This is a genomic window from Pseudomyxococcus flavus, from assembly GCF_050038885.1.
Classification (GTDB): Bacteria; Myxococcota; Myxococcia; order Myxococcales; family Myxococcaceae; genus Myxococcus; species Myxococcus flavus.
On record NZ_CP143624.1, the window covers coordinates 8,959,890 to 9,075,232 of the forward strand.

Genomic DNA, 115,343 nt, shown 5'->3' on the forward strand with positions numbered 1-115,343 from the left:
GCCATCGTCAATGACGCCCGCGGAATGCACGACGCCCCGGATGGGCGGCACCCGGCCAGCGAGCTCCGACAGGACGCGCTCCAGGTCCGACGCCACCGCCACGTCGCACTGCACCACCTGGAGTGTCACCCCTCGCTGCTCCAGCGCTTCGAGGCGGGGACGTACCTCCGCCGACGGCGCCCGCCGCCCCATCAACACGAGGTGCCGAGCCCCTCGCTCCACCAGGCGCTCCGCGACGATGAGCCCCAGGCCCCCGAGCCCGCCCGTCACCAGGTAGCTCGCGTCCGGCCGCAGCGAGGCTTCAGCTCCACGGAGCCGGCGACTGCGCACCAGCCGGGGCACCCGGCGGACGTTGCCACGCAGCGCGACCTCGTCCTCCGCGCTCCCTGCCAGCAGCTCGGCCAGGAGCTGGTCGGCGTCGTTCCCGGTCGCGCCCGCCTCCAGGTCCACGCGCCGGCAGTGGAGGTCTGGATGCTCGCGGGTGATGGACTTGCCAAGGCCCCACAGGATGGAGCCCTCCAGGCGGGTGATGCGCTCCTTCTCCGACGTCGCCTGCGCCCCTCGCGTCACCAGCCAGAGCGAGGTGTCCGCGCCCTTGGCCTCGACCAGTGCCTGGGCGAGCGCGAGCACGCGAGTGCCCTGCCCCAGCGCCTGCGCGGGCACGTCTTCCCCCGCGCCATCGAGGCTCCACAGGTCGACCACGTGCAACGGCCCCTGCTCCGTCCCTGGACGCAAACGGGCCAGCAGCGCCTGGGCCTGCTCGCGACCCGTGACGGCCTCCGCGTCGCTCGCGCGCACCGTCAGCACGTGCCATCCACGTCCCTGGAGGCGCTCGGCGAGACGCGCGCCCACGCCCGCCTCATCCGCCAGGACCAGGCACTGCCCTGGAACCCCGGTGGCCGCCGCAGCCGGGGCCAGCGGCCGGTTCTGCCACTCGAGCTCATAGAGCCAGCTCTGGAAGCGCTTGCTCCTCGCGCCCAGCAGGCTCTCGCGGGTGATGCGCCGGAGCGACAGCCGCTCCACCGTCGCCACACGTTCGCCGTCCGCCGTCATGAGCTGGATGTCACACGTGAAGCCGGGCCCCTTCGCGTCATCGCTCCGCGCCAGCGTCGCGTGGGCCCACACCTCGCGCAGCCCGGTCCGCTGGACCTGGACCTTGCCGACACCCACGGGCAGGTAGGCGGCGTCACCCTCTTCATCGAGCACGGCCCCGACCATCTGGAAGCAGGCATCCAGGAGCGCGGGCTGCAAGCGGTACCGCGCCGCCTCCTCGGCCGCATTGCCGGACAGGGCCAGCCGGCCCAGCACCTCCTGCTCACCGCGCCAGAGCTGCTGGATGGCGCGGAAGCTGGGCCCGTACGCGAGGCCGGCCTGTCCCAGCTTCGCGTAGTAGCCGTCCACGGAGACCTCGCGTGCCAGCACCTTGCGCAGGCGCTCGACGTCGATGCGCGTCCCCTCCGTGGCCGCCGCGCTGGAGACCTTCCCGTGCGCGTGGAGAACCCAGGCGGGCTCGCCTTCGCCGGTGCGCTCGTCCTGGCTGTGGATTTCGAAGCGCCCGCCGCGCTCGCCTTCGGGCGAATACAGCAGGTTCAACCGGCGCGTCCCCTCCTCCGGGAGGAAGAGGGCCTGCGAGAAGGTGAGCTCGTCCACCGTCCCACCGGTGTCCGCGAAGAGCGCGGCGCCCGCGGCGAGCCCCATCTCCACGTAGGCCGCGCCCGGCATGAGCACCTGTCCGTAGACGCCGTGGTCCCGGAGGAAGGCCGGCTTCTCCGCGCCCACGAAGGACTCGAACTGCCGCGTCTGCGAAGGCGAGACATGCAGGTGCCCGAGGAGCGGATGCGCGGGCGCCGCGTCCGCCTGGGCTTGCGCGGAGACTCCCGGGACGTCCCACGAGGCCCCGGAGAGCTCCATCCAGTGGCTGCGACGCTGGAAGGGATAGAGCGGCAGCGCGACCTTGTGGCGTTCACGTCCCTGGTCCAAACCCCGCCATGCCACCGGCACTCCCGCGACGAACAGGGCGGCGAGCCCCTCCAGCAGTTGCTGCCAATCCGAACGCTCCGGCCGCAGGCTGCCTGCCCAGAGGACGTCCTCCTTCGTGATGCAGGACTGCCCCATGGTCACCAGCGTCGGCTTCGGGCCGACCTCCAGGAAGGCCTTCACGCCCGCCTGCTCCAGTGTCTGCATCCCGCGGGCGAACATCACCGGCTCACGGAGGTGCTGCACCCAGTACCGGGGCGTCAGGAGCTCCGGCCCCGCCTCGCGGCCGCTCAGGTTCGAGATGAGCGGGATGGACGGCGCCTGGAAGCGCACCTTCTCCACGGCCTGGGCGAACGCGTCGAGGATGGGGTCCATCAGCGCGGAGTGGAATGCGTGGGAGACGCGCAGCATCGTCGCGCGCTTCCCCTTCCGGGTCAGCTCTCCGGCGCAGTCGCTCACCGCGGCCTCGCGCCCCGAAATCACGACGTTGCGCGGGCCATTGAGGGCCGCGATGGAGACCTGCCCGTCATACCTGCCGAGCAGCGCCTCCACTTCCGCCGCGTCCGCCGACACGGCGGCCATGGCTCCGCCCGCGGGCAGCGACTGCATCAGCCGTGCGCGCGTGGCGATGAGCGCCAGCCCCTCCTCGAGGGTGAATACCCCCGCCACACACGCGGCCACGAACTCGCCGACCGAGTGGCCCATCACGAAGTCTGGCCGCACGCCCCACTGCATCCACACCTGCGCCAGCGCGTATTCGAGCGCGAACAGCGCGGGCTGGGTGAATCCCGTCTCGTCCAGCCGCGAGCGCGCGTGCGCGTCCCGCTCCGCCGGGTAGAGCAGCTCGATGAGCGACTGCCCCATCAACGGGCGCAGCACCTCGTCACACCGCAGGAGCGCTTGCCGGAACACCGGCTCCGTCCGGAAGAGCTCCTCTCCCATCCCCAGCCACTGCGAGCCCTGTCCGGTGAACAGGAAGGCGACCCGAGGCTCGCCCTCGGCCTTGCCACGCAGCACCGCCGAAGGGTTCTGACCGGCCGCGAAGGCCGCGAGCTGCTCCCGCATCGCGTCGTGCGAGCTCCCGAGCACCGCGAGCCGGTGCTTGAAGGCTTCACGCCCGGTGTTCGCGGTGAAGCAGATGTCCGCCAGCGGCTGCCCCGTGAGCTCGGGCTGTCCGAGCGCCTGCGCGTATCGCTGGGCCAGCTCGCCGAGGGCCTGCGGCGTGCGGGCCGACAGCGTCAGGACGTGGTGCGGCCGGGGCGAGTCCTCCGGCGCCCGCGGCGGCGCGGGCGGCGCCTCTTCGATGAGCACGTGCGCATTCACGCCGCTGAGCCCGAAGCCGCTGATGCCGGCCACGCGGGGCTTGTCGCCCCCGGGCCACGGCATCACCTGCGTGGGCACGGCGAGGTTGAGCTGATCCCAGTCCACCGCGGGATTGGGCTTGCGGAAGTGGAGGTGCGGCGGGATTTCGCCCTGCCGCATGGACAGCACGACCTTGATCATCCCCGCTGCGCCCGCGGCGGACTCCAGATGGCCCAGGTTCGTCTTCGCGGAGCCGACCAGCAGCGGCGCGTCTGGGCTCCGGCCATGGCGGAGCACGGCGTCGAGCGCGCGCAGCTCGATGGGGTCGCCCAGCGGCGTCCCCGTCCCGTGGGCCTCGATGTAGCTCACGTCCGCCGGCGCCACGCCCGCGGCCTCCAGCGCCTTGCGCAGCAGCTTCTCCTGGGCGGGGCCGTTGGGGACCGTCAGCCCGCCGCTGAGCCCGTCATGGTTCACCGCCGAGCCTCGGATGACGGCGAGGATGCGGTCCTTGTCCCGCTGCGCATCCGACAGGCGCTTGAGCACCAGGACGCCGCAGCCCTCGCCGCGGCCGTAGCCGTTGGCGGAGGCATCGAAGGTCTTCGACCGTCCATCCGGGGCCAGGGCCCGCATCTTCGACAGGACGATGTTGCTGTCCGGCCGGATGATGACGTTCACCCCGCCCGCGAGCGCCAGCGAGCACTCCCCCTGGCGCAGCGCCTGGCACGCCAGGTGGGCGGAGACGAGCGCCGAGGAGCACGCCGTCGCGACCACCATCGAGGGGCCCTGGAGCCCCAGCACGTAGGAGACGCGCCCCGCCGAGAAGCTGAGCTCGTTCCCCGTCCCCATGTACGGCAGGTCCCGCGTCTGCACGGCATTGAAGGGGACGCGGCCGTAGTCACTGCTCAGGAAGCCCACGTACACGCCGGTGTCGCTACCCACGAGCGAGCCGGGCGCGATGCCAGCGTCCTCCAGCGCCTCCCAGGACACCTCGAGCATCAAGCGCTGCTGCGGGTCGACGTAGTTCGCCTCGCGCGGTGACAGGCCGAAGAACTCGCTGTCGAAGCCGGTGATGGGCTGCGAGAGGAAGCCTCCCTCGCGCACGCTCATCTTCCAGCCCGCGTCCGGGTCCTCGGAGTAATACGCCTCCGCGTCCCAGCGGTCCGCAGGGACCGGGCCCACGGCGTCGACGCCCGCGCGCAGCAGCTCCCAGTACAGCCGAGGGTCGTTCGCCCCACCGGGGAACCGGCAACCCATGCCGATGATGGCGATGGGCTCCGAGCGCGCGCGCTCGAGTCCGTCAACGCGCGCCCGGAGGGTCTTGATGGCCAGCGCCGCCCGCTGCAGCGGCGTCATCGACTCCATCGAGAGAGCATTCATGGACTCATCCGACACGACCCACCCCTTTCACTGCCTAGCTGATGGAAATCTTCTCCAGCGGTTCCGCCGCGGGAGTGACGATCACGCCCGCCCCGCCCACGCTGGTGCCCGAGCTCACGGGGCACCCGGGCGCGCTGCTGCTCGCCGTGGGGCCACCACTCGCGGCGGGAGGCGCGCGGCGGTCACTCGGCCTGGCGCACACGCCGGGAATCGTGGCGCCCGTGGCGCTCTTCGGCCGCTTCGACAGGAACAGGTCGCTCGCCTTCTGGAAGACCTCGCCCAGGGACATGACCGGCTTGGGCGGGTGGCTGGCCGCCGACGGGGCCGCAGCGGGAGGCGCCGGAGGCTGCTTCGCCCGGTCCTCGATGGCCGAGTCGATGTGCTCCAGCTCCTGGATCTGCGCCTCGACCAGATGGGCGACGCCCTTCAGCGCCTCCTGCTTCGCGCGGAAGAGCTGCTGCACGAAGCCCCGGCCTCCGGGAATCACCGCGTTGGTGAGCTCCGCGAACCGGGCCGCGTACACCGGTGAACTGCCAAACGCACCCTTGGGATAACGGCCATCTTGCGTGGACATCAGACACCCCTTTCCTTCTGGAAACTGACGATGAGCCGGTCGCCCTCCATGTGGGCGCCCGACGTCGGGAGCAGCGCGACCATCCGGGGCAGCACGACGTTGCGCCGGGCCCCCCCCACCTGGATGACGAACTCCTCGCCGCGGCGGGAGAGCTCGATGTCGCTCTTCGCCACGAAGGGAAGCCGCACCTCCAGGAGGTACACATCCACTGCGTCCTTGCGGAGGCCGAGCATCGGCTGCGGCTCGCCGAGCTTCACCGGGTCTTCGCCCTGGTAGAGCTGCTCCGCGAAGGCCTCGAGCGGCTTCTCTCCCACCACCTCCCCGTCCTGGTGTGGAACCTTCAGCACCAGCACGTCGGTGAAGGCGGCCTTCAACTTCTCGACGTGGGCCTGCTGCGCCTGCGCGGGCCCCAGCCGGTTGATGACGACGCAGTCCACCGCCAGCCCGTGGAGGTTGAAGTGCATATAGGCCCGCTGCGACTCCTGGACGGAGGCCGTGTCCGCGGAGGTCACCAGCCGCACGGTCGTCACCTCGGGGTTGTGCAGCAGCTCGTCCACGGCCTTCAGCCGGTCGCGAACCTCCAGGCTGGCCTCCGCGCCCTGGAGGCTCGCCGCCATCAGCCGTGCCCTGCGGCCTGGTTGCGCGGGCGCCTGCTGCTTGCGCGCGTACCAGCTCATCGCGGACACGGTGTTCAGGAACTGCAGCGCCTCGGAGGTCGAAGGGCAGTCCACGACGATGAGGTCATGACGCTGCTCCCGGACGTATTCGCCCAGGCGGAGGAGCGTGACGACGTGGGCCGCCTCGGCCGTCACCGCCACCTCCTCCGCGCTCACGCGCTCCAGTCCGCCGGCCACGAGCGCCGCGAGGCCGCCCTGGCCGCTGTTCCAGCCCCGCCGGAGCTCCTCCGCGACATCCACCTCGTGGAGGGAGAGGTGGTCGTTGATGCCCACGGGAACACCCCGAGGCCCCGAGAAGAGTGGCACCTCGACACCGAAGGCGGCGCTCAGGCCGCGGGACACGCCGAACGAGAGCACCATCGTCCGGACGCCCCGGCGAGAGGCGGCCAGCGCCGTCGCCGCCGCCACGCTGCTCTTCCCGGCGCCACCGCTTCCGGAGACAAGAATGATTCGGGCCATCTCAAGCCACCTCTCGCGTCCGCACTAGGAAGCCTTGGCCGGCGGCGCCTCGTCGGACGCCGGCTTCTGCAGCCAGCCCGACTTGCCGAGCCACGTCTCCGCCCGGTTGAGCTGCGCCAGGGTAGACTGGGTGCTCACCAGGCTCTGGACGGTGGACTCCACCTGCTGGGTGTTGGCCGCGGAGAGCGAGTCGTCCACCACCGGGTTCAACCGGAAGTACTTCTTCCGGAGAATCATCCGGCACTGGTAGTCCGCCGCGTCCGAGCCCGCCTCCAGCATCATCTTCACGAGGACCATGGGGTCGTGGAAGTCCAGCAGCCACTTGGAGAAGCCCCAGTTGGCGGTGCCATTGCAGAAGTGCGGGGTGAGATACGAGGACGTACAGCCGTTGCCCACCGACAGCATCAGGATGTTGGTCAGGTCGGGCGGCTCCGTCTCCAGCGTCTCCACCTTCTCCTCGCGGCTCTTGCGGGTGATGTTGTTGATGATCTGCGCCAGGCCCACCAGCGACGGGTTGTTGGCGAAGATGCCGCCGTCGACGTAGCCGCTCCCCTGCTCCCGCATCCCCTGGTAGATGGGATAGGACAGCGGGGGCGAGCCGCTGCGCATCAGCACGTCCACCACCAGCTCGTCATTGTCCGGGTCGTTGGCCGAGCCGGTGTTGTGAAACACCTTGGCCTTCCAGGTCCGCAGCGCCTTGCGCTGTCCATCCAACTGGAACGACGGCAGCGCGACCTTCCGCTTCAGGTCACCGAGCCGCAGCGTGGCGCCGAAGTAGCTGCAGAAGAAGTCTCGCATGTAGCTCGAGTCGAGCAGCGAGCTGTTTCCCGTGAGCGCCAGCGCGGTGCGGCCCAGCGACACGGCCTTGCGGTTCATCGCGACGACCTCACCCCAGAAGTCGAGAATCTTGGGGAAGGCCGCATCGGGGTGCTCGTGGCTGGCGAGGAACGCGGCGTTGAAGGCCCCCGCGGACGTGCCCACGAAGAGCTCGACGTCATCCAGCAAAGGCTGGCGATCGCCCCTCGCGTCCATCGTCGCGCGGAGCGACTTCAGCATGCCCGCGGTGACATATCCCTCACCGCCAGAAATAGACGTTCCATCCATCGACAGGACTCGGTGCGGCATTACATGACCTCCATGGAAGACTGCGCGGTCAGACGTCGGACTGGCGTTTCCGCCCGAGACATCTCTGTGTTTGGCGGGAAAGTCAGAACTCCATCCAGACATCTCTGCATTTCTTTTGCAAGCACGACGACATTACGCTCATCCATGATGAGTGTCATGTGATTACCGGGGACGGGAATCACTTCCGTGCCCGCAAGCGCGAAGCGGCGCACGCTGTCGACAAGCGGATCTCCTCCCACGGTGACCGGACCCGTCCTGAAAAGTGTGGCAGTGCCTCCGTATGAAGTGAACGTATAGAGTTGTTCGGCGCGGCGCGTGGCCAGGAAATTCCTGACCGTGAGGGTCGTGTCTCGCAAGAAACGCCGGAGGTATGTGAGCTGCCCTTCTGAGTCACGGCGGAGCAGGTCTCCCAATGCGTCGGGCAGACTGATACCCATCCATTCCCCTATCAACCTCGCGCTCGCGTAATCACGCGGCATCTGGGCTTCGCCCAGTACCTTGAGCAACTGTGAGCCCGCGGGAATCTCCACGGCGGTCCCATCATGCGCGGCGAGCCGATCCAACGCCGCGCCGTCAATCAATCCCAGCAGCGCGACCTGCTCACCCAGCGCCTCGAGCTGCCGGGCCATCTCGCAGACGACGAGCCCGCCGTAGGACCAGCCCGCGATGCGATAGGGCCCCCTGGGCTGGACCTGCCGCATGGCCTCCACGTACAGCGCGGCGGTCTCCTCGATGGTGGCCGGTGGCTGCTGGTCGTCCATCACCCCGGGCATCTGGAAGCCGAAGACGGGCTGCTCCGGCGACAGGTGGCGGGCCAGGGCGACGTAGACGGCCGGGCTGCCCGCGGAGGGCGGCGCGAGGAACACGGGCGGGTGGCTGCCCAGGGGCTTCAAGGCGACGACGCAGGAAGGCAGCTGACGCACCAGGGCGGTGACCTTGCCGGAGTGCTCGTCAATCCAGCGGGCCAGGGCCTCGACGGTGGGATGCTCGAAGACCTCGTTGAGCGGCACCTCCAGACCCAGCTTCGTGGAGATGCGCGCGATGAGCGTGACGGCCAGGAGCGAATGGCCGCCCAGCTCGAAGAAGCTGTCGGTGGGGCCCACGGCGCTCAGCCCGAGCAGCTCGGCGAAGAGGCCCTGGAGGTGGCGCTCCGTCTCGGTCAGCTCCCCCGTGCGACCCCGCACGTCCGCCGCTCCGGCCTCGGGCGTCGCGGTCGGCAGCGCCTTGCGGTCAATCTTCCCGCTGGGCGTCAGCGGGAGCTCCGCGAGGACGGTGATGACCTCCGGCACCATGTACTCGGGCAGCACCTCGCGCAGGGACTTCCGCAGCGCCGCGCGCAGGTCCGTCCCGTCCGGGCGCTCCAGCGTCTGGGGCTGTACGTAGGCCACCAGGCGGGGCACGCCGTCCGCGGGCCGCTGCAACAGCACGGCGGCCTGGACGACGTCGGGGTGGCGCCCGAGGGCGGCCTCGACTTCTCCCACCTCCACGCGGTGGCCGCGAATCTTCAGCTGGTCGTCCTGGCGTCCCAGGTATTCGATACGGCCATCGTGCAGGAAGCGGGCGTGGTCCCCGGTGCGGTAGAGCCGCGAGCCGCCCTCGCCTTCCCTCGCGAAGGGATTGGGGATGAAGCGGTCGGCCGTGAGGTCCGGACGCCGGAGGTAGCCCCGCGCGAGCCCGGTGCCGCCGATGAAGAGCTCGCCGGGCACACCGATGGGCACTGGCTGGAGGAGCCGGTCGAGGATGTACAGCCTCATGTCCGTGATGGGCCGGCCGATGGGGACCCGCTCCGGAAGCGGCGCGCCGTCCGGGAGCAGCTCCTCGAAGCAGCAGGCCACCGCGGCCTCGGTGGGGCCGTACTCGTTGATGATTCGGGTGGGGATGCCCTGCTCCCGCCACGGGGCCAGGTCCACGCCGTGCAGCCCCTCGCCGCCCAGCACCACCGCGTGCGCGCGCCCCAGCACCTGCCGCGTCCGGCCCAGGCCGTTGAAGGCCCGCAGGTGCGAGGGCGTCATCTTGATGAAGCTGAAGCCCTGCTCCGGGTAGTCCCCGGACGTCAGCACGTCGATTTCGCGGCCCCGCGGGATGAGGAACAGGGCGCGGCCCGCCAGCAAGGGGGCGAGGAGGCTCGTCAACGTGCCGTCGAAGCTGACGGAGCCAATCACCGGGCTCCCGCTTCCTTCGTGGAGCCGGTACGCCCGGACACACCACCGCAGGTAGTTGACGATGCTGCGGTGGGTGATTTCCGTGCCCTTGGGCCGGCCCGTCGAACCGGACGTGTAGAGGATGTAGGCGAGCTGCTCGGGCAGCACCTCGCGGCGGAGGCGCACGCCCGTGGCGTCCGGAACGTCCCGGTAGCCCTCGTCCACGTTCACCGTCACGAAGCCGCCCATGCCCCAGAGGCGCTCGGAGCGCTGGGAGGTGGAAATCACCACGCGAGGCCGTGCATCCGCGACGATGTGACGGAGCCGGTCGGTGGGCTCGTCGGCGTCGAGCGCGAGGAAGGCGCCACCGGCCTTGAGCACCGCGAGCAGGCTCACGATGAGCTCGGGGGAGCGCTCCAGGTAGACGCCCACCACCACCTCCGGTCCCACGTCCAGGTCCTGGAGGTGGGCCGCCAGCCGGTCGCTGAGCTGGTCCAGCTCGCCATAGGTGAGCTCCCAGTCGTCCACGACGAGCGCGACCGCGTCGGGCGTGCGCGTGGCCTGGGCCTCGATGAGCGTGTGGAGGCACGCGTCGCCCGCCGCGTCCTTCCCGGTGTCGTTCCACGCGCGCAGCACGCGCTCGCGGTCCTCGGCCGGAAGGATGGGCAGCGTGCCCACGGGCCGCTGCGGCTCGCTCACCAGCCCCTCGAGCAGGACCTGGAAGCAGTCGACGAAGTGCTGGACGGTGTGCTGCTCGAAGAGGTCTCGGTTGAAGACCATCCGCGCCGACAGCCGGTCGCCGTGGTCGTCCACGAACAGGCTGAGGTCGAAGCGCGAGGTGGTCGTCTCGAACTCGAGCGGCCGCATGCGGACGCCTGTCGCGTCCTGCAGCTCGCTGGAGGCACGGACCCACGCGAACACGACCTGGAACAGCGGGTTGTGGCCCAGGCTCCGGGCGGGGCGCAGCTCCTCGACGAGCAGGTCGAAGGGCAGGTCCTGGTGGGCGAAGGCCTCGAGCACCGTCTCCCGCACGCGCTCCACCACGGTGGCGAAGCCAGGGCTGCCGCCCAGGTTCGCCCGCATCACCAGGTTGTCGACGAAGAAGCCCACCAGCGGCTCCAGCTCCGTGCGACTCCGGTTGATGGAGTTGGCGCCCAGCACCAGGTCATCCCGTCCGGTGAGTCGGTGCAGCAGCACGAAGAAGGCGCTCAGCATCCCCACGAAGGGCGTAGTCCTCGCCGCGTGGCTCAGCGCCTTCAGGGCCGAGGTGACGCTCGCGCCCACGTCGAAGCGGACCTCACCGCCCCGGTTCGTCTGGACCTTGGGGCGGCCATGTTCCGTGGGAAGCTCCAGCAGCGGCGGGGCCCCCTCCAGCTTCTTTCGCCAGTAGTCCACCAGCTTCTGGCGGACCTCGCCCTGAAGGTGGTCGCGCTGCCAGATGGCGAAGTCGGCGTACTGGAGCGTCAGCGGCGGCAGCGGTGAGGGCTGGCCGCTGGCGAAGGCGCCATACAGCGTCACGATCTCCCGGACGAGGACGGCCTGCGCCCATACGTCCGCCGCGATGTGGTGGAGACAGAGCTGGACGAACTGGCCCTGCGGCGCCCGCTCAATCACCAGGACGCGGACCACCGGCCCGGTGGAGAGGTCGAAGGGGCGCTCCCCCTCACGGTGGAGGAACGCCTCCACGCCCGCGGGCTCCAAGGCGAGCACCGCGCGCTCCTCGAGCACCTGGAAGTCGAAGCGAGGCTCCGGATCGACGATCTGGACCGGCATGCCCTCATGCTCGGCGTAGCGCGTGCGGAGGATTTCGTGGCGGCGCACGATCTCCGTGAAGCAGCGCTGGAGGATGGAGGCGTCGAGCCGCCCCTCGACTTGCAGCGCCAGCACCAGGTTGTAGGCGGTGCTGCCAGGCTCGAGGCGGTCCAGGAACCACAGCCGCGTCTGGCCATACGACAGCGGCGCGGGCCCCGTGCGCGGGACGTGGACGATGGGAGCCTCCCCCCGGCCCTCGTCATGGTCGCGCAGCAGCTTCAGCAGCGCTTGCTTGTGCTCCGCCAGCGCGTGCCGGAGCTCCGGGTCCGCGGCCCCCTTGGGCCCCCGGAGCCTCAGCGCCTCGCCTTCCACGCGCACTTCCAGGCCCCGACGATTCAGCTCGGAGACCAGCTCCCCCAGGTTCATACCGTCAGCTCCTCGATTTCGGCTTCGGCCGCGGCCGTGGCGGCGGGCGCGCGTGCGAGCAACTCCTTCAGCTCGAGCTGGGTGTGGAGCGCCTCCACGAGCCCGTCGAGCGTGGTGCCGTCGACGAAACGCGCCATGAGCAGGTCCACGCCCAGCTCGCGGCCAATGCGGTTCTTCAGCTCCACCGCGCGCAGGGAGTCGAGCCCCATCTCGTTCAGGGAGACCTTCTTCTGGAGGACCTCGTGGTCCGGAGAGAACCCCAGCAGGGGCCCCAGCCGGCTCTGCACGTACCGCGTCAGCAGCGCCCGCCGCCGCTCGCTGTCCGCGCGCTTGAGCTCCTCCAGCAGCTCGTGCATCCGGGAAGCGCCCTCGGCGCGGGCCTGCTCACGCAGCATGAGCTCGGAGAACAATGGGCCGTGGCCGGGCGACGGGCCCGACTCCAGCGACGCGGCGCTGAGGGGCACCACGCCGACCTGCACGGCGCCCTGCTCCAGGAGCTGCTCGAAGACCTGGAGCGCCAGCTCCGGGGCGAGGCTGGCGCCCCCCTCGGCGCTCTTCGCGGCCATGCCCCCGCCTGCCCAGCGTCCCCAGTTGATGCTGAGCGCGGGAAGCCCCTGCTGGCTCCGGTGGTGCGCCAGCGCGTCGAGGACACTGTTGGCGGCCACATAGTTGGCCTGTCCCGCGACGCCCACCAGCGACGCCGCGGACGAGTACATCACGAAGAGGTCCAGCGACAGGCCCGCCGTGGCGCGGTGCAGGTTCAACGCCCCTTGCACCTTGGGCGCGAACACGCGGGCGAAGCGCTCGCGGTCCTGATGCAGGATGACGCCGTCCTCCAGCACGCCCGCCGTGTGGATGACGCCCCGCAGGAGCATGCCCCGCTCCGCCACGCCGTCCACGAGGCGCTGGACGTCGTCCTGCCGGGAGACGTCCGCCTGCATCACGGTGACGTCCACACCGCGCGAGGTCAGCGCCGTGAGCCGGGCGCTCGCCGCCTCGCCGGGGGCGCTGCGGCCCACCAGGAGCAGGTGGCGGGCGCCTGCCCCCACCAGCCACTCCGCGGTCGCGAGCCCCAGCGCGCCCAGGCCGCCCGTGACGAGATAGACACCGTCCGGCTGGATGCGCACCGGGGCCGCGCGCGCTGGCGCCTTGCCCGGCCGCACGAGGCGCGCGCCGAGCAGTCGGCCGTCGCGCACGGCCATCACGTTCTCCGCGGGCGGCTCGGCCATGAGGTGGAACAGCCTCGCCAGCGCATCGGTCCCAGGCTCCAGGTCGACCAGGCGGCATCGCAGCTCCGCGTGCTCGATGGCCGCCGCACGCCCCAGGCCCCACAGCGACGCCTGCGCGAAGCCGTCCACCGTGTCCGTCGGTGTGGCGGAGACGGCGCCCTCCGTCACCATCCACAGGGAGGGACGCTGCGCCCAGGTCGCGCGCGCCATCGCCTTGATGAGGTGAAGCGCGGCCACCGTGTTCCACGTCAACGCGCCGGACCGAGACTCGGGGGAGCGGTCCCCCACGCCCCACAGATAGGCGACCGTCGTGAGGGGCGCCCCACCCGATACGACGTCCTGGAGCAGTCGCTCGAAGCCCGCCGGGTCCTCGGGGTCGAGGCGGTAGTGGCCCGCGTCGACCCGCTCGTAGGCGGGACCGGGCGTGGCCACCACGCAGTCCCATGCGCGCTCCTGCGCCAGGGCCCTCACCTCTTCCGCGGAACGGCTGGCGTCCACCAGCAGCAGACAGGCGCCGGGACGCGCCGCGACGCGGTCACTCGCCGCGGGCGCGGGCTGCTCTCGCCACGCCAGCTCGAAGAGGAGCTCCTGCATGGCGCCCGAGAAGGACGCCTTGAACGCGCGACGGTCGAGCTGCTTGAGCAGCAGTCCCTCGACCTCCGCGACCACCGCTCCGTCTTCGTCCAGGATGCGCAGGTCGGTGCTCACCAGCCCATCGGAGACCGCGGCGCCCGCGCCGCCGCGCGCCTGGACCCAGACGCGGCTTCCGGGGCGCTTGAACCAGCGCAGCCGCTCGATGGCCACCGGGATGCGTCCCTGCCCGCTCCCCGCGTGCTGCGCCGTGCCGCTCGTGAAGGCGGCAGCGGCGGTCTGGAAGCATGCATCGAGGAGCAGCGGGTGGAGCCAGTAGTCGCCCAGGCCGATGACGAGCGCATCCGGCAGCCGCACGTGCGCGAGGCAGCCGCCCTCGCCGAACCTCAGCGCGTCGATGCCGCGGAACGATGGGCCGTACTCGAGCCCGCCCTGGCCCATCATCTCGTAGAGGGCGCTCGCGGAGCCCTCGCGCGGGAAGGCCGCGAGCAGCGCTCCGTCCACGTCGACGGGCTCCGGGCGCGTGCGGCCCTCGGCGATGCGGCCCTGGGCCAGCCGGAACCAGCTCCGGTCCGCGCCCGGCCCCTGGCCGTGAATCTCGAAGCGTGAGCCGCCTTCGTCCGGCGTCAGCACCGTCTGGACGTCGTGCGCCTGTCCCTCGTTGAGCACCAGCGCGCGCTCCAGCTCGATGGCCGTGAGCTCCAACGGCCGCTCCCCTTCGGCCACCTGATACGCCGCCCCAATGGCCATCTCGACGTAGCAGGCGGCGGGAAGCACCGGATTGCCCAGGACGCGGTGCTCTTCGATGAAGGCAGGCTCCCGGATGCTCAGCCGCGTCGAGAACCGGGCCTCCTGCGTCCCAGGGAGCGACAGCCGCGTGCCAGGCAGCAGCGCCCCGCCCCCCTGGGCCTCGTGCTCTGTCGACGCATAGGCGCGCTTCTCCACGTGGCGCCGCTCCATCCAATACCGCTCCCGGATGAAGGGGTGCGTCGGCAGGCAGCGCGGGCGTCGCTCGTAGGGCGCATCGAACGCGGCCCAGTCGACCTCGAAGCCCCGCATGTACAGCTCCGCCAGGGTGGCGGCGAGCTGCGCCGTCTCGCCCGTCGAGGGGCGCAGGCTCGGCAACCAGCACAGCTCATCGGCCTCCTGGAAGTTCCGACGGCCGATGCCGGCCAGGATGGGCGCGGGGCCCACTTCCAGGTACGTCCGGTGTCCCTCGGCGCGGAGCGTCTCCAGGCCCTTCGCGAAGGCGACGGGCTCACGCAGCTGCTGGCACCAGTACTCCGCCCGGGTGATGTCGCCGTCGACGCGCCGGCCATGCAGCGTGGAGACGAACGGGAGGCGCGGCGCCGAGAGCGAAAGGCCTCGGAAGGCCTCCGCGAACGGCTTCAGCACCGGCTCCATCATGCTGGAGTGGAAGGCATACGGCACCCGCAGGCGCTTCATCTGGACGCCTTCGGCCGCCAGTGCCTCCGCCACCGCCGTGATGGCATCCGGGGGGCCTGAAACGACCAGGTCCTCTGGGCCGTTGAGCGCGGCCAGGCCGACGGAGCCAGCGTGCGGCGCGATGGCCCGCTCCACGACATCGAGCCGGGCGAAGACTGACAGCATCGCGCCCGCATCCACGTGCGAGTGGATGAGCCGGGCGCGCGTCACCACCAGCCGCAGGGCCTCTTCGATGCTGTAGACGCCCGCGACCGCGGCGGCGGCGTACTCGCCCAGGCTGTGTCCGATGACCGCCCCCGGCGTGACGCCCCAGGCGGCCCACAGCTCCGCGAGCGCGTACTCCAGCGCCACCAGCGCGGGCTGCGCGTGCCGCGTGTCCTCCAGGAGCGTGGCGGAGGCCTCGCCGAAGAGCAGGTCCTCCAACCGGCAATCGAGCAGCCCTTCCAGGGCCTTGGAGCAGCGCTCCACCGCGGCGCGAAACGCCGGCTGCGTCTCATGGAGCTCCCGGCCCACGCCCGGGCGGAGCGCGCCCTGCCCCGTGAAGAGGAAGACGGGCCTGGGAGGCTCCGTCCCACGGAGCGGCTCCCGCGCCGGGCGCTGCTTCTCCTCGCGCAGGCGCGCCAGGTTCGCGCGCAGCTCGGCGGCGGTGGCGCCCGATACGGCGGCGCGGTGCTCGAACTGGGTGCGGCCCGTGTTCGCCGTGTAGCACCAGTCCCCCAGCGCCGCGTCATCCTCGGGCAGCGCGCGCTCCTGGGCCTCCATCAGGGCCTCCAGCGCGGGCTCGCTCTTGGCCGACAGCGTCAGCACGTGCACCGGGCGCTCCTTCTCCACCTGGGGCCGCGCCAGCACGGGGGCTTCCTCCACCACCATGTGGACGTTGGTGCCGCTGAAGCCAAAGCTGCTGATCCCCGCGATGCGCCGCTTGTCCCCCCGGCGCCAGGGCCGCGTGGTGGTGGGCACCGTGACGGGCAGCTCCTCCCAGCGGATGTTGGGATTGGGCCGCTCGAAGTTCAGGTGGGCGGGAATGGCCTCGTTCTGCAGCGACAGCAGCACCTTGATGAGCCCCGCGATGCCCGCGGCGGCTTCCAGGTGTCCGATGTTCGTCTTCACCGAGCCCACGTACAGCGGCTCGCTGCGCGAGCCCTTGCGCCCGAAGACGGAGCGCAGCGCCTCCATCTCGATGGGGTCGCCCAGCAGGGTCCCCGTGCCGTGGGCCTCGATGTAGCCCACCTGCTCCGGCTCCACCCCGCAGCTCTCCAGCGCCGCCCGGATGACGCGCTCCTGCGAGCGCCCGTTGGGCACCATCAGCCCGCTGCTCCGGCCGTCGTGGGTGACCGCCGAGCCCCGGATGACGCCGATGATGGCATCGCCGCTGGCCAGTGCGTCCGACAGGCGCTTGAGCACGACCACGGCGCAGCCCTCACCGCGGCCGAACCCATCCGCGGAGGCGTCGAACGTCTTGCAGCGTCCATCCGCCGCGAGCATGCGGTTCTGGCACTCGACCACCACCGTGACGGGCGAGAGGTTCAGGTTCGCCCCGGCCGCGAGCGCGATGTCGCTCTCGTCGTTGCGCAGGCTCTGACACGCGAGATGGATGGCGACGGCCGAGGACGAGCAGGCCGTGTCCACGGAGACGGCGGGCCCCTGGAGGCCCAGCGTGTGCGAGATGCGGCCTGCCGCCACGGAGGGATAGTTGAGAGAGGCGGCGTGCGTCTCCATCTCCCCGCTGAGGCCGAGCAGGTTGTAGTCGTTGTGCATCAACCCCAGGAAGAGGCCGGTGCGGCTCCCGACGAGGCTGCCGGGAGGAATGCCCGCGCGCTCCAGGGCGCGCCAGCACTCCTCGAGCAGCAGCCGCTGCTGCGGGTCCATGCCCTTGGCATCACGCGGCGGGATGCCGAAGAAGCCGGGGTCGAACAGGTCCACGTCGTCGATGAACGCGCCCCGGCGCGTGTACATCTTCCCCGGAGCTCCGGGCGTGGGGTCGTAGTATTCGTTGATGTCCCAGCGCGAGGCGGGGACTTCGCGCATCGCGTCTCGCCCCGACGCCAGCAGCTCCCAGAAGGTCTCCGGCAGCTCACCGCCACCCGGGAACCGGCAGGAAATTCCGACGACCGCGATGGGCTCCGCCGCCAGCAACTCCTTCTTCGAACGCAACTGGCTCGCGAGGTACGCGAGCTTGACGAGAGGCAACTCCGAGATTCGTGTGGATAGTTTCGCCATCAGGGTCTCATCTGGTGAGCGCGCTCTCCAGCTCCTGGTCGATGAGGGATGCCAGCTCCTGCTCCGACAGCCCTTGGATCTCCGCGGTGAGCGCGCCCTGCGCCTCCCGCGATGCTTCCTGTTTCGTCGGGACCTCGGTCCCCACGCCCAACTCCTCGGCGAGGTGCGCGACGAGCCCGTTCACCGTGGGAAAGTCGAAGATGAGCGTCGAGCGCAGGCTCCGCCCGAGGCTGCTGGCGAGCCGGTTCCGGATTTCGATGGCCAGCAGCGAGTCGACGCCCAGCTCGAACAGGCGCTCGTTGCCCGCGAGCTTCTCCGTCTCCGGCAAGCCCAGCGTCGCGCGGACCTGCGCCATCACGTGATTCCGCAAGAGCTCCAGGCGCCGGTTCAGCGGCGCCGCATCCAGCTGCGCGCGGAAGGCCGGAGCCTGAGTCCGCGGCGGGGCGCCACCGACGAAGCCCTGGACGAGGGCCTGGCGCGCGAGCCCCGGGAGCTGCTCCGCGAGGCGGCTCCAGTCCACGGGGAAGATGCCGAGTTGGACATGGGGGCTGCCCAGCAGTCGGTCGAGCACGTTCAGCCCCTGCTCCACCGGAATGGCGGCGAAGCCCTGCGCCCCGGGACGAACCGCCGCGCCGCGCTCCAGCCGCGCGGCCATGCCCGTCTCCGCCCAGGAGCCCCAGTTGATGGTCAGCGCCGGCTTCCCCTCCGCGTGTCGCAGGTGGGCCAGCGCATCGAGGAACGCGTTCGCGGCGACGTAGTTCGCCTGCCCCGGCGAGCCGATGAGCGAGGCGGCCGAGGAGAAGCAGACGAAGAAGTCCAGCGCCATGCCCGCGGTGAGCACGTGCAGGTTCCACGCGCCCTGAAGCTTCGGCGCCAGCACCTCCTGGAACTGCTCGGGCGTCTGGTTCGCGAGCGTCGCGTCCCGCAGCACGCCTGCGGAATGGAAGATGCCGCGCACGGGCGGCGCGGACCGCAGGCGTTCGAAGAGCGCCGCCATGGCCTCGTGCGACGTCACATCCACCTGCGCGACCTGGACATCGACACCGCGGGCCACCAACGCGTCGAGCTGCGCGCGTGACTCGTCCGACGGCGCGCTCCGTCCCAGCAGGACGAGGTGCCGGGCCCCCTTGTCCGCCAGCCAGAGGGCCACCCGCAGGCCAAGTCCTCCCAGTCCACCGGCGACGAGGTAGGTGGCGTCTTCGACAATCGCCGGCTTCTTCGCCGGGGACGTCCGGAGCCGGGCCCGCTCCAACCGTGCGGTGAACAGGCCACCCTCCCGGATGGCCAAGCCGGACTCGGCGTCCGGCAGCGACAACGCGCGCATGAACGCGCCCAAATCCTCGGCCCGAGGCTCCGCCGGCAGGTCGATGCGCAGAGACCGCAGCTCCGGCAGTTCCGTCGCTACCGCCTGCCCGAAGCCCCACAGCGGCGCCTGGTCCACCTGGGCCCCCTGCGCGTCCATGGGAAGGCACTGGGTTCCCCGCGTCACCAGAACCAAACGCGGCGGCGTCCCCGTGCCCCGCGCCAACGCCTGCGTCAGGTGCAGCGCGCCGAGGACTCCGGAGGCCTGGGCCGCCTCCAGCCGTGCCAGCGCGCCAGCGCTCTCGGGCGCCTCATCGAGCCCCCAGAGGTACAGGAGTCCCGAAGGAGGCTCACGCTCCCAGGACTGGACCAGACGCTGGAAGTGTTCCGCCGACGCGGGATGGATGCGGTACCCATCGGGGCCGCTGCTGAACGCTTCGCCCTTGCGGACCACGGTGCAGCGCTCGCCACGCCGGGAGAGCACCTGCACGAGCTCCGCGCCCAAGCCGTCCTCGTTGGAGAAGACGACCCAGTGGCGCCCCCCGGTGCGCCCTTCCTCCGACGCGGCACACGGCGACCAGGCGACGCGGTACAGCCAGTCCTGGAAGTCTCCCTCCAGGCCACGCAGCAGCACGCTCCGCTCGGCCTTGCGCACCGAGAAGCCCGACAGGACAGCCACCACGCTCCCGTCCTCGGCGCACAGGGTGAGGTCCGACGCGGGGAAGCCCGCCTGTCCGTCTCGAGGCGGCTGCGTCGCATGCGTCCACACGCGTTCGGGCAGCGCGCGGTACAGGTCGAGCCGCTGCATCGCCACCGGCAGGTGCAGCGCGTCCTCCTCGGTGAGCTGGGTCACCGCCGCGGCCGTGCGCAGGCAGCCATCGAACAGCGCGGGATGCACGCGGTACTGCCCGCTCCGGTCCTCCACCTCGCTGAAGGACAAGGCGGCCCGCGTCCCCCGATGGAGCGACGTCAGCACGCGCAGTGACGGTCCATAGTCGAGCCCGTGCTGCGTGAAGACGGCGGAGAGGTCCTCGAGGGACACCGGTGTCGCGCAATCCTGGCGCCAGGCCTCGCGGTCCACCGACGGCGCGGGCTCACGCAGCGCGGAAGCCCGGCACGTCACGTGGGTAACCCAGGACGTGCGTGCGGCGCCTCCGTCCTCCAGGCGCTCCTCGCCGCGGCTCATCACCGTGCACGCAAGGCCGTCCTCACCCTGGCGCTCCACCAGCGTCTGGACGACGCGCGACTGCTGCTCGGCGAGCACCAGGGGCTGGAGCAGGGAGAGGTCCTCCAGCCGCAGGGACGTCGTGCCCAGCACCTGGGCCGCGGCCGACGCGACCATCTCCACGTAGGCGGCGGCGGGGACCACCGCCTTGCCGTACACGCGGTGGTCCGCCACGAAGGGAACCGCCGTCGCCGTCAGCTCGCAGCTGAAGACCGTCGTCCCCTCCTTCAGGGCCGGGGACTCCAGACGCGTGCCCAGCAAGGGATGCACCGACGCACGCCGTGCCTGCCGCGTCCAGGGCGCGGGGACGTCCAGCCAGTACCGCTGGCGCTCGAAGGGATAGGTCGGCAGGGCCGTTCGCGCCCGGCCATAGCCGGCGTCGAAGGCCCCCCAGTCCACGGTGCCCCCGCGGACATGGAGCTCGGCCAGTGCCCGGAGCACGCCGGCCCAGGCCGGGCGCCGCGGATGCAACGTCTCCAGCCACAGGGCGTCCTCGCCGACCGCGACCTCCCGCGCGAAGCCCGACAGGGAAGGCTTGGGCCCCAGCTCCAGGAAGACGCGGACGCCACGCTGGAGCAGCGCCTGCACGCCCTCCGCGAAGCGCACGGGCTGGAGGACATGCTGGGACCAGTAGCCGGCGTGGGTGATTGCGTCGCCCACCTCGCGGCCATCGAGGTTCGAGATGAGCGGAACCTTGGGCTTCTGGAGCGAGACGCGCGCCACGGCCCGCTCGAACTCCGCCGCCATGGGCTGCATCAACGGCGAGTGGAAGGCATGCGACACGTTCAGGCGCCGGCTCTCGATGCCCTCGGCCCCAAGCGCCTGGGCGATGGCATCGATGGACCTCGCGTCCCCGGAGATGACGGTGTTCCGCGGCCCATTGATGGCCGCGACACTCACGCGGGGGTGCGCCGCGATGAACGGCGCCACACGGGCGTGCTCAGCGAACACCGCCAGCATCGCGCCGCGTTCGGGCAGGGCCTGCATCAGGCGCGCACGCTCGGCCACCAGCGGGAGCCCCGCTTCAGGTGACAGGACGCCCGCGTACATGGCCGCCGCGTACTCGCCCACGCTGTGTCCCAGGACCGCGGCGGCGCGAACGCCCCAGGCATGCAGCAGGTTGGCCAGGGCCAGCTCCAGCGCCACCAGCGCGGGCTGCGTGTACCGCGTCTCGTTCAAGACACCCGTCGTGTCCTCGAAGAGCACCTCCGTCAGGGGCCGCTCCAGGTGCGGCTTCAGGATGGCCTCGAAGCGCAGCAGCTCACGTCGGAAGGCGGGCTGGGTGTCGAACAGCTCCCGGCCCATGCCCACGTACTGGGAGCCCTGGCCCGTGAAGAGGAAGGCGACCCGCGGCGCCTCGTCCGCTCGCCGCCCTTCCACCCAGGCTCCCGGCGTCGCAGGACCGCCCTGGCTGAAGGCGCGCAAGGACTCCGCCAGGGCTCCGGACGTCGGGGCCACGAAGGCCGCGCGTTCCTCCATCGGGGCGCGGCCGGTATTCACCGTGTGGCAGACGTCCGCGAGCGAACCCGAGCGTCCATCCGACAGCGTATCCGCCAAGGCTCCCGCCAACCGCCGCAGGCTCCCCGCTGAGCGGGCCGAGAGCGCCAGGACGTGCAGCGGGCGCTCCACCTCGCGGGCTGGCGGCGGACGGGGTGGCGTGGACTCGAGGATGACGTGCGCGTTGGTGCCGGAGAACCCGAACGAGCTCACGGCCGCGAAGCGCGGAGCATCCGCCTTCCACGGGCGACGCGCCGTGGGCACTTCGATGGACAGCTGCTTCCAGTCCACGTGCGGCGTGGGCGTGCGGAGGTGGAGATGGGGAGGCACCTCCTCGTTCGCCAGGCAGAGGGCCGACTTGATCAACCCCGCGATGCCCGAGGCCCCCTCGAGGTGGCCCATGTTCGTCTTCACGGAGCCGGCCATCAGCGGCTGCTGGCGTCCCGTCCTGGCGCAGTAGACGGCGGCGAGCGCCTCCAGCTCGATGGGGTCGCCCAGTGACGTCCCCGTCCCATGCGCCTCGACGTAGCCCACCTTCGCCGGCTCCACCCTGGCGTCGCTCAGGGCATCCCGGATGACGCGCTCCTGGGCGAGCCCGTTCGGCACGGTGAGGCCGCTGGTCCGGCCATCCTGATTCACCGCCGAGCCGCGAATCACCGCGACAATCGGGTCCCCGTCCGCGAGCGCGTCGGACAGGCGCCGCAGGAACACGAGGCCACAGCCCTCCCCTCGCCCGATGCCGTTGGCCGAGGCGTCGAACGTCTTGCAGCGCCCGTCCGGCGACAGCATGTGCGTGCGCGACTCGATCAACGTCGCCACCGGCGACAGGACGAGGTTCACGCCGCCGGCCAGCGCGAAGTCGCTCTCGCGCTGACGCAAGCTGCGGATGGCGAGGTGGACCGCCACGAGCGACGACGAGCAGGCGGTGTCGACGGTCAGGCTGGGGCCCTGGAGGCCGAAGGTGTACGACAGGCGCCCCGCGGCGACGCTCGCGCCGTTCCCCGCTCCGGTGTGCGCGTCGATGAGCTCCGGCGACTGGGTGGCAATCTGGGTGTAGTCCTGCCCCATCAGGCCGACGAACACGCCGGTCCGCGTGCCGTTCAGGCTCGCCGGGTTGCGGCCGGAGCGCTCCACCGCCTCCCAGGCCACCTCCAGCAACAGGCGGTGCTGCGGGTCCATCCGCGCCGCCTCGCGCGGAGAGATGCCGAAGAACCGGGGCTCGAACTGGTCAATCTCCCGCAGGAAGCTCCCGTGACGCGTGTAGATGCCTCCCGGGTGGTCCGGGTCGGGGTGGAAGAAGCTGTCCGCGTTCCACCGGTCCGGAGGAACCTCCGTCACGGTGTCCGTGCCTTCCACGAGCAGGCGCCAGTAACCCGAGGGGTCGGTGACACCGCCGGGCAAGCGGCAGCCCACGCCGACGATGGCGATGGCGCCGTGCCGCTCCTGCTCCTGGGCCTCGAGCTTCGACTGCGCCTCCTGCAACTTCAGGAGCGCGCGCTTCATCAGGTCGCCGTAGCCCGTATCGCTTCCGTGCGCTGACATCGATCCGTCCTAGTTCATCTTCGACAGCTGCTCGGAGAGCAGGTGCGCGAGGTTCGCTTCCGCCAGGCCTTCGAGGGCGTTCTCCGCCGCGCCGTGCTCCGCCGGTGCGGCGCGTTCCTCCTCCACGAAGTCCAAGGGGATGAACGCCTCCATGAGCTGCGTCGCGAGCTTCTCGGCGGTCGGGTAGTTGAAGACGAGCGTCGCGGGCAGAGACACCCCCAGGCCGCTCTGGAGCCGGTTCTTGAGCTGGAGCGCCGCCAGCGAGTCGATGCCCAGCTCGTGGAATCCCCGCGTCGGGTCAATCGACGCGCTGGTCCCCGCTCCGCGCATCCACGCCACCTGGTCTCGCACGTAGTCCATCACCAGCTGCCTGCGGCGGGAGACGGGTGCCGACGTGAGCGTCTCCAGGAACGCCGCGCGCTTCGCCGGCTGCGCGCCTCCCGCCGTGGTCCGCAGCTCCGCGTCGTAGGGCGTGGACCGGCCGCTTCCAAACACCGCCCAGTCGATGGCGGCCACGCCCACCTGCGCGAGGCGCGACGAAAGCAGCAGCTCCAGCGCTCTCAACCCCTGTTCCTTCGGGATGACGCCGAAGCCCGGTGTGCGAGCCTGCTCGCTGACCGTCACCTCGGCTCCCGCGTCACCCGCCCAGATGCCCCAGTTGATGCTCAGTCCCGGAAGTCCCAACGCACGGCGGTGGTGCGCCAGCGCATCCTCGAACGCATTGGCCGCACAGTGGTTGGACTGCCCCGCCGAGCCCACCAGCGAGGCCACCGACGAGAACAGCACGAAGTGGTCCAGCGGCAGGCCCGCCGTCAGACGGTGCAGGTTCCACGCCCCCCGCATCTTGGGACGCAGCACTGTCTCGAACCGCTCCCAGCGCTGCTGTCGCAGCACGCCGTCATCGAGCACGCCGGCCGAATGGAACACGCCCCCCAGCGGCGCCATCTCCCGCGCCACCTCCTCGAGGAGCGCCGAGAGCGCCGCCGCGTCCGCGATGTCGACCTGCCGGTATTCGACCCGGACCTCCTGCTCGCGCAGGCGCTCCAGGCGCTCGGCGGCTTGCGCCCCCACGGGCCCCCTGCCCGTCAGCACCAGGTTCCGCGCGCCCCGGCTCGCCAGCAGCTCCGCGGTGAGCAAGCCCAGGCGTCCGAGCCCGCCCGCCACCAGGTAGCTGCGGTCCGCACGCAAGGGCGCGCCCCGCTCCGCCGGCGCAGCCACGAGGCTCCGAGACTCAACGCGCCGGAGCCTCGCGACGTACCGGCCGTCGCGGTAGGCCACCTGGTTCTCCGTCACCGCCGAGCGGAGACGCAGCTCTTGCGCCAGCAGCTCCGCCTGCGCCTGCGGCGCACCTTGCGGATCCAGGTCGACACACCGGCAGTCCAGCTCGGACGCTTCGATGGCCAGGGGCCGCGCCATGCCCCACAGCAGCGACTGGGCAAGCCCCGGCAGCGGCGCTTCTGGCTTCACGGGCTGCGCGCCACGAGACACCAGCCACACCGCGCCGGAGTACCCCCGGCCCAACAGGAACTGGAGGAGCCCCAAGGCACCGCCGGCGCCCACCCGCGCGAACCGGCCCAGCCCATCCGCATCCAAGGTCTCCACCTCCGGGCCTTCCGCCCCCCACAGCAGGACGACATCCGACAGGTCCCCCGGAAGCGGCAGCGTGGCCAGGGCCTCGGCGAGCGCTTCGGGCGACTCGGGCACCTCGAAGGTGCGCGCGCCCACCTGGCGCAGCGTGGTTCCGCGGAAGGCGACGAGGCACGTCCTCCCGTCGCGGGCCAGGGCCTGTGCGAGCCCGTCACCGACTCCTGCACGGTCCGCCAGAATCAGACACGCACCGCTCGAAGCGCCCCGCCCTTCCAGGGCCTGCGCCTCCCACTGCCGCGCGTAGAGCCACTCATCCAGTGACGTCGACACCGCCGCACGCAGGGCCTCGCGGCTCGTCCGCTGAAGCTCCAGTCCAACCACTCGCGCGCGTGGAGTCCCGTCTCCGCCGAAGATGCTGACATCGGCGCGAAGCCGCTTCCGGGCCGCGTCGAGCGGCCGCACCACGGCGTGACTCCACACGCCGTCATCGATGCCTCCCAACAGGGCGAGCCGGTCGATGTGCACGGGCACGTAGAGCTCGGAGCCATCCGTGTCCGGATAGGCACCGCCCACCACCTGGAGGCAGGCGTCCAGCAGCGCGGGGTGCGCGAAATACGCGCCGGTGCCGCTGAGCCCGGCGGGCTTCTCGATGCGCGCCAGCACCTGCTCGCCGTCCTGGCGAAGTTCGGTGATGCCCTGGAAGTCCGGACCGAAGTCGACGCCCGCGCTCCGAGCGCGCTGGTAGTAGTCCTCGACCGGGGGCGAAGCCCGCAGTGTCTTCAGCACACCGTCCAGGTCCTGCTCCACCGAGGGACGCGCCTCTTCCTTCACCATGGAGAGCGAGGCGGTGGCATGCAGCTCCCACGGCGTGTCCGCGCCCTCGCCCGCGCGGCTGAAGATGCGCAGCGCGGCCTGGCCCTCTCCCTCGCGTCGCAGGGCGCACTGCACCTTCCGCTCGGCGTCCTTCGGGAAGGTCATCGCGTTGAGGATGGCCAGCTCCTTCAGCTCCAGGCCACGGGTGCCCAGCAGCCGGGTGCCCGCGGCCAGCGCCATCTCCACGTACGCAGTCGCGGGCAGCGTGGGTGTCCCGAAGACGCGGTGCTGCCCCAGGAAGCCCAGCGAGGAAGGCCCGAGCGTGGCCTCGAACAACAGCTCCCCTGCCTCGAGGACCGCCAGTGGCACCCGCGACCCGATGAGCGGGTGCTCCGACGGCGTCGTGCTCCGGCCGCTGGGGCGCTGAAGCCCCGCGCCCTCCTCCCAGTAGCGCTGGCGCTGGAAGGCATAGGTGGGGAGCTGCACCTTCCGCCTCGGATAGCCCGCGTCGACCGCGGCCCAGTCCACCGGCGCGCCGCGCACGTACAGCGCGGACAAGCTCTCCAGCATCTGCCGCCAGCCGCCATCATCCGCTCGCAGGCTCGGCAGCCACGTGCCCATGCCCTCGGGCACGGAGCGCGCCGCCATGCCGAGCAGGGTCGCCTTCGGTCCCACCTCGACGAAGGCGCGCATCCCCTCGCGATAGAGCGTCTCCACGCCCCTGGCGAACTGCACCGGCTGCCGGAGCTGGCTGCACCAGTAGTCGGGCGAGCAGAGCTCCTCCGAGATGAGCGCCCCCGTCATGCCGGAGACCATCGGAATCGACGGCGGCGCGTAGCGCAGCGTCGACGCGACGGCGTGGAACTCCGGGAGGATGGCCTCCATCATCACGGAGTGCGCGGCGCGCGGGATGTTCAGGCGCTTGACCTTGTAGCCGCGTCCTTCCAGCGCGCGGCCCATCTCTTCAATCTCCGCGGGGATGCCGGAGATGACGACGTTGTCCGGCCCGTTGACCGCCGCGATGGAGCTGGCCCAGCCGCCCTGCGCCAGGAACTCGCGCAGCTCCGGCTCCGAGGCGGAGACGGCGATGTTGCTGCCCTCGGGGAGCTGCTGAATCAGCCGGCCCCGGTGCACCGCCAGCTTGAGGCCGTCCTCCACGCTGAAGACGCCCGCGATGCAGGCCGCGGCCAGCTCGCCCGTGCTGTGCCCCAGCAGCATGTCGGGCTGGATGCCCCAGGACATCCAGAGCTCGGCCAACGCGTACTCCAGCACGAAGACCACGGGCTGGGCGTAGTCGAGCTGGTCGATGGGCGACGGCTGCCCCGGCTCCGCGTAGAGGACGGACACCAGGGAGCGGTCCCAGTACTGGCGCAGGAGCTGGTCGAACTGGTCGATGCGCCGCCGGAAGCCGGGATGCGTCTGGTAGAGCTCGCGAGCCGCCCCGACGTACTGAGAGCCCTGGCCGGAGAACAGGAAGGCGACCTTCATCGCCTGCGTCGCATCGACCGTGCCGTGCACGAGGCCCGGGTGCTCCTCCTGGCGCTCCACCGCGCCCAGGACCTCCGCCACCTGCGAGGCCTCCGCGCCCACCACCGCGATCCGGTGGTCGAACGCCACACGGCCGGTGTTCGCGGAGAAGCACACGTCCGCGAGCGAAGCCCCGGGCGCCTCGAGCACCTCGCGATACCGGCCCGCGAGTGTGCGCAGTGCCTCCGGATTGCGCGCCGACAAGGTGAGCGCATGCTTGGAGCGGTCCGGCAGTCCCGTGCTCGCTTCCACCGTCACCTGCCGGGGCGCCTCCTCCAGCACCATGTGCGCATTCGTGCCGCCGATGCCGAAGGAGCTGAGCCCCGCGCGCAGGACGCCGTGAGACGCGGTCCAGGGCCGGGCCTTGTCGACCACGTAGAACGGCGTCCGGTGGAGCTCCAGCCGCGGGTTCGGCGTCTCGTAGTGGAGCGTGGGCGGCAGCGTGCGGTGCTGGAGGGCCAGCACGACCTTGATGAGGCCGGCGACGCCCGCCGCGCTGTCGAGGTGACCGATGTTGCCCTTCACCGAGCCGATACCGCACGACTGGGCCTGGACCTGCCCGCCGAAGGCCTCGGTGAGCGCCGCCACTTCGATGGGGTCGCCAATGGCCGTGCCCGTGCCATGGGCCTCGACGTAGGAGATGGTCCGGGGGTCCACCTTCGCGTGCTGGTGCGCGCGCCGGACGACGTCCGTCTGGCCGTCCACGCCCGGCGCCATGAAGCCGACCTTGCGGTGTCCGTCATTGTTGATGGCGGAGCCCTTGATGACCGCGAGCACCCGGTCTCCATCCGCGAGCGCCCGGCTCAGGCGCTTGAGGACCACGATGCCCGCGCCGCTCCCCGGGATGGTCCCGTTGGCCTTGGCGTCGAAGGGACGGCAGTGCCCGTCGCGCGAGAAGACGCTGCCCTCCTCGTAGAGGTAGCCCACCCGGTGGGGCACCTTGATGGCGATGCCTCCCGCGAGCGCCAGGTCGCAGCTTCCATCCAGCAGGGCCGAGCACGCCGCGGACACCGCGACCAGCGACGTCGAACACGCCGTCTGCAGGTTGACGCTGGGTCCGCGCAGGTCGAGCTTGTAGGACACCTGCGTGGCCAGGAAGTCCTTGTCCTGGGCCATCAGGTCCTGGAAGAAGCCAATGGGCCGCGTCAGGTCCGGGTACGGATAGCGGTAGTGGCTGACGCTCTTCCCGGCGTACACGCCGACGAGGCCACTCTTCCCAGACGGAGGATAGCCCGCGTCCTCCAGCGCCTCCCAGGCACACTCCAGGAACACGCGCTGCTGCGGATCCAACGCGCGGGCCTCCCGAGGCGTGAGGGAGAAGAACTCCGCGTCGAACTCATCGAAGCCCTCCATCACCGCCGACGAACGGACATAGGCCGGGTCCCGGAACGCCTCCGGGCTCACCCCCGCGGCCAGCAGCTCGTCGTCGGTGAAGGTGCCCACCGACTCGACGCCCTGCATCAGGTTCCGCCAGAACTGCTCGGGCGTCACGGCGCCCGGAAAGCGGCAGCTCATCCCGATGATGGCGATGTCCTGCTCCTGGGAGTCCTGCGCCCGCGGCGACTCCTTCGGCGGCGCGAGCGCCTCCTCCGCCTTCGCCTCCCCTCCCGCCGCCGCGAGCCGCGCGGCGAGCACCTTCACGGTTGGCTTGCCGAAGAGGTCGGTGACGGGAATCGAAATCCCCAGCTTCTCCTTGAGCTGGAGGCTCAGCTTGATGAGGTGCACCGAGTTGGCGCCGAGCTCGAAGAAGTTCCGGTCCGGGTGGACGTCGGGAACGCCGAGCACCTCGGCCACCGTCTTCGCGATGGTCTGCTGGAGGGCCTGGGCCTCACGACCGCTCGGGGCCGGAGCCGCCGGCTTGCGCTCCTCGCTCCGAGCGGGCTGGGCCACCTGGTCCGGATGCGGCAGGGCCCGGCGATCCACCTTGGCGTTGCGGGTCAGCGGGAGCGCGTCCAGCACGACGTAGGTCGCCGGCACGAGGTGCTCGGGCAGCTTGCGCGCCAGGAACTCGCGGACGTGCCGGGTCTCAATTCCCCGCTTCAGGTCCGAGGGCACGACATAGGCGACGAGCCGCTTCTCATGGTGCTCACCCACGGCGCCCACCACCGCCGCGCTGATGCTCGGCTCCTGGAGCAGCGCGGCCTCGATTTCGCCCGGCTCGATGCGCTGTCCCCGGATGGAGAGCTGGAAGTCCACCCGGCCGAGGAACTCGATGGTGCCGTCGGGCAGGTAACGCCCGAGGTCACCGGTGCGGTAGAGGCGCTCGCCCGTGCGAGGGTGCACGGTGAACTTCTTCGAGCCCGCGCCCGCGCCGATGTAGCCCAGAGCCACGCCCACGCCCGCGCAGCACAGCTCGCCGGGCACCCAGACGGGACGCTCGTCCAGGTGCTCGTCCATCACGTAGTACTTCGTGTTCGAGATGGGCTTGCCGTACGGGATGCTGCGGCGGCGCTCGTCCGCCTCGACGACCGGATGAGAGATGTTCCAGAGCGAGGTCTCGGTGGGACCGCCGACGCTCATCAGCTTCACGCCGCCGAACTTCGCCCGCAGTCGCGCGGGCATGGTGACGGGGAGCCAGTCTCCGCCGAGCATCACCAGCCGCAGCGGGCACGAGAGCCGGGCGTTGCTGCCTTCGAGGTACGTCAGCAGCATCTCCATCATCGCCGGCACGGTGCTCCAGATGCTGACGCCGTGGCGGGCCATCAGCTCGGCCCAGTGCGAAGGGTCGCGGCGCGAGGAGGCGTCCGGCATCACGATGGCGGCGCCCGCGCCGAGCGTCCCGAAGATGTCGTAGACGGAGAAGTCGTGGTGGAGCGCGCTGAGCGCGATGACCCGGTCGTCCGGCCCGACGCCGAAGGTCCGGTTCGTCCACTCCACGCCGTTGAGCATCCCCGCGTGGGACAGCATGGCCCCGTTGGGCTGCCCGGTGGAGCCAGAGGTGTAGAGGATGTGCGCCAGGTCCTCGGGGCGCTGGATGGGCGCAAGCGGTGCGTCGCTGTACTCACCGAAGGCGTCCGGCGTGACGACCAGCACCTGGACGCCTTCCGGCCAAACCTCATCCGCGAACTTCGGCTGCGTCACCGCCAGCTCGGCGCCGCCGTTCTTCATCATGAAGGCACGGCGCTCGTGCGGCAGCCCGGCATCGATGGGCAGGTAGGCCGCGCCCGAGCTGAGGACGCCCAGCGCCGCCACGACCTGCTCCCACCCCTTCTCCATCACCACCGCGACGATGCGGTTGGGCGCCGCGCCGCGCTCCCGCAGCGCGCGTCCCAGGCGACTGGAGCGCCGTGACAGCTCGCCATAGCTCAGGGAGACGCTCGACGACGCCAGCGCCAGCGCCTCCGGGCGCGCGGCGGCGTTCCGGTAGAAGCCCGTGTGGAGCAGCTCACCGCTCAGGGGGCGGGCCGTCGCGTTGACCCGGTCCAGCAGCTCGATTTGCCGGGCGGGCCGCGTGTCCAGGCCGGGCGCGTCCCACGCCGTGTCGTCCTCCGCCAGGCGCCGCAGCAGCGCGCAGAAGCTGGAGAACATGTCGGCAATCATACCGGGCGGGAAGAGCTCCTCCGCCACGTCCCAGTTCAGGAAGACGCCGCCCCGCTGGTAGACAATCTGCAGGTCGATCCACACCTGCGGCGTCTGCGTCAGCGCCTCGATGAGCTCACCGAACTCCTCCGCCAGGAAGTCCACCCAGTGCGAGTCCCGGCTCTTGGAGTGAGACGCGAAGCTCGTCATCACCACGGGCATGATGGCGCCGGCAATCCGGCCCTGGGCCCGGAACAGCTCGCGCAGCAGCTCCACGCCGCTGACGTCGCGGTGCTCCAGCGCGAGGAAGAGCTGGTCCCGGATGGCCAGCGCCCGCTCGGTGAAGCTGCGCTCCGGCCGGTGGTCCACTTCAATCAGCGTGAAGCTGGCGAAGGTCCCGACAATCTCGTTGACCTGCGGGTGCAGCGGCAGCCGGTTGAAGTGCGGCACGTTGAGCGTGAAGCGCGGGCTGCGGCTCCAGCGCGCCATGACTTCCGCATAGGCGGCCAGCAGGAGCTCCGGCTCCGTCAGCTTCCGCGCGCGCGCCCGCTGCTTGAGGGGCTGCCAGATGTCGGGGCCCAGGCGCTCGAAGACGCGGCCAAAGCGAGGGCGCCGGAGCGAGGCCGGGTCCCGCTCCAGCGGGAGGTCCGGCGCGGGCGGGAGGTTCGGCAGGCGGGAGCGCCAGTACTCCAGCGAGCGCGCATAGCGCGCCCCCCGGGCGTGCTGCACCGCCAGCGCGTAGTCCCGGAAGGAAAGGTCCAGCCGTGGCAGCGTGGGGGCCGCGCCCAGGTGTTTGTAGAAGTGGACGAGCTCCCGGTAGAGGATCTGGAAGCTGTAGCCATCGATGAAGGTGCCATCGATGCTCATGAAGAGCCGGGAGCGGCCACCATCGAGCTGGCACACGCGCAGCTCGAACAGCGGCCACTGGTCCAGCGCCAGCACCTGCTGGGACAGCCGCTCGCGGATGGCCTGGAAGCGGGCCTCCGTCTCCTCCGGACCGCGCCCACGCAGGTCCTCCACCGGCACGGTGTAGCGCGGGACGGTGGGCAGGATGCGCTGCTGGAAGCCAGGGAGCGCCACCACGCGGAGCATCTCGTGGCGAGCGACGAGCAGGTTCCAGGCCTCCTCGAACCGGGCCAGGTCGAGCGCGTGGCAGTCAATCTCGTTGTACGCGTGCATCGCCGCGTTCATCTCGAGCTCGGCCTGCCGGCCCACGCTGTAGGCCTGCTGGATCTCCGTCATCGGGAACGGCTCGTGCCGCTCCTCGGGACGCGGCGTGATTTGAGGCAGCGTCTCCGCCTGCGGCGTCCCCTGCTCGGCGAGGAGCGTCAGCAGCGCGGCCTTGTTCGCCACGAGCTGGTCGCGCAGCGCCCCCGGAATCTCACCGGTGGGTGACTCGACGGCCAGCCGGTCGCCGTCCACGGACAGCTTGATGCCGTGCCCGGCCAGGGCCTGGAGAAGCTCACTCAAATTCATAGCAGGACCCGCTTCGCTTCACCGCGCTCCGAAGGCGCGGCGCTGAGCACACTGGCGACCGCGAGCTTCTCCAGAAGCTCAGCCGTCACCCGCTCGATGGAACCTTCATCGACGAAACTCTTGAGGGGCATGCTCACGTCGAGCTCGCCCAGCACCATGTCCCGCAGCTCGAGCGCCATGATGGAGTCGAACCCCAGCGCGTCGAACGAGTCGGAGGCGGACAGCTTCGCGGCCGGAATCTTTCCGACCTCGCTGACCATCGCCTTGAGCCGCGACACCAGCGCGTCGCGCCGCGCGGCCCCGTCGAGCGCGAGCAACACCTCGCGCAGCTTGCGCGGCGCCTCCTCCACGGGCCGGGCATCCTCCGTGGGCGCCCCACCGCGGAACAGCGATGACGTGGCGATGGAGGGGTGGCTCGCGCGCCACCGTTCGGCGTCGAAGCGCGCGATACCCCGGGTGACGGGACGCTCCCCGAGCACGAGCGCCATGGCCGCCAGGGCCTCGTCCACGGACATGGGCGCCATGCCCTGCCCCGCCAGACGCTCCCCTCGCCGCGCATCCGCCACCGCCATGCCGACCTCGCCCCAGCTCCCCCAGTTGAGGCTGAGGGCCGGCAGCCCGCGAGCCCGCCGGAGGTGGGCCAGCGCATCGAGGAAGGCGTTCGCCGCGGCGTAGCTCGCCTGACCCTGCGAGCCGATCAGCGACGCCGTCGAGGAGAAGAGGACGAACTGCTCGAGGGTGGCGTCCGTGGCCAGAACATGGAGGTTCCAGGCGCCCTCCACCTTGGGCCCCATGACGGTCTCGAAGTCCCGCGGCGTCCACTGCAACAGCGAGCTGTCGGCCAGGACACCCGCGCTGTGGAAGATTCCGCCCAGGGGTGTCCCGCCCCTGCGGACAGCCTCCAGCATCTCCGCCACCGCCTCCGCTCGACTCACGTCGACCCGGAAGGTCTCCACCCGCGCCCCCGCGGCCCGCAGCGGCGCCAGCGCCTGCCGCGCCTCCTCCGTCTCCCCCTTCCTCCCGCACAGCGCGAGGTGACGCGCACCGTGGGCCACCAGCCAGGATGCCAGCCGGAGCCCGATGCCGCCCAGGCCACCTGTAATCAGGTACGTGCGGTCCGGACGGGGACGGAATGCGCTGTCCGCCGGAGGGACCGCGAGTGCCTGCGTGAACGACGGCGTCAGCCGGCGCGTGCCCCGCAGGACCACCTCGTCATCACTCGATCCAGGAGCGTCCTGGCGAGAGAGCTCCGCCACCAGCGAAGCGAAGGACGCCGGGTCGACGTCGATGCGCTTGCAGGCAAGCTCGGGGTGCTCATACGCGATGACACGCCCAAGTCCCCAGAGAGAGGAACCTGGAATCGACACCGGTCCGCCCGTGCCCGTGACGGCCTGGGCGCCCTGGGTGACGAAGAAGAGCCGAGGCGGAGCCGTCATCCGCGCCAGCGACTGCACGAGCGACGTCGCCGCCGAGACCTCCCGCAGGACCGCTGCGCGCAGCTCCGCCAAGGCCTCGGAGTGCCCCGCGCTCGCCAGGAAGACGACGCCCCGAAGCACCTGCGCATCTGCGTCCGCGGCGTGCAGCGCCTCGCTCAACGCGGAGTCCACCCCCACCACGCGCACCGTGGCACCGGACCCGGCCAGGGCATCCCTGAGCCCGCTCGCGGCGTCGCGGGTCTCCGCGACGATGAGCCAGTGCCCGTCCACGTGGGCTTGCACCTCGCGCACCTGCTGCTCGGACCACGAGAGCTCGCAGAAGAGCCCATCGACGGACGGCGCAAGCTCCGCGCGGGATGCCGCCTCGAGCGGGGGCTCCACCGCCGCGGGCTCACGCTCGCCGTCCCACCAGAAGCGCTCGCGCTGCCACGGGTACGTCGGCACCACCGTCTTCCGTGCGCCGGGGTAGAGCCCGTCGAACCGGACAGGCACCCCAGCGCAATAGAAGCGCGCGACGTCGCGCAGGATGTCCTGCCAGGCATCGCCATTCACCAAGGGGGACCGCAGGACGAGCGCCTGACCGTGCCGGCGCCGTGCGACCGCTTCCAACGCGTCGCGAACCGTGACGTCACAGGAGACCGGGAAGGACACCGCCGCGCCCCGTGGCCCCAGCGCCTCCACGGCCCGCGCCAGGTCCGCCGCTGGCGCCAGCCTCCGCGCCCAGGCTTCCGCCGGCAACGTGGCCCCTACTTCGACCCAGGCCTGCTCCGACAGGGAGAAGTACGCGCACTTCGCGGGCTGGGGGCGGACAGGCTGCGTCGACGAAAGCCCCAGCACGTGCCGGAGCGCGTCTTCCTCGGAGAGCATCCCCGCGACGACCGCGGCCGAAAGCGCCCCTGCGCCGACACCCGTGACCGCCACGGGGACGAGGCCACACGAGCGCCACAGCTCCGCCAGCGAGACCTGGAGAAGGAAGAGCGCTCCCGCCTTCCGGGAGTCGTCCGGGCCGCCCTGGCCTCGCGTCACCTGCTCGATGACGGACCCGCCTGTCACCTGCCGGAGGATGGCGTCCACCTTCTCGGCATGAGTGCGGAAGGCGGCGTGCGCCAGCAGCTCGCGAAGGCGACCCTCCAGGCCAGGCTCCACGTCACCGAATACCCAGACGGCCTCGTTGCCAGTCTCCTGGCGGGCCTGCCCCTGGAGGACGGCGTCCGACGCGCGCCCCTCCGCGAGCGCCTGAAGGGCGGCGTGGAGCGCCTCCTGCGTGGGCGCGACCAGCGCGGCGCGGCGCTCATGATGGGAGCGCCCGGCGCCCGCGGTGAAACAGGCATCCCGGAGCTCCGCCTGCGACGTGGATGGCAGACGCTTCGCCCAAGCGCGGGCCAGCGCGCGCAACGCAGGCTCCGTGCGGGCCGAGAGGGGCAGCACGTAGGGCCCCGTCGCCGCCTGCGAGGCCTGCGGATGCGCATACGCTTCGACCAGCGCATGCGCATTCACGCCGCTCATGCCGAACGAGCTCACGGCGACGCGGTGCGGGCCCTCCTTGGACGCCAGCGGCGTGCGCTGGCGTGGGACCGCGAGCCCGGAGCCCTCCCAGGCGAACTCCGGTGTCGGGTGCTCGAAGTTGATGGAGGGCGGAACCTCTCCGGCCTGGAGGACGAGCACCGCCTTGATGAGCCCCGCGATGCCCGCCGCGGCCTCCGTGTGCCCGATGTTCGGTTTCACGGAGCCCACCCACAGCGGACGCTCCGAGGGCCGCGCGGCGCCATAGACGCGGGCCACGCCGTCGAGCTCGATGGGGTCTCCGAGGCGGGTTCCGGTCCCATGCGCCTCCAGGTAGTCCACCTGCCCCGGCTCGACGCCGGCGCGCTGGAGGACGCGACGGTAGAGGGCCTCCTGCGCCCGGACGTTCGGCACCGTGAGGCCACCGCTCGCGCCATCGTGGTTCATGGCCGTTCCGCGCAGCACCGCGAGGACGCGGTCGCCATCGCGAACCGCGTCGCGGAGGCGCTTCAGGATGACGACGCCACAGCCCTCGCCCTGCACCATGCCGTCCGCGTCCCGGTCGAACGTGCGGCAGCGGCTGCTCGGGGACAACGCCCCCGCCTTGGACAGGAAGACGCTGAGGTGCGGCGCGAGGATGAGCTTGACGCCCCCCGCGATGGCCAGCGTCGACTCGTCCGTCCGCAGGCTCTGACACGCCAGGTGCACCGCCGCCAGCGAGGACGAGCACGCGGTGTCCACGGCCATGCTGGGCCCTTCGAGCCCGAGCAGGTACGACAGACGCCCCGCCACGTAGCTGGCGTCCACTCCCGTGGAGTAGTGGGCGCTCACCTTCTCCAGCCCGCCGCCCGTCACGAAGGCGTAGTCCTTCGCGTGGACACCCGCGAACACGCCCGTGCGCGACCCCGCGAGCTGGCGCGGAGGAATCCCGGCGTTCTCCAGGGCCTCCCAGCTCACCTCCAGGAAGAAGCGCTGCTGCGGATCCATGCCCTCGGCTTCGCGCCGCGAGATGTGGAAGAAGTCGGCGTCGAACCGGTCGACCGCGTCGACGAAGGCGGCGCGCCGCATGGACAGCTTCCCTGGCCGCGAGGGGTCCGGGTCGTACAGGCCCTGGAGTGCCCGCCGGTCCGCGGGAATCTCCGTCAGCGCCTCACCGCCACGCCACAGCAACTCCTGGAACGTCTCGGGACTGTTGGCCCCACCGGGGAACCGGCAGGCCATGCCAATGATGGCAATGGCCTCACGCTCGACCTGGGTGTTCGCCGCGAGCTTCTTCTGCAGCTTCTCGATGGTCAGCAGGGCCTGCTGTAGAGGGGTCAGCTCCGCCACGACTCCATCCTTCCGGCTCATCACGCGACCTCGAGGCTGAGTTCCGCCAACGTCCGGGCGATCTGCGCGCGCGCTTCTTCCTCGGAGAGCCCGGAGATGCGCTCCACCAGGCCTTGCTCCTCCTCGGTGACACCCGCGCCGCTGTCCGCGGCCGGACGGCTCCCACTGCGCGCCTCCAGCAGGGACAGCAGCCGCTTCGCCAGGGGCTCCAGCCGGGGCAGCTCGAAGAGGAGCGTGGTGGACAGCGGAAGCTCCAGCGCCCGGGAGAGCCGCTCCTTCAGCTGCGTGGCGCCAATGGAGTTCAGCCCGAGCTCGAAGAAGGTCCGCCCTTGGGCGTCGAGCGCCGCGGCGTCCACCTCCAGCACTTCCGCCAGGTGCCCGCGCAGGAACGCCAGCATCTGCTCCTCACCGAAAATCCTGGGCACGTCGCGGGCATCCCCCGCGCTGACAGCCGCGGCCTGGAGCGCCAGGGCGGCGCTCGGGCGCGCAGCCGTGGGCGGGCGGCAGACCTCATCTGGAGTGAGCCACTCCGGCCACAGGCGCTGGCGCTGGAAGGGGTAGACGGGAAGGCTCACGCAGCGCCCTCCCCTCGCCGGGTACAGCTCGGACGTGAGAGAGCCGCCATCGACGAAGGCGCGCGCTGCCGCCACCCAGGACTCCGGCTGCCCCGCCTGCGCGAGCAGGGCACCGCCGGCCATCTGCGTGAGCAGCTCCAGACGCTCCACCAGCCCATCGCGGTCCTCGGCGAGCACCGCGGCCCGGTGACGGTGGTGCTGCCGCTTGAACGCGGCGGTGAAGCAGATGTCGTCCAGCGTCGCCTCGGCTTCGGGTGTCGTGGCGAGGAAGTCCCGAAGCTGAAGTGCCCGCTGCCGGAGCGCTTCCGGCGTGAGCGCCGAGAGCACCAGCAGATGACCGGGCGCCTTCGCCTCACGTACCGCCATGGGCGAGCGCTCCGGCGCCGCCTCCAGGGCGATGAAGCCGTTGGCGCCCCCCAGCGAGGTGGACACGATGCCGGCCCGCGCGGGCACACCCGGTCCGCGCTCCGGCCAGGGCTCCAGCTCCGACTGGATGCGCAGCCCCAGTGACTCGAACGCAATCAGGGGGTTGGGTGCATCCACGTGAATCGTCGGCGGCAACGTGCGGTGGTGCAGGGACAGGCAGACCTTGATGAACTGCGCGATGCCCGCCGCCGCGCCCAGGTATCCCAGGTTGTTGCTGATGGCGCCGAGCCGGCACGGGAACGGCCGCTGCGTTCCGAGCGCCTCGCCAATCGCCTCCGCCTCGGCTGCGTCCCCCTTCAGGAAGGACGAGCCGTGCAGCTCGATGTAGTCGAGGCTGGCCGCCTCCACTCCGCCGTGCTCGCACGCCTGGCGGATGACGTCCGCTTGCGCCGAGGCGCTCGGCGCCATGATCCACTCGTTGCGGCCATTGTGGTTGACGGCGCTGCCGCGAATCACGGCGTACACGCGATCACTGGCGTCCACCTTGGCCAGGGGCTTGAGGACCACCACACCGGCGCCCTCGCCGCGCACATAGCCGTCCGCCTGGGCGTCCAGCGTCCGGCACTGGCCGCGCTCCGAGAACACGCCCGCTTGCGACAGCATGATGCTGCTGTCCGGCGACAGCATCAGCTCCACGCCGCCCGCCAGGGCCAGCTCCACCTCGCCCAGCATCAGGCTGCGGCAGGCCTCGTGGAGCGCCACCGTCGACGACGCGCATCCCACGCTCGACACGGTGCTCGGCCCCCGCAGGTCGAACGCATACGAGAGCCGGTTGGCGGCGAAGGAGGCCGTGGACCCGAGGACGGAGTAGCCATCCAGGGCCGACCAGTCCCGGGCGAGCATCCGCTGGAAGTCGCTGAAGTTGACGCCCATGAAGACCCCCGTGCGGCTTCCCCGCACGGCGTCGAAGGGAATGCCCGCGTCTTCCAACGCCTGCCACGCGCACTCGAACAACAGGCGGTGCTGCGGGTCCATCTGCCGCAGCTCTCGCTTCGAGAGCCGGAAGGCCGCCGGGTCCGCCTGATCCACGCCGTCAATCAGCCCCGCCCTGCGGTTGCGAATCTTCCCGGGCCGGTCCGGTGTGGGGTCGAAGAGCGACTCGAGCGGCCAGCGTCCGGCCGGGATATCCCCTGTCGCATCAATCCCATCGCACAACATCTGCCAGAGCGTACGGGGGCTGTCTGACATGGGGAAACGCAGCCCCAGACCAATGACAGCAATGGGTTCACACCACATGGGAACACGGCTCCGCTGACGGCTGAAAAGCCGCGCAGACTCATTGCTCGTTTGAGCTTCAATCATGACCAGCGAAAATCAATAGAGACACAGGTCGGGAACTTCTCTCGCGGCGTCGGTGCCGCCTCCCGTTGTCTGAGAATGGCGTGGTTTGAGGCCCCCGTCCTCCACCACGGACAGATCGGCGAAGTCGAACAGCGCGTGCTTGTACAGCTTGAGCCGAGGGCTCAGGCCTTCGGGCCCGACGCGCACCGCGACGAACTTCGCGCGGTCGGTCTGCATCATCTGCTCGAAGCCGCGAACGGCCTGGGCGGCGGACGGTGGATACCCGAAGCGGCTGATGGCCTCCAGGACCGCGGAGGTCTCCGTCCCGCTGTAGATGAGGTTGACGCGCCGGGGCTGGGACTGGGCTTCGGACGTCTCGATGGCCACCTGGGTCATCCTGTCCGCCGAGCGCTCCCACAGCAGATCATTCAGCTGCTTGATGCGCTCCAGCTCCGAGGCCGACACGCCCATGTCCTGGATGAACCGCCACAGCTCCGAGCCGGGGTGGAACGGGGCCTGTCTCTCGTCGAAGCGAACCAGATACATCTTCGACTCGAGCGTTCCGTCCTCCTGGAAGCTCAGCCCCAGGAACAGCGGGAAGTACTCGGTCGACAGCGCGTTGGCATAGGCCTTCACCCGCTCCGCGAACACGCCCGCCCGGAAGCGCTCCGGAAGCCGGCGCATGGCCGACTCGAACCCCGAGTGGTCGCGCAGGGGGTCGAAGTGCCAGCTCGCGGCAATCGAATACCGGGTGGTGCTGCCAGGCTTGAACTCCGCCCGCACCATGCCCAGGTCGGAGGGCCGGAACGTCTCGCAGATGGCAATGGAGCGCTCCACCCCCTCGTTGGAGATGCCGAGCTGATGGGTGTACTGGCGGAAGGCTTGCGTCACCGTCTGGTTGTCGCTGTAGAGCATGAAGCCCAACCCGGGCTCGTCCGCGTTGAAGGAGAGCTCGATCAGCGCCTTCTTCGCGATGCTCAGGCCCTGGAACGGCAGCCAGAACTCCAGGAACCGGCGAACCTCGCCCGCCTCCTTCAGCAGGCGCTGCGACTGGAGTGCGTCCCGCACGAACCAGCCCATCGTCTTGTCCGGGGTCCACATCGCCTCGGTGTCGAAGTGACAGAGGCGATCTCTCGGACCGACCTTCCCGGGCACCACCAGGTTGGCCAGCACCCGGCCCGCATAACGCAGGCCCAGCGTCACCCGGCTCGCCGGCCACGCAGTGCCCTCGTGAGGGAGCTGCGGAGCGGAGCGGTCGGGCGCCGAAGCAGGGCGCTCCGGCTGGAGCGCCTCGTGCCCGAAGCCCTTGGCCGACTTCTTCTTCCAGGCGCGCTTCGCGAGCCGCAGCGCGATGTCGGGCCTCAGCAGGAACTCCGGACCGGCCTGGACGTGCATCAGCTTGAGGAACTCGCGGTAGACCTCGGGGTGCTCGTGGTTCAACGCGTACAGCTCCTCCACGTACCACTGGGCCAGCTTGACGAGCCGGGTGCGCTCACCGGGCACGTGGGCATGCCGCATGGCCTCCGCGGTCACGAAGAACCAGAGCCCGCGCAGCCACTGGGCGCCCGTGCGCAGGTAGGTCGCCGTCCACGCCTGGGTCACGGCGTCCAGGCTGTCGAGCTGATGCAGCGACTCGTTCAGGAGGTTGGCCTCCAGCATCGCCACCGACATGCCCTGGCCGAAGACAGGGTCGAAGTAGCACCAGGAGTCGCCCAGGACGAGCAGGCCGGCGGGGAACTCCTCGATGCGCTCGTAGTGGCGCCACCGCACGTCGGGCACGCGGTACACCTGCACGTCCGAGACGGGCTTCGCATCCTTGATGGCCTCGTGGATGTCCGGCTCGCGGAGTGTCCTGGCGAACTCCACGAAGCCGCTCTCGTCGCGCGGCGGGTGGTGGCCCTCGTAGCCGAACAGCGAGACGATCCAGCGGTTCCCCTCCACCTCCTGCATCGCGCCGCCCCGGGGCGCCTCCGGCGGCAGCGGCGTCACCCACAGCCCGCGCCAGTCCCTGGGCGTCGCGGGCCGCTCGAACAGGCGCGACACGTAGCAGAGATTGATGGGGAGCCGGCTCTCCTCCAGCGGGCCGAAGCCGAGGTCCGCCAGCCACTTGCTCAGCTGCGAGCCGCGCCCGCTCGCGTCGACGACGACGTTCGCCAGCCGGTTCGTCACCGCGCCACCGGCATCGTGCCGGTCGTGCGTCTGCACCCCCAGGATGCGCCGGCCGTCCGGCGTGGCCAGCAGCGCCCGCACGGCGGTCGACTCCAGGATCTCCACGTTGGCGAACGCGCGGACCCGCCGGCGCAGGTAGCGCTCCAGGGAGAAGCGCGTCTGCGGATACAGCACGATGCCGCTCGGCTCCCGCGGCATCCAGTCACCGAACTGGAGCCAGCGCAGGTCCTTCGTGAAGTCGAAGGGCTCGATGCCCTCCACCTTCATCTCCTCGACGAGCCCCGGGAAGTACTGCTCCAGCAGGTCCACGCCTCGCCGCAGCAGGACATGGATGTGATTGGACTGGGGAGCGCCCTGGCGCGGACCGTCCTCGAGGACGTCCCGCTCGATGACGGTGACCCGCTCGAAGTGGTCCGCCAGCACACGCGCCGCGCTGAGCCCACCAATGCTCGCGCCAATGACGATGGCGCTCCCCGGAAGCTTGTTCATGACGTGTCCCGCCTCTTCCTCGCGAAAGCCTTTCAGGCCGCCGCCTGCTGCCCGGTCAGGTGAGCCAGGATGAGGTCGTGGACTTGCGTGGCGTGGAGAGTGTCTGCCTCGAGCAGCTCGGCACTACGGGTCATCAACACGGGCGCGCGCTCCGGCCCGGTGAGCAGCCCATGCGCGCCCTTGAGCAAGGTACCGTCGGTGGAGACGACCTCCAGGCGCGTACGCACGCCCAGCTTCTCCTTCAGGACGCTGCTGCCCACGTCCACCAGGCGAAGCCCGAGCTGGGGGTCCACGAACATCTCCAGCGGGTCGTACCCGGGCTTGCGGTAGATATCCACGGTCCGCGCGTAGTCCGGCGCCCGGTGCTCATCCAGCCAGTAGAAGTAGGTGAACCAGGCATCCGGCTCCGCCAGCGCGACCAGCTCGCCCGAGCGGGGGTGGTCCAGGTGGTGGGCCCGCTTGCCCTCCGCGTCGAGCACCTGGGCCACGCCGGGCTCGGCCTCGATCAGCGCCTTGACCTCGTCCACCCGGGCCGGGTCGCGCACGTAGATGTGGGCCACCTGCATGTCCGCGACGGCGAAGGCGTCGCTGCCGCTCGGATACACCATGTCGCGGCCCGCCTCTTCGCGGATGGCCAGCCAGCCGCGCCGGCGGAACAGCCGGTTCAGGTGGACCGGCCGCGACACAGGCGTGGCGCCGAACTCCGAGACGATGATGACGCGGACGCCGCGCGCCTCGTAGAAGGCGATGAGCTTCCCGACGACGGCGTCGATCTCCTGGAGACTCTTGTGGATTTCCCGCGCGTCCGGGCCGAACGTGTGAGGGGTGTAGTCCAGGTGCGGCAGGAAGACGAGCGACAGCGTGGGGCTGTGCCGCTGCTCCAGCCACATCGCGACGTCGGCAATCCACTCGGACGAGCAGATGCTGTAGCTCGGCCCCCAGTAGTCATAGGCGGGGAAGTTCCCCAGCGCCTCGACGAGCGGCTTGCGCAGGTGGAGCGGCTCCGTGAAGACATCCGGCAGCACACGCCCGTCCGACGTGAAGGACGGCTCCGGGGTGACGGCGTAGTCCGCCTTCGAATACATGTTCATGAACCAGCACACCCGGGCACAGGTGAAGCTGGGGTCCAGGCGGCGCGCCGCGTCCCAGATTTGCGGCGCCTGCACCAGCCCGTCCGTCTGCGGCCAGAAGCGGACCTCGCCCAGCTCCCGGTGCAGCCACCCGTCCGCCACGATGCCGTGCTCGCTCGGGTATTTGCCTGTCAGGAACGTCGCCTGCATGGTGCAGTTGAGCGCCGGCAGGACGGGCTGGAGCGTGACCATCCGCCCCTTCCCCGCAAAGGCCTGCATGTTTGGCGTCGAGGGCCCAACGTACCTCGCGCACAACCCAGGCAAGTCCAAGACGACGCATCGTTCCATGCCAAGAGCAAACTGCTCACGCGGCAACCAGTCAATCACCGACCAGGTTGGGCCATGTCTGTGTCTGTCGGCCTCGAATCGCCTGCTGTCCGTATCAGCCGCATGTAGAAAGTTACCGCGGTCCCTAGCTGCGGAATTCCAACACGCTCGTTATTCCCATGTATGAGTATCAGCTCACCCGGCCCAATGGGTAGTGGCGTGAAGCGGAACACGTTGTCCGTGAGTGCCTGGAAGTAGACCGAATCCGTGCACGCGGAGACCAGATAGGGCACCACCAGGACACCCGGCTTCGCCTGCTCGATGGTCGCCTTCAGCAAGCGGTAGGCCTCCCCATCCACGTTGGCGATGGGTGACGCCTCACGTGCGGGCTCCAGCACGCGGACCTCGGCCAGCTTGCCCGCCACGCGGCGGATCCGCTCCAGCACGCCCTTCACCGTGTCCACGAAGTGCAGGCGCAGGTTGAGCACCGCCCGGGCCTCCACCGGGAGCGAGTTCTCCTTCAGGCCACCGGCCACCACGGTGGGCGCCATCGTCGTGTGGAACATCGCGGACGAGGCCTCGACGTGCCCCATGAGCTGCGTGAGGAAGGGCCGGCTCAGCCGCATGTGCTTGTAGAGCATGCGCTGCACCGGTCCGGAGTCCGGCGCCAGCTCCTCGAGCATCCACTCGGTGGGCCGGGCCATCGCGTTGCGAAACCTCAGTCTCCCCAGGCGCTTGAGGACGGTGACGAGCTTGCCGATGGCCAGGTGCTCGAATGGCAGCGGCGCAGACGCGTGGCCGCCATCGCCCCGGGTGGTGAGCTCCACCACCAGCAGCCCCTTCTCCGCCACGCCCACCACCGCGATGTCCTGGGCCACGCCCGGGAAGATGGGGCCCGCCAGCCCGCCGCCCTCGTCGCTGCTGAAGAAGAGCCGGACGCCCCGGGAGGCGAGCAGGTCCGCGATGCGCCGGTTGCCCTCCAGCCCCCCGTTCTCCTCGTCGTGGCCGAAGGCGAAGAGGATGGTCCGCCGAGGCTGATAGCCGTCCTGGATGAGGCGCTCGGCGGCCTCCAGCTGGGTCACCAGCGCGCCCTTCATGTCCAGCGCCCCCCGGCCCCAGACCTGATCCTCGGCAATCACGCCGGCGAAGGGCGGGTGCAGCCAGTCGGATTCGCTCAGCGGATCCAGGGGCACCACGTCCATGTGGGCCATCAGCAAAACGGGGTCGAGCGAGGCATCGGTCCCCTGCCAGGTGAACAGCAGGCTGTAATCCCCTACCACCTCGCGCTTCGCCACCGCGGAGAACGCGGGATAGGTCCGGCTCACCCAGTCCCGGAAGGCGACAAAGGCCTTGCGTGACTCATTGAGTTTCGTTTCATCGTAACCCGTTGGATAGGAAATGGTCCGGTGCTGGATGGCTTCCGACAACTTCCGTGCGACGTCGTGCGCGTCAATCTCAGGCAGGTTCATGCGGACAGGATAATCATCCCTCCAAAGACACACGCGCCACGGTCATCTCACGGGTCCTTGACGGTCCATGTCGACACACGTCAGACTTCGACACTCCGAGGGCCAGCCCGCGCGCATGCGCAACGCGTTCGATGCGCGGCCCCTCGCCCCTGTCACCCGTTGGAACGCCAGGAACACATGGACTTCAGTTGGACACACGAGCAGGTGGAGCTTTACGACCGCGCCCTCGCGTTCGCGCGCTCCCAGCTGCCGGAAGCGTCAAAGACTACCAAGGAAGTCTTGCCACGAGACCTGTGGCAGCGATGTGGTGAGTTTGGTTTCCTGGGCCTCCCCGTGCCCCCGGCGCATGGCGGGCTGGGATTGGACACCCTGACGACGGCCCGGGTGATGGAGGCCCTGGGCCGCGGATGCCTGGATACCGGGCTGGTGTTCTCCGTCGGGGCCCACCTCTTCGCATGCGTGATGCCCATCCTGGAGAGCGGGAATGAAGCGCAGCAGGCCCGCTACCTCCCCCGGCTGTGCTCCGGTGAGTGGGTGGGCGCCAACGCCATCTCCGAGCCGGAGGCGGGCTCGGATGTCTTCGCCCTCAAGACGCGCGCGGTGCGCGAGGGTGATGGGTACGTGCTCGACGGCGGGAAGAGCTACGTCACCAATGGCCCGTCCGCCGACGTGTTCCTCGTCTACGCCGCCACGCAGCCCTCGCACGGCTACATGGGCCTGAGCGCCTTCCTCGTCGAGCGGGACACGCCCGGGCTCTCCGTGGGCCGGGCCTTCGAGAAGATGGGCCTGTCCACCTCCCCCATCTCGCCCATCTACCTGGAGGGCTGCCGCGTCCCTGAGTCCGCGCGGCTGGGGCTGGAAGGCCAGGGCGCGGCGCTCTTCAAGCGCTCCATGCAGTGGGAGCGCGCCTGCCTCTTCGCCGCGTACGTGGGCGTCATGGAGCGGGTGCTCGAGCAGACGGTGGACTTCGCCCGGACGCGCAAGCAGTTCAAGAAGGCGCTGGGGAAGAACCAGGCCATCTCCCACCGGCTCGCGGACATGAAGCAGCGGCTGGAGGCCTCGCGGCTGCTGCTGTACCAGGCCTGCTGGAAGATGGACCGCGGCCAGGAAGCGGCCCTGGAGGTGTCCCTCGCGAAGCTGGCCATCAGCGAGGCCGCCATCCAGTGCGGGCTGGACGCCATCCAGATTCACGGCGGCATGGGCTACGTGGCCGAGACGGGCATCGAGCGCGTGCTCCGGGACGCCATCCCCAGCGCCATCTTCTCCGGCACCTCCGAAATCCAGCGCGACATCATCGCCAACCAGCTCGGCCTATGACCCTCGACCAAATCGTCATCCGCGCAGCGGCGAAGGCCCCCGAAGCCGTCGCCCTCAAGGGTCCCGACGGGACCTTTACCTACGGCCAGCTCGACACGCACGCCAATCGCGTGGCCCGCGCGCTCCAGGAGCTGGGCGTGAAGAAGGGCGACCGCGTGGGGCTCTGGGCGGAGAAGTCCGTGCGCGCCGTGGCGGCGATGCAGGGCATTGCCCGCCTGGGCGCCGCCTACGTCCCCATGGACCCGCTGAATCCGGCGGCGCGCGCGCGCCTCATCCTGGACGACTGCGGCATCGACGTGATGGTGACCACGACCACGCGCGCCGCCGAGCTCCACAACGCGGGCCTCGGCCGGCTGCGGTTCCTGCTGCTGGACGACAAGGGGCCCGCGCTGTCGTGGAACCGGCTGTCCAGCTTCTCGCCGGAGCCGCTGCCTCCGCACGGCGCCGGGGACCATGACCTGGCGTACATCCTCTACACCTCCGGCTCCACGGGGACGCCCAAGGGCGTGTGCATCAGCCAGCGGAACGCGCTGGCCTTCATCGAATGGGCCCACGGGCTGCTGGGCACCACGCCAGAGGACCGCTTCAGCAACCACGCGCCGTTCTTCTTCGACCTGTCCGTGCTGGACCTCTACGCCGCCTTCATGGGCGGAGCGTCCGTCACGCTGATTCCGGAGGCGCTGGCCTTCTCCCCGGAGAAGCTGGTGGAGCTGGTGCTCCGCGAGCGGTTCACCTGCTGGTACTCGGTGCCCTCGGCGCTGATGCTGATGATGCAGGAGGGCGGCCTGCTGAGCCACGCGGACCTGCCCTTCCGCATGGTGCTCTTCGCCGGCGAGCCCTTCCCCATCCGGCACCTGCGCCCGCTGCGGGAGCACCTGCGGCACGCGCGCTTCTTCAACCTCTACGGCCCCACGGAGACGAACGTCTGCACCTTCCACGAGGTGACGGACATCTCACCGCACCGCACCGAGCCGGTGCCCATCGGCCGCGCGAGCTGCGGCAACCGGGTGTGGCTGTCCCGGTCGCCACCGGACTCGGAGGAGGCCCGGGAGGAAGGCGACGGCGTGGGCGAGCTGATGGTCGAGGGCCCCACGGTGATGCTGGGCTACTGGGGCCAGCCCCCGCATGGCGCCCGGCCGTATGCCACCGGCGACCGCTGCCGCGAGCTCCCCGACGGCACCTTCGAGTACCTGGGCCGCCGCGACAACCTGCTGAAGGTGCGAGGGCGCCGCATCGAGGCCGGCGAGATCGAGGCGGCCCTGCTCACGCATCCGGACCTCCGGGAGGTGGGCGTGGTCGCCACGGGCGCGGGCCTGGAGGCCCGGCTGGTGGCCTTCGTCGTGAGCCACGCGGCGAAGGCCCCTTCCCTGCTGAAGCTGAAGAAGCACTGCGCCGAGCGGCTGCCGCGGTACATGATTGTCGACGAGGTCCGCGCCCTGCCCGAGCTGCCACGCACGCAGAATGGCAAGCTCGACCGGCGCGCGCTGCGCGACCTGGCGCAGCGGCCATCGTCGCGCTGAGCGCCTCAGGCCGTCTTCCGGGGACGCGGCTCCGCCTGCGGCTTCACGTAGAACTGCCGGGCCCAGGCGCGGTAGGCATGGATGGGGCCGTCCTCCGCCACGAGCACGGGACGCTCCTTCCACTGCTTCGCCTCCCAGACGGGCACGTCCTGGTCGATGATGGCGCTCATCTCCGCGGCGGACTTCTTCCACAGCAGCCGGGTGGCGAGCGCCGAGGGGAGCCGGCGGATGGACAGCACGCTGTGCAGGTGGATGCAGGTGTCGTCCACGGGCACCGGGAAGAAGACGAGGCAGTACTGCATCGACAGCTTCAGGGTGACCTGGCCCCGCTCGACGACGATGCCCAGCCCATGGCAGGAGATGTCGAGCGTGCCCTCCGCCTCCTTCGCGAGCGCCTTCACCAGGCCGAAGAAGGTGAAGCGCTGGCGGGTGCGGTGGGTATAGACGTGCTTGTCGACCTCCACCGACGTCGTGACGCTCTGCTGACCGTGCAGCCAGGTGCTGTGGACGTTGTCCGCGCCATTCTCACAGAACTCCTGCACGTGGGTGCGCAGCTTCCAGGTCCGCGCCGGCAGGAATCCCGTCCAGCCCGGGTCCGTGGCCTCGAAGAGCTCGGGCGGCTCCCACTCGGGCGCCGCGTCGTCGGGGTGATGCCAGACGAAAATCTGCCCGCTGGCCTCGCGGAGCAGCCACGAGCGCACGGCGATGCGTGGCTTCGCCTTGCTGTAGGGGACATGCGCGACGGCGCCGTCTCCGCCGATGCGCCACGCGTGGAGCGGGCACACCATGTTGTCCCCCTCCACGCAGCCGCCCTTGCCCAGGTGCGTGCCCAGGTGGGGACAATACGCCTCGATGAGCCGGGGCACGCCGCTCGCCGTCCGGAACAGCACCAACTCCTGCCCGAAGATGCGGAGGTTCTGGTGCGTCCCCGGTGGCAGCGCGTCCGATGCGGCGACGCGGAACCAGCCAACGGGATAGGGAGACATCGGGAAACGGGATGACAGGGATTCGGACACGGAAGCCTCGCAAAGCGAAGCCATACGCTCGTTCCCGCAAAGACAGACTTCAAGGACCTGCCGAGACCTGTCTTCCAGCGCTACCCGTGATGCGGGGCTTCATCCTCCGGTGTCCCTGGCATGCCGCCGCGGCTCAGATGCCCGCGCCACCGCCGGGTGCGGACGGGAGCCCCGGGGCGCCCGGAAGGACGAGCCCGGCGCAGCGCCCCCCCATGATGGACTCCAGCCCCTCCTGGAGTGACGCCAGGGATTGCTCGCCGATGCGGCGTGACAGCTCCTGGCCCGAGCCATCCAGGAAGACGAACGTGGGAACGCCGCGGATGCCGTGGCGGGCGGCGGCCAGGCGCCCTTCGACGGTCCCGACGTCCAGGCGGAGGACGTCCACACCCGCGCCCTTGCAATGCTGCTCGGCCAGGGCCACCACCGGTTCCATCCGCTCGCAGATGGGACAGCTGCGGCTCACGAACTCCACCAGCGTCGGGCGCTCGACCGCGAGGCGCCCGGACGCGCCACTGCTGGATGGGATGAACGGCGCCTCCGGAAGAGCACAGGCGCCCTCCCCCGCCGCGTCGGCGGTGCACGCCACGCCCGCCTCGGGCGCGGCGACGTCCGCGGGCGATGCGGGAGCCTCCGCCACGAGGACCGGCGCCCCCTGCGCGCCCGAGGACGGAACGAGGACCTCGAGCGAGTCCGTGAAGAGCAACAGGCCCAGCCCCGCGAGCATCACGCCCGTGGCGACCTCGAACTTGCGGAGGTGCCGCTTCGCGCGCTCCAGCCAGCGAAGCGCGAGCGGCGCGATGGCGGCGACGAGCAGCAGCGGCACCGACAGCCCCGCGGCATAGGTGCCGAGGTAGAGCGCGCCCGTGAGCGGCTCCGAGGTGGACGCGGCGGTATAGGTGAGCACCGCGCCCAGCACCGGACCGATGCAGGGCGTCCATCCCAGCGCGAAGGCCGCTCCGAACAGGAAGGCCCCCAGCAGGCCGCCATTGCGCTGCACCTTCCCCAGCCACGGTCGCGACTCCCTGTCCAGCCAGGGCACCTGGATGAGGCCCATCTGCTTGAGCCCCAGGAGGAACAGCGCGAGCCCTCCGAACTGGAGCATCCCGCTCCGGTGCTCCGCGAGCGCCCCGCCCACGGTGGTGGCCGCCATCCCCAGCGCGACGAACACGGTGCTCAGCCCCAGGGAGAACGCCACCGCCACGCCCCAGGGCCTCCGGACGCCGCCGCCTGCCTCGCGGAGCTGCGCCAGGGACACGCCCGCCAGATATGACAGGTAGAGCGGAACGAGCGGCAGGACACAGGGCGAGAGGAACGTCAGCAGGCCCGCCAGGAAGATGCCAGGAAGGGTCAGCGTCATCGCGCGCCTCCCGCGCGGGGGCCGTGCGGCCGCTGGATACGTGGACTCATGCGCCCGAGGACACGACCGGCGCGCGAGAAAGTTCCCGGCACCGGCGGCGCCGCTTCACGGCGTGAAGCTCGCCAGGGCATCCAGCAGCACGGGGGCTTCCAGCTCCGAGACCGCCAGTGCGACCTGCTCGCTTCCGCGCTGCGCCACGCAGATGCGCTCCCCCACCGGCCCCTGCGTGCAGCGCGTCCCCGCGCCCGCGAAGCTCGCCGCGTGCCGCGCCGCGGCCGAGCCCGGCGGTGGCAGGAAGAGCGTCATGGCCTTGTTCCCATGCCGGTACTGCAGCGACGCCGAGAGGCTCCCATGCAGCTCACAGCGCCGCGCGCCCAGGAGCGTCGCGCCGGGCACCTCCGGGACCTCCACCGAGTAGCCGACCTCGCGCTCCACCCAGGCCTTCACCTCGGAGGGGTCCGACGACTCGAACTCACAGGGCGCGGTGCGCGAGAAGGTCTTCAGGTGGTGCCGTTCGAGGTCGAAGGCCAGCGCCTCGTTCATGCCCCGGGGCCACAACGCCCAGCCGCCACCGAGCACGGCGACCGTCGCGGCCAGGCCCGCGACCCGCCTCGGCCACGAGGACGAGGGCTGTGCACGCGGCACCAGCCGGGAGACCCGGGCCCGCAGCTCGGGAGGCACGGGCGGCACCGCGGCCAGCTCCGCCTTCATCCGCTCACGCAGCCCGGCATAGCGGGCCGCCTCGCGAGCGCAGCCCACGCACCGGCCCAGGTGGAGCTCCACCGCCCCCTGCTCATGTGCCTGGACCTCACCGTCGAACCACGCGGAGAGACGCTCCTGCCACGCCGGGCTACAGGCTTCCATGTGCCTTCTCCTTCTCGAGGAACTCGAACATCGCCAGCCGCGCCCGGGCGAGGCGCGAGCGAACCGTCCCCACGGGGCAGCCCTGGACCTGGGCGATTTCCTCGTAACTCAGCTCTTCGACCTCGCGCAGCCAGAGGGCGTCGCGCCACTCGGGCGCCAGCGAGTCCAGCGCGGACCGCATGGCCGAGCTGAGGGTGCGCGCATGCAGCTCCGACTCCAGGTCGACGGAGGGCTCGCACACGGCGTCCTTGCCGAGCCCACCCGCCAGCACCTCCAGTCGGGGGCGCATGCCACGACGGGAGTTGAGGAACACGGTGCGCTGCACCGCGAGCAACCAGCCCTTCAGCCGCTCCGGGTCCCGCAGCTCGCCACGGCACTCCAGGGCTCGCGCGACGGTCTCCTGGACCAGGTCGTCCGCCTCCGCGGCGCTGCCCGTCAGCCGGCGCCCCACCCGCCGCAGGGCGGGGAGGTGCTCCAGGGCTCGCTCGATGAAGGCACGGGCGCTCACGATGCCGAAGGACACAAGAGGGCGGGAGAAAAGTTCCCGCCACGTCCACGCCATACCGTCCGTGCACCCGCCCCGAGCACTTGCGTCACCCGCCCGTCACTGCGACCTGACGCCTGCCCGCTCGCCCGCAACCGGTCCTCGACTTCCCCCCTGCTCCTGACGATGATGGCCGCTCGCGTCACCGGGCCACATGGAATCCACCAGAGCTGAACGGCCTCGCCAGCGGTGGGCTCGAATCATCGCGGGCGTGCTCCTGAGTCTTGTTGCGCTTCCCGCGCTGGCACTGCTGACGGCGGTGTTCCTGCTGCACGACCTCGCCCGCCCCTGGCTGAAGCGGCAGATTGTTCCCAGGGTGGAGGCCGCCACGGGGCTCCAGGTGGACTACCAGGCCGCCCAGGTCTCCTTGCTCTCGGGGCTGAGGCTGGAAGGGCTGGTGGTGCGCACACCCGCCCCGTTCCAGGATGCCGCGCCGGAGCTGCTGCGCCTCGGCGCCCTGGAGGCGCAGTGGTCTCCGGGCTCACTCCTGAGCGGAACCACCCTGGTCGAGCGGGTGGTGGTGCGAGACGTGGCCCTCGCCCTGGTCGCCGACGACGCCGGCCCCACGTCCCTTTCGAGCCTGTCGTCAGGAACCGAGGCGACGGAGACTCCGCCCGTTGAAGCGCCCGTGGGTCCTTCGCGGCAGGCCGCCGACCTCCTGGGAGCCGCGCTTCCCGTGCGGCAGGTCGAGGTGTCCGGCGTGTCGTTGCACTACGTCCGCGTCCGGGACGGAGACGTGCTCGAGCGCTGGTCGCTGCAGGGCCTCGCGGCCACGGTCGAGGCGAAGGAAGAGGAAGGGGCATGGAAGGTCTTCGCGAACCTGGGCCAGACAGACTCCCCGCTCCCGCTCGAGGTGAGCCGCGAGACGTCGGACACGCCCCCCGCGCTCGCGCAACTGGAGCTGGCCCTCTCATTGGAGGCTGACGCATCGGCCGCGCACGTGCGGATCGGCCTCGATGTCGCTCGGCAGACCTTCGACCCACGGTTCTCGGTCCGCGCCCTGCTGCACGGCGCGGCGTCCGCGCGGTTCGACGTCGAGAACCAGCGCATCGCCGTCGAGCTGGAGCGCACCCGCCTGACGGACAGCGCCGAGCTCCAAGGCCAGGTCGTGCTCCCCGACGCGGCGGACGCGTCCCCCGTCGTGTCGCGGGCCCTCGCGGACATCGAGCTCGCCAAGCTGCTTCAAGCCCTCCCGGCGGACCTGCGCCCGTTCTCGCTCCAGCACGGCAAGGTGCATCTCGACGCCCAGGACGTCACGCTCAGCGCGATGCCGCAGCTGGGGCCTCGCGGCAAGCTGGGCCTGGACGTGGAGGTCGCCTCGCTCCGGATGCCGGGCGAGCAGCTCCCTCTGACGCTCGGCAACGGGCGGGTCTCCCTGGAGGCGACACCTGACCCGCAGCGGGGCCTGGCCGCGCGCGTGGCGTTCGGGCTGGAGGGGCTCGACGTCGGAGGCCCCACGGCCGTGCGCATCCCGAAGGCGCAGGGCGAATTGAAGGGGCACCAGCTCCGGCCGGAGCCGTCATCGCCGCTCCAGGTCGCGGGGGATGCCACGCTGTCGGGCCGGGTGGAGGCGCTGGACCTCCGGACGCCCGACATCCGGGCACAGGTGGAGCGCATGGGCTTCCAGCTCCAGGCCCCCCTGGCCGGCGAGGCGCCGTACACCTTGAGCGCGGACCTCCCCGTGGAGGTGCTCCGCGTCGTGCTGGCCGACGGGCGCGAGGTGCTCGAGGGGCCCGTGCGCGTGAAGCTCGATGCCTCGGAGGTGTTTCCCGAGCTGGACGCGGCGCAGCTCAGCCGTGGCCGAGCCCAGCTCGTGGTCGACGTGGGCCAGCTGCAGGCAACGCTCGACGCCACCAAGGGAGCCGATGACGTCGCCTACACCCTGGCCGTGAGGACCCCGGACCTCGTCCCGGCCCGCCCCTTCATTCCCAACGAGGTCGCGGCGCGCCTTCCGTGGCGCAAGCTGGGCGTGAGCCTCTCGTCCAAGGGCAGCGTGGCGGCGCTCTTCTCCCCTGCTCCACGGCTGGAGCACCACACGGAGCTGCGCCTGGAACAGCCGGCCTGGGATGACATCCAGGCCCGAAGCGTCGCCATGGTGGTGCGCTCGCAGGGAGACGCGTGGCGGCACAAGGGGGCCCTGGACCTCCGGGTCGAGGGGCTCCGGGCCGGAGAGACCGACATCGGCCTTCAGCACCAGACGCTGACCCTGGACCTCGACCGCCGGAAGCCCGCGCTCCGCCTCGGACTCGCCAGCCAGGCGGAGCCGAAGCTCGCGCTCGATGTGGCGCTGGCGTTCGACCGGAAGGCCCGCGCGCTTCGCTGCGACGTGAAGGGCGAGGTCCCTCCACTCGCCCCGCTGGCGCCGCTGCTGGCCAAGGCCCAGCTCCCTCCAGAGCTCGACACCTCGCGGCTGTCCGTGGGCCTCGAGCTGCACGGCACGCTGCGCGGCGTGCTCACGGGATTTGCCGCGGATGGAACCCCGCGGATGGCGCCCAACCCGCAGCGGACCGCCAGCTTCGACGGCACCGCGGTGGTGGATGCACGCGGCATCCGCTGGCGGCAGGATGCCTTGACGGTCAACGTTCCCGCGCTGCGCTGGCAGGTGGCGTCGCGCGTCGATGGGCCAGGGCGGACCCTCCACAGCGACCTGCGCGTGGAGCGCCTCATGGTCGGCCTGAGCGACAGCCGGCTGGTCTTCCGGGACCTGGTCAGTGACACCACCGCCACCTTCACCGAGGCGCTCGAGGCGGGGGAAATCGGACTGAAGCAGCACCTGAGCCTTCGCACGCTCGAGCAGAATCCCGCGCTGCCCTACCCCATCCAGGACGTGACCGCGTCACTCTCCGCGCGGCGCAAGCCCACCGGCGTCATCCATGTTCCCGAGCTCCAGCTGACCAACGCGGCCACCAGCACCCATCTGAAGGTCCGGGCGCGGCTCGACCTCAGCGAGGACCGGCGCCGACTGGGGCTCCGAGGCGAGCTGGCCCAGGACATGGCGAAGCTCACGCAGCCCGGCACCGTCGAGGGCAAGGGCAAGGTCACGGTGGATTTCCGGGTGGCCTCGCCCGACCTGGTCGTCTACCGGACCTTCTCCAACCTGCGTCTCCAGGACCTGCACCTGAAGCTCCCCGAACAGGGCTTCGAAATCGAAGCGATGGACGGCAACGTCCCGCTCACCGAGGACCTGGAGCTCGCCCAGGGCAAGGTGCGGCTGCTGAGCGACATCGATGTGAATCCCTACCCGATGCTGCGCTTCGCCGACCAGCACCCCTTGCTCTCACGCAGCGGGTACGTGACCGCCAGGCGCATCACCACGCCGTTCGCCACCATCGCGCCACTGGCGGGCAACCTGTCCATCAACCAGCACGTGGCCGCCATGACGCAGCTGGAGATGGGCGTTCGCGGAGGGCGCATCACCGGGCAGTGGCTGCTGGACTGGCAGGGCAAGCGCTCCACCCTGGAGGCGCGCGTGCGGGCCACCGGTGTGCAGTCGTCCCGAGGCGAGCCCTTCGACGGCAATGCCGCAGTGGTCATCTCCGCCAAGGACCGCAGCATCGACGGGCGCGCGGAGATTCTCCGGATTGGCAATCGCCACCTGCTGGACCTGCTCGACATCGAAGACCCCCGCCACGTCGACCCCGCGACCAATCGCGTCCGCTATGCCTTGAAGCTGGGCTACCCGGAGCACGTGCGGGTGAGCTTCAACCGCGGCTTCGGCAGCCTGAGCATCACCATGGGTGGCCTGGCGAAGCTGGTCAGCATCGATGAAATCCGGGGCATTCCCATGGGCCCCATCGTCGATCAGCTCATCAAATCCATGACCCCTCCGGAGACCACGCCATGAGACATCGTGGGTTGCTGCTGTGGGCCGCCCTCGTCGCTCCCGGGTGCATCAGCGCCCCGGAGATCGTCATGGTCGACCGCGCCACGGCGCTCGAGGAACAGGCCTCGGGCTCGTTCAAGGACGTGGAGCAGCGGCTGGCCCGCGCGGGCATGAATCCGACGCCAGCGCCGCTCACCCCCAACCAGCTGGAGGAGCTGGGCATCCAGCCCACGCCGCTGGTCGAGAACATCGGCAGGACGCCGGCGGACCGCATCGACGATCTGCTGCGGCGGCACTGCGTGGGCGAAGGGAAGGACGGGCTGCTGGTGGCCACCCGGCGCCGCTGCCGGGCCGGACGCATGACGTCCGATGACGTCGCCCTGGTCGAGCGGGTGAACCGCTCCCGGAAGCAGCTCTGGCAGTGGATGAAGTCCGTCCGTCCCGGCGTCCCGGAGGAGACGCTGCGCCAGAACTGGCAGCGGATGCACTCGGAGGGCGTCGTCTGTGGGGGCTGGGTCGAGGCCGCGGACGGCACCTGGGGAGAGAAGAAGTGCTGACGCGCGGGCGCCGTTGGGTGGTCGTGGCCGCGGTCCTCGCGGGGACCGCCTGGGCCCAGGACGATGAGAACGATGGCGGCCTGCGCACGCTCACCCGGCTCACCGTGGGCGTGGGAGACCAGTTCCTGGGGCAGCTGGCGCCCGACGGGAACACGTTGATCTTCGCGTCCAACCGCAACATCGCGACCGAAATCTACACGCAGGACCTGGAGCGGGGCCGCGAACGCCGGCTCTTCGATGAAGGCGCGGACGTGACCTGGCCGCGCATCAGCCCGGACGGAAAACACCTGCTCTACATCTCGTTTCGAGACCAGGCGGGTGGCCAGCTGTGCGTGAGAGACCTGCCCGCCGCGAAGGAGCGCCGCTGCCTCACGGCAGACGGCAGCGCGCTCCAGGCGGAGTGGATGGACAACTCGCGCATCGCGCTGGTGAGCCGGGCCACCATCCAGGGTGACCTCCACCTGTCCCGGGTGGAGCTGGACAGCTGGCGCGTGAGCCCCCTGCTCGATCGCAACCTGACCAGCCCCACCCTCTCACCCGATGGCCGCTGGCTGGTGTACGTCCCCATCGAGCGGTCCGTGCAGCAGGTGGGCCCCGGCTTCGCCGCTCGCGCCGCGCCCCATCTGGAGGCGCTCCGCCTGGATCGCCCCGGCGCCGCCCCCATCCCGCTCTCCCTCGACATCCCGGGGCAGTCCGGCCAGCCGGTGTTCTCGCGCGATGGGCGCTTCCTGTACGTGGTGCAGTTCTTCACGGACTCCAACGCGGATGGAGTCATCGACGCCAGCGACAGCGGCGTGCTCTTCCGGGTGCCGTTCGCGACGGAGCGCGAGGACGCGGTCGAACAAGCCGCCGCGGCCAGCCCGGACCAGCTCACCAGCGAGGCCTGGAACTGCCAGTACCCGGCGCCCGCGAGCGCGTCTCTCGTCGCGACGTGTTCGCGCTCACAGTCCCTGGACGTGTACCAGCTCCCGCTGGATGGCCTGGTGCCCAGCGCCTGGGACGCGCGTCGCCTCAGCGAGGAGCTGAGGATGGTCGGCCGTCGCGAGGACGAGCTCCTGCTCTATCGCCACCGGCTGTTGAAGGAGACGCGCCCCAAGCTTCAGCGCCTGCTGATGATGCGCCTGAGCATGCTTCACCTGGCCTTCGGGGACTTCAGCGCGGCGGCGTTCTACGCCCGGCACATGCGGTCGGTGAGCGACCCCGCCACCGCGGGCCTCGAGGAGCCGCTGCTCATCCTCGTCGACCACCGGCGCGCCCTGAAGGAGCGGGAGCGGGGCCGCATGGTGGATGAACTGAGCGTCGCCGAGCAGCAGCGCATGGCGGCGCTGGACCCCGCCAACGCGCCGAGCCCGGCCACGGAGGTCTTCCAGCACGTGGTCCGCAGTGAGCTGGCGGACGACGCGGGGGACTTCACGCGGGCCCGCCAGGAGCTCGAAGCCGCCCGCGCAAAGGTGGCGGACGCCACGCCGCGAGGCGTCCTGGAGGCGTATCACGCGCGAGCGGACGCGCTGTACCGCGAGCTCGATGACCGGGAGGCCCTGGTCGAGGCGAGCCGCCGGCTCTCGCAGCACAGGGTCTTCCCGGCCGACGACCAGCTCGACTTCGCTCGCGCCGCCGTGCGCGCCCTGTACCGGGGGCGCCCCTACGACGAGGCGGACGCCGCCATGGCGCAGGCCCTCGCCGCGGCACCGGCAGGCTCGGCCTACGCGTTCGCGCTGGAGCTGGGCCGGCACGTCAACTCCATCCGCGGCGAGCGCCCTCCCCGCGCCGTTCGGGAGGCGTTGCTGGCCTTCTACCGGCAACAGACGGATCCACTCCGCCGGCGGGTGGTGGTGCAGGACGCCGTGGAGCGCGCCTCGGAGCTGGGCGCCGACGGCGTGATGGAGTCCCTGGCGATGGTCTACGTCGACGACGCCCCTCCTGGCACGGAGGAGCGGCGCCGCGCAGAGCGGCTGTTCCGCCGCGCGATGATGGGCCGCGCCTACCGCCGGCTGGCGCGGCAGCGCCTGGACGCGGCCCGCGCGGACTTCGACCTGGTGACGCAGCGCACGGGCTCGCTGGAGAGCGCGGTCGAAGCCATGAACCTGCGCCTGCGTGCCGGCGTCAGCCCCGACGTGGTGGAGAAGGAGGTGACCACCACCGTCCCCGACATGGAGAAGCCGCTCGCGCACTTCGTGAGGGCCTACGTCACCGCCCGCCAGCTGTCCAAACTGGAAGGCAGCGCACATGAGCAGGGCGTGAGGTCGGCCGTGCGCGAGCTGCGCGCGGCGTGGCCGGAGCTCAAGAACCAGCGCGTGGTGCAGGCCCTCTATGGCGCCATCCACCACGAGGACTTCCTGCGCAACCGCGACCCGGCCGCCGCCGAGCGCGCCAACCGCTACTACATGGTCGCGCTGGACCTGATGCGTTACAACGTCCGCTATCGCGCCATGATTCTCGGCGCGCTGGGGCTGCTGCACACGCAGGTGGGCAACTTCCACATCGCCCTGGGCTATCTCGACCAGCGGAACAGGTTGCCCTACGTGGACAACTGGGCCGGGCTGGCGGTGTCCATGGCCCGGGCCCGAGCGCTGCTGCACGTCGACCGCGAGGCGGATGCGGCCGAAGCGGCGGACCAGGCCCTGGCCATGGTGGAGGCCGCGCCGAGGCTGTCCCGGTTCCTTCCCCTCGCGCTGGACCGCGCGGCGCTCTACAACCTCGCCGCCGGCCGCTTCGAGCGGGCGTTGTCGCTCTACGACCGGGAGCTGCCGCTCGTGGACGCGGGGCCCCAGGATGAGGAGGGCCTGCGCAACCGGCTGGTGGTCCGTCTGGCGCGCAGCGCCGCGGCCCTGGGCGCGGGCCACCCGCAGCGGACGCTGGAGGACCTGGACCAGGTGGAGCGCGACCTGGCGACGCCGGCGGTCCGGAGCGCGCTGAAGTGGGCCCACTCCACCCCGGACCATGTCCTGCGCTCCTACCGGCTCATCGCCGCGGGGCTGCGAGCGAACGCGGAGACCCGGCTCGGGCGGCTGGACGCCGCGGCCGTGGCGCTCGAACAGCGGCGCGAGCTGCACCTGGAGCAGTTCGACCAGCTGGAGCGCGATGAAGACATCCGCGCGGTGACGCTGGCGGAGCTGCGGCTGGCGGAGAACGCGGTGGACCGCCAGGCCCCAGCCCACGCGGCCCGCTGGCTGGGTGAAGCGCTCAAGCACGCGGACCAGCTCGTGTCGCGCACCCACGCGACCATCGATACCGGTCAGCTGGACGTGCTCTGGTTCGCGGCGCAGCTGAACGAGAAGGGGGATACCCCGATGCCCTTCGACGTGACCAAGCGCCTGGGCGACGCGCGGCGCTCCCTCATCGACATGAGCGACCCGGCCTGGCGCACGTACCTGGCGTGGTTCGAGGTCTACCTGGCGCTCGACGCGCCGTCCCCCGAGGCGAGCCCCGAGGCGCTGGTACAACCGGCTCCGCCGTGAGGCGCTGGCGTCGGGGCGCTCGCCGCGGCCCCGTGGCCGGGCCTTCACCGCGCGAGCGCGGGGCGCTGCTGGAAGGGGCGGGAATCCTTGGGGATGTCGATGGTGAAGCTGGTGCCTCGCTCCGGAAGGCTGTCCACGCTGATGCTCCCGCCGTGGGCTTCCGCGGCGCCCCGGACCTGGACCAGCCCCAACCCCCAGCCTTGGGCGCCGCCCGCCTCCGCCGCTGGCAGTCGGTGATAGGCCTGGAACAAAGTCGGCTGCTGCTCCGCGGGGATATGGCCTCCGTGATTGTGCACCAGGATGAAGGCGCGCTCGTGGGTCTGCCTCACGGTGATGGTGATGGGCCGTGACGTGGTGCCGTACTTCACGGCGTTGCCAGCCAGGTTCTCCACCGCTCGCCGCAGCGGGTCCTGCGCGAAGTACCCCCGCACGGGCTCAGGCGCCACCAGGACGAAGCGTGCGCCGTGCTCGGCCTGCTGGTTCTCGACAGCCTGACGCACGATGTCCCTCAGGTCGCACGCCTCGAGGGTGAGCGGGACCCGGCCGCCGGCTTGCACTCGCATGGCATCCAGGAGGTTCTGCACGAGGCGGTCCGCGCGGTCGATGCTCTCGGTGATCCGCGCGGCCCACTGCGGCACCTGCTCCCCGGCCGGCTTTCGCTGGATGAGGCCGGCATTGACCTTGGCGGCGCTCAACGGTCCCCGCAGGTCATGAGCGAGCGTGGCGAGGAGCCGCTCCCGGAGCCCCTCCTCCACCAGCACGTAGGCGGTGCAGGCCTTCGCGATGGACTGGTCCACGGAGGCGTTGAGCGTGTTCCGCTCCACCTCGGTCAGCGGCTCCTGCTCCTCGAGCACCGCGAAGAGTGTCTCGCGCAGCAGCTTGTACTCGGTGATGAGGTCCTCCAGGCGGAACCGTGTCATGCGGACACGCTCACCGCCGTGCTCCTCGGCGATGGTGCTCCCCTCCGTGGCGGTGCGTCGGGGGTGCCGGGGGGCGATGGCCTCGGCCAGCTGCCGCAGCAGGGCGGGCATCGTGTCGATGAGGAGGGGGTGGCTCTCGCCGGCGGCGGCGGGGACCTCCTTCCGCATGCGCTCTGCCCAGAGGGCGATGATGCGCTCCCTGTTGGCAAGGAGCCGGGCACATGCCCCCGAGCCCACCCCTTCCCCGCCTGCGCTCACAGACTCGTCGCTCATGGGTCCAATCTGCGAACTCGGTCAGGCGCCCACCCCCTGCGTGCTCGCCCGTCGGACACGCAGCGCAGGCCTGCACCTGCGCCATCACGGGGCGCGCCATGGTCCTGCATCCGCGGTCATCCCGCATGCGGGGCTGGCCATTCACGCCTTCTGAGTGCCCTCCCCTCCGGACTCCTCCTGCTCGGGCTCCTTGCGAGAAGGAGCGTCCTCGCCCTCGCTTCGCCGCAGGTCGCGTTGCCCCGTCTCGTACTCCTGCGCGGCCGCCTCCCGAGGGGACAGCTCGCCCTTCTTCTTGTCGATGTCCGGTGAACGGTCTTTCGGTTCCATGCATCAACGGTGGGGACGCCCCGCTTCTCGACAAGACGGCCACCGGCCCGCTGGGCAGCATGGGCGACTCCGGCGGCCAGGTCGGCAGGCGGCTCAGGGACCGCCGCGACCGCCGGTGGCGCCGAAAATCTGCCCGGTGGAGTAGCTGGTCCCCGGGCTCGCCAGGTCCACGTAGATGCTCGCGAGCTCCGCGGGCTGGCCGGGGCGGCCCATGGGCGTGTTCCCGCCAAACTTGACGAGGTTCTCCTGCGTCTGCCCGCCGGACACCTGGAGCGGCGTCCAGAAAGGCCCCGGCGCCACGCCATTCACCCGAATGCCCTGCTTCGCCAGCTGCCTGGCGAGGCACTGGGTGAAGTTCATGATGCCGGCCTTGGTCATCGCGTAGTCGAGCAGGTTCTCGGGCGGGTCGTACGCGACGACGGAGGTGGTGTTGATGATCGCCGAGCCCGGCTTGAGGTGCGGCACGGCGGCCTGGGTAATCCAGAACATCGCATAGAGGTTCGTCTTCAGCGTCCAGTCGAGCTGCTCGGTGGTGATGCCGAGGATGGAGTCGTGGCTCTGCTGCCGGGCGGCGTTGTTGACGAGGATGTCGAGCCCCCCGAGCCTGCTCACCGCGTCAGCGACGAGCTTCTTGCAGAAGGCCTCGCTCCGGATGTCGCCGGGCAGCGCCACCGCCTTGCGCCCCGAGGCCTTGATGAGCGCCACGACCTCCTGCGCGTCGGGCTCCTCCGCGGGCAGGTAGTTGATGGCCACGTCCGCGCCCTCTCGCGCATAGGCAATGGCGGCGGCGCGTCCGATGCCAGAGTCGCCCCCGGTGATGAGCGCCTTGCGGCCCGAGAGCCGGCCCGAGCCCTTGTAACTCTTCTCACCGTGGTCCGGCCGGGGCTGCATCTTGCTGGCGAGGCCCGGCCAGGGCTGCGACTGCTTCGGGAAGGGGGGCTTCGGGTACAGGGTGACGGGGTCCTGGAGCGGCGCTGCGGCCCCAGGCGCCGTCCCTCCGTCCTGCGCCAGCGCCGGTGTGGCGAGCACGGCGGCGACGCCCGTGGCCAGCCCGCCGACGACCTGACGGCGGGAAGGTGCGTTGTTCTCGTCCGAGTCCATGGTCTGCCTCCAGTTCGCGCGGCGGACCTAATCAGGGCGGACCTTCGTCGGAATGCGCCTCATGTCGGCGAGCGCTCGTGTGGCGCCTCGCGAACGGTCCAGCACCTGCCCCCGTCCAGGCCATTGCAGATGCGCTGTCAGGCAGCGCACGCTCCGCCCACGCTGGCACTCGCGCCCCCGATGGAGCACGGGTCGGCGCTCCGTCCCCTCCTTCAATTGGACGGGGCTCCGCACGGCACGCAGGCGGCGCTGCACCGCGTGCACCCGCGGCATCGACGCTAGTAGCGGATGACCTGATAGCCCTCGGCCACCAGGCGCGCCAGCTCCGCCACGCCGTTGTCCACCACCTCGGCCTGGGGCTGGAGCTTCTTCGGGTCGATGCCGAACTTCCGGAGCGCGGTGCCGCAGGCCACCAGCCGCACGCCAGCGGCCGCCGCCTCCTGAGCCTGCTTGCGGACCTCCTCCGGAACGGCCTTCACCGTCGGGTCCAGCGCCACCACCGCGCGGCCGTAGGTGAGCCACACCACGTCCGAGAGGTAGCCCGATGCCTTGGCACTCTTCGCGTGCCGGAAGGAGCTGGAGAGCGTGCTGATGTCCTCCAGGCCGGTGGTGGCCACGAAGACGAGCTTGCCCTGGCGCGCGGGCACCGGCTTCGGGTCGGGCTGGGATGGCGCCGCGGCCGGTGAGACCAGGGGCGCGGTAACGAGCGCGGTGACGAGCAGCAGCAGGAAGCGATTCATCGGGATGGGCTCCAAATCCGTTCGAGGGCTACTGGATGGACAGCAACTGGATGAGGCCCCAGGCGGCCAGCGCCAGGGCGGCGAAGCCCACGAGGCCCGCGTAGACGACACGCATGCCCGCGCGGCGCACCATGCTCAGGTGGGTGCCCAGCCCCATGGCCGCCATGGCCATGACCATGAGGAAGACACTGGCGGTGGACAGCCACGCCTTGGCGGCTGCGGGCACCACGCCCACCGTGCCCAGCACACCCACCGCGAGGAAGCCGATGACGAACCAGGGGATGGGCGGCTCCTTCAGCGAGTAGCGCACCGCCCCGCCCGCGCCGGAGGCCAACCCCAGCACCACGAGCGCGGGGGCCAGCAGCACCACGCGGGTGAGCTTGACCAGCGTGCCCAGGTCGCCCGCGGACGTGCCCCAGGTGAAGGCCGCGGCCATGACCTGCGCCACCTCGTGCAACGTCGCGCCCGAGAGGATGGCGAGCTGCGCGGAGCTCAACCCCAGCAGCGGCCCCACGAAGACGTAGAAGAGGACGCCCACCGTGCCCAGGATTCCGCACAGCCCCACCGCCAGCGTGGTGTCCTCCTCCTCCGCGCGCGTGACGGAGCTGGCGGCCACCACCGCGCTGGCGCCGCAAATGGAGGTCCCCACGGCCAGCAGCGTGCCCAGCTTCTCCGGCACGCCGAAGCGCTGCGTCACCCAGCGGATGCCGAGAATGCCGCCGACGATGACGGCCAGGGACAGCAGCAGCACGCGCGGGCCCACCTTCGCCACCAGCCCGAAGTCGAGCCGCGCGCCCATCAGCACGATGCCCAGGCGCAGCACCGTGCGCGCCGAGTAGCGCGTGCCCTCCACCCACACGGGCGCCAGTCCCAGGGCCGTGCGCAGCGAGATTCCAATCAGCAGGGCCACCGTGAGCGGCCCCACCACCTCGAGGCCGGGCAGCGTGGCCAGCCCATAGCTGACCACCGCCAGCCCGGCGGCGAGCCCGAGGCCCGGCAGCCGCCGGCGCCAGGCGCCTCCCGGCGAGGACGGGGTGGCGGTCGATTCAGAAGCGGCGAGAGGTGCGGTCATTTCAGGGGCTCCGTGCCGCCATGCGCGAGGTGGGCGGCCACGGTCTGCGTTGAAGAGGGGCTCACGGCTGGACCTGCTGGGTGCGAAGCACGGCGGGAAGGTCCTCGCCCACCGCGCGCCCCTCCAGCGCGCCGCTGAGCCGCGGCCCGCCGGCGAGGAAGCGGCGCACCGCCTCGTGCGCGTCCAGGTCGAGCACGCGCGGCTCCTGGACGCCGGGGATGCGGCAGAGCATGTCCGGCGCGTCCCCTTCCCGCTCGCAGGCCGTCACGGTGTAGAGGCGCTCATCCACCACGGGCTCGCCGCCGACCTCCAGCGCGAGCAGGCGCTGCCCCCTGGGGGCGTCCGCGCGGAAGCGCAGCGTCATCCCCGAGGGACGCGGCAGCCACCCGCCGAAGCGCTTCTCCGGGTCCTTCGCGAAGACGTTCTCCAGCTCCTGTTCCCAGAAGGCGCGAAGCTGACGCCCGCTCACCTTGCCCGTCTTCAGCATGTTGGTGACGGGGAAGAGGTTCCACAGGTCGGCCTCGCGCACGGGCCCGGGCAGCAGCGGCGTGCCGAAGCGGAAGCCATTGGAGAGGCCAATCTCCGTCCCGCCCGCGGCCCGGATGGCGTCGGCCAGCACGTTGTCCAGCGGGTTCTCCACCACCGCGTAGCGCGCGAGCGTCACATCGGTGTGCCCCACCGGTGTGGAGAGCGCCTCGTCGTGTGGCGCCAGCGCGGCGTCCACCCATCGCGCCACCTCCGGGTCCTCGGGGAAGCGCGACGCGGTCAGCTCGATGAGCTCCCAGCGGCGGTCCACCACCTTCCCGTCCTCCAGCCACAAGTCCAACCGGCCAAGGAAGGAGCCGAAGGCGCCAGGCTCCACCACCCAGCTCCCGGCCTGCTCGATGGGGACATAGGTGCGCTCATGCGTGTCGCTGGACAGGTGGACGTCCACACCGGGCACCCTGGCGGCCAGCCCCACGGCCTTGGCGAGCCCCACGTGCGTCATCAAGAGCACCACCTGCGCGCCCTCGCGCTCGCGCACCTCGCGCACCAGCGCCGGCAGCGCCTCCGGGCCGTCGTAGCGCAGCCCCTGGCTGTACTCCGGCGGCTGCCGGCGCGGGACGTCCGGGTCCGTGAAGCCCACCACCGCCACTTTCACCCCGCCCACCTCCTTCACCAGGTAAGGCGGGAAGAGCCGCTCGCCGCTGGCCGCGTCGCGCAGGTTGGCCGCGAAGAGCGGATGCTTCAGCTCACGGGCGCGCTGACGCAGCATCGCGGGGCCGTACACCACCTCCCAGTTGCCGGGCACCGCGCCGTCCAGCCCGAGCGCGTTGAGCGGCTGGATGAGCACACCGCCCTCGGTGAGCGCCGCCGCGCCCGAGCCTTGAATCGTGTCACCCCCGTCGAGCACCAGCACATCGCCACCGCGCTCGGCCCGAATCTGCTGGATGGCGGCGGCGACGCGAGCGAAGCCACCCGCCAGCTCGATGCGTTCCTTCCCGTCGCGCCAGAAGAGCTCGGGGTGGGCGCGCAACTGCGCGTGCAGGTCCGCCACGTAGAGGACGGTGAGTTGCTGGCGCTGGGATGCGGGAGCACGCGCGATGACCTCGGGCCGTGGCGAGGCACAGCCGGAGACCAGGACGAGGAGCGCGCCGAGCACGGGCAGGAGACGGGGCATCGTGGGGCACCTTGCGAGGAGAGAAACGAGATGGCGGAGATGACACGAGGTGCGCCGCGCGGAGTTCCCGGACATCGACGGGCTCCGGTCCCCGCCTCGGCGGGCTCCGGACGCGGCGGAGGTGACGACGAGAACGACCTTCATGGCGAGGCTGCCTCCGGCACCGAAGGCGGCGGGCCCCCGGTCACTGATGACGCCCGGTGAGAGCCGTCGCGGGGGGCAGAGGATTCACCGGTGCCTGCTGAATCCTTCTTCCACGCCCCGAGCTCTCACGGGCAGGAGGCATTGACATGATTTTCCGGCAGCTCTTCGATTCCGAATCCTCGACGTACACCTACCTCATCGGGGACGAAGCCACCCGCCAGGCCGTGCTCATCGACCCCGTGCTGGAGCAGGCCGACCGCGACCTGAAGCTGGCGGCCGAGCTGAACCTCACGCTCACCCACGTCTTCGACACGCACGTCCACGCGGACCACATCACCGCGTCGGGCGTGCTGCGCGAGCGCACCCGGGCCACGGTGGTGGCCGGCGTGGGCGGTGCCCGTTGCGCCAACGTCCAGATGCGCCATGGGGACGAGGTGCGCGTCGGACAGCTTGTCTTCCAGGTGCTCGCCACCCCGGGTCATACGGATGACAGCATCAGCTACCTGCTCGACGACCGCGTCTTCACCGGGGATGCCCTGCTCGTGCGCGGCAACGGCCGCACCGACTTCCAGAACGGGAACGCGAGCCAGCTCTACGACAGCCTCACCCGTGTCCTCTTCGGCCTGCCCGACGAGACGCTCGTCTACCCGGGCCATGACTACCAGGGCCGCACGGTGACGAGCATCGCTGAGGAGAAGCAGCACAACCCCCGCGTGGCCGGCAGGAGCCGGGAGGAGTTCATCCACATCATGGAGAACCTCAACCTCCCCAAGCCCCGGAAGCTCGACTTCGCCGTTCCGGCCAACCGCGCCTGTGGACACACGACACCCCTGCCCCAGGGGGCCTGAGTCTCCCGCCACTTCGCAGCCTTCTGTATCGCGCCTCCAGGCGGGAGCTCCTCACACGCCCCATGGCACCACGCCCTCGCCTGAAGGCTGGCAAGCGAGGCGGCAAGCGCGGCACGCACCTGAAGCCATGGCCCGAGACGTGAAGCGAGCCCAAGCTCGGCCCAGGAGCCCTTCCCTCCTGGAGCGTGAGACGAGGATGTCCCCCAACCATCGGGCCACGGTGTTCCGCATGCCCACGAGCGCGACGCTGGCGTCGGGAGGCCTCGCGGGTGCCGCGGGCGCGCTGGCCGTGGCGGGCCTCGCCCGGCTCCGCGACCGTGCCCTCGGCCGCCCGCCTCCCTATGCCGCACCGGCCCTGGTCCGAGCGCTGGCGGCCAACGTGGCCTGGACGCCGTCGGCGCGAGCAACCCGGGTGGGAGGCGAGCTGCTACGCCTCGCCTACGGCACGACGCTCGGTGTGCTCTTCTCGGCGCTGGGCGGCAGGCATGCCGCGTGGGGTGGCCGGGGCGCGGGCTGGGTGCTCGGCGCCACCGTCCTGCTCGGAGAGCACGTGGCCTTCCCTCGCCTCGGGCTCACCCCTCCCGCCTCGCACTGGACTCGCGGCGAGCGGAGCCTGCTCGCCGTCCAGACGCTGCTCTTCGGCCAGACGGTCGCCTGGGTCTACCGGCGCGCGGCTCGCGCTCGTCACGCAACCGACGTCTTCATGGCGTGAGGTGTTGCGCCAGTGACGCCGGAGACGGCCTGCCCTCGAGGGCATCGCAGGCTCCCGGGCCCCCTGGCTTCGCGAGGTGCCATCTTGAGAGGCGCGGTTGTCACCTGGAGGTACGCCGTGGGATTCCTCGACCTGCTCGCCCGCTGGCCCGTGCTCCGGCAGTTGAAGGAAGGCGACGTCACCGGCCTCCACGAGACGGCCATGAGCGAGCGCAGCCGGCGCCTGGGGCCGCGCACCGCGGAGGCGGACGCGGTCGTCAAGTCCATCTGCCCCTACTGCGCCGTGGGCTGCGGCCAGGACGTGTACGTGAAGAACGGCCGCATCCTGGACATCGAGGGGGACCCAGACTCGCCCATCTCCCGTGGGAGGCTATGCCCCAAGGGCGCGGCGACGTTCCAGCTCGTCACGGGGACCCACCGCATTCAGGACGTGCTCTACCGGCGGCCCGGCGGCACCGAGTGGGAAGTCCTGCCCCTGGAGCGGGCCATGGACATGGTGGCCGAGCGCGTGAAACGCACCCGCGACGCGACCTGGGAAGCGTGCGACGTCAACGGCTTGAAGGTGCAGCGCACGCTGGGCATCGCCCACCTGGGGGGCGCCACGCTGGACAACGAGGAGAACTACCTCATCAAGAAGCTCTTCAGCGCGCTGGGCATGGTCCAGGTCGAGAACCAGGCCCGAATATGACACTCCTCCACGGTGCCCGGTCTGGGCATCTCGTTCGGCAGAGGCGGCGCGACGACCTTCCAGCAGGACCTGCAGAACTCGGACTGCATCGTCATCCAGGGCTCGAACATGGCCGAGTGTCACCCCGTGGGATTCCAGTGGGTGATGGAGGCCAAGGGCCGTGGCGCCACCATCATCCACGTGGACCCGCGCTTCACGCGCACCAGCGCCATGGCGAACCTGCACGTGCCCATCCGGCCGGGCACGGACATCGCCTTCCTGGGCGGCATCATCCACTACGTCCTGGAGAACGAGCGGTACTTCAAGGAGTACGTCGTCCACTACACCAACGCGCCCACCCTCATCCGAGAGGGCTTCGAGGACACGGAGGACCTGGACGGCCTCTTCAGCGGCTACCAGCCCGACAAGAACAAGTACGACATCGCGTCGTGGCAATACCAGGGCGTGGATGGCTCCGTGCCCGCGGCGGGCCACAAGGAGCTCTTCGCCGAGCCGGGCGCCGGCGCGGGCGGCGTGGTGCGGGGCACGCACATCACGGAAGAGCACCAGGACTTCTCCCTCCAGCACCCGCGCTGCGTCTTCCAGCTCCTCAAGCGCCACTTCGCGCGCTACACGCCGGAGCACGTCTCGCGAATCTGCGGCGTGTCCCAGGCGCTCTTCCTCGAGGTGGCCGAGACGCTGTGCGCCAACTCGAACCGCGAGCGCACCAGCGCCTTCTGCTACGCGGTGGGCTGGACGCAGCACTCGGTGGGCGTGCAGTACATCCGCACCGCGGCCATCCTCCAGCTGCTCCTGGGCAACATCGGCCGTCCTGGCGGCGGCATCCTCGCGCTGCGGGGCCACGCCTCCATCCAGGGCTCCACGGACATCCCCACCCTGTTCAACCTGCTGCCCGGCTACCTGCCGATGCCGCACGCCCAACACGCGCACTCGCTGTCGGAGTACGTCAAGAACAACGAGTCGGGCGCGGGCTGGTGGAGCAACTTCCCGCAGTACATCGTCTCCCTGCTCAAGGCGTGGTTCGGCGCCGCGGCCCACCCGGGCAATGACTACCTCTTCGACCACCTCCCCAAGCTGAGCGGGAACCACTCGCACATGCAGACGGTGGCGGACATGGCGGATGGCCGGGTGAAGGGCTACTTCGTCATGGGCGAGAACCCCGCCGTGGGTTCCATGAATGGAGCGCTCCAGCGCAAGGGCCTGCGTAAGCTGGAGTGGCTCGTCGTGCGCGACCTCACGCTCACGGAGACCGCCGAGTTCTGGCGCCGCGCCCCCGAAATCCAGAGCGGCCAGGTGAAGACGGAGGACATCCAGACGGAGGTCTTCTTCTTCCCCGCCGCCGCGCACACCGAGAAGGACGGCACCTTCACCAACACGCAGCGGCTGCTCCAGTGGCACCACAAGGCCGTGGAGCCGCCCGGCGACGCCCGCAGCGAGCTGCACTTCCTCTTCCACCTGGGCCGGCGGCTCCGAGCGCTCTACGCGGACTCGACGGAGTCGAAGGACCTGCCCATCCAGAACCTGACGTGGGACTACCCCACGCACGGCGCGCACCAGGAGCCTTCCGCCGAGGCGGTGCTGAAGGAAATCAACGGCTACACCGTGGTGGACGGCAAGCCCGTGGGTGGCTTCCAGCAGTTGAAGGACGACGGCTCCACGGCCAGCGGGTGCTGGCTCTACTCGGGCTGCTACAAGGACGGCGTCAACCAGCCCGCCCGCCGCAAGCCGGGGCGCGAGCAGTCCTGGGTCGCGCCGGAATGGGGCTGGTCCTGGCCGGACAATCGGCGGCTGCTCTACAACCGCGCCTCGGCGGACCTCGACGGCAGGCCCTGGAGCGAGCGCAAGCGCTACGTCTGGTGGGACGCAGCGGCGCGCAAGTGGACGGGCGAGGACGTGCCGGACTTCATCCCGGACCGCGAGCCCACCTACCGCCCGCCCGTGGGCACCACGGGGGTGAACGCGCTGGGGGGAGACGCCCCCTTCATCATGCAGGCGGACGGCAAGGGCTGGCTCTTCGCCCCCAGCGGGTTGATAGACGGTCCGCTGCCCACGCACTACGAGCCCATGGAGTCGCCCGTGAAGAACGCGCTCTACGGGCAGCAGTGCAACCCCGCGCGCGAGGAGTGGCGGCGCCGGGACAATCCCTACCACCGCGCCTGGGGCGACCCGCGCTACCCGTTCGTCCTCACCACGTATCGCCTCACCGAGCACCACACCGCGGGAGGCATGAGCCGCTGGCTGTCCTGGCTGAGCGAGCTCCAGCCCGAGCAGTTCTGCGAGGTGTCGCCGGAGCTGGCCGCCGAGCGGGGCCTGATGAACGGCGGCTGGGCCACGCTGCGCACGGCGCGCGGGGACGTGGAGTGCCGGGTGCTCGTCACCGAGCGCATCCGCCCCCTGCGACTGGACGGGACGTGGGTGCACCAGGTGGGCCTGCCGTACCACTGGGGGGTGACGGGCCGCTCGCGCGGCGCCGGCGCCAACGAGCTGCTGTCCTTCGTGGCCGACCCGAACACCGACATCCAGGAGTCCAAGGCGCTCACGTGCGACATCGTCGCGGGCCGGCGGGCCACGCGCCTTCGCGCCGCCGCGGGCGCGACGGTGCCGCCGCTGCCGGCGGGGACACCCGAGGCGCGGCGTGACGGCCCGCGCGCGGGAGAGCCCACGCACGCGCCCTGGCAGGAGAAGCAGGGCGAGGAGAAGTAGGCATGGGACAGAAGGGCTTCTTCACCGACACCACCCTGTGCATCGGCTGCAAGGCCTGCGAGGTGGCGTGCAAGCAGTGGAACCAGCTCCCCGATGACGGCCTGCACTTCACCGGCATGTCCTACGACCAGACGGGAGACCTGGGCGCCTCCACCTGGCGCCACGTGGCCTTCGTGGAGCGGCCCGTTCCACTGCCGGGCCAGAAGACGGGCGTGGGTGACTTCTCGTGGCTGATGATGTCGGACGTCTGCAAGCACTGCCAGCGCGCCGGGTGTCTGGAGGCGTGTCCCACCGGCGCCATCATCAAGACGGAGTTCGACACGGTGTACGTGCAGCCCGACGTGTGCAACGGCTGCGGCTACTGCGTGGTGGCGTGTCCCTTCGGCGTCATCGACCGGCGCGAGGACGACGGTCGCGCCTGGAAGTGCACGCTCTGCTACGACCGCCTGGGCGAGGGCATGACGCCCGCGTGCGCCAAGGCCTGCCCCACCGAGTCCATCGTCTATGGCGACCTGGACGCGCTCCGGGAGCGGGCAGACCAACGCGTGCGCAAGCTCCAGGGGCTGGGCGTGACGGACGCGTACCTCTACGGCGCCGACGCGGAGAACCAGCCGGGCACGGGAGGACTCAACGCCTTCTTCCTGCTGGTGGACAAGCCCGAGGTCTACAACCTCCCCCCCGACCCGGTCGTCCCCACGATGAAGCAGCCCGCCGCCTGGGCCTCGGTGGCGCTGGGCGCGCTGGGCATGGCCGCGGTGGCCCTGGGCGTGGTGCTGCTCGAACGGGAGGCGCGGACATGAAGCGGCTGGAGGAAGGGCGGACGCTGCTGGAGCGGCTCGAGCAGACCTCGGACGGGCGCAACATCGACCCGACGCGAGGCGCGTTGATGGGCGAGGCCGCCGGCCAGGAGGTGAAGGACCTGGCCCACGCGCACCCGGCGCCGACGCTGCTGACGACCCTCCCTTCCCGCTCCGGTCCCGCCGAGGAGGCCCCGAGCTACTACGGCGTGGCCGCCATCAAGGCCCCGGTGTGGCTGCCGACCATTCCCGTGTACTTCTACGTGGGCGGGCTCGCGGGCGCGGCGAGCACCCTGGGCGCCGCGGCGGAGCTGCTCGGAGGCCGTCGGCTGGAGCCGCTCGGGCACCGGTGCCGGTGGCTCGGGCTCGTCGGAGACGTGGTGGGCACCGGGTTGCTCATCCAGGACCTCGGGCGGCCCGCGCGCTTCCTGAACATGCTGCGCGTCTTCCGCCCCACCTCGCCCATGAACCTGGGGGCCTGGATTCTCTCGGCGTCCGGCGCGCTGAACACCGTCGCGGTCGCGGGCATGGTGCTGGGACACCGCGGAGGCGCGCTGGAGAAGCTGAGCAACGTGGCGTCCGGGGTGGCGGGTGTGCTGGGCCTGCCGCTGGCTGGCTACACGGCGGTGCTGCTCTCCAACACGGCGGTGCCCGTGTGGCAGCGGGCGCGGAGGACGCTGCCCTTCCTGTTCATCGCCTCAAGCATGGCCAGCGCGGCGAGCCTGCTGCAAGTGCTGCCGGAGCACTCGAAACGCGAGCGCCAGGTGGTGCGACGCTTCGGAATCGCCGGGAAGCAGGGGGCGCTGGCCGCGGAGGCCGCCGTGGAGCGTGAGCTGTCACGCACGGAGGCGCTGTCCCGCCCCCTCGAGCAGGGCCGGGTCCGGCACCTCTGGCGCATGGCCCGGCTCTGCACCGCCGCGAGCCTGGTGCTGGACGTGCTGCCGGGTCGCCAGCGCTGGAAGCAGCTGACGTCGAGCGCCCTGGGCACCGCGGGCGCACTGGCGACGCGCCACGCCATCTACGAGGCGGGCAAGGCGTCCTCGAAGGACCCGCACGCCACCTTCGTGCCGCAGCGCCACGGGCTGGGCGCGGCCGAGGTGACGAAGCACACGCGAGCCTCGGACGGCAGGCCGCTGAGGTTCACGCTGCCCGTCATCGCCTGACAGGAGTCCTTCCCATGGAGCGAATCCACCAGGCCCAGCAGCGCGTCCACGAGCAGGAGGCGCGCGCCTCGGAGTGGAACCTGCAGCGCGACGCGCTGTTGCCCGGGGCCGTGGCGGGAATGCTCGGCGCGCTCGCGATGACGGCGCTGGCGCTGCCGCTGGGCGCGCTCACGCGTGGAGACCTCTGGTACGCGGCCCGCCTGGCGGGGGGCGTCTTCTTCCGGGAGTCGCCGTCAGGCCCCTGGGCGGTGGTGCTGGGCCTGCTGGTGCATGTGGCCACGGCGGGAGGGCTGGCCACGCTCTTCGCCCTGCTGCTGCCGCGCGGGGGCACCGCGATAGCGGCGCTGTTCCTGGGGCTGCTCATGGCGCTGGGGCTCCAGGCCGTGATGCCCGCGCTCGTGGCCCCCTGGGCCTCTCCCCCGCTGGACCGCGAGGCACCTCACGCGGCGCTGCTCCTGCTGCACCTGGCGTTCGGCGCGTCGCTCGGGCTCGTCGTCCCCGTGCGCCGGGTGCTCGCCTCGGCGGACCGGGCTCGCCGCGCCGTCCAGGGCGTGCGCGCGGCCCGTGCCTGAAGCACGCACGCGCTCAGGGCCCGCGCTCGCTGGGAGGCTCCCGCGGCGGCGCCACCTGCCGCGTGTCGCGGAGCGCGGGGAGGAGCAACGGCTGGAAGGGCCCGGGCGGCATCGTGGGCCTGGCCCGGTCACCCGCCTCCAGCAGCACCAGTCCCACGAGGATGATGACGAAGATGAACGAGGTGGCGAACACCAGCCGGGGCCCTCCCGGCCGCTCCAACAGGTGCATGTAGAAGGAGGCGATGAGCCCTACCTTGATGGCGGCGATGGCCAGCGCCAGCACCAGCCCCCAGCGCTCCAGGTGGTGCCTCGCCAGGAGGAATGACAGCGTGGTGAAGGCCAGCAACCCCACGCCCACGAGCAGCACTCGCGCCGTCCCCGCCATGCGCGCCTCCCTTCACACCAGGTACAGCAGCGGCCAGAGAAACAACCAGATGACGTCCACCAGGTGCCAGTACATGCCCCCCAGCTCCAGGGGCGTGTGGTAGGCGGCGCTGAAGCTGCCCCCCAGCGCGCGGAAGGCCATCACCGACAGCACGCCCACGCCCACCACGACGTGGAGCGCGTGGATGCCCGTCATCACCCAGTAGAGGGTGAAGTAGAGGCTGGCTCCGGGGATGGCGAACTTCTCGAAGGCATAGTGCGCGCCAGGCAGGGCCTGGTCGTGGATGTGGTGTACGTACTCCGCGCCCTTGATGGAGAGGAAGCACACGCCCAGCAGCGCCGCGCCGATGAGCAGCACGCTCGCCACCAGGTCCCTGCCGCTGCGCACGGCGGCAATCGCCAGCGCCACCAGGATGCTGCTGCACACCAGCACGTAGGTGTTGGCGGTGCCCAGCGTCACGTCCATGTACGTGCGCCCCAGGTGGAACACCTCCGGGTAGGCCAGCCGGTAGAGCGCGTACGCGGTGAACAGGGCGGTGAAGAGCATCACCTCGGACGCGAGGAAGACCCACATGCCCATGTGGGCGGCGCCCTGGCGTGCCGGCTCGTCCCCGAAGTGGCGGGCCGCGGGCACCACCGGCCTCACGGCGGCGTCAGAGGGCATGGCCCACCTCCGGTTCGATGCCGGGCCGCGCGTAGTCGTGCGGCCGGTGGGGGAAGGCGGGCGGCTCGTGGAAGTTGGACTCTGGCGGAGGCGAGGCGCTGTACCACTCGAAACCGCGGCTCCCCCACGGGTTCTTCCCCGCCACTGCCCCGTGGCGCAGCGACCAGCCCAGGTAGATGGCGACGATGAGGAAGCCGAACCCCAGCAGCGACGCTCCCGCGGTGGACGCCACGTGCAGCGGCTGGAAGTGCTCCGGATAGTCCGCGTACCGGCGCGGCATGCCCAGGTTTCCCAGGAGGAACTGCGGCAGGAAGGTGGCGATGAAGCCGAAGATGATGAGCACCGCCGTGCCGATGCCCAGCGACTCCGGATAGCGCCGGCCGAACATCTTCGGGAACCAGTAGTGCAGCGCCCCGAGGAAGGCCATCAGCGACGCGCCCACCATGATGAAGTGGAAGTGCGCCACGACGAAGTACGTGTCGTGCCAGTGGATGTCGGCCGACGTGACGGCCACCGCCACCCCGCTCATGCCGCCGAAGAAGAGCAGGAAGATGAAGCCGAGCACGTAGGTGAAGGGCGTGCTGATCCAGATGCTGCCCCGGTACATGGTGCTCATCCAGGTGAAGATCTTCAGCGCCGTGAAGATGGCCACCAGCATGGACAGCACGCTGAAGGCGCCGGAGCCGAACGTGGACTGGCCGGACACGAACATGTGGTGGCCCCAGGTGAGGAAGCCCACGAAGGCAATGCCCACCGTGCTCCACACCAGCACGCGGTAGCTGAACGGGTTCTTCCGGCTGAAGGCGCACACCGTCTCGCTGATGACCCCCATGCCGGGCAGCACCATGATGTAGACGGCCGGGTGGCTGTAGAACCAGAACAGGTGCTGGTACAGCAGCGGGTCTCCCCCGCGCGCCGGGTCGAACAGGCCGACGCCGGCCACCCGCTCCAGCGCCACCAGCACCAGCACCATGCCCAGCACCGGCGTGGCCAGCACCTGGATGATGGACGTGCCGTAGATGGCCCACACGAAGAGCGGCAGCTTCATCCACCCGATGCCGGGCGCCCGCAGGGTGTGCACGGTGGTGATGAAGTTGAGCCCGGTGATGATGGTGGAGAAGCCCACCACGAAGACGCCCAGCAGCACGGGGAGCACGTCCGTGCCGGTGGCGGTGCTGAAGGGCGTGTAGAAGGTCCACCCCGTGTCCACGCCGCCCTGGAGAATCGCCCAGAGGGTCATCACCGCGCCCAGCACGTAGAGGTAGAAGCTGGCCAGGTTGAGGCGGGGGAAGGCCACGTCCCGGGCGCCAATCATCAGCGGCAGCAAAAAGTTGCCGAAGGCCGTGGGAATGGACGGGATGAGGAACAACCACACCATGACGACGCCGTGCAGGGTGAAGGCGCGGTTGTAGGCCAGCCGTCCCATCACCGTTTCTCCCGGGGTGAGCAGCTCTGTCCGCAGCGCCAGCGCATAGCCGCCGCCCAGCAGGAACATGAGCAGCAGCGCCACCAGGAACATGACGCCAATGCGCTTGTGGTCCTGCGTGGTGAGCCAGGACCACAGCCCACGCTCCGAGTTGAGGTAGTGCTCCTCCGGCATGGCCGGCTCAGCGCGCGCGAGGCTCATACCTGGGCTCCTGCGCGGCGGGAGGCACGGGGCGCTCCGGCCGCAGCGACTGGATGTACTCGACGAGGGAGGCCACGTCCGCCGCGCTCAGCCGGCCCTGGAAGGACGGCATCACCGGCTCGAACCCCGCCACGAGCTTCGCCTGCGGGTCCATCATCGACTCGGTGAGGTAGGCCACGTCGGCGCGGATGTGCCCCCCGGACGCCAGCGGCTCCTCGCGCAGGTACAGCCCCAGCCAGGTGGGACCGATGTGCGGCGTGCCGTCCACGGTGTGGCACTGGAAGCACCCCATGCGCGTGGCCACGATGCGGCCCTGCTGGGCCAGGGGCTCGGAGGTGTCCACGCCCAAGGCGACCTCGGGGGCCTCACCGGGTCCGGGCGTGGGCAGCGCCTTGCGCCGGGCCCGCCAGGCCTCGAACTCGCCCGGCTCCAGCGCCACCACCTCCGCGCGCATGCGGGAGTGGTCCAGACCGCAGTACTCCGCGCACAGCACCGGATAGCGCCCGGGCCGCACCGCCTCGAACCATATCTCCGTGTAGCGCCCGGGCAGCGCATCCATCTTCAGGCGGAACGCGGGCACGTAGAACGAGTGGATGACGTCGCGCGAGGTGATGAGCACACGCACCGGGCGGCCAGCGGGCACGTGCAGCACCCCCACTTCGCCAGGGCCGTCCGGGTAGGCGAACTTCCACATCCACTGCTTGCCCGTGACGTAGACGTCCAGCGCGTCCGGCGGCGGCGTCCGCGCCCAGACGTAGTCCCGGTAGCCCAGGGCGCCCCACAGCAGGAAGAAGGATAGCGGCACACCGATGTAGAGGCCCTCCAGCCACGGCGGAGCCTGGATGTCGGGCGTGAGGGCGTGCGCCTGCCGGCGGCGGTAGCGCACCAGGAACACGAAGCCGGTGAGGCCAATCCCCGCGCCCACGATGAAGGTGGTGATGATGATGAAGGAGTGGATGCCGTCCACGCGGGACGCCAGCGTGGAGCCACGCTCCGGCAGGAAGAGGATGCGCCGCAGCAGCTCACTCATGGGCCCCTCCCCTCCTCCGCCAGCACCTGCTCCATGGCGCGCTCCACGGGCAGGTGGATGAGGCCCGCGTCGCGGTCCACCCACCCGTAGCGCTCCAGGCGAGACTGCTGCTCGCGACGCAGCCGCGGCGCCTTGTCCTCCAGGGCGAAGGGGCGCTGGTTGACGTCCGCCACCTCGCCACGGCCCATGACGGGAGACGGCCCCGCGTGTGCCAGGGGACGGCTGCGTCCTTCCCACCACCGGGTCGCCAGCAGCGAGATGACGACGAGCAGCAGCCAGGCCCCCGCCACCAGGGCGATGAGCCTTCCAGGGAGCCGGCCAGGGTCGGGCGGTGGTGGCGTGTAGTCGGTGCTCATCGCTCGGCCACCTGCAGCGAGTGAAGGAGGAACGGGTCCCTCACGGGCACCGTGTAGCCGCCCCGCGCGAGGGCCCAGCACGCCGCCACCGTGAGGCCCCCCACGCCCACCCAGGCCGTGAGCCCCGTCCAGTGGAGGAAGACGCCCCGGGGATGGAGCGCGGGCATCACCAGCCAGTACACGTCCACCCCACGCATCAGCAGCAGCCACACCGCCACCATCCCCAGCGAGCGAGGGTGCTGCTTGACGCGCCGAACGAGCAGCAGGAAGAAAGGCACCGCGAAGTGCCCCACCGCGAGCAGCACCGCCCACCAGCGCCAGCCGCCGTCCAGCCGGGCGCGGTACCACGGCACCTCCTCCGGCAGCGAAGCCACCCACATCAACATGAACTGCGAGTAGCCGCAGTAGGCCCACAGGCACACGAAGGCCAGCAGCAGCGTGCCCAGGCGCCGGAAGTGGTGCGGCCCCATGAGCGCGCCGAACTGCCCCGGCCCCCGCCACACGGCGGCCAGCACCGCCACGGTGGACAGCGCGGCGACCACTGCGCCGCAGCCCACGTAGAGCCCGTACACCGTGGACTTCCACAGGGGCTCCAGCGACATCATCCAGTCCAGGCTCGCGAAGGACAGGCACAGCACCAGCACCGGCAAGGCCCCGGCCGACAACCTGCGCTGCCTCTGCGTGAGCCGCACGCTGGTGGCGCTGATGCCGGCTTCCGCGTCCTGGCGCACGGACCAGCGATACAGCAGCCACGCCACGGCGCCCCAGATTCCGAAGTACACGGCCGCTCGCGCGAGGAAGAAAGGCACGTTGAGGTACGGGCGCTTGTGCTCCAGCAGGTGGTGCCCGTGCGAACCGAGGTCCGGAGGTGGACTCACCCACGGGAACAGCTGCGGCATGGCGAGCGCCACGGGGACGAAGAGGACGGCGAAGAGCGGGCAGCAGGCGGCCATGACCTCCAGGGGGCGCCGCAGCACCGTGGGCCAGCGCGCACGGGAGGCATGGAAGGCCGCGAGGATGATGAGCGCCCCCAGGCACAACGAGAGCCAGTAGGCGAAGGCGAACAGGTAACCGTAGGCCGCGTCCCGGGGCGCGGTCGCGGCGCCCGCCCCCGTGGCCACCAGGCCCAGCACGCCCGCGGCCAGCGAGCCCACCCGGATGCGCCGATCGCCCTCCCACCGCGCGAGCACGTCCACCGTCATGGAACACCTCCCGACCCGGTCTGCTGCTGGAGCGAGGACTGGATGTCCGGGGGCGCGTCGGACAGCGGCGCCCGCTGGCTGTAGGCGAGCACCCGCAGCCACGCCACCACCGCCCAGCGCTCCTCGGGTGGCAGCTCCGCCGCATACGAGGGCATCAGCCCGTACCCCTCGGTGATGACCTGGTAGTAGAAGCCCGGAGGGTGTGGCAGCGCCTCCCAGCCGGGCGGCAGCGGCCCCTCCCCCTCCCCGCCCGCGTCGGCGACGCCGCCGTCCGCGTTCACCGCGCCTCGCGCCGGGTGGACCGCGTGGTGCGGCCCGTAGAGCGCGGGCGGCGCCCGCAGCTGCATGTTCTCACCGACGATGCTCTGTCCGTCCCCCGTGAGCCCGTGACAGGGCGCACACCACGTCTCGAAATGGCCCCGGCCGCGCAGGAGCAGCTCGCGCGTGAGCGTCAGGGGGAATCGCGCGGGGTCCACCAGTCCTCCGTCAGGTACCTCCGCGGGGACATAGGGCGCCTGGCGGCGGTACCACTCCTGGGGCACCGTGCCCGGCACCGGCGGCCGCATGGCGCGCCCATCCGCGAATTTCGGGTCGGCGGAGTACGCGTTGTCGCGCGGCTGCACCTGCATGGGGTCCTCATCCACGCAGGCGGCCAGCGCGAGGGCGACCACGGCCGCTGAGCGAAGGCGCGCGCTCATTCGCCCTCCTCCACCTGGGATACCTGCACCGCGCCCAGCTCCCGCAGGGCCTGGTCCGCCGCGGCGCCCCCCGCGTCATCGTCCACGGCCACCGCCACCCAGAAGCCGTCGATGCTGGCGCTGCGGAAGACCTCGAGGCCGAGGAATGGATGCGTCACCCGGGGCAACCCGCACGCGATGAGCACGCCCAGGAAGAGGGCGCCCGCGGCCGACAGCACCGCCGTCTCGAACATGACGGGGATGTAGACGGGGCCGGAGTGCAGCGGCCGGGCGCCCACGTTCAACGGCCAGTCCACCGCCTGGGTGAACCACTGCGCGACGTAGGCGCCGGCCGCCCCGCCCACGCCGGCGACGAGCGCCAGCAACGGCAGCCGCGAAGACGGCACGTCCAGCACCGAGTCCACGCCGTCCAGCGGGAAAGGCGTGTAGGTGTCCAGCCGGGTGAAGCCCCGTGCGCGCAGGCCTCGCGCCGCCTCCAGCAGCCGCTCGGGGGAGCGGAACTCGCCCAGGAGCCAGCGCTTCACGGCCCGCCTCCTGGCGCGCCCGCCCGCGCCGCCACCTCGCGGGCGAACGCCTCGGATGCCTCCAGCTCGTGCTGGAGGTGCTTCACCTCACTGATGGGCACCGGTGGCAGGAGTTTGAGGAACAGGAGGAAGCCCAGGCCGAAGAAGCCCAGCGTCCCGGCCATCAGGGACAGGTCCACCCACGTGGGCGCGTAGTGTCTCCAACTGCTGGGCAGGAAGTCCTCGCTGAGGGGCGCCACGACGATGATGAAGCGCTCCAGCCACATGCCCACGTTGACCAGCAACGCGGCCACCCACAGCGCCACCGGCGAGGTGCGCAGGCGGCCAATCCAGAACACCTGCGGCACCAGCACGTTGCAGGCAATCACCGTCCAGAACGCCGGCGCATAGGGGCCGCTGCGCAGGATGCCCATGGCGTGCATCTCGTAGGGATTGCCGCTGTACCAGCCGAAGAAGTGCTCCTGCACGTAGCCGTAGGCCACGAACAAGCCGGACACGAGCAGCAACCGCGCCAGCACGTCCAGGTGCGCGTCCGTCACCACGTGGTGCAGCCGCAGCACCCGTCGGGCGGGGAGCAACAGGGACAGCACCATGGCCAGCCCGGAGAAGATGGCACCGGCCACGAAGTACGGCGGGAAGACGGTGGTATGCCAGCCGGGGAGCTGGGCCACCGCGAAGTCGAACGAGACGATGGTGTGCACCGAGACCACCAGCGGCGTGGCGAGCCCCGCCAGCAGCAGGTAGCCGGTGCGCCAGCGCAGCCAGTGCCGCGCGCTGCCACGCCAGCCCAGCGACAGGAGCCCCCACGTCCGGCGCTTCCACCGCTGCTCCGCGGTGTCGCGAGCCGTGGCCAGGTCCGGCAGCAGGCCCATGTACCAGAACAAAGCAGAGACGGTGAGGTACGTGAGGATGGCCACGATGTCCCACGTCAGCGGCGAGCGGAACTGCGGCCACATGCGCAGCGTGCTGGGATACGGCACCAGCCAGTAGAACTTCCACGGCCGGCCCAGGTGCAGCAGCGGGAAGAGGCCCGCGCAGGCCACAGCGAAGAGCGTCATCGCCTCCGCCATGCGATTGACCGAGCTGCGCCACTTCTCGCCGAACAGCAGCAGGATGGCGGAGATGAGGGTGCCGGCGTGTCCGATGCCGATCCACCACACGAAGTTGATGATGCCGAAGGCCCAGGCCACCGGGATGTTGTTGCCCCACATCCCCACGCCCTTCGCCAGCGTCACGCCGATGGCGACCACCATCAGCACCGTGAGCCCCGAGCACAGGGCCACCAGCGCCCACCACCCCGGGCCGGGTGGGCCGAGCACGGGCCGCAACAGCGACTCGCCCAGGGCCGCGCCGGTATAGCGACCCACGATGAGCGGGTGCTCCACCAGCGGGTCGGCCGTCACCGGCGCCTTGGGAGCGGGCTCGCTCATGCCAGCTCCTCCGAGGGGTTCTTCAGCCGGATGAGGTGGACGGTGCGCGGCCGTGTGCCCAGCTCGTGCAGCAGCGCGTAGTGGCGCGCATCCTCGTGCAGGCGGGAGACCTCCGCGTCCGGGTGGTTGAGGTCCCCGAAGACGATGGCGTTCGTGGGACAGGCCTGCGCGCAGGCGGTGACGACCTCCCCGGGCCGGATGGCGCGGCCCTCCACCCGGGCGGTGATGCGCGCGGCCTCGATGCGCTGCACGCAGTACGTGCACTTCTCCATCACCCCGCGCGGACGCACCGTCACCTGCGGGTTGCGGTACATCCGGGCCAGCGGGTCATGCCCCGTGTAGTTCAGGTAGTTGAAGCGCCGGACCTTGTAGGGGCAGTTGTTGGAGCAGTACCGCGTGCCGATGCAGCGGTTGTAGACCATCTGGTTCAGGCCCTCGTCCGAGTGGACGGTGGCCGCCACCGGGCACACGTATTCGCAGGGCGCGTACTCGCAGTGCACGCACATCAGCGGCTGGGTGATGACGCCCGGGTTCTCGTCGGAGCCCAGGAAGTACCGGTCGATGCGCAGCCAGTGCATCTCCCGGCCGCGGAGGACCTGTGCCCTGCCCACCGCGGGGATGCTGTTCTCCGCCTGGCAGGCCACCACACACGCGCTGCACCCGGTGCACCGATGCAGGTCGATGGCCATGGCCCAGCGGTGCGGCGGCTCCACGTGCCTGGGGTTCGGTGGGTACAGGTGCTCCTTCGGCTCCTGGAAGCCCTTCAGCAGCTCGTCCCTGTGGGCCTCGAAGTTCTTGCGCGTCGTCTGGAGCGCCAGCGGACGCTCCTCCATGCGCCAGTGCTCCTGGGTAAGGGCGAAGTCGTGGCGCCCCTCCAATCGGGTGAGGCGCGCGCCGGAGACGGCCCATGGCGCGTCCTGGAAGCGCAAGGTGTAGGCGTTGAAGCCCACGCCGACGGCGACGGGGCCGCCCCGGGTTCTTCCGTAGCCGAGCGGCAGCGTGACGGTGTCGTCGGCCTGCCCGGGCACCACGAGCACCGGGGCGTCCAGTGCGCGCCCCCTCACCTCCAGCCGCACACGAGAGCCCCGCTCCAGCCCCAGACGTGAGGCCGTGGCCGGACTCACCTGCGCGGCGTTGTCCCACGTCACCTTCGTGATGGGGTCTGGCAGCTCCTGGAGCCAGGGGTTGGCGCCGAATCGGCCGTCATGCACCTTGGCGTCGGGCACGAAATGCAGCTCGAGGTGCTCCCCCACCGGCGGCGGCAGGGCCCGCACCGCCGCGAGCACCCGGGCCGAATCCACGTGCGCCTCGACCTCGGGAAGCTGCGTCCCCGGGATGACGCCGTCCGCGAGCCAGCCCTCCCACTCCCGATCGGCCATGCCCGTACGCTCGCGCCACAGCGCCCGAAGCCGGTCGTAGGCAGAGGCATCCAATTCGCCCGTGAAGGCCGCTACCAGGTCCAGGGGCGCGACGGCGGCCTCCACCAGCGGCGCGATGAGCGGCTGGAGGATGGTGGCGGTGCCGTCAGTGGCCCGTCCGTCCTCCCACGCTTCGTAGGGGTGCGTGGAGGGAACGCTCCATGTGCACGCGGCGGCGGTCTCGTCGTCGTGGAGTGCGCAGTACACCGCGTCCCGCACGTGGCCCAGCGCCTCGCCGAGCGGCACATCCGCTGGCGCGCGATAGACAGGATTCCAGGCGGTGATGAACACCGTGTCCACCGTGCCCGCGCGCAGCTCGTCGACGAGCGTGGCCAGGGCCACCGCATCGGGCGCGGGGGACAGCGTCTCGTCCACCAGCACCACCGTGTCGCCCATCGCCCCCAGGGCCTCGTTGACCAGGTGCACGAGCGCATGCACCGCCGCGGGCTGCCGCGCCCCGGCGACCACGAGCGCCCGGCGCCCCTGCCCCGCCAGGTCCCTGGCCGCGGCGGAGACCCAGCGCCGTTCCTCGTCGCTCAGGGCAACGGTGTCCTCAGACAGTCCCGCCAGCTCGGCGCGCCCCAGCGCCCGGCCCACTTCGGCGGCGAGAGCGCGCGCCAGCTGCGGCACGCGGGAGGGCCTTGCCCGGAGCCGCTGGTCCGCGAAGGCGCCGGTGACCGAGAGGTGGCTCTCCACCACCCACAGCCGGTTCAGGTCCGGTGGCGTGCGGGCGGCGACGAACTCGTGCGCGGTGCGCGGGCTCCCCGGCAGTGTGGAGAGGAAGTCATCTTCCAGCGACACCACCGTGCGAGCGGTACGGAATCGAGGCAGCGCTCTCAGCGGACGGCCGAAGGCCAGGCGTGTGCCCTCCTGGGCAGCGCCCGTATCCGTCGCGCTGAAGGGCACCACGCGGGCGCGTGGATAGCGCTCCAGCACCCGGGCATGGGCCCGCGCCCACAGCGGCGAGGCCGTGGGCTCCACCAGCAGCCGCAGCCCGGCTCCCGCGTCCGTGCGCGCGGCGAGCGCTTGCAGCCGGGCGAAGAGGGCGGCACGTGTCGTGGGCGCGCCTCGATGGCGCACGACCCGAGACCGATGCGGGTCGTAGACGCCCAGCAACGAGGCCTGTTCGTGCGCGCCCGCGGCCCCGAGGCTCTCCGGTTGGATGGGATTGCCCTCCACCTTGGTGGGCCGTCCCTCATGGCTGCGCACCACCAGGCCCCGCACATGGCCTTCCAGGGTCAGGCCCGTGGCGTAGTGGAGCGGCACGCCCGGAGTCACCTCGGGCGGCTGCCGCGAGTAGGGCAGCACCTTCTCTGGCGGCTGGCGAAAGCAGCCGGAGAGCCCCGCCGCCGCCGCGCCAAAGGCAGCCAGCTCCAGCAGCACTCGTCGGGGGAGCCCTTCCGGTGGACTCCCTGCCGTGAAGGCGCCCGCGTGTCGCGCCTCCAGGCTCCTCCAGGCCGTGGGGGCTTCAGCCAGCACCGGCAATGGATAGCGGTCGTTCACCGGTGACATGTGTTGCACTCGATTCGCGGAGAAACGTGCAGGGCGGCCTGGACCTGGCGTCCCGTCTCCCGGGCGTCGCCCGGAGGGCTCCAGGTCATGTCGGCGACATGTTCGATTGGACGAAGGTGCGGCACCGGATCGCGGTGACACTCCAGGCACCAGCCCATGGTGAGTGGCGCCACCTGCTCCATCAGCGGCATCTGGTCCACGCGACCGTGACAGCTCACACACCCCACGCCCTTGTGGACGTGAATGGCGTGGTTGAAGAACACGAAGTGCGGCAGGCGGTGAACGCGGTTCCACGGGATGGGCCGGTCCTCGAAGTAGCTCTGGCGTACTGGCGCCAGCTGCGGACTCTCGTTCCAGATCTGCCCGTGGCAGCCCATGCAGCGGCTGGTGGGAGGCACGCCCGCGTAGGGGCCCTCCCAGGCGCCTTCGTGGCAGTAGCGGCAGCCGATGCCCTCGTCCCCGACATGATGGCGGTGGTCGAACTGCACTGGCTGCTGGACCGGCTCGAAGGCGGCAGTGCCCAGGGGGCTTCGGGCCAGCAACATGAGCACCGCCGTCCCCAGGACGGGCAGCGCGGCCATGAGGCCGAGCACACCGCGCAGAAGATGATCTGTCCCTGGAGGAAAGAGCCCCATACCCCGTCACCACGTCGAAGCCCCCGCACTACAGGGAAGCCCGAGGGCACGCGTGGGTGAAGCGCGAGAGGCTGTCGGTTAGCCCACGGCCCATCGCGCCCATGTCCATCCACGCACAGGCATCTCGGCATGAACGATGATGGGCTGTCGGAAGCCTGACGACGGGATTCCGACAGCCCCTCGGGACGTCCCGGCCGCTCCAATGAGGACCCGGGAGACGTGCGCCGCGCTGCCCTCGTGTGCCCCTCCCGCGCGCGCCCGGTGCGTAGGTTCTCTGCGTGCCCCGGCCTCGGGCATGCACTGAACGGGGGGAGGAAACAGCCATGCGGACTGCGGACGCCATCCAACGCACCCTCTCGCGGCTCTCGCGCAAGCGGCCCATCGTGCACCCGCTCCCGGCGACGCAGGGCGGCGACGTCACCGTGGACGTGCGAGGGCTGGAGGCGGCGCTGCGCCGCTCCGTGGAAGGCGAAGTCCGCTTCGACCACGGGAGCCGTGCGCTCTATGCCACGGACGCCTCCAACTACCGGCAGGTGCCCATCGGCGTCGTCATTCCCCGCAGCCTCGACGACGTCCTCGCCACCGTGCGCGCCTGCCGCGAGTACGACGCTCCGCTCCTATCGCGCGGCGGAGGCACGAGCCTGGCCGGCCAGAGCTGCAACGTGGCCGTCGTCATCGACTGGATGAAGTACCTGGGCCGGGTGCTGGAGCTGGACCCGGGCACGAAGACGGCCCGCGTCCAGCCCGGCACCGTCCTGGACCACCTGCGCGACACGGCCGAGCAGCACCACCTCACCTTCGGCCCGGACCCGGCCACGCACGACCACTGCACCCTTGGCGGCATGCTGGGCAACAACTCGTGTGGCGCCCATGCCCAGATGGCCGGCCCCGTCTCGCACAACGTGCGGGCGCTGGACGTGCTCACCTATGACGGCCTGCGCCTGAAGGTAGGCCCCACCAGTGACGCGGAGCTGGAGGCCCTCATCCGGGCCGGCGGCCGGCGCGGGGACATCTACCGCAAGCTGCGCGACCTGAGAGACAGGTACGCAGACGAGATTCGCCGCCGCTACCCGCCGATTCCGCGGCGCATCTCCGGCTACAACCTCGACGCGCTGCTGCCCGAACACGGCTTCGACGTGGCGCGCGCGCTGGTGGGCACCGAGGGCACCTGCGTCACCGTCCTGGAGGCGACGCTGAAGCTCGTGCCCAGCCCGCCGCACCGGGTGGTGGTGATGCTCGGCTATCCGGACATCTACATCGCCGGAGACCACGCCCACGAGCTCGCCGAGCGCTTCCACCCGCTCGCGCTGGAGGGACTGGATGACGAGCTCATCCACAACGTCGTCGTGAAGGGCCGCACGAGCGAGCTGGAGTCCCTCCACCCCCAGAGCTCACACGCCGAGTTCCTCGACCTCCTTCCGAAAGGCCAGGGCTACCTCATGCTCGAGCTCGGCGGGGACACGCCGAAGGAGGCCGTCGAGCGGGCGCACGAGCTGATGGCCGCGGTGAGCCAGGGCCAGGGCGCTCCCGTGGACATGCGGCTGTATTCGGACCGGGAACACGTCGACCACGCGTGGAAGGTTCGCGAGGCGGGCCTGGGCGCCACCGCGCGCGTGCCCGGCAGGCCAGACACCTGGCCCGGGTGGGAGGACTCGGCGGTGCCTCCGGAGAAGCTGGGGGCCTACCTGCGCGGCCTGCGCAAGCTGTACGACCGATACGGGTATGACGCCTCGCTCTACGGCCACTTCGGTCAGGCGTGCGTGCACACACGCATTGACTTCGACCTGGCCTCCGAACGGGGCATCCAGCGCTACCGCGCCTTCATCGGCGACGCGGTGGACCTCTGCGTGTCCATGGGCGGCTCGATGTCGGGCGAGCACGGCGATGGCCAGGCGCGCGCCGAGTTCCTCCCGAGGATGTTCGGCCCGGAGCTGGTGCGCGCCTTCCGCGAGTTCAAGAGCATCTGGGACCCGCACGGGAAGATGAACCCGGGCAAGGTGGTGGACCCGAACCCCATCGACCAGGAGCTGCGCCTGGGCCGGGACTACCGGGCGCGTACCTGGAAGCCACGAACGCACTTCAAGTACCCGGATGACGACGGCCTGCTGCACCGTGCCACCGAGCGCTGCGTGGGCGTGGGCAAGTGCCGGCGGGACGGCGGCGGCACCATGTGCCCCAGCTACATGGTGACGAAGGAGGAGCTGCACACCACGCGCGGCCGCGCCCACCTGCTCTTCGAGATGCTCCAGGGCGAGGTCATCCAGAAGGGCTGGCGCGACGACAACGTGAAGGCGTCACTGGAGCTATGCCTGGCGTGCAAGGGCTGCAAGGGCGACTGCCCGGTGCAGGTGGACCTGGCGACGTACAAGGCGGAGTTCCTGTCGCACTACTACCAGGGGCGCCTGCGTCCGCGGCCCGCCTACGCCATGGGCCTCATCATGTTCTGGGCTCGCGCGGCCATGCTGGCGCCTCGGCTGGTCAATGTCCTCACCGGCTTCCCCCCGACGCGAAAGCTGCTCCAGACGCTGGGAGGCATGACGACGCAGCGGACGATACCGCGCTTCGCGCCCGAGTCCTTCCAGCGGTGGGTGGCGCGCCGGCCAGTGTCGGCCCCCAAGCGCCGCCAGCGGGTGATGCTGTGGCCGGACACCTTCAACAACCACTTCTTCCCGGAGACGGCGGCCGCGGCGCTGGAGGTGCTGGAGGATGCGGGCTTCGAAGTGGTGGTGCCCCAGGGCTTCCTGTGCTGCGGCCGACCGCTCTACGACTTCGGCATGCTGAGCACCGCGAAGTGGATGCTGCGCCGCACGCTGGAGAGCCTCCGCCAGGAGATTGAAGCGGGCGTGCCGCTGGTGGGCCTGGAGCCGAGCTGCGTGTCCGTCTTCCGCGACGAGCTGCGCAACCTCTTCCCGGACTGGGTGCTCGCCGCACGGCTCCGCCAGCAGACATTCCTCTTCAGCGAGTTCCTGGAGAAACATGCGGAGGATGTGCCCCTGCCCCACCTGACGAAGAAGGCGGTGGTGCACGGCCACTGTCATCACAAGTCGCTCTTCCAGATGACGGACGAGAAGGCCGTGCTCGACAAGCTGGGGCTGGACTACGAAATCCCGACGACGGGCTGCTGTGGCATGGCGGGCTCCTTCGGGTTCGAGGCCGGGGAGAAGTACGAGGTCTCCCAGAAGGTGGGCGAGCGCGTGCTGCTGCCCAAGGTGCGCGCCACGCCGCGGGACGCGCTCGTCATCGCCGACGGCTTCAGTTGCCGGGAGCAGATTGCCCAGAACACGGACCGCCGGGCGCTGCACGTCGCGCAGGTGGTGCGGATGGCCAAGGCGTACGGGAGCATGGGGCCCTCGGGCGACTACCCCGAGCGCGGATGGGTGACGAACGGACTGAGGCGGCCGCCGCGTCGGCGTCCGCGCACCGTGACGCTGCTGGCGGGCGTGCTGCTCGGAGGCCTGCGCACTGCGGCGGAGCTGGCGGGCGTGCTGCTCGGGGGCCTGCGGTTGCTGGGCGCCTCGCGGGCCCATCCCGAGCCCCGGCGCCTGCTGAACCAAGCTTAGAGCCCGTAGAGTGTACTGAGCCGCACACCGGAGATGACGGGTCCCCCGCGCATCTCCAGGTGAGCACATCAGGACGAAGTGCCCGCCGCGTAGCGCGCCGCATCCGCCCGCTTCAACTCCAGCCCCAGGCCCGGGCGCGACAGGTCCGGCGCGAGCGCCCCCTGCCTGACTGGAGGCACGCCATCGAAGAGCATCCGCTCCAGACGAGCATGGTCATGGAAGTACTCGAGGTGCACCAGCCGCCGCGCCGCGCACGCCACGTGGGTGTGGAGCGCGGGAGCACAGTGCGCCGAGAGAGGCACGCCGTAGGCGTCGCACAGCGCGTCCGCCTGGAGGAACCCGCTGATGCCCAGGCAGCGCGTGGCATCCGCCTGGAGCACATCCACCGCGCCCGCCTCCAGCATGCGTCGGAAGTAGAAGCTGCTGTCCCCATACTCGCCCGCGGCCACGGCCATGCCGGCGGGGATGCGGGCACGCAGGCGGTGGAGCCCCTCCAGGTCATCACTGGAGACGGGCTCCTCGAACCATGAGACGCCCTGCTCCGCGAAGCGCTCGGCGAACGACAGCGCCTGCGGCACCGTGTACGCGCCGTTGCCATCCACGAGGAGCCCCGCCTGAGTCCCGATGGCTCGCCGCGCTGCCTCCACCCTCACCGGGTCTGCATCGGGATGGGTGCCCACCTTCATCTTCACCCGTGGAATCCCCTGCTCCACCCACCCGGAGAGCTGGGCCTGGAGCCGCTCGATGGGGTACGAGGTGAAGCCCCCGCTGCCGTAGACGGGCGCCGACTTCCTCACGGCGCCCAGCAGCCGCACGAGCGGCAGGTCCAGCAGCCGCGCCTTCGTGTCCCACAACGCCACGTCCACCGCGGAGAGCGCCATGGCCACCAGCCCCGGCCGCCCCGTGTTGCGCACCCGTCTCAGCAACGACAGCATCCGCGCCGGCACGTCCATCACATCGTGCCCCTGAAGCAACGGAATGAGCGTGCGGTGGATGAGGCCCGCCGCCGACGCATCCGCGTACGTATAGCCGAGCCCTCGCGTGCCTTCGGCCGTCAGCTCCACCACCACGAGCGTCGTGCGCGTCCACTCGGCGGTGCCGTCCGCCTCTGGCGCGTCCGTCGGTATCTCGTACGCCTGAACCTCGCAGCGCTCGATGGGAACCGCCTCGCGATGCCTCTGGCGCATGGCCTCTCCCCGCATGTCGTCCCCTCCCCTGGGGCTGTCCGTGTCCTCATCTCCAGCGAAGGGCCTTGCCCGCTCCTACGCCGGGCCACTCGGGGATCCCCTGGAGGCCCCTCTCGCGCGGGCCGGAGGGAGCTCGCGTGGGCAGCTTTCCTCCATGAAGCCCATCGACTGGCACGGCCTCTGGGTTCCGGACCTTCATCCCCTGGAGGTCATCATCCGCGTCTCGCTCGTGTTCCTCTTCGTCCAGTTCGTATTGCGATTGATTGGACGCAAGGAGCTGGGGCGCTACGCCAGCTTCGACCTGGCCCTGCTCTTCCTCCTCACGGTGTGCCTGCGGATGACCATCGTGGCCAACGACGACAGCCTCACCACGGGCTTCATCGCGCTGGCCACCATGGGGGCGTGGGACCGATTCTTCTCATGGCTGGCGTTCCGCAGCCGCCGCGCGGCAGGGGTGCTGGAAGGCCAGCCGATGGAGCTGATACGCGAAGGCAGTCTGCTGCATGGCAACCTGCGCAAGTCGCGCATCTCTCGCAATGAACTGCTCAGTCAGCTGCGCGCCCATGGCCGCAACGACCTGCATGCCGTGCACGCGGCCTTCCTCGAGCCCAATGGCAAGGTGACGTTCCTCTTCCGCGAGGAAGGGAGCGCCACGCGGCATTGACGGGTGTCGCCGCGTCGAGCACCTCCGCCACGCGGTGACAGCACGCCGCCCTGAGCACGGCGGTGCTGGACCGACTGGAAGGGAATCGAGGCACGGCGAGCACCGCGCTCACGTGAGCGCCCGGTCCACCTTGTCCAGGTCCCGGCGCACCTGCTCTTCCACGGTGGCCAGCGGGTGCCTCGGAAGGCACTGCAAGCCGACGAGCGCCAGCCCTGCGGCTCCGCCCACCAGCCCCACCCCCAGCAGGGCCGCGCGGCCCGGATGCGCCAGCAACACCTTGGCCAGGGAGAGCGTCAAGGCCGAGACCCCGCCGATCGCCAGCAGCCCGGCCCCTCCCAGCAGCGCCGCGCTGGAAGACATGTCGCGCGCCTCATCGCGTAGCACCTGCCCCGTCCTGCTCGCCTCCCCGCGGAGCAGCTTGCGACCGACGTCCAACGTCTTGTCCAGCAGCCCGCCCGAGGCCTGTCCGCTCCGAATCTCGCTCGCATCCGCCATGTCCGCTCCTTCCGCCCCGGCCCGCGAGTGGGCTCCAAGGCCGTGCATGGAAGGTTCGCCCTGCCGCGCACGAATGCACCGGACAAGAGAGCGGGCTGGTGCATCCGGGAGCCCCGAGCACCGCTTTGACGCGCGCTCTGACAGCGAAAACGAAGAAGGCCGGCTGCTTGCGCAACCGGCCTTCTTTCATCTTGGAGCCGACACCCAGATTTGAACTGGGGACCTACTGATTACGAATGAGTGGAGTTCCCTCGGGCGTCCATCGTAACTAGCCACAATCACTACGGAAGATGGCCTCTTTTGGCCCTCCTTGGCTTCCGGTGACGGCTCGAATTACCCAACAAATTACCCAACACGAGCCGCCTTCAACTACCCCATTGCCTGCACTTGCCGATCAGCCGCTGATCAGTTACACATGTACAACCCATGTGATGCACATGTGGGCGTGTCGCATGCCGATACCTGACTATGGAGTGGACGATGAGTGAGGAAGGTAGAGCCGTCGGCGTAAACGGGCGGGTGACGGTGCTGGATGAGGTGCAGGCGAAGCCGGAGAACCACGAATGGACTCTGTGTTTTCAGCGCTGCCGCTACGTCTACACGGATGGGAAAAAGGAGGAAGGATACCGGTTCATCTGGCGCAGACCCGACGGCAGTCTTCAAGGCGCACGTGGGCAGGCTCGATTGCCTTCCATGAAGATCGCTCGCGAACTGATGGAGGAGGCCGAGAAGGCGGGCTGGGGTCATTACGAAACAGACCCGGAAACCCTCCTGTTTCGACCTGCGCGAGCAGCCAAGTAAGGTGTTGCCGCCCGTCGACGTAGAGAGGTTGGCCGAGTGGGGCCGGGCGGTGGAGCGCCCGGCCTTCGAGGGCGTCGCGAAACTGCTGCTCGACCTTGCCTGCCCCGAAGGCACTTCCTTCCCTCTCCCCTAGGAAGAAACATGCTCCAACCTATCCACCTGTCCCCCTGGGGACAGGTGCACCCCATCCAGAACAGCAGCCGTGCCACGCACACCTGGCAGCATCTCTACAATCCGGCCGAGCGCTGGGACGAGCTGGTGGGCATGGACATCCGGGTGCTCCGTCACGAAGCCGAGCAGTGCGCCTGCCCACCGCCACCGGGAGAAGAGCGGAAACAGCTCCCCGAGGTGGCACGCTCCTGCCTCGCACTGCTCGGGCGGCACCATAACGGCTACTACGGCCCCGCCTACCTTCGAGAACTCGCCCACGAGGGCACACTCACCGGCAGGCAGTACGATTCCCAGCGCCTGCTGTGCTGTACGCCCCGTGGCGTCCTCATCTCGGTAGGGCTGGCCCCGCCCACCTCCGTGCTGACAGCGTTCCGCCCGGACCTACCGCTGAAGAGCAGCACCGGAACCGACGAGGAGTACTTTCAGGTCGCCTACCAGCGGTGGGGAAGAGGGGTGCGCACCATGTCCAGCCCGGGAACCTGGAAGGCCGAGGTGCTCCGAGCACTCGCGGTGGCCCGCCAGTGCCCTCCTACCCAGCCGGCGGAGGCCTGGGCCCTGAGCTGGGCCATCGGCCATGGCCGGGCGCTCTCCGCTGGGGAGCCGGAGGTGGCGACCCCGCTCCAAGAGGCCGAGAGGCTGCTGGAGGAATACCGGCCGCGGCTCGTGGCGCTGCTGGAGGAGGAGCTCCGCGTGACGCCCCTGCTCACCGGGCTCAAGTCGTCTCTGGAGGCCGGGCTTCCGGAGGAGGCACAGGACCGGCTGCTGGCCCTGGAAGATGTGCTGGTGGTGGCGGAGGTGCTCGGCTTCGAGAAGCACGTCCAGCACATCCTCTCGGAGGTCTCCCGACTCGCTTCACGCTGGCCTCCCGCGTTGGCCGGCTTCGACGAACTGGCCCGCCAGCGCCTGAGCGCCTCGGGCGGCGCGGCTAGCGCGTTCTGGCAGTCTGTGCTCACGGCCGCCTCCCGGGTGCCAGCCGTCCGCCTGCCGGAGGTGCTCCAGACCTGGATCGGGCGCATCGACGAAGCCAGGGCGCTCCTTGGCCGCGGCGCCGCGGAGTTGGTGGAGCGCTTCGGCATGACCCATGTCCAGCTGGCGCCCCAGGTGGTCCTAGGCCATGCCGCCCCTGCCTTCGACGTGCATGTGGAGGGGGTCTGCCCGCACGACTGGCGGCTCCGCCTCTTCATCGTCGACGCCCTGCACCCGCGTGGCGAGTCCCTCCACGAGGGCGAGGACTATCGCCGCGTCGGGGAGCGCTGGGTCTTCGATGGGTGGCGCCTGGAGGAGTCGGAGGTCCCCGCGCTCCTCATCGCCCTCGCCGCGCCCTCGCTGCCCGCGTTCGCACCGCTCGAGCAACTCCTGAAGGCGGGCCCTGCCGACGCCCGGCTGACGGAGGTGCTACTCAGCCCATCCAGTGGACGAACGCCCTGATCGACCACGCCTGCTCCTGCTCGCGCTGGGCCCTGCTCCGGCGTCCCAGGGCAGGCCCGGTCTCCGGGGCCTGTAGGCGCCCGAGTTCCACGGACAGCTGCTCCCCGCTCGCGAGGGTGCGCAGCACGGCGTTGCCCACCGCGAGGGCCGGTTCGAGCAGCACGGGCCAGAGGGGAGCAATCACGCTCCGGACACCTCCCGCCAGCAGTGCACCGGCCAGACCCGCGGCTTGATGAATCCAGTCCCCTACCCGCCCCGTCTGGCATGAGAGCAGGACGACCGTGGAGCCAGCCACGCGCCGGGGGTCCTCCGCGAGGCGCTCCATGCCCAGAGGCACCAAGGAACCGGTACCATCCACCAGGAGCAGCCGGGCCTGCCGGGGACCATCGACTTCGCCGTGGCACAGCAGCATCGCCACATCGGCCTCGGCGAGCTCGCGGAGGATGTCGTCGGGGGAAGCGGGTCCCTCCACCAGATCCGGACATGGAATACCCAGAGCCTGGCCGCAGGCGGCGCCCCGGCTCATACGCACGCGCAAGGGCCCCAGTTCCTCGGCCATGCGCGCCAGCAGCGCTCCCATCTCGATGGAGTTGGGAATGGACTGAGGCGTACCGGGGCCCGGGTCGGCCACGGCCAGCAGCGTGCGCCGGGGCCGCGCGGGCGCGGGCCGCGTCTCCAGGTCGAGCCTGACGGCGCACGTGACGGGGACGGAGGGCCAGACGTCCGAGGGCGCCAGCACCCGCAGCGCGCCTGTGGGCACCCAGAGAAGCTGGGAGGGATTCGCCGGCAGCAGCCCTCGCAGCGGGCCAGTGACGTGCCGTCGCGCCCACTCCAGCAGGGCTAGGTACTCCTCACTCGGGCCTTCCGCCGTGAGACCGCGGGCCACGGTGGACTCGTCGCACGGGGGCGCGCCCGCGTCGAGCCGCGCGACGAGCACGCGGTCCTGTCCATCATGCGTGAGGACGGCGGCGAGCAGCTCCTGCTCGTCCCCCAGCACGGCCACCACCGCGGCCCCGGGGCGGGAACGCAGCCAGCGACAGGTCCCCTCGAGCTCCGGCTCACCCCGGAGGAACGTGGGGGCCTCGCGGCGCAAGGCATCCAGCGCATGCTCCAGGGTGCGCCCGTCCCCGCCGCGGATGGCCGCGAGCCACTGCACCCAGTTGGCATGGGAGGCCCCCGCCGGGCGCGTGGTGCGGCCCGCGAGCCGCCGCTGCGCCGCGCCAGCGGCCCTCACCATCCATCGAAGGACGCGCTCCGCCCGCTCCCCCGAGAGCACGAAGCCCAGCCCCTCCGCCACTCCCACGAGGCTGCCTTCGGAGAGCCGGTCCGCCAGGACGCCGGCCACCTTGACTCCCAGGCCCGCCTCCACGGCACCCGCGCTCTCGTCTAGCAGCAGGTAGGGCCGGGCCTCATCGAGCGCGCTCCACCCCTCCCCCGCCGCGGCCTCGAGCGCGTCCAGCGACGGCGCCGAGCAGGCCAGCTCCAGGAGCGTCACCGCCGACTGCATGAGCCGCTCGTGGCTGCCCCTCCGCCGCGCGGCCGCGAGCGCACCGCGCAGGGCCTTCAGGCCCTGCTCCCACAGCGTCCGGGAGAGTGTAGTGGACAGGGCAAGGCCTCTGTCTCGGGGCGAGAGCAGCACGGCCACGGCCCTGCCGATGTTCTCGCAGGTCTCCCAGTGGTGGGTGGCATCTCGCTCCAGGGTGCGGATCTGGAGGATCTTCTCGGAGAGGTCCAGCCCTTCCAGCACCTGAACGAGCGAGGACCCGGCCCGCACCCGCAGCAGCATGTCGGCCAGGTTATGGGCCGTGTAGGCCCAGACCTCTTCCGGCACCGTGGGCCCCAGCGACTCCAAGCGCTGTCGCCACAGGTAGATGGCCTCCTCATGATTGCCCGTGCGCTCGGCCAGGTCCGCCAGGCAGACGGTCCGGTAGTTGTCCGCGCTGTACCGGTCGGACTCGGTCAGCCGGGAGCGGTCGATCTTCGCGAAGTGCTCCCGGGCCTCGCGAAGCAGCTCCACGCCTCGCGGTGGGGGCAGGCGCGAGCCCAGCATGGTCAGGGGCACCGCCAGATTCAGCAGGGCCTTGGCCTGCTGGGCGGGTGAGCGGATTGCCGACAGCCGCTCCCGGGCCGCGTCGATTCCAGCCTGCAGGTCCTCCAGGTGCGTCCCCGTGCGGCGATCGGCACGCAACTCGGCGAGGTTCATCCGCAGGTGGGCTGCCACGTCACTCTCGCCCGCTGCCTCGTACTCGCGGACGCAGCGCGTGTAGAGCAGCTCCGCCTCCTGAAGGTGCGCGGTGATGTCGCCATCCGTGCGGTAGCGCGTGGCGCGGGCCAGGGACTGCAAGGCCGAGCGGGCCGTCACTTCGCCCGGGGCACTCGCCTCCATCACCTCGCGAGCCAGCTCCGCCGCCCGTCGGAAGTCGCGGACGGGATGGCTGTAATGGTTCTCCGGCGCCCACACATGGGACAACTCGAGCAGCAGGAATCGCCCGACCTCGGGCGCTGACATCTGCCGGACGAGCCGCTCGGCCTCCAGGGCCACGCGCTCGACTTCCTCCCGCTGGGCCTGTCCATGCTCGGCGACGTGCGCCAGCAGGCGAGCCCGCGCCACGGCAATGCCCGGGAGGGCCTGCGGATCTCGGTCCTGTGCGAGCTGGTCCGCGAACGCGCGAATCCCTCGGGGCGAGCGGTCTTCCCGCTGGTGCTCCTCTTCGAGGCGCTGGCGAACCTCGCTGGGGTCCCTCCCCGTGCCGCGGGCCATCCGCTCCGCCATGTCCAGGTCCGGTGCGCTCAGTCGAAAGAGACCCTGCATGCAGGCCCTGCCCGCGGGATGGCGCATGAGGGTCATCACCGCGCTGGCGACATCTTCGGGCACGATCCCCGGCACGCCCCGGATGGCACGCCTGGCGGCGTCCGCCAGCTCGGGATGACGCCGCCCCAGCTCCTCGATGCGCCTCGTCAGTTCACGATTGCCGGACTGGAGGCGGACGAGCCGGGCCAGCACCTGGAGCTGGGTGCTGGCGACATTGAGCAGCAGGGACCCGTCCGCGTGGCGCGCGGCCTCATCGAGCCTGTCGAGGGCGCGGCCCAGCCGGACCGACGGCTCCCGGCCCGGCAGGGCCTGCTCGGCCTTGGCGGCTGACAGCAGCGCCTCGGCCCGGAGGAAGCCCTTGTCGCGCACCTCCAGGGATTTCTCCAGGAGCGCCAGCGCCGCCGCCACATCGCCCTCACCCTCCCGCTCGAGCAGTGCATCCGCCTTCACCTTCCACAGCCTGGCGGACTCATGCGGGATGGGACTTCCCACGGCTTCCGCCTCGGCATACAGCGTCAGGGCTTTCTGGAGGTCTGGCGCATCCCCCTTGCGCCAAGCATTGCCCGAAGACACCAGCAGGGAGAACAGCTTCCCGCCACTCCACCCGAGGCTGCGGGCCTCCTCAAGGGCCTCGCCGAGGACTTGGCGCGCGGCCTCGTACACATTGGCATCCATGCGCTCGATGCCCTTGAGAATCTTCGCCTCGACCCGCTCCTCGGGCGCTCGCGCGAAGGCCAGCAGTTCATCCACGGCACGCTCGTAGGAAGCCATGTCGCCGGACACGGCCAGCTTGCGGCGGACGGTGACGCGTAGCCTCAAGAGCGGGAACGACGGCGTGCTGGCGGCGACCTTCTCCACCCGCGCCAACAGCCCCTGGCCGGAGCCACCCGGGCTCTGAGCAACCTCATCCGACAGCAGGGCGAGGAGCTGGGGGTCGTCATGCCCGGTGAAGATCCACTCCAGTACGGCCTCGGCGCGGTCGGGTCGGGCCTCGGCCACGGCCAGGGTCATGCCCAGCGCCTCTTTCGGGGGGACACTGCCCGCCGGTGGAAAGTGACCTTGGGCGAGCGCCACGACCCAGCCGGGTACCGTATCGAACGCCGACCGGAGCTCCTCGGGCAGGCCCACAGGCGGGGCGGGAGGAGACCGGGGCGACGCGAGGCTGGTTCGAATCCATTCCAGCCGGGTGCGCAGCGCTCGGGCCATATCGCCAGGAGAAACTAGCGCGAGCAAGTGCTCGGCCAGCGCAGGCGTCCCGGGATGGGTCAGCGGGCCCGTGGCGAGCAGGCAGCGCACGATATGGCACCGGTAGCCAGAGAGCTCCTCCGCGGGAAGTGGGAGCTCGCTCGTGAACCATGCGGCCAGATCCTGCTGCTCCGTGGAGGACTCCAGCGCCCGCCCCGAGACCTGATCGAGGCGGATCCGAGCGCGGAGGCGCAGGTTGCGCACCAGCGCCTCGGGCTCGGCGTCAGGCTCCGCGGCTCCCGCCTCCGCATGACGCAAGGCCCGCTCGAGCAGCCCAGGCTCCTCGCGTCCGCACCGCCAGAGCGCCTCAGCCAGCGCCGAGCGGCTATAGATGTTGTCGCGGGAGCCCTCCAGCAGCGGCTCGACCTCGTTGCACCAGCGCAGCAGCTCCTCGCGGCCCTCCACGGGCAGCAACGCCAGCAGCAGGATGGCCGCGTCCAGCCGGGCATCCGGCTCCTGCTCCCTGGCCAGGAAGCCGCGCAGCAACTCAATGGACTCCTGCTCTCGCTTCTCGAACGCCAGGAGCCGAGCCCGGACCAGCGCGTCCTGGGCAATGCGCTCTCCCCGCCGCAGGAGCTCCTGGCGGATGTCCGGCGGGAGCTGGCGGACATGGTGGCCCACCACGGCCTGGAGGATCTGATCGGACTCCGCATTGGTGGCGAGCTGGCCCGCGAGGTAGCGGCGGATGTACTCGACGAGTTCGGTGGGGAGGGGCGCTCCGGCTCGAGGCCGGAGCCGCTCCAGGGTGAGCGCGGTCTGGTCGGCGGTGCCAGCCAGCTCCGCCTCGGCCTCGACGAGCCGCTGCCGGGCGCGCTCGTCCTGCCCACCCTGCCGGTCGAGCAGGACGAGATACCGCGTGGCCTCGCCCAGCGCGGTCTGGTCACCGCTGTTCCGCGCATCCGCGAGGGCCAGCTCGAAGTGATGGCGGGCGTCGTCCAGCCGCTCCTGCTCCAGCAGGGATTTCGCCAAGCGAATGCGGATGAGGTTGCGGTTGGGGCTGGGTCCCTGGCGGGCCAGCAACTCAAGCGCGAACTGGAGGTGCTCCATGGCCTCGGCAGCCTGGCCATGGCTGAGGAGCGCATGGCCCAGGGCGGCATGGGCCGGTACGGCGTGGAGATCGCCGGCATCCGGGGGCAGCGTGGCCACGGCCTCCCGGGCCAGGGGGATGGCACTGTTCTTGTCCTCGGGGGTGCCATGCAGGAGCAAGAGCTCCGCTAGCGAAGCCAGGCGGAAGGACTTCACCCAGGGCTCTCGCGCGAGGTCGGCGGCCCGACGCCCATGGTGGATGGCCTGGGTCAGCGCCTCCGGATGCCCCTGCTCGATGCGCTTGACCTCCAGATCGCCCACGATGTCGTGTACGCGGTCCGCCATGTCCAGCGGCTCTGCCCGCGGGAGCAAGGCTTCGAGCCGGGCGACCCTCTCGGAGAGTGCGTCGGGTGAAACGGACCGGCCCGGGCGCGTGGTGAGGAGCTCGGCTCGCGCTAGCACGCACTCCGCATTGATCTCCGCAAGGGCGTGCCCCGACGCGCGGCCAAGCTCGACGGCGGCCCACAGGTCCTGTAGCGCGGCGTCGTACAGCTCCGGCTTATCGTGTGCGAGGGTGAGGAGGGTATTGCCACGCCGGAAGCGCAGGTCGGCCTGTTCATCGGGGTCCGGGTCCAAGGCCAGCAGTCCGTCAATCAAGGACAGCCGGAGGGGAAGCAGCGCCTGGCGGCCAAGCGCATGAGTGGCTTCGGTGGCGCTCCGGGCGAAGAGATACACCTCGACAATCATTGGCGGAGTGTCTCTCAACCAGCGCAAAAACTGCATGCACAAGACCAGACGCGGGAGCGTGTCGAGCTCATTGAGGTGCGCACGGCTCTCCTCCAGCAGCACCGCGTCCAGCGGCGGCGCCGGGTCCGCATCGACAGCCTGCTTGAGGGAGCCGAGCGTGACGCGATGGGGACCACCCGCCGGCATTGAGGGGGTCCTTTTCGCACAGCGAGTGGGACTCCGCGAAACCGGGGCAACTTCAAGCCCAGCCTGTCGATGCCCGTGCGGGAGCATGTCACGTCGTCCGTCTGCACGTCGTGAAGTAGCTCGGTGGGCGCTACTCGCGGTAGGGCTCCAAGATGGGGAGCACCGCCGCAGCGCGCTGCCGGTCATGCTCCGCCGCCTCTGCGGCCTCTCGAACCAAGGAGACCTTCGCGACGTCGTTCCCAAGGCAGTTCAACAGGTCCTCGTCCTGAGCAGCACGGATCTGCGCCGGCTCGCCAAGCTTGGCCGCCAGCAGCCGTCGGTAGTCACCCCGGGCGAGCCCGTTCCCGGCATGCCGACCAAGCTCGACAGCCTCTGACGGGATTCCCAGGTCCAGCCGAATGAGAAGGCGGGAGAGTCGGGCACCCAGGTCGAGGCCGGGGTGCAGCAACTCTGCGATGCGCGCCACGGTGGGCAGCACGTCGCACGTGCGCGCGGCAACTTGGCGCACCGGTCCAGCCGCCCCGTCCGCGCCGCCGAACTGGGTCAGCACCCGCTCGACCTCGTCCATGGCCCGGCCCGAAACGAAGAGGAGGCAAGCGACGGCCTTCTTTGCGCGGAGTGCCCCATGCAGCACATCGCGCGCCGTGTTTCGAAGCGCCACCAGCAGCGACGCAGGGACGGTCTGCTTCTGTAGCTCGAACTGCCAGACCTGGGGCTCCTTTTGCGTACTCTTCTTGTTGATGGGGAAGGTGAGCGCATCGAGTTCGGCCGTCAGCTGAGCCGCAGCAATTAGAGCCGGGTCGGTCACCGAAGCCGAATTGAGGGGCGCCAGCGCACCGGCGAGCCTCAGAACCGATGCAACTTCCATCGCACTTTCGCCTGCGAGAATGCCAAGCTGCGTGAGCCTGTACCGCCCCTCGGCATCGAGCTCGGCCAGGCGGTGTTGCACCAACTCATCGAGCGCTGCGCGGAGATCCTCCGCGCTCCATCGCCACTGGCCGGAGAGCTGTACCTGCTGGAATGCCCCGAAACTGCTCTCTAGGAACGCGATGATGTCCTGGTCCGCGAGCCCCTCGCTACCAGTCCGGCGTGCGGCGGCGAGCACGCGGACAACCAGGGAACGGGCATCGGTCGCGGGATCGAGGAACCGGGAGAGCACGTCCTCCGGAGCTCCGAGGACGTACCGCGTCCAGAAGTCGTGCTCGTGGCGGTAGTCGAGCGCAAGCAGATAGGAAACGCCGCGCTGCGCGTACCCCAATCGCCCCGCTCGACCCACGAGGTTTTTGTACTCGGCGACCGAGTAGGGAGTCGGACCTGGGTGCTCCAGTCCGACAATCACCACGGCCTCCGCTGGGGTGTTCACGCCCATGGCCAGCGTCGTCGTCGCTGCGAGTACGCGCAGTGGTGTACCGGAGGCGCGGAAGGCCTGCTCGACGACCAGCCGTTCGGAGCGATCGAGGTCGGCATTGTGGAAAGCCACGCCCCTCTGGAGCACCGCTCGCAGATCGTGGGAGGCCTGCGAGGGGTCGCCGGCAGGGAGCCGGGCAAGAGCATCGGTGGCTGGAGGTAGCCCAAGGGCCTCAGCGAGATACTTGGCACAGCCCCGCGCCTCTCCCTTGGTCTCCCGGAAGACGATGACCTGCTTGCCCTCGCCGACGAGCTTCCGCACAAGCGGAATCACCCAATCCTGGCTGCTGCCCTTCCCGAACTGGCGGTGGACGAGCGGGTCGCTCCGCCGCTCCTCGTGGGTGTCGGCATCAATGTACCGGAAGGAGCCATCCGCCAGGAGCAACCCCTCGTCGAGGGGAACAGGGCGCTCGACGCGCTTGAGCAGCCGGGCTCCGAGCCACCGCTCCAAGCCATGCGTGCCCCCGATGACGGCCGATAGTGCGATGAGCTGCGGTTCGATGCCGTGCCTGCGCCGCATTAGCACCAGCGTCAGGATGAACTCCAGGTTCGCACCGCGCGACGAGTCCGCGAGCATCTGGACCTCGTCGATGACAATGGTGCCCGCCTGCTCCAGCACGTGCGGATGGGAGAGAATGAGGGCGGCGAACTTCTCGTATGTCAGCAGTGCGATGTCGTAGTGGCCGCGCAGTAGGGGCGTGATGTCATCCGTCTCGCCGGTAGCCTCAATGGTCCGGATCCCAAACGGGGAGTAGAGCTGCTCAAAGTGGCGGAGCTTGTCACCAACCAGCGCCTTGAGCGGAAGTAGGAAGAGCGCGCGCCGCCGTTCGAGGATGCCTCCCAGCGCAGCGAGTTCTCCGACCATCGTCTTGCCCGAGGAGGTGGGGGCCGACACCACGAGATGCTCCCCATTCAGGAGCCCAAATTCATTGATGGCCGCGAGTTGCAGGGGGTTCAGCCCAGGGATGGCCTCCGCCCATGCATGCAGGAACTCAGGGGGGAAACCGAAGGCCGCGAGGCTTGCCACATCGCGGGACGCCTCGGCACGCACGCGCTCGGGGAATGCCGCATGGAACAGGGCACCCGGCTTGAAAATGGGCCAAGTGAGCTCGCCATCCAGGGTACCGCGCATGGTGGGGTGCTGCTGCCGGCCGATCTGCTTCGCGGCATCAATCACACGCTGCGTGACGTACTCCAACAGCCGGTAGACCGAAACCTTCCCGCCCGACTGCACCTCCTCTGCGCCCTGAAGGGCCTGCAAAAGGTAGTAGGTGAGGAACCCGTGCCGCAGTCGCGGGTTCTCGTACGCCTCCTCGGTAGCGCTCGCCGCCGTGAGGATGAGCCGCCCCTCGCCCGAGAGTTGGTTGAGCTTCGAGTCCACGGAGCGCATCGCCCGGGGGACGCCCTCAACACGCAGAACCTTTGCCCCCATACCTCCCGAGAAGCAGCAGTCCAGGATGAAGATGAGCCTGCGTGCGGGGATCCGCGCGAACCAGTCCGCCATGCGCTCCAGCGGGATCGCCGTGTTCGCCAGGTCATGCACATCGGTGTCATACGGAACAAGCTCGTGCGTCTCCGCGCCGTGCCCCGAGTAGCTGACGACGACGACATCTTCGGGGCCGCAGGTCGTCAATTCCGCGAGTTGCGCCTCGATGCCCGCGCGCGTGGCGTCCTCATCGGCCAGCACCGTCGTACTCCCACCGAGCGTGTCGGTAAAGAGCGCGTGCAGAGCGGCTGCGTCCCTCCGGGCGCAGCTCAGCCAGTTGATGTCCGGAGAGACGTATCGGTCGATACCAATGAACAGCCCACGGAATGCCATGTGCTCTCGCAGCGAGTGCTTGGTGGAAGGCCCCGTTCTGGCGACCAGAGATACCTACGGACCTCCGGGCGGCGAGCCCAAGGCCCCGGCGCTTACCGGACTCCCCAGCAGAGGCCGCTGCGGCCCGAGAAGGACCCTCGTCCCGCCATCCCCGAGGCGGCGTGCGCCTAGAACTTGATCTTGCTCAGATCGGCCTTTGCCCGCTGGGTTGCCGCATCCTGCTCCGCGCGCCTGCGCGCCTCCCGCGTCTGCGCCTCGGCCAGGTGCTCGCGGTACTTCCGGTTGACATCGCCAAGAACCTCCTTCAGCGGTGCCTTGTGGTAGCGCTCAATTTCATCGATGGGGCACTCGATGATGATGTGCCGCTCTGTGGCGTGCGCCCTGCGCCACATGGAGGTGCGCGGGAACCTCCACTCTGATTCGAAGATGCGGCGCCAGTCCGCAGGTGCGGGTGCCGTCAACGACAGGTGGACCCGGTAAATGGTCCCGTTGACGCTATTGGCCAGGGTCTTTTCCTGGTCCACGCCAGCAATGCCGATCTCCTGGACGTCATTCTCGCTCACGTAGTCTCCCCCGTTGTCAGCTCTCAACTGCCGGAGACAGATTGGAGCAGAACCCCAGCGGAATCAATCCAGGTCAGACGCCTCACTACTGGTGTCCTGAGCATGTCGCCTCCAGAGGCAGCGTGCCCCCTGCTTGCATTCCTAACCGAGTGAGCCCACGCCTTTAACGACGTACGTAGAAACCGCTTAGAAAAGGGTGGGCACCCGGCCGGGCACGGCGAGCGTCGTGTAGAAGCGCGCCGTCGTGCGCGGATCGCGGTGGCCCAGGTAGTCGCCCACCTGCTCGATGGTGGCGCCGGCCTCCACGGCCCAGGTGGCCACGCTGTGACGGAGGTTCGACGGCGTGAAGACCTTGACGCCTGCGGCCTTACACGCCCGCTCCACGGCCCCGCACAGGCGCCAGAAGCCCAGCGGCCCGTGCTGCCGCAACCGCAGGGCCGCCTCCGCGACGTCCGCGCTCACGCGGGTCCGGTGGACGTGTCCGGACTTGTGGCGCGGAATCGTGAGGACATCGCCCTCGACGTTGCCGTCGGCGATGAAGCGCTCGAGCTCCGTCGTGTGCCACCCACACGTCCCGAGCACCTTCAGGGCGTCCTGATACGGCGGCGCCGAGTGAGCCAGCGCTTTCAGGAAGTCCTCCTTGGGGACGACCTTGCTCCGCCGCGTCTGCGCCGCCTTCGCCTGCGGCATGGTGAGGTGGTGCAGGGTCGGGTCTTCATCGGCAGCCAACCGATGCACCCCGCCCTCCACGTCCCGGAGGCCGTTCTTGCGCAGGTAGCCGTAGAGGCTCTTCATGACCGCGATCTTCGGCGCCCGGCACTTCGTCCCGTTCAGCGCCTCCAGGATGCGCTCGATGCGCAGCTCCCGCAGGTCGACCGAGCCGAGCACCTCCTGCCACCAGGCCAGGTACACCTTCTGCTCGTGGACCCACTTCGGGCTGTTCTTCTTCTCGTCCCGGCTCCACGTGAGGAACTGAGCGGCCGTCTCCGCGTTCAAGAGGATGGGCAGCGCGCGTTCCGGGCGCCGGTCAGCCGGCGAGCGGTAACCCTCGGGGTCCGCCATGAAGCGGTCCAGCTCGTGGAGCGCGTCCTTGAGGTTGTCGGCCCCAGTCGAGACCTTGTACCGGCGGGGCCGTTCACCATCTTGGAGACGTAGTACGTCGGCCCGCTCGGGCCCTTGGGCTTCCGGCCTCGCTTGCCCTTGGCTCCGGCGGTACCGCTATCTGCCTCCGGCACGGCCGCGTCCGATGGAGCCGCAGGCTCCCCCAGGTCCTTCCAGTAAATCTCACCACCGGCCCAGGCGCCCCTGAACCCGCCTCGACGCTTCGCCTTCACGACGTGCTCCCGTGGAGCGTGTCGGGCAGCGTTACCCAACAGATTCCCCAACAGGGCGAATAAAAAGGGTCGGCTGCTTTCGCAACCGACCCGTAACTACCTGATTCTATTGGAGCCGACACCCAGATTTGAACTGGGGACCTACTGATTACGAATCAGTTGCTCTACCGGCTGAGCTATGTCGGCGCGAGAGGTGGGCGGGGAGTACCATGGGCGCCCATGTCCGGCAAGCAGAAATGATGTGGGCCGTTCAATCGCTCCTGCCACCCCACCCCATTTCTGGCGCGCTCATCGTTGGGTTTCCAACCATCCTCGCGGTTGACCACCCTGACAGAAATGACACATCGCGTCTGTCGCTGCTGACACACCGCGTTGTCATAACCTCCCGTTATCTTTCCAGATTTTTGGGAGCGAGGGGCCGAACCGCGCGGTTGACCCCCCGGGGCGCCTATGCACATAAGGGCGCCGCTACCCCCACGTGCCTCGCCCCACTTGGCGACGCGACAAGGAGCAAGTTCCGTCATGGCCAGCGAAGAGAATTTCATGCGCGCCCCGGCCCCTACGCCCAAGCGCACCGTCTACACCGAGGCGATGGAGATCTTCCATCGTGCCGCGGACCTCATCGCGCTGGACAAGCGCGTCCGCCTCGAGCTGGAGGAGCCGGACTACGAGCACATCTTCTATGTCACGGCCAAGCTGAAGGACCGCCTCGTCCCCCTCCCCGAGGACAAGGCGCGGACCTTCTCCAACCTGCCCGAGACGCAGGTGCGCAACAAGGAAGGCCTGGAGCTGCTGGCCAACGGCAACATCATCCTCAATGGCCGCGCGCTGCTCGGCTCGGACGTGGCCATCCGCCAGGGCCACCTGCGCCTGCCCGACGGCAAGGTGTACCAGCTGGTCCCCGGTGAATCGCAGCGCTTCAAGGCCTACCGCGTGCAGCACAACCAGGCGCGCGGTCCTTACAAGGGCGGCCTGCGCTACCACCGCGAGGTGTCCCTGGACCTCTTCAAGGCCCTGGCCGCGGAGATGACCTGGAAGACGGCCATCGCGGAGGTCCCCTTCGGCGGCGGCAAGGGCGGCATCCAGATCGACCCGCGCGAGTACGGCAAGGAGGAGATCGAGGCCATCACCCTGCGCTTCATGTACCGGCTCAAGAGCATGATTGGCCCGGACATCGACATCCCGGCGCCGGACGTGGGCACCAACCCCGCCATCATGGCCCTGCTCTACCGCCAGTACTCGGACGGTGAGCGCGAGCGCCACAACCTGCGCGGCATCGTCACCGGCAAGGACGTGCGCATCGGCGGCTCCGAGGGCCGCAACAAGGCCACCGGCCAGGGCGTGGCCTTCTGCATCGAGGACTACTACGCCGACCGCGGCGAGTCCGTGAAGGGCAAGACCTTCATCCTCCAGGGCTTCGGCAACGTGGGCAGCCACGCCGCCAACATCCTGGCGCAGATGGGCGCCCGCCTGCTCGCGGTGAACGACGCCGACGGAACCATCTTCAACGGCGACGGCATCGACGTGGCGGCGCTCTCCGCCTACGTGCAGGACCCCAAGAACCTCAAGCGCAGCGTGCTCGGCTTCCCGGGCGCCCAGCGCATCGAGAAGAAGGACCTCTGGGACGTCCAGGCCGACATCCTCGTCCCCGCGGCGCTGGGCGGCGAAATCACCGCCGACGTCGCCGAGCGCCTGAAGGTGCGCCTGGTCGCCGAGGGCGCCAACGGCCCCACCACCCCGGAAGCCGACCGCATCCTCGAGAAGCGCGGCATCGAGCTCATCCCGGACATCATCGCCAACGCCGGCGGTGTGACGGTGAGCTACTACGAGTGGATCCAGAACAAGCGCATGGAGCGCTGGAGCGAGGCCGAGGTGGATCAGCGCCTCGAGCGCGCCATGAAGCGCAACTACCGCATCATCCGCGACATCGCGCGCAACCAGCCGCGCAAGACGGAGATGCACGACAGCCGCCAGTACTGCATCGGGCAGACCGTGGACACCCGCTGCGCCGCGATGATCCTCGCGCTCAAGCGCATCGAGGCCCACTACCTCCTCGAGGGCTTCTCGCAGTAGGCGCGCCAGGCCGCTGAAAACACGAAGGGCACGGTCCTCCTCATGGAAGGCCGTGCCCTTTCGTCGTTTCCGGGCCCGGAAGGTGGCTTTGGCGCCCCCGCGGAGGTTCCGGGTTCGCCAGGCCGCCCAAGCCCCTCACGGGACCGGGATGGACGTCAGTGCATCACCCGCTCGCGGTCCACCAGGAGCAGGGGCGCGTCCTCCTGCGTCTCGTAGGCCACGATGCGCAGCCCCACGCCGCGGCTGCTGCCCTCGCGCCCGTCCTTGCGCCCGAAGGCCAGGGCCACCTGGTAGCGGACCTCGCACAGGCAGGTCATCTCCGTCCCGTCCTCGCCGGCGAACGTGACCTTCAGCTTCTCGCCCAGGCCCACCTGGTCCCGGACCTCCACGAACATGCCCCGCGCGCTGATGTTGCGGCCCACGCCACGCATCATCCCGTCCTGGGTGGTGAGGTAGACGGTGAAGACCTTGTCGAAACGGAGATGGGACCGGCGCTCGTGAGGACGCTCGAACATGGGGGTAGCTCCCGGAACAGGTGGTGACAGGCGCAACCTACACGGTAGCCACATGTAGGCAAGTTCTTCACCTACATCCACCCCAACACACCCATGTAACAAGTGCCGGGTCCTTTCCGAAATGGCACGATTCCCGGCTGGACCCCTGTTCCCCGGAGACCCTGCTCGTGAATCGCATCCTGGTTGCCGCCGCCCTGCTCCTGCCCGTGCTCGCCTTCGCCGACGCGGACCCTCGCTTCGCCAAGCTGCGTGACGAGGCCGAGCCCCTGGGCGGGCTGGGGACCTTCCTGGAGAAGTACATCGGCGCGTGTGACGGCCCGTTCGTGGACGCGCAATGCAAGTCCAACGCGGAGGCCTTCCGGAAGAAGTACCAGGGCAAGCGGCTGTACATGATCGTCACCGAGGACGACACGACCATGCTCAGCCCGGGCCCCTACTCACCGGGCTCGGGGGAGTACACCATCAACATCACCCCGTTCTTCCCCGGCGGCAGCTCGGCGCTTACCCACGGCGCGCCCAAGAAGACGGACGGCAACGGCAACCCCATCCTCCCCTACCTCACCGTCACCGGGGAGATGCCGGAGGGGTGGAACCTGCAGATGTTCACCCGCCTGTTCTCCATGCGGGCGGTGCGGGCCCAGGTCGTCTTCACGCCGCAGGGCGTGTGGAGCCTGCCCAAGAAGGGCGGCGGAAAGAACTACGGCGTGACGGCCCGTATCGAGGCCATCCTCCTCACCGAGGGCCGCAGCGGTCAGCCCATGGGCCTGTGGCTCAACGGCAAGGACGCCCGGAAGCGCTAGGCGCGCCTCAGCGGGCGACCGCGATGTACTGGAGCGTGTCGCCCCGCTTCACGCGCAGCAGGATGCTGGCCCCCGCGCTTCCCTTGGCCAGTGCCGCGCGCACCCCAGCCGCGTCCTTCACGCGGCGGCGGTTCACCTCCGTCACCACGTCCCCCGCCCGCAGCCCGGCCGACTCCGCCGGGCTGCGCGGCGTGACGCCCGACACCAGCGCGCCGGACCAGGCCGTCTCGCCCAGCGGGGCGGCGACTTCCGGTGTGAGGTCGCGGAGCACCAGCCCCACCTCCGCCTCGCTGGTCGTCCGCTGGATGAGACCCTCGGTGGCCTCCTGCGCCGGACGCGCCACCAGCCGCACCGTCACCTCCTGGGTGTCGGTGCCGCGCATCAGCGACAGCCGCGCCTCGGTGCCCGGCGCCAGCAGCGCCACCTTGCGCAGCAGCTGCAGGTAGGAGCCGATGGGCCGCCCGTTGACGGCCACCAGCCTGTCACCGGGGCGGATGCCCGCGGCGGCGGCGGGGCTGCCCTGGTAGACGTCCTTCACCAGCGGGGCCCGGCGCTCGGCGCCATTGGCGTGGATGCCGTCGTCGTTGATGACGACGCCCAGCCAGCCGCGCTCCAGCTTCCCGTTCTCGCGGAGGTTGGGCAGCAGCTCCTTCACCAGGTTGATGGGCACCGCGAAGCCAATGCCCTGCCCCTGGCTGATGATGGCGGTGTTCACCCCCACGACCTCGCCCTTCATGTTGAAGAGCGGACCGCCGGAGTTGCCGGGGTTGATGAGCGCGTCCGTCTGGATGAAGTCGTCGAACTGGCCCACGCCCAGCACGCGCTCCTTGGCGGAGATCATCCCGTGCGACACCGAGTGGTCCAGGCCGAAGGGGTTGCCAATGGCCACCACCCAGTCTCCCACCGCCATCTGGTCGGAGTCCCCCAGGTAGAGCGCGGGCAGCTGCCCCATGCCCACGCCGCTCAGGCGCAGCAGGGCCACGTCCGTGGAGGCATCACGGCCCACCACCGACGCGGCGAACTCGCGGCCGTCCGCCAGGCGCACCGCGATCTGCTGGGCGCTGGCCACCACGTGGTTGTTGGTGACGACGAGCCCGTCAGGCGTCAGCACGAAGCCGGAGCCCGTCGCGCGCTTCAGGCCCTCCATCCCGCTGCCGCGGGGCCCCACGGTGGTGATGTTGACGACGCCGGCCTCCACCGCGCGGATCAGCGGCGCCAGGGAGGACGGCGGAACGAAGTCGGGGATGCCCGGGTCGCCCTCGGCGCGCTCGCGCCACAGGCTCAGCGCGCCCGTCTGCCCGTCCGTGCCAGCGGCCTGTGCCGCGAACCAGGCGGCATGCTCACGGGCCCGCGCCGGCAGCCAGGAATCGAGCGGATTGTCGGCGGCCGCCACCCCCGGGGTGAGCGCCAGCGCGAGACATACGGACAGAAGTCGGGCAGACACGGGGAGGCAGCTTACACGGCGGGCCATGGTCGAGCGGACTCAACAACAGGGCCCGGCGCCCCCTTCCCGAGAAGGGGGGCGCCCGGGGGTGCGTCAGGCCTGGGCGGGGGCGACGTACTTCGCCACCTTCACCCGGGCCGGACGGATGACGCGGTCCTTCAGCCGGTAGCCGGCGCGCAGCTCGGCGACGACGCGCTGGTCCTCGTCCGGCGAGGCGGTGATTTCCATGTCCGTCGCCTCGGCCACGTTCGGGTCGAACGTCTGCCCCACGACGCTGAGGCGCTCGATGCCCGTGGCCTGGGCCTTGTTGAGCAGCACCTCGCGGATCATCCGCACGCCCTCGGCCAGCGGCGAGGTGTCCTGTGCACTGGCGGACAGGCAGCGGTCCAGCTCGTCGATGGCCTCCAGCAGCGTGACGGCCACGTTGCCGCGCTCCACGTCGAGCATCCGCTCGCGCTCGCGCGTCACCCGCTGCTTGAACTCCTCGCGGTCCTTCTCCCCGGCCTGCACGGCGCGGACGGCGGTGTCGTACTTCTTGCGGAGCGTCTCCAGCTCCGCCACCAGCCGCTCCCGCTCCGGGTCCTTCCCGGCGGCGGGCTCCTCGGGGGCACGCGGCTCTGGGGCCTGCTGCGTCGAAGAGGGCTCCCCGGCGGCGGAGACAGGTCCCTCGCCCGTGGCGGAAGGAGGCTGCTGCGAGGCTTCGGGGGCTGCGTCGGTGGGGGTGTTACCGGCCATGTCGAACCTGAGGCGATGGTGGGTGCGCAGTCTCGCGCGAAAGGTAGGGTTGCACTGCTCGCCCGGAACCTAACCGCGAGACCGCACCTGTCAACGCGGGAGCGAGCTAGTGCTCCTGGGGCGCGGCGGGGGACTCGGCCATGAAACCGTGGTCCACCTGCCCCGTCACCTCGTCGATGATCTCCACCTGCGCGGCCCGCAGCGAGTAGTAGAGGAGCCAGCGCTCCGCCGCCGTCAGGGTCCCCGCGGGCAGGGCCTCCTCAATCTCCTGAACCGTGAGCCGCCCCTCCTTGAGCCCCTTCGCGAAGAGGGCCTTCCGGGCCACGTAGCTCTTGCCGATCCTGTTCTCCACGGCGACGCCTCCTTTCTTCCGAAGATAATTTCGCCCACCGGTCACCGCAGGACGCCGCGGTGGCGGTGGGCTTCGGGACGGCCGGAGGGCAGGCGCCCAGCCAGCCGCGGCTCAGGAATCGAGCGTGTCCGAGTGCTGCGTGGGCGGCGCCTGGTCATCGCCGCCCCCGACGTCCACCGGGTGCGCGGAGATGACCTGGCGGGCCTCCGGGTGGAGCAGGCCGCGCTGCGCCTGCACCTTGGGGCCGAGAATGGTCACCATGGTGTCCTCCTCCACCACCTCCACGGCCAGGAGCCGGGCCGCCAGTCCCTGCACCTTGTCCTTGTGGGTGGTGAGCACCTCGCGCGCCCGGTCGAGCGCCTCGCTGACGAGCTTGCGCACCTCCTCGTCGATCATCCGCGCCGTCTGCTCGGAGTAGCTGCGGGACTCCGGCATGCCCGCGGAGCGGAGGAAGCCAGGACCATGGTCGGCGCTCAGGGCCACCGGGCCCAGCGTGCTCATGCCGTAGTCGCGCACCATCATCCGGGCCATCTCCGTGGCCTGACGGATGTCGTTGGAGGCGCCGGTGGAGATTTCGCCGATGAAGATCTCCTCCGCTGCGCGGCCGCCCATCATCCCCGCCATCTTGTCGCGCAGCTCGTCCAGCGACATGAGGTAGCGGTCCTCCAGCGGCAGCGACATGGTGTAGCCCAGCGCCGCCAGGCCGCGCGGGATGATGGACACCTTCGTCACCCGCTCCGCGTGCGGCAGCATCCAGCCGACCACCGCGTGGCCCGCCTCGTGATGCGCGACAATCTCCTTCTCGCGCTCGTTCATCCGGCGGTTCTTCTTCTCCAGGCCGGCGACGACGCGCTCGATGGCTTCCTCGAAGTCCGCCCGCATCACCGCGTCGCGATTGCGGCGCGCCGCCAGCAGCGCGGCCTCGTTCACCACGTTGGCCAGATCCGCGCCCGCGAAGCCCGGCGTGCGCGAGGCGATGGCCTTGAGGTCCACGTCCGAGCCCAGCTTCACGCCCTTGGCATGAATCTCCAGCACACGCTCGCGGCCCCGCTTGTCCGGACGGTCCACCAGCACCTGCCGGTCGAAGCGGCCCGGGCGCAGCAGCGCGCTGTCCAGGATTTCTGGCCGGTTGGTGGCCGCCAGGATGATGAGGCCCGCGCGGCTGTCGAAGCCGTCCATCTCCGCGAGCAACTGGTTGAGCGTCTGCTCGCGCTCGTCATGCCCGCCGGCCACGCCCGCATTGCGGCTCTTGCCGATGGCGTCCAGCTCGTCGATGAAGATGATGCAGGGGGCCTTGGAGGTGGCCTGCGCGAACAGGTCGCGAACGCGCGCGGCGCCCACGCCCACGAACATCTCCACGAACTCGGAGCCCGACAGACTGAAGAAGGGCACGCCCGCCTCACCGGCCACGGCGCGCGCCAGCAGCGTCTTGCCCGTGCCCGGAGGGCCCACCAGCAGCACGCCCTTCGGGATGCGCCCGCCCAGGCGGCGGAACTTCTCCGGCGTCTTGAGGAACTCGACGATTTCGCGCAGCTCGTCCACGGCCTCGTCCACGCCGGCCACGTCCTTGAAGCCCACGCCGGTGTCGGCCTCGGCCTGTACCTTGGCGCGCGTCTTCCCGAAGCTCATGACGCTCTGCGGGCCCTGGCCGATACCGCCCGCCACCCGGCGCATCATGAAGCTCCAGAAGAGGAAGAAGAGGCCCAGGGGTAGCAGCCATATCCAGAGCGCCTCGCCCAGCCCGGACTGCGGCACCGCCTCGAACTGGATGCCCTTCTGCTCCAGCAGCGGCACCAGCCCCTCGTCCCCGGCGACGCGGTAGGCCATCCACGGCAGGGCGCTGGGCTCGCCTCGCAGCGGCCGCTCTCCATCTCCTGGAGGAGGCGGCTGCGCGGTGTCCTTGAGGAAGCCCTTCACCCACTCGTTGGAGATCTGAACCCGGCTGAAGTTGCCGGCCTCCACGGCGTCCCGGAACTGGCTGTAGCTGACGCGGCGGACCCCCGCATCCTGGAAGACGTTGCGGAACAGCAGGAAGCCCAGGACGAGCAACAGGATGTAGCCCAACGGCGAGCCGAACTTGAACCCCTTCCCCGTTGGCGTTGGCTTGTCTGTCTTCTTTCCGCGCGGGCCCATCCCAGGCGGCAAATCCTGTGGCTTCATTGTCGGCACGCTCGACCCTCCCCCTCCCCCGCACGCGCGGACACCGTGACCGCGAGGCGTCTTCCCTGGCGGGCCAAAGATGTTCACCGTTGCCATACCGTCAACCCGCCAGGCGGGCTTCACGGCATGTGCGGGCCCTTGCGGCGGATCACCGACACCGGATCAACCACAGCGGTTGACCAGTGAACTCCGTCCCCAACAAATAGCCGTTGCCGTCTTGCAGGTAGGTGATGGCCTCCGCCTGGGCCTGACTCCCGCTCGGAACCTCGACAACCTCTCCCTGCAGCAGGTCCTCCAGCCGCGCGGCGTCTGGGCGGCGCAGCTCGTAGGCGCGTGAATAGGTGCGCAGCAGGAGCCGCTCGCCGGAGGCATGGAGCGACGCCGCGGTGGTGGCCCGGTCCATCCCCAGGGGTGCCGTCAGCGTGCCCAGCTTCTTCGCCTGGATGGACGTGCCGGCGTGCAGGCCATCCAGTGCGAAGACGTCACCCAGGGAGTCCAGCGACTTGGTGATGACGGCCAACCTGCCGGAGCGGGCGTCGATGATGACCGACTCCGCGTCTCGCGGGCCGTCGGGATACATGAAGGGCAGCACCTCGACCGCCACCGTGGCGTCCGTGAGGGCCTCCGGCTCGGGCAGCCGGTAGAGCCGCACCTGCTCGCGGCGCGCGAAGTTGTCGCCGATGTCCGCCAGGAAGACGCAGGGGCGCGACTCCCCCGGAGCGCAGGGCCCGACCGTGATGTCCTCGAGGTCACGGGGCTCGGCCCCGGTGAGCTTCAGCGTGGCGAGGATGGCGCCCTTCGCGTCCATCGCGAACAGCTCGAAGCCATTGCCAGAGTCGTTGTGGGCCCAGAAGGCGCCCGGGTGGCGCTGACTGGCGGCGAGGCCGGACAGCTCGGGCAGCACCTCCGGCACGGCGCCGGACTTCTGGGGCTCGCCGTACAAGGTACACCCCGGCACGCCCTGGGCGGGGACCTGGTTCGTCGCCTCGGGAGGCGGCTCCGCGGGCGGTGGAGGCTTGGAACGCGAGCATGCGCCCAGGAGACCCGCCAGCAGTGCCAGGAGGAGGCGGCGGGACACGTCAGCTGTCCAGGTCGAGCAGCTTGGCCAGCGTCTTGGCATCCGCGTCCGGGAAGCGGTAGCTCGACATCTCCTCCAGCGTCACCCAGCGGTGGTCGTGCACGCGCAGGTGCTGGATTTCGTCCGTGGGCCGCGTGAGGCGGCAGTGGAAGACGCGGAAGTCGATGTCGTAGTTCGGGTACTCGTGATGGGTGTGCATGGCCTGGCCAAGCACGTCGACCTCCACGCCCATCTCCTCCAGGATTTCCCGGGCCAGGGCCTCGGCGTCCTCCTCGCCCTCCTCCACGCGTCCGCCGGGGAACTCCCACAGCAAGGGCAGCGACGCGGTGGGGGGGCGCTGGGTAATGAGGTAGCACCCCTGCTCGTTCTGGAGCATCGCACCGACGACACGGACCTGACGGCGGGACATGCGCTTCTCCTCTTTCTGGCAGGACTCCGGGGGGAGGGGCGAACTAACACAGCCCTCGCCCGGCGCCAATGCCGCAACCCCTGCCGCCCAGCCTGTTCATGTCGGGGCGGGCTGGCCACCCTCCCCCAAGGCCGCACGTGCGCTACCGTCGAGAGGGGGTGGTCCTGGCCGCCCGCCCTACGACAATGTTCGAGTCCGTGCGCCGGCGCCTCAGCGTGTGGTGAATTGGATGACGGGAACGCAAGAAGGCGTCATGCTCGGCCCATGACGACGAGTCGCAGGGAAAGGGCCGAGGTGCTCGGGGCGGCACTGAAGGCCGCCCGCCAGGAGGCGGGGCTCGGAATGGAGGAGGTCGCCGAGCAACTGGAAATCCCCGTGGAGGTGCTGGCCCGGGTGGAACGGGGCGTCATGGTCCCGACCATTCCCACCCTGACGCGCCTGTGTGTGATTCTGAAGCTGGACCCGGACGCGCTCCCCGAGCTGCCGGAGATGAGCGACTGACGCCCGGGAGTGCAGTTGGCACTCCCTCCCGGCACGGGTGCAGGCTGGCGGCCCGGGGGCGCCTTCCGCCCGCGCCGTGGACCCGCGATGCTCGCGAGGCGGAACGCATTTCTGCCCCCGGCCCGGATGTCCATGCGTTGCCCCACCTGCCATCGACGTGTGGTCGAGCGCTGTCCGCTCCACGCCGAGGCCGCGATTCGCGCGCCGAGCCCGCAGCCCGCGCCGCCAGCGGTGCGCGGCTACGTCCTGGGGGAGGCCCTGGGCCGAGGAGGCTTCGGTCGGGTGTTCTCCGCCCGGCGCGAGCACGATGGGCACGAGGTCGCCCTCAAGGTGCTGGAGCCGCTGGCCGGAGAGCGGCTGTCCCGTGAGCTGGAGGCCCTGCGCCGCATCGGGCCCCCTGTGACACCCGCGCTGCTCGGCGAGGCGACGACGCCCGAGGGCGAGCGGGTCGTCGTCATGGAGCGCATCGAGGGGACGACCCTGGCGCGGCAGCTCGCGGAACTGCCCGGCGCGGGAGCCATGCCCTGGACCGAGGCGCTCCCGCTGATGTGCGCCCTGGCCGAGTCACTGGCCCGGGCCCATGCCGCGGACGTCATCCACCGGGACCTCAAGCCGGAGAACATCATGCGCTCGGGGGCACGGCTGGTGCTCCTGGACTTCGGCCTGGCTCGCCTGTCGTCGCGCGATGATGCGGAAGCCCTCGCGCCCGGTCTGACGCGCACGGGGCAGCGGCTGGGGACGCATGAATACATGTCCCCCGAGCAGTGCCGGGATGCGCGGCACATCGATGCGCGCTCGGACCTGTACAGCCTGGGGGTCATCTCCTTCGAGCTGCTGTGCGCTCGGCCCCCCTTCGTGGGCGATGGCGCGGCCGTGCTCCAGGCACATGTCTCCCGCAGGCCTCCGGCCCTGGCCTCGCTGACGCCGTGGCCCGTGCCCGGCGAGGTGGCAGCGGTGGTGCAGCGGCTGCTGGCCAAGGCCCCCGAGGACCGTTTCAGCAGTGCACGCGAGGTGGCCGGTGCGCTGCGCGGGATTCTGGACGTGGCGGGCGCGGAGCTGTCGGTGCGGGACATGGGAACCGTGCGTGCGCCGGGTGAGCCGATAGGCACGGCCGAAGGGCCAGAGCGCGCCTCGCAGCACGCACCTGTGGAACGGGACATGGGCCCCGCTCATGCGCCGGGTGAGCCGACAGGCACGGCCCTTGAGTCAACTCGCGGAGCGCGGCGTGCCCCTGCGGGACGAGACATGGGCCCCGCTAATGGGTCGGGCGTACGAACAGGCACGGCCCCTGAGTCAACTCGCGGAGCGCGGCGTGCCCCTCCGGGACGAGACATGGGCCCCGCTAATGGGTCGGGCGTACGAACAGGCACGGCCGCTAAGTCAACTCGCGGTGCGCGCCCCGTCCCCGCGGGACTGGACATGGAGCCCGCTGGTACGCCGGGCGCACCGACAGGCATGGCCGAGGGGGCAGTTCGTGGCTCGCGGCCCGAATCCGCGGCGACGCCAGCAGCGGACGCGAGCACCGAGGTCGCGCTGCTCGGGGTGCGCACCTTGGAGCCCGCTCCGTCCCTGGTGGCCCACCTGGGAGGCAGCGGCGCCACCCTGGCTCGCGTGGAGGCAGGCCTCGCGCTCTTCGCCTTTCCCCACGAAGCGCCTGTGGAAGCCGGGCTGCGGGCCGCGCACCGCGCCGCGGAGCTGCTGAGGAACGTCCTCCCCGGCGAAGCCACTTTCGCCGTGCATTGCGCGCCACTGCGAATCCGTGAGCGCTCGGGCCGGCTCACACTCGGGGGCTCCGGCCTGGAGCGCCCGGAGCGGTGGTGGCCTCCCTCCGGACAGGAGGCCGCCACGGGGCCCATCCACTTCACGGCCCAGGCCCGAGCCTACGTGGACGAGGCGACGGCGACGCCCGCCCCTCCCCTCCAGGCCCCTCCGGCCGACGTCCTCCTGGGCCGGGACAAGGAGCTGTCCTGGCTGCGCGAAGGGCTCGCGCGCGCCCAGTCCAGCGGTTCACCCGTACTGCGCACGCTGCTGGGCGACGAGGGCCTGGGCAAGACGCGCCTGCTCTCGACATGGAGGAAGGAACTGGAGGCGACGCCTGGGGTCGGCGTCCTCGTCGTGGAATCGCTGGCGGACGAGAGCAGCGCCAGCGAGAGCGGCCTGCGCAGCCTCGTCTGCACCGTCCTCGGACTCCCGTCCCAGACGGCGTCAGACGAGGCCCTGTCCCGGCTGCTGGCTGACACATGGCCTTCCGACGACCTGGCGGCGATGCACCCGGCAGCACGGAGACAACGCGTGGCGCGGGCCATCGCGGAACGCCT

The 115,343-nt window shown here is 70.5% G+C and carries 66 protein-coding genes and 1 tRNA gene (2 of these 67 cut by a window edge); 19 read left to right on the forward strand and 48 right to left on the reverse strand.

Annotated elements, in window-relative coordinates:
• The 13 genes from VZL07_RS37085 to VZL07_RS37145 form a co-directional block, all read right to left on the reverse strand.
• On the reverse strand, window positions 1-4,641 hold the 5' portion of the coding sequence (locus VZL07_RS37085; RefSeq protein ID WP_426757454.1) for a type I polyketide synthase. 882 nt of this gene lie to the left of the window's left edge; 4,641 of the gene's 5,523 nt are visible here — the first part of the coding sequence; the start codon lies at window positions 4,639-4,641; the stop codon falls past the left edge of the window.
• 49 nt (window positions 4,642-4,690) lie between these two features.
• Window positions 4,691-5,230, reverse strand: a complete 540-nt coding sequence (locus VZL07_RS37090) for a hypothetical protein (protein WP_426752685.1) — start codon at window positions 5,228-5,230, stop codon at window positions 4,691-4,693.
• Window positions 5,230-6,366: an ArsA family ATPase gene (locus VZL07_RS37095; RefSeq protein WP_426752687.1), complete on the reverse strand. Its 1,137-nt coding sequence runs from the start codon at window positions 6,364-6,366 to the stop codon at window positions 5,230-5,232. The genes VZL07_RS37090 and VZL07_RS37095 overlap by 1 nt, the downstream gene beginning before the upstream one ends.
• 24 nt (window positions 6,367-6,390) lie before the next feature.
• Entirely contained in the window at window positions 6,391-7,491 is a 1,101-nt protein-coding gene (locus VZL07_RS37100; protein WP_426752688.1) for a patatin-like phospholipase family protein, read from the reverse strand.
• Window positions 7,491-11,810 (reverse strand): amino acid adenylation domain-containing protein, encoded by a 4,320-nt coding sequence (locus tag VZL07_RS37105; protein ID WP_426752689.1) that lies wholly within the window; start codon window positions 11,808-11,810, stop codon window positions 7,491-7,493. The genes VZL07_RS37100 and VZL07_RS37105 overlap by 1 nt, the downstream gene beginning before the upstream one ends.
• Window positions 11,807-17,296 carry a type I polyketide synthase gene (locus VZL07_RS37110; RefSeq protein ID WP_426752690.1) on the reverse strand — a complete coding sequence of 1,830 codons (5,490 nt, stop codon included), beginning with the start codon at window positions 17,294-17,296 and terminating at the stop codon, window positions 11,807-11,809. Before VZL07_RS37110 ends, VZL07_RS37105 begins: the two co-directional genes overlap by 4 nt.
• A 7-nt stretch (window positions 17,297-17,303) precedes the next feature.
• On the reverse strand, window positions 17,304-22,862 hold the full coding sequence (locus VZL07_RS37115) for a type I polyketide synthase (protein WP_426752691.1): 5,559 nt from the start codon (window positions 22,860-22,862) through the stop codon (window positions 17,304-17,306).
• A 9-nt stretch (window positions 22,863-22,871) separates the two neighbouring features.
• Window positions 22,872-31,784: an amino acid adenylation domain-containing protein gene (locus VZL07_RS37120; protein WP_426752692.1), complete on the reverse strand. Its 8,913-nt coding sequence runs from the start codon at window positions 31,782-31,784 to the stop codon at window positions 22,872-22,874.
• The gene (locus tag VZL07_RS37125; protein ID WP_426752693.1) at window positions 31,781-36,073 is read right to left on the reverse strand and encodes an SDR family NAD(P)-dependent oxidoreductase; all 4,293 of its coding nucleotides are present in this window, start codon (window positions 36,071-36,073) and stop codon (window positions 31,781-31,783) included. Before VZL07_RS37125 ends, VZL07_RS37120 begins: the two co-directional genes overlap by 4 nt.
• The gene (locus VZL07_RS37130; RefSeq protein WP_426752694.1) at window positions 36,073-38,241 is read right to left on the reverse strand and encodes a beta-ketoacyl synthase N-terminal-like domain-containing protein; all 2,169 of its coding nucleotides are present in this window, start codon (window positions 38,239-38,241) and stop codon (window positions 36,073-36,075) included. The genes VZL07_RS37125 and VZL07_RS37130 overlap by 1 nt, the downstream gene beginning before the upstream one ends.
• A 126-nt stretch (window positions 38,242-38,367) precedes the next feature.
• Window positions 38,368-40,992: an NAD(P)/FAD-dependent oxidoreductase gene (locus tag VZL07_RS37135; protein WP_426752695.1), complete on the reverse strand. Its 2,625-nt coding sequence runs from the start codon at window positions 40,990-40,992 to the stop codon at window positions 38,368-38,370.
• A 32-nt stretch (window positions 40,993-41,024) separates the two neighbouring features.
• Window positions 41,025-42,410: an alkaline phosphatase family protein gene (locus VZL07_RS37140; RefSeq protein WP_426752696.1), complete on the reverse strand. Its 1,386-nt coding sequence runs from the start codon at window positions 42,408-42,410 to the stop codon at window positions 41,025-41,027.
• A 35-nt stretch (window positions 42,411-42,445) separates the two neighbouring features.
• The gene (locus VZL07_RS37145) at window positions 42,446-43,858 is read right to left on the reverse strand and encodes a M20/M25/M40 family metallo-hydrolase (RefSeq protein ID WP_426752697.1); all 1,413 of its coding nucleotides are present in this window, start codon (window positions 43,856-43,858) and stop codon (window positions 42,446-42,448) included.
• 177 nt (window positions 43,859-44,035) lie between these two features.
• Between VZL07_RS37145 and VZL07_RS37150 the strand changes: the two genes are divergently transcribed.
• Entirely contained in the window at window positions 44,036-45,175 is a 1,140-nt protein-coding gene (locus VZL07_RS37150) for an acyl-CoA dehydrogenase family protein (protein ID WP_426752698.1), read from the forward strand.
• On the forward strand, window positions 45,172-46,695 hold the full coding sequence (locus VZL07_RS37155) for an amino acid adenylation domain-containing protein (RefSeq protein ID WP_426752699.1): 1,524 nt from the start codon (window positions 45,172-45,174) through the stop codon (window positions 46,693-46,695). Before VZL07_RS37150 ends, VZL07_RS37155 begins: the two co-directional genes overlap by 4 nt.
• Window positions 46,696-46,700: 5 nt before the next feature.
• Here VZL07_RS37155 and VZL07_RS37160 read toward each other — a convergent pair whose 3' ends face one another.
• From VZL07_RS37160 to VZL07_RS37175, 4 genes are all read right to left on the reverse strand, one after another.
• On the reverse strand, window positions 46,701-47,711 hold the full coding sequence (locus VZL07_RS37160) for a Rieske 2Fe-2S domain-containing protein (RefSeq protein WP_426752700.1): 1,011 nt from the start codon (window positions 47,709-47,711) through the stop codon (window positions 46,701-46,703).
• Window positions 47,712-47,844: 133 nt separating this feature from the next.
• Entirely contained in the window at window positions 47,845-49,068 is a 1,224-nt protein-coding gene (locus tag VZL07_RS37165) for a cytochrome c biogenesis protein CcdA (protein WP_426752701.1), read from the reverse strand.
• 105 nt (window positions 49,069-49,173) lie between these two features.
• The gene (locus VZL07_RS37170) at window positions 49,174-49,932 is read right to left on the reverse strand and encodes an anti-sigma factor family protein (RefSeq protein WP_426752702.1); all 759 of its coding nucleotides are present in this window, start codon (window positions 49,930-49,932) and stop codon (window positions 49,174-49,176) included.
• Window positions 49,919-50,440, reverse strand: a complete 522-nt coding sequence (locus VZL07_RS37175; RefSeq protein ID WP_426752703.1) for an RNA polymerase sigma factor — start codon at window positions 50,438-50,440, stop codon at window positions 49,919-49,921. The genes VZL07_RS37170 and VZL07_RS37175 overlap by 14 nt, the downstream gene beginning before the upstream one ends.
• Before the next feature lie 190 nt (window positions 50,441-50,630).
• Between VZL07_RS37175 and VZL07_RS37180 the strand changes: the two genes are divergently transcribed.
• The 3 genes from VZL07_RS37180 to VZL07_RS37190 are packed head-to-tail and all read left to right on the forward strand — an operon-like array spanning window position 50,631 to window position 58,314.
• Window positions 50,631-54,320, forward strand: coding sequence for a hypothetical protein (locus VZL07_RS37180; RefSeq protein WP_426752704.1), 3,690 nt, complete (start codon window positions 50,631-50,633; stop codon window positions 54,318-54,320).
• The gene (locus VZL07_RS37185) at window positions 54,317-54,856 is read left to right on the forward strand and encodes a DUF1318 domain-containing protein (RefSeq protein ID WP_426752705.1); all 540 of its coding nucleotides are present in this window, start codon (window positions 54,317-54,319) and stop codon (window positions 54,854-54,856) included. Before VZL07_RS37180 ends, VZL07_RS37185 begins: the two co-directional genes overlap by 4 nt.
• On the forward strand, window positions 54,850-58,314 hold the full coding sequence (locus tag VZL07_RS37190) for a hypothetical protein (protein WP_426752706.1): 3,465 nt from the start codon (window positions 54,850-54,852) through the stop codon (window positions 58,312-58,314). Before VZL07_RS37185 ends, VZL07_RS37190 begins: the two co-directional genes overlap by 7 nt.
• 44 nt (window positions 58,315-58,358) lie before the next feature.
• Here the strand turns inward: VZL07_RS37190 and VZL07_RS37195 are convergent, their stop codons facing one another.
• The 6 genes from VZL07_RS37195 to VZL07_RS37220 form a co-directional block, all read right to left on the reverse strand.
• Entirely contained in the window at window positions 58,359-59,507 is a 1,149-nt protein-coding gene (locus VZL07_RS37195) for a sensor histidine kinase (protein WP_426752707.1), read from the reverse strand.
• 141 nt (window positions 59,508-59,648) lie between these two features.
• Window positions 59,649-59,834: a hypothetical protein gene (locus VZL07_RS37200; protein WP_426752708.1), complete on the reverse strand. Its 186-nt coding sequence runs from the start codon at window positions 59,832-59,834 to the stop codon at window positions 59,649-59,651.
• A gap of 93 nt (window positions 59,835-59,927) precedes the next feature.
• Window positions 59,928-60,935, reverse strand: coding sequence for an SDR family oxidoreductase (locus VZL07_RS37205; protein ID WP_426752709.1), 1,008 nt, complete (start codon window positions 60,933-60,935; stop codon window positions 59,928-59,930).
• 278 nt (window positions 60,936-61,213) lie between these two features.
• Window positions 61,214-61,675, reverse strand: a complete 462-nt coding sequence (locus tag VZL07_RS37210; RefSeq protein WP_426752710.1) for a DsrE family protein — start codon at window positions 61,673-61,675, stop codon at window positions 61,214-61,216.
• A gap of 28 nt (window positions 61,676-61,703) precedes the next feature.
• Window positions 61,704-62,747: a YeiH family protein gene (locus VZL07_RS37215; RefSeq protein ID WP_426752711.1), complete on the reverse strand. Its 1,044-nt coding sequence runs from the start codon at window positions 62,745-62,747 to the stop codon at window positions 61,704-61,706.
• 61 nt (window positions 62,748-62,808) lie between these two features.
• Entirely contained in the window at window positions 62,809-64,407 is a 1,599-nt protein-coding gene (locus VZL07_RS37220; RefSeq protein WP_426752712.1) for a bifunctional metallophosphatase/5'-nucleotidase, read from the reverse strand.
• A 290-nt stretch (window positions 64,408-64,697) separates the two neighbouring features.
• Here VZL07_RS37220 and VZL07_RS37225 point away from each other — a divergent pair, with 290 nt between their 5' ends.
• The 6 genes from VZL07_RS37225 to VZL07_RS37250 all read left to right on the forward strand — a co-directional run bounded on the left by VZL07_RS37225 (window position 64,698) and on the right by VZL07_RS37250 (window position 72,033).
• Window positions 64,698-65,399: an MBL fold metallo-hydrolase gene (locus VZL07_RS37225; protein WP_426752714.1), complete on the forward strand. Its 702-nt coding sequence runs from the start codon at window positions 64,698-64,700 to the stop codon at window positions 65,397-65,399.
• Between the two features lie 196 nt (window positions 65,400-65,595).
• A complete protein-coding gene (locus VZL07_RS37230; RefSeq protein ID WP_426752715.1) occupies window positions 65,596-66,111 on the forward strand; it encodes a hypothetical protein in 516 nt (171 codons plus the stop codon).
• Window positions 66,112-66,228: 117 nt separating this feature from the next.
• Window positions 66,229-69,501 (forward strand): formate dehydrogenase, encoded by a 3,273-nt coding sequence (gene fdh, locus VZL07_RS37235; protein ID WP_426752717.1) that lies wholly within the window; start codon window positions 66,229-66,231, stop codon window positions 69,499-69,501.
• A gap of 2 nt (window positions 69,502-69,503) precedes the next feature.
• Window positions 69,504-70,301 carry a 4Fe-4S dicluster domain-containing protein gene (locus tag VZL07_RS37240; protein WP_426752718.1) on the forward strand — a complete coding sequence of 266 codons (798 nt, stop codon included), beginning with the start codon at window positions 69,504-69,506 and terminating at the stop codon, window positions 70,299-70,301.
• Window positions 70,298-71,461: an NrfD/PsrC family molybdoenzyme membrane anchor subunit gene (gene nrfD, locus VZL07_RS37245; protein ID WP_426752719.1), complete on the forward strand. Its 1,164-nt coding sequence runs from the start codon at window positions 70,298-70,300 to the stop codon at window positions 71,459-71,461. The genes VZL07_RS37240 and nrfD (VZL07_RS37245) overlap by 4 nt, the downstream gene beginning before the upstream one ends.
• Before the next feature lie 14 nt (window positions 71,462-71,475).
• Window positions 71,476-72,033, forward strand: a complete 558-nt coding sequence (locus VZL07_RS37250) for a hypothetical protein (RefSeq protein ID WP_426752720.1) — start codon at window positions 71,476-71,478, stop codon at window positions 72,031-72,033.
• A 13-nt stretch (window positions 72,034-72,046) separates the two neighbouring features.
• Here VZL07_RS37250 and VZL07_RS37255 read toward each other — a convergent pair whose 3' ends face one another.
• The 11 genes from VZL07_RS37255 to VZL07_RS37305 are packed head-to-tail and all read right to left on the reverse strand — an operon-like array spanning window position 72,047 to window position 83,513.
• Window positions 72,047-72,418, reverse strand: coding sequence for a cytochrome C oxidase subunit IV family protein (locus VZL07_RS37255; protein ID WP_426752721.1), 372 nt, complete (start codon window positions 72,416-72,418; stop codon window positions 72,047-72,049).
• 12 nt (window positions 72,419-72,430) lie between these two features.
• Window positions 72,431-73,081 (reverse strand): cytochrome c oxidase subunit 3, encoded by a 651-nt coding sequence (locus VZL07_RS37260; protein WP_426752722.1) that lies wholly within the window; start codon window positions 73,079-73,081, stop codon window positions 72,431-72,433.
• Window positions 73,071-74,708, reverse strand: a complete 1,638-nt coding sequence (locus tag VZL07_RS37265) for a cbb3-type cytochrome c oxidase subunit I (RefSeq protein WP_426752724.1) — start codon at window positions 74,706-74,708, stop codon at window positions 73,071-73,073. The genes VZL07_RS37260 and VZL07_RS37265 overlap by 11 nt, the downstream gene beginning before the upstream one ends.
• Window positions 74,689-75,738, reverse strand: a complete 1,050-nt coding sequence (gene coxB / locus VZL07_RS37270) for a cytochrome c oxidase subunit II (RefSeq protein ID WP_426752725.1) — start codon at window positions 75,736-75,738, stop codon at window positions 74,689-74,691. Before coxB ends, VZL07_RS37265 begins: the two co-directional genes overlap by 20 nt.
• A complete protein-coding gene (locus VZL07_RS37275) occupies window positions 75,735-76,094 on the reverse strand; it encodes a hypothetical protein (RefSeq protein ID WP_426752726.1) in 360 nt (119 codons plus the stop codon). The genes coxB and VZL07_RS37275 overlap by 4 nt, the downstream gene beginning before the upstream one ends.
• A complete protein-coding gene (locus VZL07_RS37280) occupies window positions 76,091-77,296 on the reverse strand; it encodes a hypothetical protein (RefSeq protein WP_426752727.1) in 1,206 nt (401 codons plus the stop codon). Before VZL07_RS37280 ends, VZL07_RS37275 begins: the two co-directional genes overlap by 4 nt.
• Window positions 77,293-77,994: a c-type cytochrome gene (locus tag VZL07_RS37285; protein ID WP_426752728.1), complete on the reverse strand. Its 702-nt coding sequence runs from the start codon at window positions 77,992-77,994 to the stop codon at window positions 77,293-77,295. Before VZL07_RS37285 ends, VZL07_RS37280 begins: the two co-directional genes overlap by 4 nt.
• Window positions 77,991-78,518 (reverse strand): DUF3341 domain-containing protein, encoded by a 528-nt coding sequence (locus VZL07_RS37290; protein WP_426752729.1) that lies wholly within the window; start codon window positions 78,516-78,518, stop codon window positions 77,991-77,993. The genes VZL07_RS37285 and VZL07_RS37290 overlap by 4 nt, the downstream gene beginning before the upstream one ends.
• Window positions 78,515-79,948, reverse strand: coding sequence for an NrfD/PsrC family molybdoenzyme membrane anchor subunit (gene nrfD / locus VZL07_RS37295; protein WP_426752730.1), 1,434 nt, complete (start codon window positions 79,946-79,948; stop codon window positions 78,515-78,517). Before nrfD (VZL07_RS37295) ends, VZL07_RS37290 begins: the two co-directional genes overlap by 4 nt.
• Window positions 79,945-82,878 carry a 4Fe-4S dicluster domain-containing protein gene (locus tag VZL07_RS37300; protein WP_426752731.1) on the reverse strand — a complete coding sequence of 978 codons (2,934 nt, stop codon included), beginning with the start codon at window positions 82,876-82,878 and terminating at the stop codon, window positions 79,945-79,947. Before VZL07_RS37300 ends, nrfD (VZL07_RS37295) begins: the two co-directional genes overlap by 4 nt.
• Window positions 82,866-83,513, reverse strand: a complete 648-nt coding sequence (locus VZL07_RS37305; RefSeq protein ID WP_426752732.1) for a cytochrome c3 family protein — start codon at window positions 83,511-83,513, stop codon at window positions 82,866-82,868. Before VZL07_RS37305 ends, VZL07_RS37300 begins: the two co-directional genes overlap by 13 nt.
• 323 nt (window positions 83,514-83,836) lie before the next feature.
• On the opposite strand from VZL07_RS37305, the gene VZL07_RS37310 reads away from it, so the two are divergent.
• Entirely contained in the window at window positions 83,837-87,073 is a 3,237-nt protein-coding gene (locus VZL07_RS37310; RefSeq protein ID WP_426752733.1) for an FAD-binding and (Fe-S)-binding domain-containing protein, read from the forward strand.
• A 68-nt stretch (window positions 87,074-87,141) separates the two neighbouring features.
• Here the strand turns inward: VZL07_RS37310 and VZL07_RS37315 are convergent, their stop codons facing one another.
• Complete coding sequence (locus VZL07_RS37315) at window positions 87,142-88,260, reverse strand: enolase C-terminal domain-like protein (RefSeq protein ID WP_426752734.1); 1,119 nt, start codon at window positions 88,258-88,260, stop codon at window positions 87,142-87,144.
• A 154-nt stretch (window positions 88,261-88,414) separates the two neighbouring features.
• Between VZL07_RS37315 and VZL07_RS37320 the strand changes: the two genes are divergently transcribed.
• Window positions 88,415-88,924 carry a DUF421 domain-containing protein gene (locus tag VZL07_RS37320; RefSeq protein WP_426752735.1) on the forward strand — a complete coding sequence of 170 codons (510 nt, stop codon included), beginning with the start codon at window positions 88,415-88,417 and terminating at the stop codon, window positions 88,922-88,924.
• Window positions 88,925-89,032: 108 nt separating this feature from the next.
• Here VZL07_RS37320 and VZL07_RS37325 read toward each other — a convergent pair whose 3' ends face one another.
• The gene (locus VZL07_RS37325; RefSeq protein WP_426752736.1) at window positions 89,033-89,419 is read right to left on the reverse strand and encodes a phage holin family protein; all 387 of its coding nucleotides are present in this window, start codon (window positions 89,417-89,419) and stop codon (window positions 89,033-89,035) included.
• 480 nt (window positions 89,420-89,899) lie between these two features.
• On the opposite strand from VZL07_RS37325, the gene VZL07_RS37330 reads away from it, so the two are divergent.
• Both VZL07_RS37330 and VZL07_RS37335 read left to right on the forward strand, forming a co-directional pair.
• Complete coding sequence (locus VZL07_RS37330) at window positions 89,900-90,220, forward strand: hypothetical protein (RefSeq protein ID WP_426752737.1); 321 nt, start codon at window positions 89,900-89,902, stop codon at window positions 90,218-90,220.
• A gap of 141 nt (window positions 90,221-90,361) precedes the next feature.
• The gene (locus tag VZL07_RS37335) at window positions 90,362-91,819 is read left to right on the forward strand and encodes a hypothetical protein (protein ID WP_426752738.1); all 1,458 of its coding nucleotides are present in this window, start codon (window positions 90,362-90,364) and stop codon (window positions 91,817-91,819) included.
• Here VZL07_RS37335 and VZL07_RS37340 read toward each other — a convergent pair.
• The 5 genes from VZL07_RS37340 to VZL07_RS37360 form a co-directional block, all read right to left on the reverse strand.
• Entirely contained in the window at window positions 91,791-97,835 is a 6,045-nt protein-coding gene (locus tag VZL07_RS37340; protein ID WP_426752739.1) for a hypothetical protein, read from the reverse strand. The two genes, VZL07_RS37335 and VZL07_RS37340, sit on opposite strands and share 29 nt — an antisense overlap.
• 130 nt (window positions 97,836-97,965) lie before the next feature.
• Window positions 97,966-101,061 carry a DEAD/DEAH box helicase gene (locus VZL07_RS37345; RefSeq protein WP_426752740.1) on the reverse strand — a complete coding sequence of 1,032 codons (3,096 nt, stop codon included), beginning with the start codon at window positions 101,059-101,061 and terminating at the stop codon, window positions 97,966-97,968.
• Window positions 101,062-101,228: 167 nt separating this feature from the next.
• Window positions 101,229-101,624 carry a hypothetical protein gene (locus tag VZL07_RS37350; RefSeq protein WP_426752741.1) on the reverse strand — a complete coding sequence of 132 codons (396 nt, stop codon included), beginning with the start codon at window positions 101,622-101,624 and terminating at the stop codon, window positions 101,229-101,231.
• 186 nt (window positions 101,625-101,810) lie between these two features.
• Window positions 101,811-102,686 carry a tyrosine-type recombinase/integrase gene (locus VZL07_RS37355; RefSeq protein ID WP_426752742.1) on the reverse strand — a complete coding sequence of 292 codons (876 nt, stop codon included), beginning with the start codon at window positions 102,684-102,686 and terminating at the stop codon, window positions 101,811-101,813.
• 382 nt (window positions 102,687-103,068) lie between these two features.
• A tRNA-Thr gene (locus tag VZL07_RS37360) sits at window positions 103,069-103,144 on the reverse strand.
• Between the two features lie 336 nt (window positions 103,145-103,480).
• On the opposite strand from VZL07_RS37360, the gene VZL07_RS37365 reads away from it, so the two are divergent.
• Window positions 103,481-105,031, forward strand: a complete 1,551-nt coding sequence (locus VZL07_RS37365; protein ID WP_426752743.1) for a Glu/Leu/Phe/Val family dehydrogenase — start codon at window positions 103,481-103,483, stop codon at window positions 105,029-105,031.
• A gap of 155 nt (window positions 105,032-105,186) precedes the next feature.
• On the opposite strand, the gene VZL07_RS37370 is transcribed toward VZL07_RS37365, so the two are convergent.
• Window positions 105,187-105,546 carry a PilZ domain-containing protein gene (locus tag VZL07_RS37370; protein WP_426752744.1) on the reverse strand — a complete coding sequence of 120 codons (360 nt, stop codon included), beginning with the start codon at window positions 105,544-105,546 and terminating at the stop codon, window positions 105,187-105,189.
• Between the two features lie 167 nt (window positions 105,547-105,713).
• On the opposite strand from VZL07_RS37370, the gene VZL07_RS37375 reads away from it, so the two are divergent.
• Window positions 105,714-106,346 (forward strand): DUF6066 family protein, encoded by a 633-nt coding sequence (locus VZL07_RS37375; protein ID WP_426752745.1) that lies wholly within the window; start codon window positions 105,714-105,716, stop codon window positions 106,344-106,346.
• 7 nt (window positions 106,347-106,353) lie between these two features.
• On the opposite strand, the gene VZL07_RS37380 is transcribed toward VZL07_RS37375, so the two are convergent.
• The 6 genes from VZL07_RS37380 to VZL07_RS37405 all read right to left on the reverse strand — a co-directional run bounded on the left by VZL07_RS37380 (window position 106,354) and on the right by VZL07_RS37405 (window position 112,524).
• Window positions 106,354-107,817, reverse strand: coding sequence for a trypsin-like peptidase domain-containing protein (locus VZL07_RS37380; protein ID WP_426752746.1), 1,464 nt, complete (start codon window positions 107,815-107,817; stop codon window positions 106,354-106,356).
• 66 nt (window positions 107,818-107,883) lie between these two features.
• Complete coding sequence (locus tag VZL07_RS37385) at window positions 107,884-108,525, reverse strand: nucleotide exchange factor GrpE (RefSeq protein WP_426752747.1); 642 nt, start codon at window positions 108,523-108,525, stop codon at window positions 107,884-107,886.
• A 106-nt stretch (window positions 108,526-108,631) separates the two neighbouring features.
• Window positions 108,632-108,877, reverse strand: a complete 246-nt coding sequence (locus VZL07_RS37390; protein WP_002638620.1) for an RNA polymerase sigma factor region1.1 domain-containing protein — start codon at window positions 108,875-108,877, stop codon at window positions 108,632-108,634.
• Window positions 108,878-108,988: 111 nt separating this feature from the next.
• On the reverse strand, window positions 108,989-111,010 hold the full coding sequence (gene ftsH, locus VZL07_RS37395; protein ID WP_426752748.1) for an ATP-dependent zinc metalloprotease FtsH: 2,022 nt from the start codon (window positions 111,008-111,010) through the stop codon (window positions 108,989-108,991).
• A 175-nt stretch (window positions 111,011-111,185) separates the two neighbouring features.
• Window positions 111,186-112,115, reverse strand: coding sequence for a hypothetical protein (locus VZL07_RS37400; RefSeq protein WP_426752749.1), 930 nt, complete (start codon window positions 112,113-112,115; stop codon window positions 111,186-111,188).
• A gap of 1 nt (window position 112,116) precedes the next feature.
• Window positions 112,117-112,524: a (deoxy)nucleoside triphosphate pyrophosphohydrolase gene (locus VZL07_RS37405; protein WP_426752750.1), complete on the reverse strand. Its 408-nt coding sequence runs from the start codon at window positions 112,522-112,524 to the stop codon at window positions 112,117-112,119.
• Window positions 112,525-112,788: 264 nt separating this feature from the next.
• Between VZL07_RS37405 and VZL07_RS37410 the strand changes: the two genes are divergently transcribed.
• Complete coding sequence (locus VZL07_RS37410) at window positions 112,789-113,025, forward strand: helix-turn-helix domain-containing protein (protein WP_201962172.1); 237 nt, start codon at window positions 112,789-112,791, stop codon at window positions 113,023-113,025.
• A gap of 132 nt (window positions 113,026-113,157) precedes the next feature.
• Window positions 113,158-115,343 carry the 5' portion of a protein kinase domain-containing protein gene (locus VZL07_RS37415; RefSeq protein WP_426752751.1) on the forward strand. It continues 2,047 nt past the right edge of the window, so 2,186 of the gene's 4,233 nt are visible here — the first part of the coding sequence; it begins with the start codon at window positions 113,158-113,160; its stop codon lies off the right edge, out of view.

Bases quoted from the DNA above. Each gene is read 5' to 3' on its own strand.
- VZL07_RS37090 (WP_426752685.1), bottom strand. From the start codon at position 5,230: ATGTCCACGCAAGATGGCCGTTATCCCAAGGGTGCGTTTGGCAGTTCA.
- VZL07_RS37095 (WP_426752687.1), bottom strand. From the start codon at position 6,366: ATGGCCCGAATCATTCTTGTCTCCGGAAGCGGTGGCGCCGGGAAGAGC.
- VZL07_RS37100 (WP_426752688.1), bottom strand. From the start codon at position 7,491: ATGCCGCACCGAGTCCTGTCGATGGATGGAACGTCTATTTCTGGCGGT.
- VZL07_RS37105 (WP_426752689.1), bottom strand. From the start codon at position 11,810: ATGAACCTGGGGGAGCTGGTCTCCGAGCTGAATCGTCGGGGCCTGGAA.
- VZL07_RS37110 (WP_426752690.1), bottom strand. From the start codon at position 17,296: ATGGCGAAACTATCCACACGAATCTCGGAGTTGCCTCTCGTCAAGCTC.
- VZL07_RS37115 (WP_426752691.1), bottom strand. From the start codon at position 22,862: ATGTCAGCGCACGGAAGCGATACGGGCTACGGCGACCTGATGAAGCGC.
- VZL07_RS37120 (WP_426752692.1), bottom strand. From the start codon at position 31,784: ATGAATTTGAGTGAGCTTCTCCAGGCCCTGGCCGGGCACGGCATCAAG.
- VZL07_RS37125 (WP_426752693.1), bottom strand. From the start codon at position 36,073: ATGAGCCGGAAGGATGGAGTCGTGGCGGAGCTGACCCCTCTACAGCAG.
- VZL07_RS37130 (WP_426752694.1), bottom strand. From the start codon at position 38,241: ATGTCAGACAGCCCCCGTACGCTCTGGCAGATGTTGTGCGATGGGATT.
- VZL07_RS37135 (WP_426752695.1), bottom strand. From the start codon at position 40,992: ATGAACAAGCTTCCGGGGAGCGCCATCGTCATTGGCGCGAGCATTGGT.
- VZL07_RS37140 (WP_426752696.1), bottom strand. From the start codon at position 42,410: ATGGAACGATGCGTCGTCTTGGACTTGCCTGGGTTGTGCGCGAGGTAC.
- VZL07_RS37145 (WP_426752697.1), bottom strand. From the start codon at position 43,858: ATGAACCTGCCTGAGATTGACGCGCACGACGTCGCACGGAAGTTGTCG.
- VZL07_RS37150 (WP_426752698.1), top strand. From the start codon at position 44,036: ATGGACTTCAGTTGGACACACGAGCAGGTGGAGCTTTACGACCGCGCC.
- VZL07_RS37155 (WP_426752699.1), top strand. From the start codon at position 45,172: ATGACCCTCGACCAAATCGTCATCCGCGCAGCGGCGAAGGCCCCCGAA.
- VZL07_RS37165 (WP_426752701.1), bottom strand. From the start codon at position 49,068: ATGACGCTGACCCTTCCTGGCATCTTCCTGGCGGGCCTGCTGACGTTC.
- VZL07_RS37170 (WP_426752702.1), bottom strand. From the start codon at position 49,932: ATGGAAGCCTGTAGCCCGGCGTGGCAGGAGCGTCTCTCCGCGTGGTTC.
- VZL07_RS37180 (WP_426752704.1), top strand. From the start codon at position 50,631: ATGGAATCCACCAGAGCTGAACGGCCTCGCCAGCGGTGGGCTCGAATC.
- VZL07_RS37185 (WP_426752705.1), top strand. From the start codon at position 54,317: ATGAGACATCGTGGGTTGCTGCTGTGGGCCGCCCTCGTCGCTCCCGGG.
- VZL07_RS37195 (WP_426752707.1), bottom strand. From the start codon at position 59,507: ATGAGCGACGAGTCTGTGAGCGCAGGCGGGGAAGGGGTGGGCTCGGGG.
- VZL07_RS37200 (WP_426752708.1), bottom strand. From the start codon at position 59,834: ATGGAACCGAAAGACCGTTCACCGGACATCGACAAGAAGAAGGGCGAG.
- VZL07_RS37205 (WP_426752709.1), bottom strand. From the start codon at position 60,935: ATGGACTCGGACGAGAACAACGCACCTTCCCGCCGTCAGGTCGTCGGC.
- VZL07_RS37210 (WP_426752710.1), bottom strand. From the start codon at position 61,675: ATGAATCGCTTCCTGCTGCTGCTCGTCACCGCGCTCGTTACCGCGCCC.
- VZL07_RS37215 (WP_426752711.1), bottom strand. From the start codon at position 62,747: ATGACCGCACCTCTCGCCGCTTCTGAATCGACCGCCACCCCGTCCTCG.
- VZL07_RS37220 (WP_426752712.1), bottom strand. From the start codon at position 64,407: ATGCCCCGTCTCCTGCCCGTGCTCGGCGCGCTCCTCGTCCTGGTCTCC.
- VZL07_RS37225 (WP_426752714.1), top strand. From the start codon at position 64,698: ATGATTTTCCGGCAGCTCTTCGATTCCGAATCCTCGACGTACACCTAC.
- VZL07_RS37230 (WP_426752715.1), top strand. From the start codon at position 65,596: ATGTCCCCCAACCATCGGGCCACGGTGTTCCGCATGCCCACGAGCGCG.
- VZL07_RS37240 (WP_426752718.1), top strand. From the start codon at position 69,504: ATGGGACAGAAGGGCTTCTTCACCGACACCACCCTGTGCATCGGCTGC.
- nrfD (WP_426752719.1), top strand. From the start codon at position 70,298: ATGAAGCGGCTGGAGGAAGGGCGGACGCTGCTGGAGCGGCTCGAGCAG.
- VZL07_RS37250 (WP_426752720.1), top strand. From the start codon at position 71,476: ATGGAGCGAATCCACCAGGCCCAGCAGCGCGTCCACGAGCAGGAGGCG.
- VZL07_RS37255 (WP_426752721.1), bottom strand. From the start codon at position 72,418: ATGGCGGGGACGGCGCGAGTGCTGCTCGTGGGCGTGGGGTTGCTGGCC.
- VZL07_RS37260 (WP_426752722.1), bottom strand. From the start codon at position 73,081: ATGCCCTCTGACGCCGCCGTGAGGCCGGTGGTGCCCGCGGCCCGCCAC.
- VZL07_RS37265 (WP_426752724.1), bottom strand. From the start codon at position 74,708: ATGAGCCTCGCGCGCGCTGAGCCGGCCATGCCGGAGGAGCACTACCTC.
- coxB (WP_426752725.1), bottom strand. From the start codon at position 75,738: ATGAGTGAGCTGCTGCGGCGCATCCTCTTCCTGCCGGAGCGTGGCTCC.
- VZL07_RS37275 (WP_426752726.1), bottom strand. From the start codon at position 76,094: ATGAGCACCGACTACACGCCACCACCGCCCGACCCTGGCCGGCTCCCT.
- VZL07_RS37280 (WP_426752727.1), bottom strand. From the start codon at position 77,296: ATGACGGTGGACGTGCTCGCGCGGTGGGAGGGCGATCGGCGCATCCGG.
- VZL07_RS37285 (WP_426752728.1), bottom strand. From the start codon at position 77,994: ATGAGCGCGCGCCTTCGCTCAGCGGCCGTGGTCGCCCTCGCGCTGGCC.
- nrfD (WP_426752730.1), bottom strand. From the start codon at position 79,948: ATGAGCGAGCCCGCTCCCAAGGCGCCGGTGACGGCCGACCCGCTGGTG.
- VZL07_RS37300 (WP_426752731.1), bottom strand. From the start codon at position 82,878: ATGTCACCGGTGAACGACCGCTATCCATTGCCGGTGCTGGCTGAAGCC.
- VZL07_RS37305 (WP_426752732.1), bottom strand. From the start codon at position 83,513: ATGGGGCTCTTTCCTCCAGGGACAGATCATCTTCTGCGCGGTGTGCTC.
- VZL07_RS37310 (WP_426752733.1), top strand. From the start codon at position 83,837: ATGCGGACTGCGGACGCCATCCAACGCACCCTCTCGCGGCTCTCGCGC.
- VZL07_RS37315 (WP_426752734.1), bottom strand. From the start codon at position 88,260: ATGCGCCAGAGGCATCGCGAGGCGGTTCCCATCGAGCGCTGCGAGGTT.
- VZL07_RS37320 (WP_426752735.1), top strand. From the start codon at position 88,415: ATGAAGCCCATCGACTGGCACGGCCTCTGGGTTCCGGACCTTCATCCC.
- VZL07_RS37325 (WP_426752736.1), bottom strand. From the start codon at position 89,419: ATGGCGGATGCGAGCGAGATTCGGAGCGGACAGGCCTCGGGCGGGCTG.
- VZL07_RS37330 (WP_426752737.1), top strand. From the start codon at position 89,900: ATGAGTGAGGAAGGTAGAGCCGTCGGCGTAAACGGGCGGGTGACGGTG.
- VZL07_RS37335 (WP_426752738.1), top strand. From the start codon at position 90,362: ATGCTCCAACCTATCCACCTGTCCCCCTGGGGACAGGTGCACCCCATC.
- VZL07_RS37340 (WP_426752739.1), bottom strand. From the start codon at position 97,835: ATGCCGGCGGGTGGTCCCCATCGCGTCACGCTCGGCTCCCTCAAGCAG.
- VZL07_RS37345 (WP_426752740.1), bottom strand. From the start codon at position 101,061: ATGGCATTCCGTGGGCTGTTCATTGGTATCGACCGATACGTCTCTCCG.
- VZL07_RS37355 (WP_426752742.1), bottom strand. From the start codon at position 102,686: ATGGCGGACCCCGAGGGTTACCGCTCGCCGGCTGACCGGCGCCCGGAA.
- VZL07_RS37365 (WP_426752743.1), top strand. From the start codon at position 103,481: ATGGCCAGCGAAGAGAATTTCATGCGCGCCCCGGCCCCTACGCCCAAG.
- VZL07_RS37370 (WP_426752744.1), bottom strand. From the start codon at position 105,546: ATGTTCGAGCGTCCTCACGAGCGCCGGTCCCATCTCCGTTTCGACAAG.
- VZL07_RS37380 (WP_426752746.1), bottom strand. From the start codon at position 107,817: ATGGCCCGCCGTGTAAGCTGCCTCCCCGTGTCTGCCCGACTTCTGTCC.
- VZL07_RS37385 (WP_426752747.1), bottom strand. From the start codon at position 108,525: ATGGCCGGTAACACCCCCACCGACGCAGCCCCCGAAGCCTCGCAGCAG.
- ftsH (WP_426752748.1), bottom strand. From the start codon at position 111,010: ATGGGCCCGCGCGGAAAGAAGACAGACAAGCCAACGCCAACGGGGAAG.
- VZL07_RS37405 (WP_426752750.1), bottom strand. From the start codon at position 112,524: ATGTCCCGCCGTCAGGTCCGTGTCGTCGGTGCGATGCTCCAGAACGAG.
- VZL07_RS37410 (WP_201962172.1), top strand. From the start codon at position 112,789: ATGACGACGAGTCGCAGGGAAAGGGCCGAGGTGCTCGGGGCGGCACTG.